This window comes from Cobetia crustatorum, from assembly GCF_000591415.1.
Taxonomy (GTDB): domain Bacteria; phylum Pseudomonadota; class Gammaproteobacteria; order Pseudomonadales; family Halomonadaceae; genus Cobetia; species Cobetia crustatorum.
On record NZ_JEMF01000019.1, the window covers coordinates 1 to 115,343 of the forward strand.

98 protein-coding genes, 5 tRNA genes, 1 other RNA gene and 4 pseudogenes (1 of these 108 running past the window's edge) are annotated in these 115,343 nt (G+C 57.4%); 38 read left to right on the plus strand and 70 right to left on the minus strand.

The annotated features are described in order from the left end of the window. Window positions 1-48: 48 nt before the first annotated feature. The 4 genes from BF12_RS0104820 to BF12_RS0104840 all read right to left on the minus strand — a co-directional run bounded on the left by BF12_RS0104820 (window position 49) and on the right by BF12_RS0104840 (window position 5,782). Complete coding sequence (locus BF12_RS0104820; protein WP_024951292.1) at window positions 49-1,002, minus strand: Nudix family hydrolase; 954 nt, start codon at window positions 1,000-1,002, stop codon at window positions 49-51. Between the two features lie 97 nt (window positions 1,003-1,099). Further along, the gene (argJ, locus tag BF12_RS0104825) at window positions 1,100-2,323 is read right to left on the minus strand and encodes a bifunctional glutamate N-acetyltransferase/amino-acid acetyltransferase ArgJ (protein ID WP_024951293.1); all 1,224 of its coding nucleotides are present in this window, start codon (window positions 2,321-2,323) and stop codon (window positions 1,100-1,102) included. A gap of 103 nt (window positions 2,324-2,426) precedes the next feature. Then, window positions 2,427-5,213 (minus strand): preprotein translocase subunit SecA, encoded by a 2,787-nt coding sequence (gene secA, locus BF12_RS0104830; protein ID WP_024951294.1) that lies wholly within the window; start codon window positions 5,211-5,213, stop codon window positions 2,427-2,429. 188 nt (window positions 5,214-5,401) lie between these two features. Further along, window positions 5,402-5,782 (minus strand): hypothetical protein, encoded by a 381-nt coding sequence (locus BF12_RS0104840; protein WP_024951295.1) that lies wholly within the window; start codon window positions 5,780-5,782, stop codon window positions 5,402-5,404. 62 nt (window positions 5,783-5,844) lie between these two features. On the opposite strand from BF12_RS0104840, the gene BF12_RS0104845 reads away from it, so the two are divergent. Continuing rightward, window positions 5,845-6,369 (plus strand): DUF721 domain-containing protein, encoded by a 525-nt coding sequence (locus BF12_RS0104845; protein WP_024951296.1) that lies wholly within the window; start codon window positions 5,845-5,847, stop codon window positions 6,367-6,369. A 213-nt stretch (window positions 6,370-6,582) separates the two neighbouring features. On the opposite strand, the gene lpxC is transcribed toward BF12_RS0104845, so the two are convergent. The 18 genes and pseudogenes from lpxC to rsmI all read right to left on the minus strand — a co-directional run bounded on the left by lpxC (window position 6,583) and on the right by rsmI (window position 27,085). Further along, window positions 6,583-7,494, minus strand: coding sequence for a UDP-3-O-acyl-N-acetylglucosamine deacetylase (lpxC, locus tag BF12_RS0104850; protein ID WP_024951297.1), 912 nt, complete (start codon window positions 7,492-7,494; stop codon window positions 6,583-6,585). Window positions 7,495-7,936: 442 nt separating this feature from the next. Next, entirely contained in the window at window positions 7,937-9,103 is a 1,167-nt protein-coding gene (ftsZ, locus tag BF12_RS0104855) for a cell division protein FtsZ (protein WP_024951298.1), read from the minus strand. A 40-nt stretch (window positions 9,104-9,143) separates the two neighbouring features. After that, window positions 9,144-10,424, minus strand: a complete 1,281-nt coding sequence (gene ftsA, locus BF12_RS0104860) for a cell division protein FtsA (RefSeq protein ID WP_024951299.1) — start codon at window positions 10,422-10,424, stop codon at window positions 9,144-9,146. Between the two features lie 289 nt (window positions 10,425-10,713). Further along, window positions 10,714-11,442, minus strand: coding sequence for a cell division protein FtsQ/DivIB (locus BF12_RS0104865; protein WP_024951300.1), 729 nt, complete (start codon window positions 11,440-11,442; stop codon window positions 10,714-10,716). A 3-nt stretch (window positions 11,443-11,445) separates the two neighbouring features. After that, a complete protein-coding gene (locus tag BF12_RS0104870) occupies window positions 11,446-12,447 on the minus strand; it encodes a D-alanine--D-alanine ligase (protein ID WP_051510756.1) in 1,002 nt (333 codons plus the stop codon). A gap of 14 nt (window positions 12,448-12,461) precedes the next feature. Beyond that, entirely contained in the window at window positions 12,462-13,874 is a 1,413-nt protein-coding gene (gene murC / locus BF12_RS0104875; protein WP_051510757.1) for a UDP-N-acetylmuramate--L-alanine ligase, read from the minus strand. 22 nt (window positions 13,875-13,896) lie between these two features. Continuing rightward, window positions 13,897-14,958 (minus strand): undecaprenyldiphospho-muramoylpentapeptide beta-N-acetylglucosaminyltransferase, encoded by a 1,062-nt coding sequence (gene murG, locus BF12_RS0104880; protein ID WP_024951303.1) that lies wholly within the window; start codon window positions 14,956-14,958, stop codon window positions 13,897-13,899. A gap of 107 nt (window positions 14,959-15,065) precedes the next feature. Beyond that, on the minus strand, window positions 15,066-16,283 hold the full coding sequence (ftsW, locus tag BF12_RS0104885) for a putative lipid II flippase FtsW (RefSeq protein WP_024951304.1): 1,218 nt from the start codon (window positions 16,281-16,283) through the stop codon (window positions 15,066-15,068). After that, the gene (gene murD / locus BF12_RS0104890; protein ID WP_248623621.1) at window positions 16,276-17,760 is read right to left on the minus strand and encodes a UDP-N-acetylmuramoyl-L-alanine--D-glutamate ligase; all 1,485 of its coding nucleotides are present in this window, start codon (window positions 17,758-17,760) and stop codon (window positions 16,276-16,278) included. Before murD ends, ftsW begins: the two co-directional genes overlap by 8 nt. Window positions 17,761-17,772: 12 nt before the next feature. Beyond that, window positions 17,773-18,854: pseudogene (gene mraY, locus BF12_RS18740) on the minus strand (phospho-N-acetylmuramoyl-pentapeptide-transferase). Between the two features lie 9 nt (window positions 18,855-18,863). Then, entirely contained in the window at window positions 18,864-20,306 is a 1,443-nt protein-coding gene (locus BF12_RS0104900; RefSeq protein WP_035159118.1) for a UDP-N-acetylmuramoyl-tripeptide--D-alanyl-D-alanine ligase, read from the minus strand. Further along, window positions 20,303-20,710, minus strand: coding sequence for a glutamate ligase domain-containing protein (locus tag BF12_RS23335; RefSeq protein WP_345917361.1), 408 nt, complete (start codon window positions 20,708-20,710; stop codon window positions 20,303-20,305). The genes BF12_RS0104900 and BF12_RS23335 overlap by 4 nt, the downstream gene beginning before the upstream one ends. Window positions 20,711-20,727: 17 nt before the next feature. Next, on the minus strand, window positions 20,728-21,936 hold the full coding sequence (locus tag BF12_RS18745; RefSeq protein ID WP_345917362.1) for a Mur ligase family protein: 1,209 nt from the start codon (window positions 21,934-21,936) through the stop codon (window positions 20,728-20,730). A gap of 106 nt (window positions 21,937-22,042) precedes the next feature. Then, a complete protein-coding gene (locus tag BF12_RS0104910; protein WP_051510759.1) occupies window positions 22,043-23,704 on the minus strand; it encodes a peptidoglycan D,D-transpeptidase FtsI family protein in 1,662 nt (553 codons plus the stop codon). 116 nt (window positions 23,705-23,820) lie between these two features. After that, window positions 23,821-24,141: a cell division protein FtsL gene (gene ftsL, locus BF12_RS0104915; RefSeq protein ID WP_024951308.1), complete on the minus strand. Its 321-nt coding sequence runs from the start codon at window positions 24,139-24,141 to the stop codon at window positions 23,821-23,823. Window positions 24,142-24,393: 252 nt separating this feature from the next. Continuing rightward, entirely contained in the window at window positions 24,394-25,362 is a 969-nt protein-coding gene (gene rsmH / locus BF12_RS0104920) for a 16S rRNA (cytosine(1402)-N(4))-methyltransferase RsmH (protein WP_024951309.1), read from the minus strand. Window positions 25,363-25,649: 287 nt separating this feature from the next. Continuing rightward, window positions 25,650-26,002: RNase P RNA component class A (rnpB, locus tag BF12_RS21050), an RNA gene on the minus strand. A 222-nt stretch (window positions 26,003-26,224) separates the two neighbouring features. Further along, window positions 26,225-27,085: a 16S rRNA (cytidine(1402)-2'-O)-methyltransferase gene (rsmI, locus tag BF12_RS0104930; RefSeq protein WP_024951310.1), complete on the minus strand. Its 861-nt coding sequence runs from the start codon at window positions 27,083-27,085 to the stop codon at window positions 26,225-26,227. A 305-nt stretch (window positions 27,086-27,390) separates the two neighbouring features. On the opposite strand from rsmI, the gene BF12_RS0104935 reads away from it, so the two are divergent. From BF12_RS0104935 to BF12_RS0104950, 4 genes are read left to right on the plus strand one after another with little or no spacing between them, the layout of a single operon-like run. Further along, window positions 27,391-29,292, plus strand: coding sequence for a penicillin-binding protein activator (locus tag BF12_RS0104935; protein ID WP_024951311.1), 1,902 nt, complete (start codon window positions 27,391-27,393; stop codon window positions 29,290-29,292). Between the two features lies 1 nt (window position 29,293). Further along, complete coding sequence (locus BF12_RS18750) at window positions 29,294-29,698, plus strand: YraN family protein (RefSeq protein ID WP_051510743.1); 405 nt, start codon at window positions 29,294-29,296, stop codon at window positions 29,696-29,698. Window positions 29,699-29,719: 21 nt separating this feature from the next. After that, entirely contained in the window at window positions 29,720-30,313 is a 594-nt protein-coding gene (locus tag BF12_RS0104945; protein WP_024951313.1) for a phosphoheptose isomerase, read from the plus strand. A 38-nt stretch (window positions 30,314-30,351) separates the two neighbouring features. After that, a complete protein-coding gene (locus BF12_RS0104950; protein WP_024951314.1) occupies window positions 30,352-30,930 on the plus strand; it encodes a BON domain-containing protein in 579 nt (192 codons plus the stop codon). A gap of 132 nt (window positions 30,931-31,062) precedes the next feature. Here the strand turns inward: BF12_RS0104950 and BF12_RS0104955 are convergent, their stop codons facing one another. The 8 genes from BF12_RS0104955 to zapE form a co-directional block, all read right to left on the minus strand. Continuing rightward, window positions 31,063-31,638, minus strand: a complete 576-nt coding sequence (locus BF12_RS0104955) for a ClpXP protease specificity-enhancing factor (RefSeq protein ID WP_024951315.1) — start codon at window positions 31,636-31,638, stop codon at window positions 31,063-31,065. A 155-nt stretch (window positions 31,639-31,793) separates the two neighbouring features. Beyond that, window positions 31,794-32,420 (minus strand): stringent starvation protein SspA, encoded by a 627-nt coding sequence (gene sspA / locus BF12_RS0104960; protein WP_024951316.1) that lies wholly within the window; start codon window positions 32,418-32,420, stop codon window positions 31,794-31,796. Window positions 32,421-32,637: 217 nt separating this feature from the next. After that, window positions 32,638-33,417, minus strand: coding sequence for a cytochrome c1 (locus tag BF12_RS0104965; RefSeq protein WP_024951317.1), 780 nt, complete (start codon window positions 33,415-33,417; stop codon window positions 32,638-32,640). Beyond that, window positions 33,414-34,676, minus strand: coding sequence for a cytochrome b (locus BF12_RS0104970; protein ID WP_024951318.1), 1,263 nt, complete (start codon window positions 34,674-34,676; stop codon window positions 33,414-33,416). The genes BF12_RS0104965 and BF12_RS0104970 overlap by 4 nt, the downstream gene beginning before the upstream one ends. Further along, window positions 34,676-35,272: a ubiquinol-cytochrome c reductase iron-sulfur subunit gene (petA, locus tag BF12_RS0104975; RefSeq protein ID WP_024951319.1), complete on the minus strand. Its 597-nt coding sequence runs from the start codon at window positions 35,270-35,272 to the stop codon at window positions 34,676-34,678. The genes BF12_RS0104970 and petA overlap by 1 nt, the downstream gene beginning before the upstream one ends. A 216-nt stretch (window positions 35,273-35,488) precedes the next feature. After that, the gene (rpsI, locus tag BF12_RS0104980) at window positions 35,489-35,878 is read right to left on the minus strand and encodes a 30S ribosomal protein S9 (protein WP_024951320.1); all 390 of its coding nucleotides are present in this window, start codon (window positions 35,876-35,878) and stop codon (window positions 35,489-35,491) included. 13 nt (window positions 35,879-35,891) lie between these two features. Continuing rightward, window positions 35,892-36,320 (minus strand): 50S ribosomal protein L13, encoded by a 429-nt coding sequence (gene rplM, locus BF12_RS0104985; protein WP_024951321.1) that lies wholly within the window; start codon window positions 36,318-36,320, stop codon window positions 35,892-35,894. Window positions 36,321-36,570: 250 nt separating this feature from the next. After that, a complete protein-coding gene (zapE, locus tag BF12_RS0104990; protein WP_035159168.1) occupies window positions 36,571-37,728 on the minus strand; it encodes a cell division protein ZapE in 1,158 nt (385 codons plus the stop codon). A gap of 465 nt (window positions 37,729-38,193) precedes the next feature. Here zapE and BF12_RS0104995 point away from each other — a divergent pair, with 465 nt between their 5' ends. Continuing rightward, a complete protein-coding gene (locus tag BF12_RS0104995) occupies window positions 38,194-38,646 on the plus strand; it encodes a Z-ring associated ZapG family protein (RefSeq protein WP_024951323.1) in 453 nt (150 codons plus the stop codon). An 88-nt stretch (window positions 38,647-38,734) separates the two neighbouring features. On the opposite strand, the gene BF12_RS0105000 is transcribed toward BF12_RS0104995, so the two are convergent. Beyond that, window positions 38,735-39,526: a Nif3-like dinuclear metal center hexameric protein gene (locus BF12_RS0105000; protein WP_024951324.1), complete on the minus strand. Its 792-nt coding sequence runs from the start codon at window positions 39,524-39,526 to the stop codon at window positions 38,735-38,737. Window positions 39,527-39,715: 189 nt separating this feature from the next. Between BF12_RS0105000 and BF12_RS0105005 the strand changes: the two genes are divergently transcribed. After that, on the plus strand, window positions 39,716-41,035 hold the full coding sequence (locus tag BF12_RS0105005) for a S1C family serine protease (RefSeq protein ID WP_024951325.1): 1,320 nt from the start codon (window positions 39,716-39,718) through the stop codon (window positions 41,033-41,035). A 145-nt stretch (window positions 41,036-41,180) separates the two neighbouring features. Here the strand turns inward: BF12_RS0105005 and hisD are convergent, their stop codons facing one another. From hisD to BF12_RS0105050, 10 genes are all read right to left on the minus strand, one after another. Then, window positions 41,181-42,485 (minus strand): histidinol dehydrogenase, encoded by a 1,305-nt coding sequence (hisD, locus tag BF12_RS0105010; protein WP_024951326.1) that lies wholly within the window; start codon window positions 42,483-42,485, stop codon window positions 41,181-41,183. Between the two features lie 96 nt (window positions 42,486-42,581). Further along, window positions 42,582-43,226, minus strand: coding sequence for an ATP phosphoribosyltransferase (hisG, locus tag BF12_RS18755; protein WP_035159120.1), 645 nt, complete (start codon window positions 43,224-43,226; stop codon window positions 42,582-42,584). A gap of 138 nt (window positions 43,227-43,364) precedes the next feature. Then, complete coding sequence (gene murA, locus BF12_RS0105020) at window positions 43,365-44,630, minus strand: UDP-N-acetylglucosamine 1-carboxyvinyltransferase (protein WP_024951327.1); 1,266 nt, start codon at window positions 44,628-44,630, stop codon at window positions 43,365-43,367. Window positions 44,631-44,642: 12 nt separating this feature from the next. Beyond that, window positions 44,643-44,897 (minus strand): BolA family protein, encoded by a 255-nt coding sequence (locus tag BF12_RS0105025; RefSeq protein ID WP_024951328.1) that lies wholly within the window; start codon window positions 44,895-44,897, stop codon window positions 44,643-44,645. Window positions 44,898-45,125: 228 nt separating this feature from the next. Continuing rightward, window positions 45,126-45,491: an STAS domain-containing protein gene (locus tag BF12_RS0105030; RefSeq protein ID WP_024951329.1), complete on the minus strand. Its 366-nt coding sequence runs from the start codon at window positions 45,489-45,491 to the stop codon at window positions 45,126-45,128. 23 nt (window positions 45,492-45,514) lie between these two features. After that, entirely contained in the window at window positions 45,515-45,988 is a 474-nt protein-coding gene (locus BF12_RS18760; protein WP_248623622.1) for an MlaC/ttg2D family ABC transporter substrate-binding protein, read from the minus strand. Beyond that, window positions 45,934-46,185 carry a hypothetical protein gene (locus BF12_RS22685; RefSeq protein WP_248623623.1) on the minus strand — a complete coding sequence of 84 codons (252 nt, stop codon included), beginning with the start codon at window positions 46,183-46,185 and terminating at the stop codon, window positions 45,934-45,936. Before BF12_RS22685 ends, BF12_RS18760 begins: the two co-directional genes overlap by 55 nt. A 76-nt stretch (window positions 46,186-46,261) precedes the next feature. Further along, window positions 46,262-46,726 carry an outer membrane lipid asymmetry maintenance protein MlaD gene (gene mlaD, locus BF12_RS0105040; RefSeq protein WP_024951330.1) on the minus strand — a complete coding sequence of 155 codons (465 nt, stop codon included), beginning with the start codon at window positions 46,724-46,726 and terminating at the stop codon, window positions 46,262-46,264. Continuing rightward, window positions 46,723-47,526, minus strand: coding sequence for a lipid asymmetry maintenance ABC transporter permease subunit MlaE (gene mlaE, locus BF12_RS0105045; protein ID WP_035159122.1), 804 nt, complete (start codon window positions 47,524-47,526; stop codon window positions 46,723-46,725). The genes mlaD and mlaE overlap by 4 nt, the downstream gene beginning before the upstream one ends. Further along, a complete protein-coding gene (locus tag BF12_RS0105050) occupies window positions 47,523-48,470 on the minus strand; it encodes an ABC transporter ATP-binding protein (RefSeq protein WP_024951332.1) in 948 nt (315 codons plus the stop codon). The genes mlaE and BF12_RS0105050 overlap by 4 nt, the downstream gene beginning before the upstream one ends. Window positions 48,471-48,723: 253 nt before the next feature. Here BF12_RS0105050 and BF12_RS0105055 point away from each other — a divergent pair, with 253 nt between their 5' ends. The 12 genes from BF12_RS0105055 (at window position 48,724) to mgtE (ending at window position 59,665) form a co-directional block, all read left to right on the plus strand. Continuing rightward, window positions 48,724-49,668: a calcium/sodium antiporter gene (locus BF12_RS0105055; protein WP_024951333.1), complete on the plus strand. Its 945-nt coding sequence runs from the start codon at window positions 48,724-48,726 to the stop codon at window positions 49,666-49,668. Between the two features lie 90 nt (window positions 49,669-49,758). Next, window positions 49,759-50,799 (plus strand): KpsF/GutQ family sugar-phosphate isomerase, encoded by a 1,041-nt coding sequence (locus BF12_RS0105060; RefSeq protein ID WP_024951334.1) that lies wholly within the window; start codon window positions 49,759-49,761, stop codon window positions 50,797-50,799. Between the two features lie 154 nt (window positions 50,800-50,953). Then, window positions 50,954-51,523, plus strand: coding sequence for a KdsC family phosphatase (locus BF12_RS0105070; RefSeq protein ID WP_051510745.1), 570 nt, complete (start codon window positions 50,954-50,956; stop codon window positions 51,521-51,523). 31 nt (window positions 51,524-51,554) lie between these two features. Beyond that, the gene (gene lptC, locus BF12_RS18765; protein WP_051510747.1) at window positions 51,555-52,208 is read left to right on the plus strand and encodes an LPS export ABC transporter periplasmic protein LptC; all 654 of its coding nucleotides are present in this window, start codon (window positions 51,555-51,557) and stop codon (window positions 52,206-52,208) included. 138 nt (window positions 52,209-52,346) lie between these two features. Further along, a complete protein-coding gene (gene lptA / locus BF12_RS0105080) occupies window positions 52,347-52,931 on the plus strand; it encodes a lipopolysaccharide transport periplasmic protein LptA (RefSeq protein ID WP_024951336.1) in 585 nt (194 codons plus the stop codon). Between the two features lie 3 nt (window positions 52,932-52,934). Continuing rightward, a complete protein-coding gene (gene lptB, locus BF12_RS0105085; RefSeq protein ID WP_024951337.1) occupies window positions 52,935-53,675 on the plus strand; it encodes an LPS export ABC transporter ATP-binding protein in 741 nt (246 codons plus the stop codon). Window positions 53,676-53,903: 228 nt separating this feature from the next. Further along, the gene (locus BF12_RS0105090; protein WP_024951338.1) at window positions 53,904-55,352 is read left to right on the plus strand and encodes an RNA polymerase factor sigma-54; all 1,449 of its coding nucleotides are present in this window, start codon (window positions 53,904-53,906) and stop codon (window positions 55,350-55,352) included. A 588-nt stretch (window positions 55,353-55,940) separates the two neighbouring features. Beyond that, window positions 55,941-56,249, plus strand: coding sequence for a ribosome hibernation-promoting factor, HPF/YfiA family (gene hpf, locus BF12_RS0105100; protein ID WP_024951339.1), 309 nt, complete (start codon window positions 55,941-55,943; stop codon window positions 56,247-56,249). Between the two features lie 9 nt (window positions 56,250-56,258). Next, the gene (ptsN, locus tag BF12_RS0105105) at window positions 56,259-56,729 is read left to right on the plus strand and encodes a PTS IIA-like nitrogen regulatory protein PtsN (protein ID WP_024951340.1); all 471 of its coding nucleotides are present in this window, start codon (window positions 56,259-56,261) and stop codon (window positions 56,727-56,729) included. Between the two features lie 112 nt (window positions 56,730-56,841). After that, window positions 56,842-57,753: an RNase adapter RapZ gene (gene rapZ / locus BF12_RS0105110; protein WP_024951341.1), complete on the plus strand. Its 912-nt coding sequence runs from the start codon at window positions 56,842-56,844 to the stop codon at window positions 57,751-57,753. Continuing rightward, window positions 57,746-58,015, plus strand: coding sequence for an HPr family phosphocarrier protein (locus BF12_RS0105115; RefSeq protein ID WP_024951342.1), 270 nt, complete (start codon window positions 57,746-57,748; stop codon window positions 58,013-58,015). Before rapZ ends, BF12_RS0105115 begins: the two co-directional genes overlap by 8 nt. 294 nt (window positions 58,016-58,309) lie before the next feature. Continuing rightward, window positions 58,310-59,665, plus strand: coding sequence for a magnesium transporter (gene mgtE / locus BF12_RS0105120; protein WP_024951343.1), 1,356 nt, complete (start codon window positions 58,310-58,312; stop codon window positions 59,663-59,665). Between the two features lie 148 nt (window positions 59,666-59,813). On the opposite strand, the gene pmbA is transcribed toward mgtE, so the two are convergent. Next, a complete protein-coding gene (pmbA, locus tag BF12_RS0105125) occupies window positions 59,814-61,193 on the minus strand; it encodes a metalloprotease PmbA (protein WP_024951344.1) in 1,380 nt (459 codons plus the stop codon). A 76-nt stretch (window positions 61,194-61,269) separates the two neighbouring features. Here pmbA and yjgA point away from each other — a divergent pair, with 76 nt between their 5' ends. Next, window positions 61,270-61,773, plus strand: a complete 504-nt coding sequence (gene yjgA / locus BF12_RS0105130) for a ribosome biogenesis factor YjgA (protein ID WP_024951345.1) — start codon at window positions 61,270-61,272, stop codon at window positions 61,771-61,773. Window positions 61,774-61,930: 157 nt separating this feature from the next. Here yjgA and tldD read toward each other — a convergent pair whose 3' ends face one another. The 7 genes from tldD to BF12_RS0105165 all read right to left on the minus strand — a co-directional run bounded on the left by tldD (window position 61,931) and on the right by BF12_RS0105165 (window position 72,756). Beyond that, window positions 61,931-63,391, minus strand: coding sequence for a metalloprotease TldD (tldD, locus tag BF12_RS0105135; RefSeq protein WP_024951346.1), 1,461 nt, complete (start codon window positions 63,389-63,391; stop codon window positions 61,931-61,933). Continuing rightward, window positions 63,388-67,623, minus strand: a complete 4,236-nt coding sequence (locus tag BF12_RS0105140; protein WP_156941135.1) for a YhdP family phospholipid transporter — start codon at window positions 67,621-67,623, stop codon at window positions 63,388-63,390. The genes tldD and BF12_RS0105140 overlap by 4 nt, the downstream gene beginning before the upstream one ends. Window positions 67,624-67,775: 152 nt before the next feature. Then, on the minus strand, window positions 67,776-69,239 hold the full coding sequence (gene rng / locus BF12_RS0105145; RefSeq protein WP_024951348.1) for a ribonuclease G: 1,464 nt from the start codon (window positions 69,237-69,239) through the stop codon (window positions 67,776-67,778). 130 nt (window positions 69,240-69,369) lie between these two features. Next, window positions 69,370-70,074, minus strand: coding sequence for a Maf family protein (locus tag BF12_RS0105150; protein ID WP_024951349.1), 705 nt, complete (start codon window positions 70,072-70,074; stop codon window positions 69,370-69,372). Between the two features lie 132 nt (window positions 70,075-70,206). After that, window positions 70,207-70,689, minus strand: coding sequence for a rod shape-determining protein MreD (gene mreD, locus BF12_RS0105155; protein ID WP_024951350.1), 483 nt, complete (start codon window positions 70,687-70,689; stop codon window positions 70,207-70,209). Continuing rightward, window positions 70,689-71,612: a rod shape-determining protein MreC gene (gene mreC, locus BF12_RS18770; RefSeq protein WP_024951351.1), complete on the minus strand. Its 924-nt coding sequence runs from the start codon at window positions 71,610-71,612 to the stop codon at window positions 70,689-70,691. Before mreC ends, mreD begins: the two co-directional genes overlap by 1 nt. A 106-nt stretch (window positions 71,613-71,718) precedes the next feature. After that, on the minus strand, window positions 71,719-72,756 hold the full coding sequence (locus tag BF12_RS0105165; protein WP_024951352.1) for a rod shape-determining protein: 1,038 nt from the start codon (window positions 72,754-72,756) through the stop codon (window positions 71,719-71,721). A gap of 267 nt (window positions 72,757-73,023) precedes the next feature. Here BF12_RS0105165 and gatC point away from each other — a divergent pair, with 267 nt between their 5' ends. The 4 genes from gatC (at window position 73,024) to BF12_RS0105185 (ending at window position 77,058) form a co-directional block, all read left to right on the plus strand. Then, window positions 73,024-73,311, plus strand: coding sequence for an Asp-tRNA(Asn)/Glu-tRNA(Gln) amidotransferase subunit GatC (gatC, locus tag BF12_RS0105170; RefSeq protein WP_024951353.1), 288 nt, complete (start codon window positions 73,024-73,026; stop codon window positions 73,309-73,311). 133 nt (window positions 73,312-73,444) lie between these two features. Continuing rightward, window positions 73,445-74,923, plus strand: coding sequence for an Asp-tRNA(Asn)/Glu-tRNA(Gln) amidotransferase subunit GatA (gene gatA / locus BF12_RS0105175; protein ID WP_024951354.1), 1,479 nt, complete (start codon window positions 73,445-73,447; stop codon window positions 74,921-74,923). Continuing rightward, the gene (gene gatB, locus BF12_RS0105180; protein ID WP_024951355.1) at window positions 74,923-76,377 is read left to right on the plus strand and encodes an Asp-tRNA(Asn)/Glu-tRNA(Gln) amidotransferase subunit GatB; all 1,455 of its coding nucleotides are present in this window, start codon (window positions 74,923-74,925) and stop codon (window positions 76,375-76,377) included. Before gatA ends, gatB begins: the two co-directional genes overlap by 1 nt. Window positions 76,378-76,506: 129 nt before the next feature. Then, window positions 76,507-77,058, plus strand: coding sequence for a cupin domain-containing protein (locus tag BF12_RS0105185; protein ID WP_024951356.1), 552 nt, complete (start codon window positions 76,507-76,509; stop codon window positions 77,056-77,058). 89 nt (window positions 77,059-77,147) lie between these two features. Here the strand turns inward: BF12_RS0105185 and BF12_RS0105190 are convergent, their stop codons facing one another. The 3 genes and pseudogenes from BF12_RS0105190 to BF12_RS0105200 all read right to left on the minus strand — a co-directional run bounded on the left by BF12_RS0105190 (window position 77,148) and on the right by BF12_RS0105200 (window position 80,900). Continuing rightward, a complete protein-coding gene (locus BF12_RS0105190) occupies window positions 77,148-78,647 on the minus strand; it encodes an aldehyde dehydrogenase (protein WP_035159125.1) in 1,500 nt (499 codons plus the stop codon). After that, window positions 78,644-80,046 (minus strand): annotated as a pseudogene (locus BF12_RS18775) (aspartate aminotransferase family protein). Before BF12_RS18775 ends, BF12_RS0105190 begins: the two are co-directional and overlap by 4 nt. Window positions 80,047-80,132: 86 nt before the next feature. Beyond that, a complete protein-coding gene (locus BF12_RS0105200) occupies window positions 80,133-80,900 on the minus strand; it encodes a gamma-glutamyl-gamma-aminobutyrate hydrolase family protein (protein ID WP_024951358.1) in 768 nt (255 codons plus the stop codon). Between the two features lie 265 nt (window positions 80,901-81,165). Here BF12_RS0105200 and BF12_RS0105205 point away from each other — a divergent pair, with 265 nt between their 5' ends. Continuing rightward, window positions 81,166-82,542, plus strand: a complete 1,377-nt coding sequence (locus BF12_RS0105205) for a glutamine synthetase family protein (protein WP_024951359.1) — start codon at window positions 81,166-81,168, stop codon at window positions 82,540-82,542. Window positions 82,543-82,678: 136 nt separating this feature from the next. Further along, the gene (locus BF12_RS0105210; RefSeq protein WP_024951360.1) at window positions 82,679-84,169 is read left to right on the plus strand and encodes a Na+/H+ antiporter NhaC family protein; all 1,491 of its coding nucleotides are present in this window, start codon (window positions 82,679-82,681) and stop codon (window positions 84,167-84,169) included. Window positions 84,170-84,326: 157 nt separating this feature from the next. Here the strand turns inward: BF12_RS0105210 and BF12_RS18780 are convergent. The 13 genes and pseudogenes from BF12_RS18780 to hemA all read right to left on the minus strand — a co-directional run bounded on the left by BF12_RS18780 (window position 84,327) and on the right by hemA (window position 99,609). Continuing rightward, window positions 84,327-85,618 (minus strand): annotated as a pseudogene (locus BF12_RS18780) (NAD(P)/FAD-dependent oxidoreductase). A 227-nt stretch (window positions 85,619-85,845) separates the two neighbouring features. Continuing rightward, window positions 85,846-87,228 (minus strand): glutamine synthetase family protein, encoded by a 1,383-nt coding sequence (locus BF12_RS0105220; protein WP_051510749.1) that lies wholly within the window; start codon window positions 87,226-87,228, stop codon window positions 85,846-85,848. A 121-nt stretch (window positions 87,229-87,349) separates the two neighbouring features. Further along, the gene (locus BF12_RS0105225; RefSeq protein ID WP_024951362.1) at window positions 87,350-88,414 is read right to left on the minus strand and encodes an ABC transporter substrate-binding protein; all 1,065 of its coding nucleotides are present in this window, start codon (window positions 88,412-88,414) and stop codon (window positions 87,350-87,352) included. 168 nt (window positions 88,415-88,582) lie between these two features. Then, window positions 88,583-89,647, minus strand: a complete 1,065-nt coding sequence (locus tag BF12_RS0105230) for an ABC transporter substrate-binding protein (protein WP_024951363.1) — start codon at window positions 89,645-89,647, stop codon at window positions 88,583-88,585. Between the two features lie 165 nt (window positions 89,648-89,812). After that, on the minus strand, window positions 89,813-90,613 hold the full coding sequence (locus tag BF12_RS0105235; protein WP_024951364.1) for an ABC transporter permease: 801 nt from the start codon (window positions 90,611-90,613) through the stop codon (window positions 89,813-89,815). Further along, window positions 90,610-91,530, minus strand: coding sequence for an ABC transporter permease (locus BF12_RS0105240; RefSeq protein ID WP_024951365.1), 921 nt, complete (start codon window positions 91,528-91,530; stop codon window positions 90,610-90,612). Before BF12_RS0105240 ends, BF12_RS0105235 begins: the two co-directional genes overlap by 4 nt. An 8-nt stretch (window positions 91,531-91,538) precedes the next feature. Continuing rightward, window positions 91,539-92,669, minus strand: coding sequence for an ABC transporter ATP-binding protein (locus BF12_RS0105245; protein ID WP_084487978.1), 1,131 nt, complete (start codon window positions 92,667-92,669; stop codon window positions 91,539-91,541). 28 nt (window positions 92,670-92,697) lie between these two features. After that, entirely contained in the window at window positions 92,698-93,990 is a 1,293-nt protein-coding gene (locus BF12_RS0105250; RefSeq protein ID WP_024951367.1) for an NAD(P)/FAD-dependent oxidoreductase, read from the minus strand. A 791-nt stretch (window positions 93,991-94,781) separates the two neighbouring features. Then, on the minus strand, window positions 94,782-95,537 hold the full coding sequence (locus BF12_RS0105255; RefSeq protein WP_024951368.1) for a HesA/MoeB/ThiF family protein: 756 nt from the start codon (window positions 95,535-95,537) through the stop codon (window positions 94,782-94,784). Between the two features lie 114 nt (window positions 95,538-95,651). Then, the gene (locus tag BF12_RS0105260) at window positions 95,652-96,152 is read right to left on the minus strand and encodes an Lrp/AsnC ligand binding domain-containing protein (RefSeq protein ID WP_024951369.1); all 501 of its coding nucleotides are present in this window, start codon (window positions 96,150-96,152) and stop codon (window positions 95,652-95,654) included. Window positions 96,153-96,405: 253 nt separating this feature from the next. Continuing rightward, window positions 96,406-97,254, minus strand: a complete 849-nt coding sequence (gene prmC, locus BF12_RS0105265) for a peptide chain release factor N(5)-glutamine methyltransferase (RefSeq protein ID WP_024951370.1) — start codon at window positions 97,252-97,254, stop codon at window positions 96,406-96,408. A 1-nt stretch (window position 97,255) separates the two neighbouring features. Next, the gene (gene prfA / locus BF12_RS0105270) at window positions 97,256-98,341 is read right to left on the minus strand and encodes a peptide chain release factor 1 (RefSeq protein WP_024951371.1); all 1,086 of its coding nucleotides are present in this window, start codon (window positions 98,339-98,341) and stop codon (window positions 97,256-97,258) included. Next, entirely contained in the window at window positions 98,338-99,609 is a 1,272-nt protein-coding gene (gene hemA / locus BF12_RS0105275) for a glutamyl-tRNA reductase (RefSeq protein WP_024951372.1), read from the minus strand. Before hemA ends, prfA begins: the two co-directional genes overlap by 4 nt. Before the next feature lie 402 nt (window positions 99,610-100,011). On the opposite strand from hemA, the gene BF12_RS0105285 reads away from it, so the two are divergent. From BF12_RS0105285 to ychF, 9 genes are all read left to right on the plus strand, one after another. Beyond that, window positions 100,012-101,961, plus strand: coding sequence for a DUF6584 family protein (locus BF12_RS0105285; protein ID WP_156941136.1), 1,950 nt, complete (start codon window positions 100,012-100,014; stop codon window positions 101,959-101,961). Window positions 101,962-102,098: 137 nt separating this feature from the next. Beyond that, window positions 102,099-102,749, plus strand: coding sequence for a lipoprotein insertase outer membrane protein LolB (gene lolB, locus BF12_RS0105290; RefSeq protein ID WP_024951374.1), 651 nt, complete (start codon window positions 102,099-102,101; stop codon window positions 102,747-102,749). A 190-nt stretch (window positions 102,750-102,939) separates the two neighbouring features. After that, complete coding sequence (locus BF12_RS23340; RefSeq protein ID WP_345917363.1) at window positions 102,940-103,359, plus strand: 4-(cytidine 5'-diphospho)-2-C-methyl-D-erythritol kinase; 420 nt, start codon at window positions 102,940-102,942, stop codon at window positions 103,357-103,359. After that, the gene (ispE, locus tag BF12_RS18785; protein WP_345917364.1) at window positions 103,263-103,829 is read left to right on the plus strand and encodes a 4-(cytidine 5'-diphospho)-2-C-methyl-D-erythritol kinase; all 567 of its coding nucleotides are present in this window, start codon (window positions 103,263-103,265) and stop codon (window positions 103,827-103,829) included. The genes BF12_RS23340 and ispE overlap by 97 nt, the downstream gene beginning before the upstream one ends. Before the next feature lie 29 nt (window positions 103,830-103,858). Beyond that, window positions 103,859-103,933: transfer RNA gene (locus tag BF12_RS0105300), tRNA-Gln, on the plus strand. 72 nt (window positions 103,934-104,005) lie between these two features. Further along, a complete protein-coding gene (locus tag BF12_RS0105305) occupies window positions 104,006-104,947 on the plus strand; it encodes a ribose-phosphate pyrophosphokinase (RefSeq protein WP_024951375.1) in 942 nt (313 codons plus the stop codon). A gap of 179 nt (window positions 104,948-105,126) precedes the next feature. Continuing rightward, complete coding sequence (locus BF12_RS0105310) at window positions 105,127-105,765, plus strand: 50S ribosomal protein L25/general stress protein Ctc (protein WP_024951376.1); 639 nt, start codon at window positions 105,127-105,129, stop codon at window positions 105,763-105,765. 30 nt (window positions 105,766-105,795) lie between these two features. Next, complete coding sequence (pth, locus tag BF12_RS0105315) at window positions 105,796-106,380, plus strand: aminoacyl-tRNA hydrolase (RefSeq protein ID WP_024951377.1); 585 nt, start codon at window positions 105,796-105,798, stop codon at window positions 106,378-106,380. Between the two features lie 359 nt (window positions 106,381-106,739). Next, window positions 106,740-107,831 (plus strand): redox-regulated ATPase YchF, encoded by a 1,092-nt coding sequence (ychF, locus tag BF12_RS0105320; protein ID WP_024951378.1) that lies wholly within the window; start codon window positions 106,740-106,742, stop codon window positions 107,829-107,831. A gap of 168 nt (window positions 107,832-107,999) precedes the next feature. Here ychF and BF12_RS0105325 read toward each other — a convergent pair whose 3' ends face one another. Further along, window positions 108,000-108,938 carry a LysR family transcriptional regulator gene (locus BF12_RS0105325; protein ID WP_024951379.1) on the minus strand — a complete coding sequence of 313 codons (939 nt, stop codon included), beginning with the start codon at window positions 108,936-108,938 and terminating at the stop codon, window positions 108,000-108,002. Between the two features lie 172 nt (window positions 108,939-109,110). Between BF12_RS0105325 and BF12_RS0105330 the strand changes: the two genes are divergently transcribed. Next, window positions 109,111-110,448: a D-amino acid dehydrogenase gene (locus tag BF12_RS0105330; protein WP_156941137.1), complete on the plus strand. Its 1,338-nt coding sequence runs from the start codon at window positions 109,111-109,113 to the stop codon at window positions 110,446-110,448. Between the two features lie 67 nt (window positions 110,449-110,515). Next, window positions 110,516-110,592: transfer RNA gene (locus BF12_RS0105335), tRNA-Met, on the plus strand. Window positions 110,593-110,758: 166 nt separating this feature from the next. Here the strand turns inward: BF12_RS0105335 and BF12_RS18790 are convergent. Then, window positions 110,759-112,086: pseudogene (locus BF12_RS18790) on the minus strand (M18 family aminopeptidase). 296 nt (window positions 112,087-112,382) lie between these two features. Here BF12_RS18790 and BF12_RS0105345 point away from each other — a divergent pair. After that, the gene (locus BF12_RS0105345) at window positions 112,383-114,476 is read left to right on the plus strand and encodes a carboxy terminal-processing peptidase (RefSeq protein WP_024951381.1); all 2,094 of its coding nucleotides are present in this window, start codon (window positions 112,383-112,385) and stop codon (window positions 114,474-114,476) included. A 465-nt stretch (window positions 114,477-114,941) separates the two neighbouring features. Here the strand turns inward: BF12_RS0105345 and BF12_RS0105350 are convergent. The 3 genes from BF12_RS0105350 to BF12_RS0105360 form a co-directional block, all read right to left on the minus strand. Next, window positions 114,942-115,017: transfer RNA gene (locus BF12_RS0105350), tRNA-Asn, on the minus strand. Window positions 115,018-115,114: 97 nt separating this feature from the next. Further along, a tRNA-Asn gene (locus BF12_RS0105355) sits at window positions 115,115-115,190 on the minus strand. 80 nt (window positions 115,191-115,270) lie between these two features. Then, window positions 115,271-115,343 (minus strand) — tRNA-Asn (locus tag BF12_RS0105360); it runs 3 nt beyond the window's last position.

Sequence of the window (115,343 nt, forward strand, 5' to 3'; positions counted from 1 at the left end):
GCCTTGGCGGTCTTTTTGTTTCAAGCAGCATCGATCAGAGGATCAAGCTCATTTCCAGAAATCACGGATCGACGCAATACCCTGAGCACCGACAGCGCGAGCGTGATCACTATCATGGCGCGACATCCCTCCGAGCGCATAAACCGGCATACAGGCCTGCTCGACCAGACTCTGGAAGTCATGCCAACCCAATGGCGGACGCTCTGGGTGCGAAGGCGTCACCCGCAGCGGTGACAGAGAAACAAAATCACATACAACCTGCCCCGCCTGATCCAATTGCTGCTGATCATGCGTAGAAGCCGACAACCACTTGTTATCCGGAATTGGGCGCTCGCCCTTCTCCGCAAGTTCAGCCAATCGCACGCTAGTCAGATGGATGCCATCGGCATCGACCTTATCCAGCATCGCAGGCTCTGCATTCAACAACAGACGTGCGCCGCGTGCATGACAGATAGCGAGCGCTTTCTCTGCCCGTGCGATGTAAGCCGCCTCATCGAGTTCCTTGGCGCGCAACTGAACCAGACGCACGCCATCTTCATCCAACGCACGAATCAGGCGTGTCTCGAAAATCGCTTCATCTGCTTCTTCAGGTGTGATCAAGTACTCACGCGGCAATGCGACAGCCCGCAGGATAGGTAGATTGGCAGCCGGGAAGGCATAATTGTAGAGATCTGCTATCTCCACCCAGCGCACAGCCTGCCCTTCACGCCCGAACGGTTCACCACTGAACTGACGGGTCTCCCACACATCCAGCAAGATGTGCTTATCCGGATACTCATGATGAATGCGGATCAATGGCTGAGCGCGAGTAATCTCGATACCCAGCTCTTCGCACAGTTCACGCTTGAGCGCTTCCAGTCCAGTTTCGTAGGGCGCCAGCTTGCCACCCGGAAACTCCCACAGACCGCCTTGATCCACCGTCGCCGGACGGCGCGCAATCAGGACCTGGCCCTGTTCGTTTAAGATGGCGGCAGCCGCCACATGAACCCTTCGCTTCGGCATGATGCCTGTACCTTTGACTCGCGTTGTACAACCGACCCTGCCCTTGAAGGACAGAGCCTGCGGGAGATGCTGCGTTATTGCTTAATGATGCATCGCTCTAGCTACGATAATCGGCGTTGATCGTGACGTAATCGTGGGACAAGTCAGATGTCCAGATACGCGCCTTCTGCTGGCCACGTCCCAGACGAATCGCGATGACCAGCTCTTCTTCAGCCATCGCCTTGCTGCCGGCGGCTTCGGTGTAACTGGCGGCACGTTCGCCTTGTTCGACAATGCTGATGCCATTGAGCGTGATCGCCACGCCATCAACATCAAGGTCTTCCAGTGGTGCACGTCCGACGGCGGCAAGAATGCGGCCCCAATTGGCATCACTGGCATAGAGTGCCGTCTTGACAAGGGGCGAATGCGCGACCGTGAAGCCAACGGCACGCGCTTCCTCCAACGAACGAGCTTCGCTGACTTCAACGGTGACGAATTTGGTCGCGCCTTCGCCATCTCGAATGATGGCCTGAGCCAACTCGAGCATGACGTCACCGAGTGCAACCTCGAAGGCCAACAAGTCATCACCTTCAACACGACAGCCCTGCCCCGTGACAGCCAGCATGCAGGCGTCATTGGTCGATGTATCGGAATCAACCGTGATGCTGTTGAAGCTGGTGACCACGACACGCTGCAACATGGCATCCAGCGCTGACTGCTCAATAGCGAGATCAGCATCCGTGGCCACATAGCCCAGCATGGTCGCCATGTTGGGGCATATCATGCCAGAGCCCTTGGAGACACCGGCAATGGTCACGACTTCACCATTCGCAAGCGTCACTGCACGCCAGCTACCTTTAGGGCGCGTATCGGTCGTCATGATGCCATGTGCAGCAGCAGACCAATCGCCCTGACCTAGTGCCTCGAAGGCCATTGGTAATGCAGCAGTCAAACGCTCCATCGGTAACGGCTCACCGATCACGCCAGTTGAGAAAGGCAGTACTGCCCGTGAGTCACAGCCTGCAATTTCCGCAAACTGCTCACAGGTGGCATAAGCATCCTGCAGTCCCTGTGGACCAGTGCCTGCATTGGCATTGCCGGTATTGACCACGAGGTAGCGTGGTCCAGCAACACTAGCTTTCAGGTGCTCACGCGCGACCTGCACTGGCGCTGCGCAAAAGGCATTACGAGTAAAGGTGCCCGCAAGGCGAGAACCAGCATCGAGCGCCATGACAACCAGGTCGCGACGGCCCAGCTTCTTGATACCCGCTTCAGCAACCCCGATCCGAAAGCCGGCAATTTCCGGCATATCGGCGGGAAAAGTGGAATGCCCTACCGCCATCGCTCACGTCTCCAGTCACATTTTCCTGTTACATCATTCTGTCGTGGGCCAACCAACGCTGACCCACGAATGCGCCTGGCCGCCCTACTTCGCCTGGTTGGGCTTAGCTCAGCTTGCCGTGGCACTGCTTGTATTTCTTGCCCGAGCCACACGGGCATGGATCATTGCGGCCGACCTTGGGGGCATCACGGCGCACCGGTTCATTACTACCTTCTGCCTGCCCCTGGTCACGGGAAGCCTCGCTATCTTGTGCACCATATTGGGCTTCAACGATCTGCTCGGCTGCTTCAATGCCCTCTTCGCTGACCGTATCTTCATCAACACGGAGCATCTCGGCACTGGCCTGCTCACGCTCAAGATGGGCACGACGCTCTTCTTCCAGCGTGTCGACCTCTTCCTGGCGACGCACCTGAACATGGCTCAGGATACGCACGACATCGGCCTTGATATTGACCAGCAGCGTCTGGAACTGCTCAAAGGCTTCGCGCTTGTATTCCTGCTTCGGATTCTTCTGAGCATAACCACGCAGGTGGATACCACGACGCAGGTTGTCCATCGCCTGCAGGTGTTCCTTCCAGCGGGTATCGAGCACCTGAAGCATGACCTGCTTCTCGAAGCGACGCATCAGCTCAGGGCCGACAGCCTCAACCTTGGCGGCATAAAGTTCGGCATGAGCCGTCTGCAGACGCTCGCGCAGGGTTTCTTCATGGAAATGGTCATCTTCTTCTGCCCACTGCAATAGCGGCAGATCAAGATTGAAATCGGTCTTGAGGTCATTCTCCAGCCCCGGCAGATCCCATTGTTCCGGCAGGCTTTGTGGCGGCACGCGCATGGAAATGGCGTCATCCAGCACTTCGCGGCGAATCCCCGTGATGTTCTCGGAAATCTCATCCGCCTCGAGAATATCGTTACGTTGCTCGTAGATGACACTGCGCTGATCATTGGCAACATCATCGTACTCAAGCAGTTGCTTACGAACGTCGAAGTTACGACCCTCAACCTTCTTCTGTGCGCGTTCGACCGCATTGGACACCATCTTGTGCTCAATGGCTTCGCCCTTCTCGAGCCCCAGTGCGCCCATCAGACGCTGAACACGATCGGAACCGAACAGACGCATCAGGCTATCTTCCAATGACAGGAAGAAGCGCGTGGAGCCCGGGTCACCCTGACGACCGGCACGACCACGCAACTGGTTATCGATACGACGTGATTCATGACGCTCGGAGCCGATGACATGCAGGCCACCCGCTGCCAGCACCGCTTCATGACGCTCCTGCCAACCATGCTTGATCTCGTTGACCTGCTCATCAGTCGGCGCTTCCAGAGCTGCCAGTTCGGCCTCCCAGTTACCGCCAAGCATGATATCGGTACCACGACCCGCCATGTTGGTGGCAATAGTCACCGCCCCCGGACGACCTGCCTGAGCGATGATTGCAGCCTCACTGACGTGTTGCTTGGCGTTCAGAACGTGATGCTTAACGCCAGCCTCATGCATCATGCGCGACAGTAACTCAGAGGTTTCAACCGAGGCAGTACCGACCAGCACAGGACGGCCTTCACCGACCTTTTCACGGGCATCTTCGATGATGGCGTTGAATTTTTCTTCCGCACTCAGATAGACCAGATCATTCATGTCCTTGCGCGCGATGGGCTTGTTGGTCGGGATGACCATCACGTCGAGGCTGTAGATCTGACGGAATTCGAAGGCTTCGGTATCCGCCGTGCCGGTCATGCCGGACAGCTTGTCGTAGAGGCGGAAGTAGTTCTGGAAGGTCGTCGACGCCAAGGTCTGGCTTTCCTTCTGGATCGCTACGCCTTCTTTCGCTTCGACAGCCTGATGCAGACCCTCAGACCAACGACGGCCGACCATTGTGCGGCCCGTGTGCTCATCAACGATGACCACTTCGCCATTGTCGACGATGTAATCCACATCACGAACGAACAGATTCTGAGCACGCAACGCAGAATGCACGTGGTGCAGCAGGCTCAGGTTCTGGGCTGCATAGAGAGAATCCTCCTCGCCCAGCAATTCCTGAGAGCGCAACAAGGCCTCGACCTTCTGGTGACCAAACTCGGTCAGTTCGACTTGCTTCTGCTTCTCGTCGAGAGTGAAGTCACCACTTTCCGGGTCTTCCTCGTTGCTGCACTGCTCGAGATCCCGCGCCATGCGATCGATGATCTTGTAGAGGTCGGTATTCTCTTCCACCGGGCCCGAGATGATCAGCGGCGTACGTGCTTCATCGATCAAGATGGAATCGACTTCATCGATGATGGCGTAGTGCAGTGTGCGCTGGACCTTGTCTTCCAACGAGAAGGCCATGTTATCGCGCAGATAATCGAAGCCGTACTCGTTGTTGGTGCCGTAGGTGATGTCCGCCTTATAAGCGGCTCGTTTGTCTTCGTTGTTCTGCCCCGAGTAAATGACACCGACACTCATGCCGAGGAATTCGTACAACGGACGCATCCAGTTGGCATCGCGCGTAGCCAGATAGTCATTGACGGTCACCACGTGCACGCCTTCGCCCGACAATGCGTTCAGGTAGACCGACAAGGTACCGACCAGCGTCTTGCCCTCACCGGTTTTCATCTCCGCGATACGGCCCTCATGCAGCGCCATACCCCCAACAACCTGAGTATCAAAGTGGCGCATGCCCATGACGCGCTTGCTGGCCTCACGAACCACGGCAAAGGCTTCTGACAGCAGCTTCTCGAGGCTTTCCCCTTTAGCAAGTCGCTCACGGAGTTCAGCCGTCTTGGCCGTCAGCGCTTCATCCGACAAGGGTTCCAGCTCACTCTCAAAGGCATTGACCGCATTGACTCGCTTGCGCAGTCGCTTTACCTCACGATCATTCTTGGAGCCCACTACCTTGGTCAGGAATTTACCCAGCATTATCTGCCCTTATCCGCGACTCATCGGAGAGCCACGCCTTCAAATGTCATGAAACTCGAGTGGAGTGCCGTCAAAAGACAGATCAATGCGATGGAGAATGCATTGAAACTCAAACTCGAAGAAAGGAATTACCATGATGATTTTCTGCAGTACTGGCACTGACAATGCCAGGCACATGACAGAAAGCTTCAGGACAGGACGGGCGGAGCACGTGGTGAGGCAGCACTGACCAAACCACGTAATAGCGTAAAGACACCAGAGAAGTAGCGGCGATGACAGGGTGAACGAGGGCAACTTTTCCGCACAGGACGCGCCAGCCTTCGCAGCGAGCGTAGGCCCTGACGACGGCTTTCCGCGCGGATAACTGCTGGCGCCAGCAGTTGAATGCTGGCCAACGTCAGATTGACGCGCTCGACCTGGGCCACGCTCAGACCAGCAGGGAACAAACAGCTGAGCAGAAGACTGGCCAGCAACCAGCGCGGCGCCGTACGAACCGACCAACGACGCGAAGCGACGCTACCGGAAGCCGGTAGCGTGCGAGGGCGTGCTGTGGTGTCGACAGGGCTCATGCTGTTGCCAGACTCCCGCTCATGATAGATTGCCGGAAATCACTAAACCGGCATGCAAGCCCATGAGTATAAAGGCTAAGCGTTTCCGCGCCCAGCCCGCGGCGCGCCTGTTGAACGGCAAAGGGCAGCTCGGTAGCGTCATGCGTCAGGCACGCATGCTCGAACAGGCCCAGATACGCTTGCGCGAATCTCTGCCGGAAGACATGCGTGAGCATGTTTTTGTGGGGGGCTATCATGACGACAAGCTGTCTCTCATCACTAATCGTGCGACTTGGCTCACCTGGTTACGCTATGAACAGCGTCGTCTGATCAGCGTGCTGCGCGAACTTCCCGAGCTGGCCACGCTTTCCAGTCTGACATTCAAGGTCAGGCCGGTTCGTCCCGCATTTGTACCTGCTAGACAGCTTAGGCATCTACCAGAAGCCGCCGCAGAGCATCTGCTGGATTGTGCCTCGCATACCGAAGATTCTCATCTGCGTGAGGCACTACAAAGATTGGCTTCTCACGCCAGCGATAGCCAAGGCATTGATGAGGGTAACGACGCCGATAGCAGCGACACCGATAACAACACGGACGCCTGCAAGTAGCCTCATGACCGCATCAGATGTCGTCAGAACACCTCAGACCGAGACTGAAAAGCGGTCAATCAAACATTTATCCCTAATACAAACAGCCGCGCGCCCTTCAAGGGCGGCGCGGCTGTTGTCGTTTCCAATCTCCGGCTGGCAAGGCTGGAGAAATACTTTCAGGCTGGACGGGCTAGGTCACAGTATTTCGTTGCGCGACTATTGCTAAAGCAATCAGACGGCGAGTGCCGGAGATGCATAGGAGATCGGCATCGCGGCAGAATTTTCAAACGTCACGATTTCGTAGCTATCTGCATTTTCCAGCAGTGCGCGGCACAGCAGGTTATTGAGGCCATGACCTGACTTGTAGCCACGGAATTCACCGATCAGGCTATGGCCAAGCTGGTAGAGGTCGCCAATGGCGTCCAACACCTTGTGCTTGACGAACTCATCGTCATAACGAAGGCCTTCATCGTTGAGGATACGATAGTCATCCACGACGATAGCGTTATCCAGGCTGCCGCCCAGCGCCAGGTTCTGAGAACGCAGGAACTCCAGATCACGCATGAAACCGAAGGTACGAGCACGAGACACTTCCTTCACGAAGGACGTGGTGGAGAAGTCGACGGTAGTGGTCTGCTTCTGCTGCTCGAATACCGGGTGGTCAAAGTCGATGGCGAAGGAAACCTTGAAGCCGTTGTGCGGCAGAAAGGTAGCGACCTTGTCTCCATCACGCACTTCAATTTCACGCTTGATACGAATGAACTTCTTGAGTGCGGACTGCTCCTGAATACCAGCGGACTGGATCAGAAAGACGAACGGACCAGCACTGCCATCCATGATCGGCACTTCCGGTGCAGACAACTCGACGAAGCAGTTATCAATACCGAGGCCAGCAAAGGCGGACATCAGATGCTCGACCGTGGTCACCTTGGCTTCGCCATTGAAAACGGCGGTACACATGGTGGTATCACGTACGTTCATTGCGTCTGCACGGATGTGTGCATGCGGTTCAAGATCGGTACGCACGAAGACGATACCTGTATTGACCGGAGCCGGACGCAAGGTCAGATATACCTTGTCGCCAGAGTGCAAACCAACGCCCGTGGCGCGGATCGTATTTTGAAGTGTTTTTTGTCTAATCATAGGTAGATAGCCAGTCAGCCTGAATTTGGAAACAGTGTTCATGATAACAGCAAAGCAGGTATTCAACAAATTGTCACCTGCCGCTGCTAGGGAAATTCAACATTGCTTTTAGAGCACCATTCAGGCCAAACGAAGCGCCTACTAGCCCCATGTTGAGTATGAACACATAATCCCCAAACAGTTCTCACTCTCACTGCCTTAAAACGTCAACCATTGTGAAAGAACTCTGGGGCTCTTCCAACCTACGTGCGCAAGAGTGCCACTGGATGCACCTGCCAAGCCTTTATTGGGCACGACGTAACCTGTGACGCCCCTTCTTTTACCTGGTTACCTACCCTGAAAACGACTTCACCCATCCGAGTAACCCCGGATGGGTGAAGTAAGACTCAAGGTGAGCCAACACTTGGCGATGTCAGTACATATCACTGACATCGTAGTGCACTCAGTCTGCTTGACGACGCAGGAACGCCGGTATATCAAGATAGTCATCCATGTCACGACTCTTGCGTGGCTCTGACTTCTTGGCAGCTGCTGCCTGATCTTCCTTGGCCTGGCGCGTAACAGTCGGGGTCTGCAGACTGCGATAATCAGCAGGCTTCTCGACAGTCCGCTTGGCCGGCGCTGTTTCGCGAGCGGCAGGCTTCTCGACACGACCATCAAGACCTGCTGCCACGACAGTGACGCGCAGTACATCGGTCATGTCCATATCGATGGACGTACCGACAACGATGGTAGCGTCTGGAGAGGCGAATTCCTGAACCGTCGCACCGACATCATTGAACTCGCCGATGGACAGGTCTGGGCCCGCCGTGATGTTGACCAGGATACCGCGTGCACCGTGGAGATCGATGTCTTCCAGCAGCGGACTGCGAATGGCCTTCTCAGCGGCTTCGCGAGCACGATTCTCACCCACTGCATCACCGGTGCCCATCATCGCCATGCCCATCTCGGACATGACAGTACGCACATCGGCAAAATCGACGTTGATGATACCCGGACTGGTGATCAGCTCAGCGATACCCTGAACGGCACCCAGCAGAACGTCGTTGGCTGCGCTGAAGGCACTCAGCAGGCTGGCACTTTTACCCAGCACTGACAGCAGCTTCTCATTGGGGATGGTGATCAAGGAGTCGACGTGCTCGGAGAGCTCCTTCATGCCCTGCTCAGCAGCCTTCTGGCGACGCGGCCCTTCAAACGGGAACGGACGCGTGACGACAGCAACGGTAAGGATGCCGAGTTCCTTGGCAACCTGTGCAACGACAGGTGCGCCACCGGTACCGGTACCGCCACCCATGCCAGCAGTGATGAAGACCATATCAGCGCCTTGCAGTAGCTCGACGATACGCTCTCGGTCTTCCATCGCGGCCTGACGACCCACTTCCGGGTTGGCGCCAGCGCCAAGTCCTTTAGTGATTTCGCTGCCCAGCTGAAGGATAGTCTTGGCGGCCACGCGCTTGAGCGCCTGAGCATCGGTGTTGGCGCAGATGAACTCGACGCCTTCGATGTTGCTCTCGACCATGTGATTGACGGCGTTACCGCCGCCGCCGCCAACACCGATCACCTTGATGACCGCGCTGCTGGAGGGTGCGTTATCTACCAGTTCGAACATATGCCCTGTCTCCTGGATCACAGTCTTTCTGTAATCCCTGTCAGAAATTTCCCTTGAACCAGCCCTTGATCCGCTCCAGCGTGGAGATGTCGTGCTCGTGGCCGTGAACGCGTCGCGCGGCAGATTCCTCTCTGCGCACCGCGACCGTAGTCGACGATGGCGTATGCCGTTCCTGCTTCATTCCATAATGTAGCAAACCTACACCCGTAGAATAAATTGGATTGCGGACCACATCGGCCAGTCCACGTACATTTTGCGGGCAGGCTATGCGTACTGGCATGTGGAAGATCTCTTCCGCCAGCTCCACGACACCTTCCATGCGTGACGTGCCGCCTGTTAGTACTACACCGGCTGCCACGAGATCCTCATAGCCACTACGACGTAGCTCATCGCGGATCAGAGTGAAGAGTTCCTCGTACCTGGGCTCAACCACTTCTGCCAACGCCTGGCGAGACAGATCTCGGGCCGGTCGATCACCAACACTGGGCACCTTGATCGTCTCATCACTGGACGCCAACTGGGTCAGAGCACAGGCGTACTTGACCTTGATTTCTTCAGCGTACTGAGTCGGTGTGCGCAGAGCCATGGCAATATCATTGGTCACTTGATCCCCTGCGATGGGGATCACTGCCGTATGTCGAATGGCTCCTTCGGTAAACACCGCGATATCAGTAGTCCCTCCTCCGATATCGACCATGCACACACCTAATTCACGCTCATCCTCAGTCAGTACTGCATGACTTGAGGCGAGTTGTTCCAGAATGATGTCGTCGACTTCAAGACCACATCGACGCACACATTTCTCGATGTTCTGCACAGCATTCAGTGCCGCTGTGACCAGGTGAACGCGCGCCTCAAGGCGCACCCCGGACATGCCCAACGGCTCACGAATACCTTCCTGCCGGTCGATGGCATATTCCTGTGGCAGCACGTGAAGAATGCGCTGACCTTCAGAAATTGCTCGTGCGCGAGCAGAGTCGATCACACGTTCGATATCTGACGGCGTGACCTCACGGTCCTTGATTGCCACTACGCCATCGGAGTTCATCGAGCTGATATGGCTGCCAGCAATGCCGACATATACCGAGTGAATATCACACCCGGCCATCAGCTCGGCTTCTTCTACCGCACGCTGAATCGACTGCACAGTTGACTCGATATTAATCACGACACCCTTCTTCATGCCGCGAGAAGGATGCGAGCCAATACCAGCAATTTCAATGCCGCCATCATCGGTGGGCTGGCCCACGATCGCGACCACCTTGGAGGTTCCGATGTCCAGCCCGACCACCATATCCTGTGATTTGGAATGTCCTGCCATAGGTCGGGCCAGCTCCTTGATTCTGGTTCGTCATAAAAATAATGGTGCGATCGGTAGGCGGCATATCACCTCAACACTACCCGAATCGAGTTTACGTTCCGTTTAACCCGATGAGGTGATTCAGCTCCTCAGTATAGGAGGAGCAAGTTCAGGCATACCAGCCAAATATACAGGGTGGCACAAAACCCCGCTAGAATAGGCGGGATTGTACTTAAATGAAACTGGCGAAAACTTCATTTCACTAATACTGCGCCTTAAAAGCCCCTAAAAACAGGTGTCGCCATTTTCTTCAACCCTCTTGCCCATTTTCGAGTGCTGTTGTCTCGCCATGCCATGCCACTGCTACGCCATTAGGGTAACGCAGATCTATGTAGCGAATTTGCGACGCCTCATCACTCAAACGGCGCTGCCAAGCGGCCATGAAGCGCGCCAACCTCGCCTCTCGATCATTACGTCCTAACATTACCCAGACAGTGTCATTGACTTGAAAACGCCATGCACCGCGAGGCTCCAGTCGTAACTGGGAAACATTGAGCCCAAGCCCACCGAGCTGGCTCTGCAGAGCATCCATCTCAGCCAGAACCTCTGAACCACTGCCTTGTGGACCTGCCAAATTCGGCAAATTCCCCAAGCGAGTGACAGGGCCTGCCTTGAACGCTTCACCACGAACGTTAAGCAATTCACCATCATTCCAATAGGCGACTGGCTGCTGCTCAAACAGCTCAAATTCGAGTGTATCCGGCCAGCGACGGGAAATACTGACCTCACTGAGCCAATCAATCGTCAATGCGCGCTGTCGAACATCACCCAATGGCACAGAAAGCCAGCTTTGACCACGAATCAACGGTGCAATGTGGCGCTGCAGATAGGCAGCACTGACGTGTTCGAAGTCACCCTTGATGGTGACACGTTCAATAGGTCGATCCAGCCATGTCCACAGGGCTTGGCCACCCGCCACCATCAGGGCCAAGCCTAGCACCAGACCGAATAGAGTGCCGGCAGAGCTACGTGAGGCCATGAATCAATGACCGCTCGGCAAGCAATCTGACACATCAGCGCCAGCGCGCTCGGTCAGAGTCGTATCAAGAATACGCAACACGAGTGCAGCAAAATCGAGGCCAATATATGCAGCTGACTGCGGCACCAGACTGTGGTCTGTCATACCTGGCGAGGTATTCACCTCAAGTAGCCAAAAAGCACCCTCAGCATCCTGCATTACATCCACACGTCCCCAGCCTTCACAGCCTAGCGAAGAAAACGCCTTGAGGGACAACTCAGCCAACGCAGCTTCCCGTTCTGCGGAAAGGCCACAGGGCAACAGATAGCGTGTGGTGTTAGCTATGTATTTAGCGTCGTAATCATAAAAACCACTATCCGCTTCAATACAGATCGCTGGCAGAGCCACGTCATCAAGAATAGAGACGGTGTACTCGGGCCCTTTGATGAAGCGTTCTGCCATCACCACCGCATCGAACTGGCTGGCATCACGCCACGCAGCTTCCAACGCCGAGGCATCCTCGACGATATGAATGCCCAGCGTGGAGCCTTCATGAACCGGTTTGACCACCACAGGGGCGCCTAGTGTATCGAGCACGACTTGCCAATCAGTATCGGCTGCCAGCTGGCAGGAACGTGGTGTCGGTAGGCCTTCAGCGTCCCACAGTTTCTTGGTGCGTAGTTTGTCCATACCCAGCGCCGACGCCATCACGCCACTGCCGGTATAGGGGATACCGAGTAGTTCCAATGCGCCCTGCAGGGTGCCATCTTCACCACCTCGACCGTGCATGGCAATGAAGACTCGGTCTGGCCGCAAGGCCTCAAGCCCTGCAAGCCCACCAGCCATGTCATAGCCCTGAACATCGAGACCTGCACCTTCCAGTGCAGCGAGCACGGCAGCACCGCTTTTCAGAGAGACTTCACGCTCAGCGCTCATCCCACCAAACAGCACGACAACGCGACCGTAACGCACCGCCTGCTCTGGTATGACTGTGCTTTTCCCGCGTGTTTCGCCACGAAAAGACATAGAGGTTTGCTCGCTCATAGCACCACCTCAGAAAGTTTCAGGTCAGCACCAGCCAGTGCGAGCGCGATACCACCCACATCACCCGCCCCCTGCGTGATCAGAATATCACCGGGGCGCAGGACGTTATTGAGCAGTTCAGGCAATGCACGCTTGTGCTCGACGAACAGCGGATCAACCTGACCACGCTGACGGATAGAACCCGCGAGCGAGCGACCATCGGCCCCGGGGATCATGGCTTCACCCGCACTGTAGACATCCAGCAGTAGCAGAGTATCGACCTCGGAAAGCACACGCACGAAATCCTCGTAGAGGTCATGGGTACGTGAATAACGGTGCGGCTGATACGCCATCACCAGGCGACGATCCGGCCAACCAGCACGCACGGCGCGAATCACCATTTCGACTTCACGCGGATGGTGTCCGTAGTCATCTACCAACATGACGCCCTGCTCACCATTGGGCGCAGCAAACTCACCATGTACCTGGAAGCGACGACCGACACCGGCGAAGCTGGCCAGCGCGCGCGCGATCGCCTCATCGCTGACGCCAACATCGGTCGCAACCGCGATAGCCGCCAGCGCATTGAGGGCATTGTGCTCGCCGGGCATCGCCAACGTGATCTCCAGTGGCGCATGCCCTTCCGGACGCAGTGCCGTGAAGCTCAGCTGTCCGCCACCCTGGCGGAAGTTGCTGATGCGATAGTCGGCATCGTCACTGAAACCATAGGTCACGAACTGACGTTGTACGCGCGGCAACAGCTCGCGAAGATTCGCATCATCAATGCACAACACCGCCAGGCCATAAAACGGCAGGTTGTGCAGGAATTCGATGAAGGTGTCCTTGAGGCGATTGAAGTCGCCTTCGTAGGTCGCCATATGATCGGCATCGACATTGGTGACGACAGAGATCAGTGGCTGAAGATGCAGGAAGGAAGCATCGGATTCATCCGCTTCTGCCACTAGGTACTCACCTTCACCGAGACGCGCATTGGTGCCGGCACTGGTCAGCCTGCCACCGATCACGAAGGTCGGATCCATCCCGCCTTCGGCGAGCAGTGTCGCCGTCAGGCTGGTGGTGGTGGTCTTGCCGTGAGTCCCGGCAATAGCAATACCCTGACGGAAGCGCATTAGCTCAGCCAGCATCTCGGCACGACGCACGACAGGGATGCGGTGCTCGCGCGCCCACGCAACTTCAGGGTTGGTGGTATCGACAGCCGTCGATACCACCACAACGTCACTACCCTCGGCATTGACGGCAGCATGACCAATGGCAACACGCACGCCGCAGTCACGCAGGTGTGCCGTGACTGAAGATTCCTTAAGGTCACTACCACTGACCTCATACCCCATGTTACCAAGCACCTCGGCAATACCACACATGCCCACACCGCCGATGCCCACGAAGTGGATACGACGGATACGGCGCATACCAGCACCACGATCAGAATTCCTAGCGTTCAAGGCGAGTCTCCATGCAGCCTGCCAGCATGGTCGCAACCGCGTCGAGGTCCGCGCTTTCGCGGGCGCGAGCGGCCATGCCAGTGAGTATCTTGGGATCAAGCAATTCACCCAGCGTCTCGGAAAGACATTGGGCGTTCAGCGTATTCTGGGGCATCAAGCGTGCTGCATCAGCGGCCACCAACACCGTGGCATTGATGGTCTGGTGATCATCCACTGCGTGAGGAAACGGCACGAAAATGGCAGGACGCCCCGCAGCAGCAAGCTCGGCTACTGTCAAAGCGCCTGCACGGCAGACCACGAGGTCTGCCCATGCATAGGCTTCAGCCATATCAGTAATGAACTCACTCACCTCGGCCTCTACCTTGGAAGTCGCATAGACAGCAACGGTCGCGTCACGCTTGTCACGACCCGCCTGATGACGGACGACAGGACGCTCAGACTCTGCGAGCAGTGCCAGCGCGGGTGCCAGCTGCTGATTGAGCGCCTGAGCGCCCAGCGAGCCCCCCATCACCAACAGACGCAGCGGGCGTTGTTCAAGCTCAGTGACATCGCGTGCCACAGCACCTACATCGGCAATCTCATCACGTACCGGATTGCCCACCACCTGAGCGCCACGCACCGGCGGAAAAGCTCCGGGGAAGGCGGCATAGACACGCGTTGCCATCCGGGCCAGTACCTTGTTGGTCAGGCCGGCAATCGCGTTCTGCTCATGAATTACCAGCGGGATACCTTCAAGACGCGCCGCGAGCCCACCTGGGCCACTGGCAAAACCTCCCAGGCCCACGACCAACACAGGCTTGAGTTCACGAATGATACGTCGCGCCTGCAGCACGGCTCGCGTCAGACGAAACGGAATCGCCGCGTAACCGACAAGACCCTTGTCACGCAGACCCGCCACTTCGACGCGATGTAGCGGATAACCCACCTCAGGCACCAACCGATTCTCGATACCGCGCGGACTGCCCAACCAGTGAATTTCATGGCCAACATTCTCCAAGGCGCGCGCCAATGACAGGGCGGGGATCACATGCCCCCCCGTCCCGCCGGCCATCATCAACACCACGCCGGCTGATGCCGTGACAGGTGTTTCGAGAACAGTACTTGTCTCTGCGACGCCAGGTTCGACCGTAGAAGGAGTAGAGGATGCGGAAGAAGACGTCATGCCTTGGCTCCTTGAGGGGTGTCAGTGGGCTTCTTGGCCTTGCGCCGTGGCGTGGCAGTCCCACGAGAAAGTGCACGGACCTCGGCGTCGATACGCAGTAAAATAGCCACCTGTACGCAGCTGATAATCAGACTGGAACCGCCGTAACTCATCAGCGGCAACGTCAACCCCTTGGTCGGTAGCAGACCACTGGCCACACCAATATTGATAAAGGCCTGGGCACCAAATACGAGAGCGATACCGTAACCGAGGTAAGCACTGAATGGCATGTTCGCCAGCTCCGCACGACGACTGACCTTGAATGCACGGTAAATCAGCAAGGCAAACAGGCCGACAACCGCCATGGCACCGATCAACCCAAGCTCCTCGGCCAGCACCGCAAACACAAAGTCAGTATGCGCTTCCGGCAGATAGAAGAGTTTCTGCACACTGTTGCCCAGCCCCATGCCAGTCAGATGCCCACGGCCGAATGCGATCAACGCCTGCGTCAGCTGGTAGCCACTGTCATACATGTTGGCCCAAGGATCGGTATAGGTCGTCAGGCGCTCCCAGCGATACGGCTCAGCAATGGCCAGCAGCCAGCCGCCGCCCAAGGCAAGCACCAGCAGCACGATAAAGCCCCACCACGCCACACCCGATAGCAGCAACATACCCATGACAGCGCCACCCATGACAACGACAGACCCGAAGTCAGGCTCCAGCGCCAGCAATAACACCATCAACATCAACGGTAGGCACGGTAGAATCAGGCCATTGACGACACTGCTACGGACCTTGTCCAGCCGTCGATCGAGGTAACCGGCCAGCCAGATCATCAGGCACAACTTGGCAATTTCCGATGCCTGCACCCCCCCGATAATAGGCAGCGGAATCCAGCGCTTTGCGCCGTTGATCTCACGCCCGACCACCAACACCACTACCAATAATGCAAAGCCAAGCATCAGCATGGCAAAGCTCCGCTGCTGCCAGGCAGACATTGGTATTCGAAGCGTACAGCAGGCGGCGACCAATCCGATCAGGATGAAGATGCCGTGACGCAGACTGTAGTAAAAAGCGTTGCCATCGAAGCGCTCGCTGGAAATTTCACTGGAGGCTGAGGTCACCATCACCCAGCCAATACACAGGATCGCTATCGACGCAAAGACCAACCAGCCATCGATGGGCTGTTGATCAGTGTTCAGGGTGTCACGCAGTCGACTGGCCTTGTCACGCATCACGTTCTTCCTCACCGGCACTCTCAATAACGACATGCTGTGCAACCCAATCACGGAAGACGTCACCCCGCACCATGTAGTTGGCAAACTGATCCAGACTCGCACACGCAGGAGATAGCAGCACGCAATCTCCTGAGCAGGCCGCTTGCTGCGCCTGTGCCAGCGCATCAATCAGCGTATTCACACGCGTCACTGTCACGCTGTCAGGCAAGGCGGCAGCCAGCAATGCGGCATCCTGACCGAAGACCACTACCTCACGCGCATAGTCTAAAAGCGGAGCCGCCAGCGGAGAAAAGTCAGCCCCCTTGCCCTGGCCACCAGCCAACAATACCAACTTGCCGTCAAGCGTCGGCCCAAGCCCAGCAATCGCCGCCAGCGTCGCCCCTACATTGGTGCCCTTGGAATCATTGATCCAGCGCACGCCATGTCGGTGAGCAATCAGCTCGCCACGATGCGGCAAGCCGGCAAAGCTCTCGAGCTCGCTCACCATCGCCGCTTCATCAAGACCGATCGCCGTGCCCATCGCCAGCGCCGCCAACGCATTGGCCTGATTATGTCGTCCCGCCAAGCGCACAGCCTCTGCTGGCATGATCTCGTGCAAGCCCTGCGCTTCGACATGACACAGAGAGAGCGAACCACCCTTCCCTGCCAGGCACCACTCCGCCGCGTTATTGCGTGATTTCTGGCCTTCTAGCACATCCAGCTGAACACTGAAGGAGACTCGCGATACCAAATCATCTTCCGCTGGCCAACTCCAAGCATCATCAGCATTGATGACCGCCAAACCTGCACCACGGAAAACGGCGCGCTTGGCTGCCTGATAGCCAAGCATGCCGTCATGACGATCGAGGTGGTCTTCAGAGAGATTGAGAAAACAGGCAACGTCAGCCTTGAGCTCAGGCGTCGTTTCGAGCTGGAAGGAGGACAGTTCGAGTACGTAGAGCTCGGCATTCGGCTGCTCACGCAGAAGCGTCAGTGCAGCCGTACCCAGATTGCCGCCTACTGCGACGTGGCGACCCGCGCGCTCAGCCATCTGCGCCACCAGCGTGGTGACAGTCGATTTGGCGTTGGAGCCTGTAATCGCCACCAGTGCCGGGCGTTTGTACTGCTTATGCAGGCTGTCAGCTTCACGTTCATCCAGTGCACGCACGAACAATGCTATTTCGCCGACGAGTCGCTCACGCACAGGATCGAAAACTGCCTGACGTGGGTCAATGCCCGGGCTAAGCACGACTTCATCGAAGCGTGATAGGTCCAGCGCTTCCAGCGGCCCAAGATATACGGATGCTTGTGGAGCGTACTCGCGCAGCCTCTCGAGACCGGGCGGTGCACTACGGGTATCGGCAACCGCGAAATCGATCCCACGGTCACTCAGATGTTGAGCAATTGCCTGGCCGGAAACACCAAGACCGACCACCAGGGTCGGTCCTTTGGCAAGCATCGGCGACGCCGGTGCAGTGACAGCAGAGAGGGTCATCACAGGGCGTCCTCAGCGAACCTTGAGTGTGGCCAGGCCAAGCAGCACCAGCACGACGGTGATGATCCAGAAACGCACGATAACGCGCGGTTCCGGCCAGCCCTTGAGCTCGAAGTGGTGATGCAGAGGGGCCATTCGGAAGATACGCCGCCCTGTCAGCTTGTAGGAACCGACCTGCAGAATGACTGACACGGTCTCCATCACGAATACGCCACCCATGATGAACAGCACGATTTCCTGACGCACGATGACCGCCACGACACCCAATGCAGCACCGAGTGCCAGCGCACCCACATCACCCATGAAGACCTGAGCCGGATAGGTGTTGAACCATAGGAATCCGAGACCGGCGCCAGCAATGGTGGCGCAGAATACTGCCAACTCACCGGAACCCGCGATGAAGGGAATGTGCAGGTACTCGGCAAACTTCAGATTACCCGAGGCATAGGCGAAGATCGCGAGCCCCATGGCCACCAGCACGGTCGGCATGATTGCCAGACCGTCGAGTCCATCAGTCAGATTGACGGCATTCGAGCTACCGACGATGACAAAATAAGTCAGCACGATATAAAACAGGCCCAACGGAATGGCAACGTCCTTGAAAAACGGCACCAACAGGCCAGTCTCTGCAGGGGTACTCGCAGTGAGATACAGCACCACCGCAGCACCGAGGCCGACCACCGACTGCCAGAAATACTTCCAGCGTGCCGGCAAGCCACGCGGATTCTTCTCCACGACCTTACGATAATCATCCACCCAGCCAACGATACCGAAGCCCAGTGTTACGCCAAGCACCACCCAGACATACAGGTTGGTCAGGTCGCCCCACAAGAGCGTCGAAAATGCCATCGACAGCAGAATCATCACACCGCCCATGGTCGGCGTACCAGCTTGGACAGATGAGACTTGGGGCCATCATCACGCACGGCCTGGCCAATCTGACCGTCGACAAGTTTGCGGATGACCCAAGGCCCAAGCCATAAGCACAACAGCAGTGCCGTCAGCGTGGCGAGCACTACACGCAGGGTTAGATAGTTGAAAACCGTGAAGGCGCCATTGAATTGGGCCAGAAACTCAGCAAGCAGCAGCAGCATGACTCACATTCACCTTGATGCGTCGACCTTGAGCGCGGCAATGACATTCTCCATGCCGGCGCTGCGAGACCCCTTGACCAATACACTGGCCCCGGTGGGTAGATGGGTACGGACATAGGCTTCCAGCGCCGTCCGCTCGATAAAGTGCTTTCCACCAGCGCCAAAGGCCTCGGTCGCAGCCTGAGCCTCTTCGCCGCAAGTGGCAAAAAAATCTATGCCGAGCTGGCAAGCATAAGCCCCCACTTCGGCATGCAGTCGTTCAGCGTCGTCTCCCAACTCGCCCATGGCGCCCATCAGGCACCAGCGTGGCGCCGGTAGACTGGCCAGCAACTCGAGTGCAGCCATCATGGCACCAGGGTTCGCGTTATAGCTGTCATCCAACAAACGCGAGCCGTTGAGACCTGCCACGACACCCAGTCTACCCGGTGCGCTTTCGGCACTTTCAAGCCCCTCGACCACCAACTGGCTGTCAACACCCAGTGCCAGGCACGCCGCTGCTGCCGCCAGCGCATTGGCTACATTGTGCCGCCCTAGCAGCTTGAGCTGAACGCGCCCAAGGGACTCACCATCAAACGTCAGTTCGAAAGCATAACGCCCGAGGCCATCCGCGCCTAGGTCACGCGCCTGTAGCCGCGCAGAATCATCATTCGTGCTCATCAGGCTGAAATCGATCACCTCGATGGCCTGGCCTGTGGCCGCCAGCGACTGCCAGAGCGGGAAATAAGCATCATCACGGTTAAGTACCGCGACCGGTCGCCGGCCACTCAATGGACTAAGCCCCGCCAGAATCTCGCCCTTGGCTTGCGCAATCTGCCCCATGCCACCAAATTCACCGACATGAGCGCCAGTGACATTGGTAATCACTGCCACCTGTGGGCGTGCCAGCGCTGTAGTCCAGGCGATTTCACCGAGATGATTGGCGCCCAATTCAACGACAGCGTGCTGATGTGACTCGTCAAGACGCAACAGTGTCATCGGCAGACCGAAATCGTTATTCAGGTTGCCATGATTGGCAAGACTCTCGGCCTCAAAGCGCGCAGCATCGCGTGACAGGATCGCGTGAATCAGTCCTTTCACGCTGGTCTTGCCACTATTGCCAGTGACAGCAATCAGCGGGCGCCCCCAACGTCGACGACGAGCCGCCGCCAGCAGGCCAAACGCCAACCGCGTATCCGGCACGATGATCTGCGGTAACGGATCATCCATCTGCCGCTCGACAAGTGCTGCTACGGCACCATTTGCACGTGCTTGCGCTAGAAAATCGTGAGCATCGAAGCGCTCTCCCCGCAGTGCCACAAATAACGGTGCGGGCTGATCCGAGAGCTTGCGTGTGTCCGTTTCGATTGCGCCCAGCGGCTGGCCTACCAAGGTTTCAGGCAAGCAGCAGCCTAACGCCTGCGCCAGCTCATCAAAGGAATCCAGCCCGATCTGAAGGGCATCACCCGCATTCATGCGTCACTCTCCTGACCTTCCAGAGTGGAGAATTCGCGACGTTCAAGTGCAGCGACTGCGTGCTCAACATCAGAGAACGGCAGACGCTGACCGCAGACTTCCTGGTAGTCCTCATGCCCCTTACCGGCAATCAGAATGACATCATGCTCACCAGCCTCGCGAATGATCTGTGCGATGGCTTCTCCACGATCGGCGATGTTCTCGATACGCTCACATGCGTGAATGCCTTCCATCATCTGTTGACGGATACCGGCAGCATCTTCATTACGTGGATTGTCATCCGTAATCACGACGCGATCAGCCCCCTGCTCGGCTGCGCTCGCCATCAGCGGACGCTTGCCAGCATCGCGATCACCGCCACACCCAAGGATGCACCACAGACGCGCATCGTCACGCGCTGGCAAATGAGCACGCAAGGCTGTCAGGGCAGTTTCGACGCCTCCGGCGTGTGGGCGTAATCCACCACGACTACTGGCGCGCCTTCTCGTGTTAGACGCTGCATGCGTCCGGGCACAGGCGTCAGACTCGGTGCAGCAGCAAACAATTCTGCCAATGAGTATTCCAGACCATGCAGGATCAACATTGCCAGCAGCGCATTATCAAGATTGAAGCGCCCCATCAGGTTGAGTCCAAGCTCACGCTCACCGTCTGGCGTCGCAATCACTGCCACCTGCCCCAACAGCTCCGGGAAGACATCCAATACCCGCAGCGTCGCGACATCATCACGCCCCATCGCCAGCACTCGCACGCCACGTTGCATGCCAGCAAGCATCAGGCGCGCCAATGCATCATCGGCGTTAAGTACCGCCAACGAGAGCTCCGGGCGCTTGAATAGCTTCGCTTTGGCTGCCGCGTAGGCTGCCATGCTGCCGTGGTAATCCAAGTGATCACGCGAGAGATTGGTATAGCCCGCGACGGTAAAACGACAGCCATTGACCCGCCCCTGATCAAGCGCATGGGAAGAGACTTCCATCGCGATCAGCTCGGCGCCCACCAGACTCAATCCCTTGAGCGCTGCCTGTACCGCCAGCGCATCAGGCGTGGTGCGCTCACCTGCGACCAGCGCACCGGGCCGACCCACACCCAAGGTGCCGACCATGCCAGCAGGCGTACCCAATGCTTCTGCCAATTCAGCGATGTAATGGGTAACCGAAGACTTGCCGTTGGTGCCCGTGACCCCGATCAGAGTCAATGATTCGGGGACGCCAAAAGCCTGACGGCCCAGCTCACCGAGCTGCCCACCAAGGTCCTCAAGCCATATGACAGTCTCATCGTGTGCGTATGCGGCAATTCGCACATCGTCTACGTCAGCTCGCTCAGCCAGCACCAGTGCGGCGCCGTTCTGCTGCGCTTGAGCAATATAATCACGGCCATCACTACTGAGGCCCGGAATCGCAATAAAGAGAGACCCTACACTCACACGACGGCTATCGATGGTGAGATGCCAATCGGTGCGCGAAGGGAGCGCTGCTGCCAGACAACTGTCATTGAATGCTTGCGGCCACAACATCATGAGGGCATTCAGCATATCACTCGCTGCTGCCACAGGCCGTGCCAAGAACTCGCCAAGACGCTCGCGCGCGTCCTGACTATCTGGCGCTTGCTCGTGAGTAGATCGTGGTGAAGTCATGTCGGAAGACCTTCCTTGTTCCTGCTGCACCGGAACGTATTCGCTACATGATGGATAAAGGCACACTCGCCCCTACGTGGGTCACGCGCATGCCGCACAAAATTCGTTACTCGCCGATCTTGCTGTCCGGTGGCACATCCAACAGACGCAAGGCCTTGCCCGCGACACGCCCAAAGACCGGCGCAGCCACCAGGCCACCATAGTATTCTTGGCCTTTGGGATTTTCGATCATCACTACCGTAACGATGCGCGGATCAGATACCGGTGCCACTCCCACAAATAACGAACGATAAGCCGTCTTCTGATAACCGCTAGAGGTCACCTTGCGCACCGTACCTGTCTTGCCAGCGATACGGTAGCCCTCGACCACCGCGCGCTTGGCAGGGCCGTTGGGCTGCACGATCTTCTCCATCATGCCAAGCAGTGCATGGGCATTATCAGGATCAATCACCTGGTCACCCACGGGGGGCGTCCTCACCTTGAGCAGAGATGGTGGCAGGCGACGGCCATCATTGGCCAATGCCGTAAAGGCGCTGGCCAGCTGCAGTGCCGAGACGCTGATACCATACCCGTAGGACATGGACGCACGCTTGCTCCGTGACCAGTTGGTGGGCGCTGGCAGGACACCAGTGGTCTCTCCGGGGAAACCTGTTCCCGGGCTCTGGCCCAGTCCTAATGAATAGTAGCGATTCCATACGGCATCATCCTCAAGGCTCAAAGCCATGCGACTCATGCCAATATTGGAGGAGTGATAGAGAATACCGGCCATATCGAGCTTTCCGTAATTACGGAAGTCACGAATGGTGAACCGATCAACGCGCATGTAGCCTGGCGTGGTATCGATCACGGAATCGGCTTGATACTTGCCGGAAGCCAGACCGGCGCTCATCGCCAGTGGCTTCATGACAGAGCCAGGCTCAAAGGCGTCCGTGATGGCACGGTTACGCAAGCCAGCGGGATCAAGTCCTGCACGGTTGTTCGGGTTATAGGACTTCTGATTGACCATCGCCAGCACTTCACCGGTACGCGCATCCATCATCACCAGTGTACCGCCATCAGCACGGTGCTCGGCCACGGCAGCCTTTAGCTCACGATAGGCCATGTACTGCAGACGTAGATCAATCGATAGCGTCAGGTCACCACCAGGCTTGGCTTCACTGATCAAGTGCAGATCGCGAACCAAGCGACCCTTACGGTCTTTGAGGACACGGCGCTTGCCCGGCGTGCCGGAAAGATAGGAGTTGTAGGCAAGTTCAAGCCCTTCTTGTCCCTTGTCATCAACATTGGTGACGCCGACCAGCTGAGCGGAAACTTCTCCAGAAGGGTAGTAGCGCTTGTATTCCTGCTTGTGGCTCACACCAGGAATATCGAGATCAATCGCCGGCTGTGCCTGAGGCGGCGTCATCTGACGCTTGATGTACATGAAGCCTTTGCCGCCATCGCGGTACCTGCGGATACGACGGATAAGGTCATCAGGCTTCTGGCCAAGAGCACGTGCGAGAAGTGACAGGCGCACGGGATCATCGGGGACCTTACGAGGGTCAGCCCATAACGTTACGACAGGGGTAGAGATCGCGAGCGGCTCACCAGAACGATCAGTGATCATGCCGCGATGAGCATTGATACTGTCGACACGCAGAGTACGGGCGTCGCCCTGGTCCTGCAGGAACTGCTGATCAAAGAGCTGCAAATAACCAATACGCCCAATCAGCGCCAACAATCCGGCCAGCACGATAAACAGCATGATGCGATAGCGGCCAGCCCCCATTGGGGCGCGGGCACTTTTACGAGCGGCTGCGGCGGCCTTACCACGCAATGCTTTCTCTTTGGAAGCATTGTCACGAGAGGGCTTGTCGCGGGGCGAATCGGGACGACGTGTAGCCATTAGCGAATAACCTCAACGTCGTGCACATCGGGCACGCGCATTTCCAGACGCTCGCTACTGATACTCTCGATGCGCGCAGGCGCAGACCAGGCACTCTCTTCCAGCAACAAACGCCCCCAGCGGGCACGGGCATCATCACGCGCCGCCTCAAGCGTCTGAAGCTGGGCGTACTGAGCACGGGACAGATGGGAGCTGACCACGACAGCAGCAGCAGAACCAAGCAGGCACAGCATCAACACCACGAAACACAGGTGGCGCCAACGCATATGAATCTTGATCGGCCAATTCCCCAACCTGCCACCCTGACTCCGTCCCGCCATGCTGACTCCCTAATCACTCTGAACGTGATGCCCTGCACCACGGATTATCCCTGCAGATTACCATTGTGCGGGATCAACACATCCGTGATCCACACAGCCACGACCGGCGCATTATGTCAGCATGTAGCGCCGGCTGCTAAGAGTTGCCGCAACGCAACGACTCTGTCGCCCACTCACTACAGTGCTCTTACGAGCGCGCCTGCCGGTAGGCAGGCGCAAGAATGACCAAGATACAGATGGTGAGCGGAAACGCTATTTGAGCTTTTCAGCAACACGCATCACGGCACTTCGTGAACGCACATTGGCATTCACTTCACTGTCGGAAGCTTTCTGGGCCTTACCCACTAGAACGAGACGCTTGTTGAGCTGATCTTCACGGATGGGCATGCCACGAGGAGCTTGATCACCACGCGCCTTGTCGCGCATGAAGCGCTTGACGATGCGATCTTCCAACGAGTGGAAGCTAATCACGACCAGACGCCCACCCGGTTTTAACGCTTCAAGACCAGCATCCAATGCGCGCGTCAGCTCATCCAGTTCACCATTGATATGGATGCGGACCGCCTGGAAAACGCGCGTCGCCGGGTGCTTGTGCTTCTCCCAGTTCGGGTGGGCATCCTTGATCAAGCTAGCCAGATCACCAGTGCGTGTAATGGGACGCTCAGCACGACGCTCAACGACGGCACGCGCGAGACGCTTGGCGTAACGCTCTTCACCATAGGTCTTGAAGACCCATGCCATGTCCTCGGCACTTGCGCGTGATAGCCAGTCAGCAGCGCTCACGCCACTGGTTGGGTCCATACGCATATCAAGCGGGCCGTCATTCATGAAGCTGAAGCCACGCTCCGCATCATCCAACTGTGGAGACGACACACCAATATCCAACAGAATGCCGTCCAGCTGACCATCCACACCTTCACGCTCGGCATACTCTGCAAGACGCGCAAACTCACCAGAATGAATGGTGAAGCGTTCATCCTCGATAGTCGCCGCTTCTGTCAGGGCCTGTGGATCACGATCACAGGCAATCAACCGACCATCAGCGGCAAGGCGCGACAGAATCAAGCGTGAATGACCACCGCGACCAAAGGTGCCATCGAAGTAAGTGCCAGAAGGATCCTGAATCAAGCCATCGACTGCGCCATCGAGCATGACGCTGACGTGCGCGAAGCGATCAATGACATCGGACTCGGCAACAGAAGGAGCACTGGGCTTGGACATGACGAAACTCGGAACCTTGGCACGCGATGCGGGCAGTAAAGCCGACGATAGCGACAACACACTAGCGACGAACAAACGTGAGGAGTGATCACTCTTCAGGGGCGATCAAACAACAGAGACAAATAGAATCAAGACGACATAACCGATAACCGGCGCCTGTCATGACCTCATGTTCGTTGCCATTCAGCCAGCAATGGTCAATCACGAAACACAAAGCGGACGGCGCCGGTTATGCGGATCATAGTACCTGCAGCAAAGCGACTCGCTGCAGAGCACATTCAATGTAAGGCGGGAGACGGCCGATAAGCCGGGTCTTGTCGTGGACAGTCATTCATCTAGGCCCTGAATCACTTCAGGGCTCAAGCAACCAACCCGCCCCCACTGCGGGCAGCAGCATAGGGGGCCTATTTGGTCTTGCTCCAGGTGGGGTTTACCTCGCCACGAACTGTTACCAGCCGCGCGGTGCGCTCTTACCGCACCCTTTCACCCTTACCGGCCAACCGAAGTTGACGTAGGCGGTCTTCTCTCTGCTGCACTTGCCGTCGGCTCGCGCCGCCCAGACGTTATCTGGCACCTTGCCCTATGGAGCCCGGACTTTCCTCCCCCAACCGAAGTTGGCGGCGACTGTCTGGCCGTCTCCCAAGCGCGCAAGACTAGCAGCGTCACGCCGCTTTCACAAGCTGAAGCACTGCAGATCATCACATCGCTCTACGCCAAAAATACTGTCACGGCAAACACTTGGCGTTTTCGGGCAGCAGGGGAAATAGAAAAATCAATTCCGCCATGACAGAGAAGATATGCCGGGAGAGCAGCACAGACAGCCACCATCGCCACCCTAGCGCTCACCACCCACCCACTTTTACTAGTCAACCGCATCCTTTATGGCCTGCGCCTTGGCGTACCAGGACTTCTTGCGGCCACCGACAAGACGGGTCGCGATAGCGGCCATCTGCTTGACGCCAACACCTTCTTCGAACAGCACTTGCAGCAAAGCATCACCTTCGACGCTGGCAGCTTCATCGCCCTCGCGCGCCGGCGCACCTTCGATCATCACGACGAACTCACCGCGAGTCTGGTCACTATCTTCTTCCATGCGCACCAGCAACTCAGCCGCCGTACCATCAAGAAATGTCTCGAAAGTCTTGGTCAGCTCACGTGCAAGCACTACACGACGCCCGCCCAGCACATCCCGGATATCGCCGAGCAGTGCCTGAATACGGTGCGGAGATTCATACAGCACATGCGTGGCGCTATCGTCACGTAACGCGACGAGGCGTGCTTGACGCGGCCCGCCCTTATGGGCCAGAAAGCCCTCGAAAGTAAACCGATCGGTCGGCAAACCGGCGGCACTCAAGGCTGTAATGAGCGCACAGGCACCGGGTAGCGGTACAACCTTGAAGCCACGCTCACGCAAAGCGCGCACAAGGATAAAGCCGGGATCGGAGATCAACGGCGTGCCCGCATCGGAAACCAGTGCGACACGACGCCCTTCTTCCAACGCCTGACAGAGCTGCTCGACTCGACCGCGTTCATTGTGGTCATGCAACGACATCATGGGGACTTCCAGCCCCAGATGGCGCAGCAAGCGTGCGCTATGGCGGGTATCTTCGGCCGCGATCAAATCAACCTCACCCAGCACCCGCGCCGCGCGCGCGCTGAGATCATCGAGGTTACCAATCGGTGTGGCGACCACGTACAATACGCCTTCAGAAGACTCAGACATTCAATGCTTCGACTCGTTGAACTCAATGGTAGAAATGGTCATCAGACGCAGGCAAATTAGCTCACGGTCCAAGGCGCTCCATGCGAAGTCTTTTGTGCCAAGGCTCTGTATCTAAAGCACTATAACTAAATTTCTGCGCCCAAGGCTCTTTGCCCAAGACCCTTAATATTCGCGCACATGCACGATCGAGCGCCATAATGTCTTGTCAAGAACGTCTTCTCAAGAATACCTTCTCAATCCGTCATCACAGTAGGCGGCGACACAGTCTCAAGCCGCCTCGCTCACTAGCCAAGGGACCGTCGTACATGCGACAGACATGGAACCGTGCATCAGCCAGCATGCTGCGCACTTCGTCAGCCATCCGGCAGGAGACTTCTCGTCATCCCCGTACCGGCTTGCGTGCGCTGGCCGGCATGGCCGTATCAGCCATGCTGTTGGCAGGGTGTGCCGGACAATCTCCAATCTCCAGCGGCCCCGGTGCTCAGGCACTGCTCGCACAGGCAGAGCAGCAACAAGGCAAACAGGCCTCCAGCACCCGCCTACGAGCCGCCGATATCCTAGCACGCAGCGGCGACAACGCGCAGGCGATCAACATTGCCGCTGACATCGACCCGACTACATTGGACCCGCAACAACGCATCCAATGGGCTTTGCTGCTATCGCGCGTTGCACTGGAACAGCAGGACGGCTGGAACACGATTCTTGCCACCTCCGTACTCGATGATGATATCCAGATCTCCGACGATGATCAGCGCACGCTGCGCAAACGTCGTGGCCGCGCACTCGGTATGGTTGGCGAACCACTGGCCAGTTCACAGACGCTTATCGCCCTACAAGTCGATACCGATGACCTGAGCATCAATGACACCGTGTGGGAGCAGCTGACACGCCTCTCTCCGGACCAGCTCAATCAACTGGCAAGCGCAAGCGCTACAGCAAGTGGCTGGGTCAAGCTGGCTCGTCTTCAAAGGCGCTATGGCAGTGATATCGAGCAAATGTTCGATGCCATCAATAGCTGGAGCGACGCCAATCCGCAGCACCCGGCTGCCCGCCAGATGCCACAGGGCATTCTTGATTTGCGCGAACTTTCAGGGCAGGAAGTGCGCAAGATTGCGGTCTTCCTGCCAGAGTCCGGCCCGCTCAAGCGAGTCGCTCAAGCGATTCGCGAAGGAATCGAGGCGCGCCATCGCAGTGCTATTGATGATGCCGAAGCCACGCCGCAGTTAAGCTTCTTCGATACCACCAGCGCCGACCTCAAAACACTTTATGCACGTGCCACCATGGAAGGCGCACAAGTAGTGCTTGGTCCGCTTGACAAGGACCTGGTCAGCCAACTGGAAACTCAGGATAACCTGCCGCTACCGACACTAGCCCTTAACTATGGCACTCACGACAGCAACCGTGCGCGCAACCTATTCCAGTACGGCCTGTCTGCAGAAGACGAAGCACGCCAGGTCGCACAGCGTGCCAGGCTGGATGGCCACCGCGGTGCTGCTGCCTTGATTCCCGACAATGCCTGGGGCCAGCGCGTATATGAGGCTTTCCGGGAACGATTCGAGCAGGATGGCGGCGATATCGTGTCGATAGAACGCTACAACCCGAAGGGTGCTGTCAGCAGTGCCGTCAAAGACCTGCTGTCTGTTTCCAGCCAGGATCAAGCACGCATGAAGGCAGCCAAGACAAAAGGCGGTAAATACGGCCGGGCGCATTCTGGAAAGATCGACATGATCTTCCTGCTGGCACTGCCGAGCTATGCTCGCCAGGTACCACCGATGCTAGACTTCTACTATGCGAGCAACCTGCCGATTTATGCCACTTCTCATGTCTATGAAGGTACACCTCAGCCACGCCAGGATGGCGACCTCAATGACATCGACTTTGTGGATATCCCTTGGGAAGTGCCGGAAGCTTCTTCCGGAGGCACTGCATCCCTACCGGATGTCGACACCTATCGCGCCCTATCTGACGCCTCTCCCAGCATGCTCAAGCTCAACGCCATGGGTGTCGACGCTTACCGTCTGGCCCAGCGCGTACCACTGATGCTGGCTGGCGCAGGCGGGGAACTCTTCGGGGCTACCGGTAGTCTCTATCCCCGTCACGATGGCCGTATCCAGCGCACGCTTCAGTGGGCCGAGTTCCGTGAGGGCGTGCCGCGCCCGCCACTGAAAGGTACTGATAGCCGCACTGCCAACGCGTACACGCCCTGATATGTCACGAATTGGCCAGCCGCCAAATAACGACGGCCTTGAGCCTCCACAGCACCGCGCAAGAGCGCGCGGTGCTGTCATCGAGGCTGAAGTTGAACAGTGGCTGACAACGCAAGGCATGACACCCGTCACACGGAATCAGCATGCCAAGGGCGGCGAGGTCGACCTGATCATGCGCGATGGCGATACTCTCGTTTTCGTTGAAGTACGCTATCGTGCCAATAATCGATTCGGTAGCGCGCTTGAAAGCGTGACCAGCAGCAAACAACGCAGACTAATCAAGGCTGCGCGTTTTTATCTAGCCCAGCACGGGCTATCATGTTCCTGCCGCTTCGACGTGGTAGGCGTGGAGGGGACAACCCCTCGATCCATCCAATGGATTCGCCACGCCTTCGAAGCGTTCTGAAGCCAACGACCAAGAGCCATCATGGATTTCCAATCGCGTATTCTCGGCCACTTCAACGCCAGCATCGACACCAAGACCTACGCCAGCGAAGTGCTGCCGCCCTTCATTGAAGCGGCGAGCCAGATGATGGTTCAGAGCCTGGTCAATGACGGCAAGATCCTCGCATGCGGCAACGGCGGCAGCGCTGGTGATAGCCAGCACTTCTCATCGGAGCTGCTCAATCGCTTCGAGCGTGAACGCCCAAGCCTGCCAGCAATTGCATTGACGACGGACACGTCCACGCTGACCTCCATTGCCAATGACTACAGCTACAACGAAGTCTTCTCGAAGCAGATTCGTGCACTGGGTCAGCCTGGCGATGTTCTGCTGGCCATTTCGACCAGCGGCAACTCTGCCAACGTGGTGCAAGCCATTCAGGCCGCTCACGATCGCGACATGCATGTCGTGGCATTGACGGGCCGCGACGGAGGCGACATGGCCTCTTTATTGGGCAGCGACGATTGCGAGATTCGCGTTCCGGCAACCTCTACCGCACGCATTCAGGAAGTTCACCTGCTGGTTATCCACTGCCTATGTGATCTGATTGACCACCAGCTGTTCGGTAGCAACGAATAACCTATTGTGTCGCACGGCGACCTACAGGAGATTACGGCATGACGCCCAAGTATCTGCTTTCCCTCATGGCCACCGCCGGCTTTTTGACCCTCACGGGCTGTACGACCGTAGCCGATCTGACGCACAGCGGTCCGATCGATGAGAACTACGGTGATCGCACGCTCGGTGCCCAGGTAGAAGATGAAAGCATCGAAACCAAGGTCGAGGTCAATCTCGGCAAGGTCGACGCTCGCTTCAATGATGCCCACGTCAACGTCAATGCCTACAACGGCATGGTACTACTGACTGGTCAGGTACCCAGCGATGAGCTCAAGCAGCGTGCCACGGATGTCGCCAAGGATGTACGTCGTGTGCGCCAAGTGCAGAATGCGCTGGAAATCAGCGCCAACGCACCGGCCAGTCAGCGTGTTCAGGACACCTGGCTGACAACTCGCATCAAGGCCAAGCTTGCAGCGGATGCCAACATCGACTCTGGGCGCATTCTGGTGCTCACCGAGAATGCAAGCGTCTACTTGATGGGTATCGTCACGCAATCGGAAGCCAAGCAGATCGTCAACAAGGTGTCTGAAGTCGGCGGCATTCAGCGCATTGCCAAGGTCTTTGAATACCTCGACTGATCAGTGCCAGCATTAGTACATCTGTACGATTCAAATAAAAACGCCCCGCAGACATGGTCTGCGGGCGTTTTTATTTGAACGGCAATCTCACCCTAATCACACTGCGACTATATGAGATCGACGAACAAGATATTACTTGATCACGCGCAGTGAAGGACGCCCCTTACGTGGCGGCTTCGGCTGATCATCACCATCAGTACTCTGTTCATCAGAATCAGATGCTTCGCCATTCTTCACCTCAACAGGACTCTCTTCTGTCGCTGCTGAGGCCTGCTTGCCATTACCTTCATCCACCGCCGCACTAGCACTGCCCACACTGGCAAGTGTCGGTCGCGGCGAAGCACTGGATTCAAGGTCAGCAGCCTCACCGAAGGTCTCTTCGTCTGCACCCGGCATTACCGGTTCATGACCAAAGACCATACCCACGCCATTCTCACGCGAGTAAAGCGCTACCAACGCAGGGGTCGGCACACTGACGTGCATCGGCTGGCCGCCAAAACGGGCATTGAAGCTGACACCTTCATTGGCGATCAACAGATCACGCACCGCACCCGGTGCAATGTTCAACACAATCTGACCATTCTGGACGTGTTGACGCGGTACCTGGACACCATCCTGCTCGGCGTCCACCACAATGTACGGCGTATTGTCGTTATCCAGCAGCCACTCGTAGAGTGCGCGTGCCAGATAAGGGCGACTGGAAAGCATGAGAAAACCTCTTGGACTGCAATGGGTGTCAGCGACAACCGGTGCCTTGTGGCCACCGGACAGTGCCTCACTAGCTATGAAGGCTAGAGATAACCGTCAGGCACAAAGCCTGCCAGCAAGGCTGGCCACCCTCACGATGGCCAACCAGACATGGATCAGAGACGCATTTCACGCTCAGCCTCAGACAACGATGCCTTGAAGGCATCACGCCCGAACAGTCGCTCCATGTAGTTCAGCAGAGGCTTGACCTGCTTCTCTGGCAACTCGATACCCAGTGTCGGCAAACGCCATAGGATCGGTGCAATACAGGTGTCCACCAACGAGAACTCGTCGCTCATGAAGAACGGCATGTCATCGAAGATTGGAGAAATGCCGATCAGGCTCTCACGCAACTCCTTGCGCGCCTTGTCGGCTTCCTTCTTGGTGCCTGTCTGAATGGTTTCCATCATCGGCACCCATTCGCGCTCGATGCGATGCATCCACAAACGGCTCTGGGCGCGCGCAACCGGATACACCGGCAACAACGGCGGATGCGGAAAACGCTCGTCCAGATATTCCATCATGACTTTGGACTCATAGAGCACCAGGTCACGGTCCAGCAGCGTCGGCACACTGTTATACGGATTCAGGTCGGCCAATTCGGCCGGACGATTATCATCATCCACATCAATGATATCGACGGCTACACCCTTCTCGGCCAGTACGATCCGTACTCGGTGGCTGAAGTGGTCGTCACCACCAGAGTAGAAGGTCATCGATGAACGCTTGGCCACAACACCCATGAAACTGTCCTCGCATCTGTTCGAGACATGCCCGTGTCAGCTTTTGGCCTGACAATCGGGGATAAGTTTCCTCTGGTCGGCACATCAATGAAGAAGAACCGATCAAAGGGTCAGCTTTGCGTCATCTTACGGTGACGCAAGCGGGCGCGCGACTGATCAGCCGCGCGCCCGTCACTGCCGACTCGCCATTATCGATGAGCACGCTCAGCAAGTGCCATCAATGAATGTCGCGCCAGTATTCCTTCTTGAGAAGATACGCCAGCAAGGTAAAGATCAAAATGAATATTAACACCTTGGGCGCCATGTTCTCAGCCTTGAGTCGGGATGGCTCGCCAACATAGGAGAGGAAATTAGTCAGATCCCACATGGCTTGATCAAACTCCTGCGTCGTCATACTGCCCGACTGGGTTATTTCAAGCACCTCACAGGACTGATAGCGACCTGTTTCAAGGTCCAGCTCTGCCCCCAGCAGCGCAATATCACTCTGGGTGCACACTTTCTCCTGCACCCCCTGCAGCGGCTCCAGCACGTGCGGCATCCCCACCTGCGGGAAAACAGAGTTATTGACGCCCCAAGGGCGCGACTCATCGCGATAGAAGCTGCGTAGATAGGTGTAGATCCAGTCCGTGCCACGCAGCCGCGCCTCAAGCGAGAGATCCGGCGGCGGCGCACCAAACCAGTCAGTGGCATCCTCGGCACTCATGCCGATACGCATGGTGTCATTGATCTTGAGTTCTGGCGAGAAAATCAAGAATTTCTCGACTAGATCCTCAGGCATGCCCAAGTCCTCAGCAGCCCGTGAATAACGCTGATATTGCAGACTATGACAGCCTAGACAGTAATTGGTATAAAGCTGCATGCCGCGCTGTAACGAAGGTTGGTCTCGCAGGTCTGGCTTCATTGTGTCCAGACGGACTTCACTGCCTGCCGCCATCGCAAGCGCCGATGCAAATAAACCCATCACTGCCAACAGGCAGGTCGCAAGATACTTTCTCATCGGCCTGTCACCCTACCCGGCACCGCTCGCGTCGCTTCGAAGCGCGTGTAGAACGGCATCAGTATAAAGAAGGCAAAATAAGCCACCGTTGCCACCTGCGCAATTATCGTGCGCTCGGCTGTTGGCGGCATCACACCCAGCACGCCCAGTGTCACAAAGCTCACTACAAACACGACAATGGCTATGCGTGACAACCAGCCCTTGTAACGAATCGAGCGAACCGGAGAGCGATCCAACCACGGCAGCACAAACAGAATGGCAATGGCCAACCCCATGACCACGACACCCCAGAACTTGGCATCGACACCAAACAATGGATAATTCACTGCGCGCAGCATTGCGTAGAAAGGCGTGAAGTACCAGACAGGGGCAATATGCTCAGGCGTCTGCAGCGAATTCGCCGGTTCAAAGTTGGGCGTTTCGAGGAAGTAGCCACCGCCTTCCGGGAAATAGAATATTACCGCACAGAACACGAATAGGAAGACCCCCACACCTACCAGGTCCTTCACTGTGTAATACGGATGAAACGGAATACCATCCAGTGGATTGCCCGCTTCATCCTTCTTATCCTTGATCTCGATACCGTCCGGGTTATTCGACCCTACCTCATGCAGTGCCACAAGATGCAGCACCACTAGCCCCACAATCACCAACGGCAGCGCAATGACATGCAATGCAAAGAACCGATTCAAGGTAATACCCGAAATCAGGTAATCACCACGAATCATCTGTGCCAGATCGCCTCCAATCACGGGAATAGCGGTAAACAGGGAGATAATCACCTGCGCGCCCCAATAAGACATCTGCCCCCAGGGCAGCAAGTAACCCATGAAGGCTTCGGCCATCAGCGCCAGATAAATACACATGCCAAAGATCCACACCAACTCTCGCGGCGCTCGGTAAGAACCGTAAAGCAGACCACGAAACATATGCAGATAGATTACCACGAAGAAGGCCGAGGCACCGGTGGAATGCATATAGCGGATCAACCAGCCATATTCCACATCACGCATGATGTACTCAATCGAAGCGAAGGCCCCTTCTGCTGTCGGGGTGTAGCTCATGGTCAACCAGATACCGGTAATGATCTGGTTGACCAGTACCAGCATCGCAAGTGAGCCGAAAAAATAGAAGAAATTGAAGTTTTTCGGCGCGTAGTAGCCCGTCAAATGATCTTGCATCAACTGAGTGGCCGGAAAGCGGTCATCGATCCAGCGCATCACGCCTCGCGGCGCCTTGGGACGGTCAGGATTACCCATCATGCAGTCTCCTCGTCGACACCGATGACCAACACCTGCTCACTCTCGTAGCGATGTGGAGGTACTTCCAGATTCGAAGGTGCTGGCACTCCAGTGAAAACGCGCCCAGCGAGATCGAATTTAGAACCATGACACGCACATAGATAGCCACCCGGCCAATCGGCACCAAGATCAGCCGCGCCTATCTCGGGACGATATCCCGGAGAGCAACCAAGATGCGTGCATATCCCCACCAACACGACATATTCAGGCTTGATAGAGCGCAACACCGCGTCAACGTATGGCGGCTGCTGCGGCCGCTGTGATTCGGGGTCCTGGAGCTCTGCAGGAGGAATGGCACGAATATCTGCAATCATTGCGGGAGTGCGATTAACCACCCACACCGGCTTGCCACGCCATTCAATGGTCATCTGTTGCCCAGGTGCCAGGCGTGAAATATCCGCAGTCACGGGCGCACCCGCCGCACGTGCACGCGCGCTTGGCTGCCATGAGGCCAGAAAGGGAGTCGCGATTCCAACAACGCCTACCGCTCCGACCACGGTTGTCGCACTGACAAGGAAACGTCGCCGTCCTCGATTCACACCGCGGTTTGCCATTTTGTTATTGCCTCCCAAACACCACCGCATGATGCCCAGCTATCCCCTCGCTAAGCATTCGAAGCTTGAATGTATTAAAGGGCAATAAGCGGAACCTAACAACTCAAGAAAATAGCCTTGTAAAAAGCCACTTTCTTCAACTGCACATCAATACAGCAAAAAAAAACGTCCAGCACCTTGCGGGTACTGGACGTTTTTGTGGTCGACGCTGTTCTCTTAACGCTTGGAGAACTGCGGACGACGACGGGCCTTGCGCAGGCCGACTTTCTTACGCTCGACTTCACGAGCGTCGCGAGTGACGTAACCAGCGGCACGCAGTGCCGGACGGAAGTCCTCGTTGTATGCCATCAGGGCACGAGTAATGCCGTGACGGATAGCGCCTGCTTGAGCAGAACCACCACCACCAGCGACAGTGACGTAAACGTCGAACTGTTCGGTAGTTTCGGTCAGCTCGAGCGGCTGGCGAACCACCATGCGACCTGTCACACGACCGAAGTAGTCGTTAAGGTCACGCTGGTTGACGGTGATTTTGCCGGTGCCCGGCTTCATGAAGACGCGCGCGGTAGAAGTCTTGCGGCGCCCGGTACCATAATGCTGCTGTGTCATGGCGATGCTTCCCTCAGATGTTCAGTTCTTGCGGCTGCTGCGCAGCGTGCGGATGCTCGGCGCCAGCATAGACTTTCAGCTTGGACTGCATGGCACGACCCAGCGGACCCTTCGGCAGCATGCCCTTGACAGCCAGTTCGATCACGCGCTCAGGCTTGTGGTCGATCATCTGGTTGAAGGTCATGGAGCGCAGGCCACCCGGGTAACCGGTGTGACGGTAGTAGGTCTTGGCTTCAGCTTTGCGGCCAGTCACTGCTACCTTCTCGGCGTTGATGACGACGATGTAATCGCCGGTATCAACGTGCGGAGTGTACTCGGCTTTATGCTTGCCGCGTAGGCGACGAGCAATTTCAGTAGCCATACGGCCCAGCGTCTTGCCGGCTGCGTCGACGACGAACCAGTCACGCTGGACGGACTGCGGCTTGGCAGTAAACGTCTTCATGGATGAATCACCTATAGTCGGGTCTTGCACTTAGTGCGCGACCAATCCCTATTTTTCTTGGTTGTCCGACGCCTGGCAGTGAGTGACTTGCTGCTTGCGCAGTCATGTTCATCCCATCTCCAGACTGCTCCCGCTCATCAAGAGTGAAGGACTCAGGACGACTCGGGAACCGGTCAACAGTTCGAGCGAGCGCGCATTGTACATGCCAAGCGCGCCCATCACAAAGGCTATTTTGTCTCGCTGCGCAGCCTTACGGCTTGTGCGGTAACGCCAGATATTCGCGCGATTGCATTTCCTGCAGCCGCGACAGCGTACGCTGGAACTCGAAGTCGAGGTTTCCGCCAGTATAGAGGTTCTCGATTGCCATCTCGGCGCTCATCAACAGCTTTACACCACGGTCATAGAACTCATCAACCATGTTGATGAAGCGACGCACCTGGTCATCACTATCACGCCCCATCTGCGGCACTTCAGAAACCAGTACGGTATGAAATTCACGTGCCAACTCAATGTAGTCATTCTGACTGCGCGGGCCATCGCACAGTTCATCGAAATGAAACCACACCACATCTTCATGACGACGTAATGCGTGCAGGACGCGATGATTGATACTGAGGCCTTCATCATGATGACCTTCTGCACCGGCAATGGAGCGAAACTCACGCGCCAGTTTCGCAGCACTGGCATCGTTCAGCGGGCTGTGGAACAGCTCAGCATGTTCCAGTGCACGCAAGCGATAGTCGATGCCCGAGTCGACATTGACCACGGTACAATGACGCTTGACCAGATCAATGGCCGGCATGAAGCGCACTCGTTGCAGGCCATCCTTGTAAAGCTCATCGGGCACGATATTGGAGGTGGCGACCAACACCACACCCTGCCGGAAAAGCTCCTCGAACAAGGTGGCGAGAATCATGGCATCCGTGATGTCCTTGACGAAGAACTCATCGAAGCAGATCACTCGTGCCTCAACGGCAAATTTGGCCGCCACTAGCGTCAGAGGGTTTTTCTCGCCCTTGTAATGACCCAGCTCGTTATGGACACGCTGCATGAAGCGATGAAAGTGCGTGCGCATCTTGTCAGCGAAGGGCAGGCTTTCGTAAAAGGTGTCGACCAGGTAGGTCTTGCCACGTCCCACACCACCCCAGAAATAGAGCCCCATGATTTCAGGCACTTCATCGACTGCTGCCGGCAGTGCAGGTTTACCGAACAATCGGCGCACCTTGGACCCCAAACCACTGTTGCCCGTGGCATCTGAAATCTTGCCAGGTGTCTGGCGCGGGGTACGCACCAAATCGTCATAGAGTCGTTGCAGATGTCGAACCGCATCTTCCTGGGCGGCATCGTAGGCAAAATCATCACGCTTGAGATCTGCCTGGTACTTCTCGAGGGGCGTAAGTGCTGGCATGGAGAAACCCGGTGCAGGCCAGACCCAGCAAATCGCTGCGCCTGACGCGGAAAGGACGAAGATCACACCTGAACGGGCATAACCGGCAGGCAAGGACGAATTTGCGCGGCATTATACGCCTTGAACTGCTCTTTACCCACTGCAGTGCACGTAAATCCACGGGGTAATATCCTGAAAGAGACTCACAATAGTCAGGCAAACATCATCGACTTCCCGTTATGACGCGAACGAAAACGACCAAGGTATCTCTCAAGGCGAATTGACGCATCGCGGCATCGCACCGATATAATGGCCTGCGGACACCTTTCAAACACCAATGGCATGCTGGCAACAGCGCCCGCCATTGGCAAAACGAAGAACATGGGTTCTGCTGGACCTTAGACCGATCAAACATCGGCATCATTGAATATCGGCACTGTGCCCCAGCGGTGATGATCACCGCAGTCGTGACACAAGGAGAGCGACGTGAACGAGAGCAATATTGACTGGATCCTGGCCATTGCCTGCTTTCTGGCCGGCATCGGTATCGGCGCCTTGTGCTACCACCTGCTGAATGCCAACGTGGCGCGCAATCAGAAAACTCGTCAGAAACTGGCAGAACGTGAACTGGAACTCACCCAATTCCGTGATGCACTCAATGATCATTTCTCCAAGGCCAGCGATCTGACTGACCAGATTCAGCGTGCCGGTAACGAACTGCGCCAGCATCTAGCTAGCGGTGCCGCGACACTGTGCGATGACAGCCAGCTCAAACGCCGCCTGCTGGACACCGACACCGGCGAAGAAGACAACGAGGACAACACGCTCGATCTTCCGCGGGACTACGCAGACAATCGCGGCACGCTGTCTGAAGATTTCGGGCTCAAGCCGCAGCCTGAAGACACGGATGCTGCACCGGCCACGCCACCACGGATCTAACCGTATCGTTATCGCTGTCCCAGCAAAAAGACCGCCCTCATGGGCGGTCTTTTTGCTGGGACATCACAATCAAATCCGCTTCATCCCATCAGGCCGGATTGTCGATATCCACGAAACGATGCTCTAGCCCGTACTCTGCTGCCAACCACTCTCCTAGTGCCTTCACCCCATCCCGCTCGGTAGCATGATGACCTGCGGCGAAGTAGGTGACGCCCTCCTCACGCGCATCATGCGTGGTGCGCTCGGATATCTCACCGGACAAGAAAGCATCGACGCCTGTCTCAATGGCCAACTTGAGATAGTCCTGTGCCCCACCGGTACACCAGGCAACACGCTTGATCGGTCGCTCATGCCCTGCGACCACCAATACCTCACGGCCCAGCCGCTGACTGAACTCTACGCCGAGTGCGGCACTGTCCAGCCCTTCTCCTGTTAGACCTTTCTTTGCCAGTAGCTCGTCTGACAACCGGCCGACATGTACTAGCCCACGGCCGATGACACCGTCCAGGCATCCTTCGCTGACCAACCCGAGGCGCTCGGCGAGGCGCGCGTTATTCCCAAGTGTCGGATGTGCATCCAATGGCAGGTGATAGGCCGCCAGATTGATGTCATGCACCAATAGCGTCTTCAGGCGACGACGCTTCATACCCGTCACCTGCGCCTGCTCGTTCTTCCAGAAATAGCCGTGATGGACAAGAACAAGGTCAGCCTGCCAGGCAACGGCCTCATCCAGCAGCGCTTGGCAGGCAGTGACACCACTCATCACGCGCCGCACGTCGCGCCGCCCTTCTACCTGCAGACCATTGACGGTGTAGTCCTTGAAGGCTTTTACCTCCAAACAGGCATCCAAAGCGTCAATTAGCGTGTCACGATCAGCCATTGGGCCTCCAGCAGTTAGAGTCATCGAGTGTTACACTTGCGCTCATTGTAACGGCGCAGCGTCGCCATGTAAGCGCGCTGCTCTTCTCGAGATTCTCAGAGAGGAGCATTGCACGTAATATTCAGTTTCTTTATTTCTGTGTCCGCTGCGCGCCTAACGGGGCTCACGGGCTTTTCATCAGGATTCACGATGCCTCAGATGCGCCGCTCTCTTCGCAGCTCTTTACTTCCCTTGCTCTGGCCTGTCGTTACCGGGGTTCTGCTGGCGATTGTCGTGCTTGATCGCTTCCCTGCATTAGGCCTTGATAACGCTCCAGCCACTGCACAAAACGACCAGACGACTGTCGAGCCCTACCCTGCGCCAGAGCCGGTAGCGCAGCAAGTGTTGCCCGCTCCAAGCCTGACACTGTCAGCAGCACAGCGTGAGGAATCGGCTGATCCAGTGCTGCGCGAAGCCCCACCGCTACAGCGCAATAACGGCCCCGCTAGCTATCAGACCGCCGTGGATGCTGCCGCACCCGCTGTCGTCAACATCTATTCATCACGCAAGATCAGCGACGACAGCAAGCATCCGTTGATGTCAGATCCCTTCTTCAATCAGTTCTATGGCGACGATGCCGTGCGCAGCCAGCGCATGCTGTCGAGCTTGGGGTCTGGCGTCATCTTGTCCAGCGATGGCTACATCCTGACCAATAACCATGTCATTCAGGGGGCAGACCAGATTCAAGTCGCGTTACGCGATGGCAGAGAAACATTGGCCAAGGTGGTCGGCGTTGATCCGGAGTCTGATATCGCCGCGCTGAAGATCGATCTCGACAACCTGCCCACAGTGGCAATAGCAGATTCTACCCAGGTACACGTCGGCGATGTCTCACTGGCAATCGGTAATCCCTTCGGGGTTGGCCAGACCGTCACGATGGGTATCATCTCGGCGACAGGGCGCAACCATCTGGGCCTGAACGCTTATGAGGACTTCATCCAGACTGATGCTGCGATCAATCCGGGCAACTCCGGCGGCGCTCTGGTCAATACCGATGGTTCACTGGTCGGTATCAATACTGCCATCTACTCACGCTCAGGCGGCTCGCAAGGCATTGGCTTTGCCATCCCTGCCAACCTGGCGCGCGAAATCCTCGAAGCACTGGTCGACCACGGCCGTGTGATTCGCGGTTGGCTGGGATTAGAGGTGCAAGAGCTAACGCCCTCGCTGGCAAACTCCTTTGGCCTCAGTGCACCACAGGGCGTCGTCGTGGCTGCCGTACTCCGCGATGGCCCTGCCGCGCGCGCAGGGCTAAAGCCAGGCGACATACTGGTCGGTATCGGCGGCAAGCGCCTGATCGACGCTCGACTGGCCATGGCAGATATCGCTGCTGTAAAACCCGGCAACACTCTTCAACTACGTATATTGCGTGACGGCAAGGCACAGAATATCGACGTCCAGGTCGGTGAGCGCCCCATTCCGGACAACACGCCACCGCCGATTGAGCAAGATGAAAACCGCCAGGGCTGAGCGCAGTCTGACAATGGCAGTGGATCATTAGCAGTCACGCCTATCCCATCATAAGAACGCCCACCACGGAATCCGTGGTGGGCGTTCTTGGTTCAGCTGCGCCTGGTTTAACTCAATAACCAGCCGCTGATTGCTGACCACTGTCTCAATCGATGATGCGGTTCTCAGCACTGCGTGCATGCGCTGTGAGCGACTCACCACGCGCCAGCACAGAAGCAGTACGCCCCAGAGTCGACGCCCCTTCCGGCGAGCACTGAATCAGCGAAGAGCGTTTCTGGAAATCATAGACACCCAGCGGCGAGGAGAAGCGCGCCGTGCCGGAGGTCGGCAGTACATGGTTGGGACCTGCACAGTAATCCCCCAGCGCTTCCGACGTGTACGAGCCCATGAAGATGGCCCCTGCGTGCCGCACTCCCTCGACCCACTCTTCAGGTTTCGTGACCGACAGCTCCAGGTGTTCCGGTGCAATTCGATTGATCAGCGTCAGCGCCTCTTCTGGGCCACTGACGCGAATCAATGCGCCGCGCGCGCGCAGGGACGCAAGAATGATTTCAGCACGCTCCATGGTCGGCACAAGGCGCGTGATGGCTTCTTCTACTGCTGCCAAGTGCTCATCATCCCAGCCGATGAGAATTGCCTGGGCATCTTCATCGTGCTCAGCTTGCGAGAACAGATCCATCGCCAGCCAGTCCGGATCAGTCACACCATCGCTGACCACCAGAATCTCGGAGGGCCCGGCAATCATGTCGATACCCACCTGACCGAAGACGGCGCGCTTGGCGGTCGCGACATAGATATTACCGGGGCCAACGATCTTGTCGACACGTGGCACTGTCTCGGTACCGTAAGCCAGCGCTGCAACTGCCTGCGCACCACCGATGGTGAAGACGCGATCGATACCGGCCAGATGCGCCGCTGCCAGCACTAGATCATTGACCACACCATCAGGCGTCGGCACCACCATGATGATTTCACGCACGCCGGCAACATGTGCCGGAATCGCGTTCATCAGCACGGAAGATGGATACGCTGCCTTGCCGCCAGGTACATAGATGCCCGCACGATCCAGTGGCGTTACCTTCTGCCCCAGCAAGCTGCCGTATTCATCACGGAACGACCAGCTCTCCGGCTTCTGGTGTTCGTGATAGACCCGTACGCGCTCGGCTGCTATCGACAGCGCTTCACGCTGTGCCTCAGGCAGCTCGACATACGCCTTGGCCAGACGCTCAGCGCCAATGACAAGCTCCGCCATGCTGGAGACATTCAATCGATCAAACCGATTGGAGAACTCAACCAGTGCTGAATCGCCTTCTGCCTTGACCCGCGTCAGGATATCGGCGACACGGTGCTGAACCTCGGCATCGGAAACCCCTTCCCAGGACAGCAAGTTATCAAGGCGTGAAGTAAAATCGGTATCACGGCTATCGAGCCGGTTGATCAGAGTATCCATGCGAACCTCATGTTATATCTTGGGCAGAAAGGCTGAACGGGACGGGCGTTTCCAGCTGCCATGGTCGTCTAGGCGACCTTGTGTGATAAATGATTTTCAACCTTTACGGCGCGCTTCCACCGCTTGGCGTAGACGGTCGATCAGCGGCTTGAGGCGATCATGCTTCATGGTCATGGCAGCCTTGTTGACCACCAATCGCGTACTGATATCGGTAATCAGCTCACGCGGCTCCATACCGTTGGCACGCAAGGTATTGCCGGTATCGACGATATCGACAATCTCATCGGCGAGATTCATCAACGGTGCCAACTCCATCGCGCCATACAGCTTGATAACCTCAGCCTGGATACCTTGCTCGGCATAGTAGCGACGCGCCACATCGACAAACTTGGTCGCGACACGACGACGCGCGCCCTGCTGCTGCTGACCGACGACACCAGCCGTCATCAACTGGCACTTGGCAATCTCCAGATCCAGCGGCTCATACAAGCCTTCGGCGCCGTGCTCGAGCAATACATCCTTGCCGGCAATTCCGAGATCAGCAGCACCCAGCTGGACATAGGTCGGCACGTCTGTCGCGCGAATGATGACCAGTTTGACATCAGGGATATTGGTATCAAACAGCAGCTTGCGACTCTTGCTCAGGTCTTCAAGCGGCTCGATACCGGCATCGGCCAGCAGCGGCAGGGTTTCCTTGAGGATACGCCCCTTGGAGAGGGCGACGACCAGTTGCTTGCTCATGGGGTATTCGCCCGTACTTGTGTAGAAGAATTCGCGCCAGAGCTCTCTTCAGAAGAACTCGGCAATCGTCGCCGATATGAACATGCCAACGGCGACGTAGCGTAAGTAAGGAAAGCCTGGAGTAGCGAGAACGCCGGCTCAGCCCGTGGTACGGCGAATGAGTACGCCAAGCCCCGAGAGCTTCTCTTCAATGCATTCGTAACCGCGATCAATGTGATAGATGCGGTCAACCATTGTCTCGCCATCCGCGACGATAGCGGCAATGACAAGCGACGCCGAAGCACGCAGATCCGTCGCCATCACTGGTGCACCGGACAAACGCTCAGTTCCGGTCACCACTGCAGTATTTCCTTCAAGCGCGATGTGCGCGCCCATGCGGTTGAGTTCCTGCACGTGCATGAAGCGATTTTCAAAGATGGTCTCGATCACGGTACTGGTGCCTTCCGCAACCGCATTCATCGCCACGAACTGTGCCTGCATATCGGTGGGAAATGCCGGATACGGTGCGGTGCGGATGTTGACCGCCTTCGGACGCTTGCCGTGCATGTCCAGTTCAATCCAGTCATCACCAGTCGTGATGGTGGCACCGGCTTCTTCCAGCTTGGCCAGCACAGCGTCAAGCGTATCAGCACGTGTACGAGTGACACGTACCTTGCCGCGCGAGGCGGCGGCCGCGACCAGGAAGGTACCCGTCTCGATGCGATCAGGCATGACGGAATATTCACAGCCATGCAGCTTCTCGACACCCTCGATGATGATGGTATCGCTGCCGTGACCACTGATCTTTGCACCCATGGCGATCAAACATTGCGCCAGATCGACAACTTCCGGTTCACGCGCCGCATTTTCAAGCACGGTACGCCCTTCCGCCAGCGTCGCAGCCATCAGCAGGTTTTCCGTCCCGGTCACGGTCACGACATCAAAGACGATACGTGCACCCTTGAGGCGCCCTGTCGGAGCCTTGGCGCGGATATAACCGTTCTCCACCGTGATCTCGGCACCCATGGCTTCAAGGCCACGGATGTGTAGATCGACCGGACGCGAGCCAATGGCACAACCACCCGGCAGTGAGACCTCAGCACTGCCGAAGTGCGCCAGCAGTGGGCCCAGCACCAGAATCGAAGCACGCATCTTCTTGACCAGGTCGTACGGTGCGTGACAGTGCTCGACCTTGGAGCCATCAAGCTGCACGGTCATATTATCGCCCATCACCGGCTCGACACCCATGCGCCCGAGCAGCTCCAGGCTAGTGGTGATGTCCTGCAAATGCGGCAGGTTGCTGATGGTCACGGGACCTTCCGAAAGCAGGGTTGCCGCCAGAATGGGCAGTGCCGAATTCTTGGCACCGCTGGCCCAGACTTCTCCATTGACCGGCCCGTTGCCGGTGATGATCAGCTTATCCATGAAATGTTCCGGTCAGCCCTGAGCATTGCCGGCAGCAGCATCATACTGCGCCGGGGTATAGGTACGAATGCTGATGGCATGCAGCGCACCAGAGCGAATTTCGTCATTGATTGCGGAGAACACCAGCTGCTGCGCCTTGACGCGACTGAGGTCAGCAAAGATCTCACCCACGGCGACGACCTGGAAATTGCAGCCTTCGCCCTGGATATGAAAATCGACGTTCTCGATTCGAGCCTCGAGCAGGGCCTTGACATCATTCGGTTGCATAACGGGCGGTAACTCCTTCGCTGTGCATGGCGGGGTCAGTGAATATGACCAATACAATAAGACCGCACATGGTAATCAAAAGCGCGCGGGAACGCGATTGGCAGGAAGCATCCGGCCCTTCACGTTCCCGCGCAGCGTAGTAACAACTTACGAGTTGTCAGGAGAGCTTTAACGAAGGCACTTGCCAAAGCAGCTGCCAAAGCAATCTATCGGGCCTCATTTAACGCTTCAGGCAGTGTCGATAGAGGCCGGTGCCTCAACAGCCACCCCACTACTCTCCAGGCCTGGCAAAAAGCTTTCAAGCCCGGAAACAGCTGCTAAACGACTCAACGCGGGCGACAGACGCAAGTGAGTGATATGCCCGGAGTAGTCAGCAAGATGACGCTGCCATTCAAGCAGTACGCTCAAGGTGGCAGTGCTCGCGCTTTCCACTCCACACAGATCAATGGACACACCATCACTACGGCGCCCCAGCCATTTCTTACCGGCTTCAGCGAGCTCAGCGGCATTGTCAAAGTCCGGCTGGCCACTTAACGCCAGCTGGACCTCATCTGCCTCTAGTCTTATACCGTCGCTATCAAAGAGTGTTTTCATGGTCATATCGCCACTAAAAGGGCTCAGCTATTGCTGTTGCCCTTGTCCTCCGCGGCCGTCTTGTCGAGGTCAACATCTGGCTGCCAGCCATTGATCACGGCATCAATATCGCGACCGTTGTCACGCATGGCTTGATCGAACTGATTACGGAAAGTCAGGCCAAGATTGACGCCATTGACGATTACATTGACCACCTTCCATTCGTCATTACGCAGGCGCATGGAGTAGGCGACCGGATAGACCTTGCCCTTGGTATCGATCACGTCCATGTAGACAGTATCCTGATCTTCGTAGCGACGATCACCTTCGCTGTCCTTCACTTCAAGCTTGGCGTAGTCGAAGCTCACCAAACCCTTGGCGTAGGTGCCGATCAAGGTGTCGTGAAAGACCTTGGAGAACTCGGTACGCTGCTTTGGCGAAGCTGCTTTGAAATACTTGCCCATCACGCTTGCCGCGATATAGCGATAATCCACGACCGGCTTGAGCGCGGTATCCACCAGCCTTCCAGCTCGTTGATGTTGTCCTTGTAGTAGCTCTCGCGACTGTCGATCTTGGTGGTCAGGCCTTCGACGGTATCACGCAGCAGGACATCAGGTTCCTGCGAGGCGGCCGCCGCCAGCGGGCTCATTGTCATCAGGGCCGACAAGCTCAGTACACTCAGCGGACGAATAAGCTGCTTGAGAAAATGGGTCATCAGGTTTGCTCCTTGAAAGTATGCATCGCGCGAACGGCGAGTCAGGCTTGCGTCAGCGCTTCAGGAAATGCCCGAATTAGCTCTTCGAGAAATTAGAGACGAACTGCTGAATCAATTCTTCCAGCACCAACGCTGACTGGGTATCTCGGATGGTATCGCCATCTTCAAGCATCTCCGGGTCTCCGCCAGTACTCAGGCCGATATACTGCTCCCCCAGAAGGCCGGAAGTCAGGATGGCGGCCGTAGTGTCCTTGCTCAGCTTGTCCTTGAGGCCGCTGTCCAGCTTCATCGTCACACGGGCATCAAACCACTTCGGGTCCAGCTCGATGCTTTCGACACTACCGACGGCAACGCCTGCCATGGTGACTTTTGACCGCGCCTTGAGGCTTCCGATCCCTGAAAAGTTGGCATTGAGCACGAAGGTGTCATCCGCTTGCTGAAAAGTGACACCACTGACGCGCAGGCCCAGAAACACCATGCCAAGAAAACCGGCGAGCACGAACAGGCCCACGCCAAACTCGACCATGCGGGTACGTTTCATCCAATATCTCCAAACATGACGGCCGTGAGGACAAAGTCGAGCCCCAGTACCGCCAGCGATGAATAAACCACAGTACGTGTGGTTGCGCGCGAGATGCCTTCCGAGGTCGGGATAAGATCATAGCCTTGGAAAACTGCAATCCAGCTCACCACCAGCCCGAAGACCAGTGATTTGACGACACCATTCATGACATCGCCGATAAAATCGACATTCGACTGCATGCTGCTCCAGTAGGCACCTTCATAGATGCCCAGCCAGTCGACACCGACCAGCTTGCCCCCCCAGATACCCACCACGCTGAAGCCTATGGTCAGCAGCGGCAGAGAAACGAATCCAGCCCACAAGCGCGGTGCCACGATGCGTTTCAGAGGGTCAACACCAATCATCTCCATGCTGGTCAACTGCTCAGTCGCCTTCATCAAGCCAATCTCGGCTGTCAGTGCTGATCCGGCACGCCCTGCGAACAGCAGCGCTGCCACGACGGGAGCCAGCTCTCGCAATAGCGACAGCGACACCATCTGGCCCAGCGCCTCTTCAGCACCAAAGCCTACCAGGATGGTGTATCCCTGCAGGGCAAGCACCATACCGATGAACAGTCCCGAGACCAGCACGATCGCCAGTGATAACACACCGACAAAATGCATCTGACGCACCCACAGCCCGATGCCTTCGCGAGAAGGAATACCTATACCGGCCTGTACCAGCAAAATACCCGCACGACCGACAGCGGCAATCACTTCAATACTGCTACGACCGAGTGAAGTAATCGAGCCTAGCAGCCCACGATTCAGCGCGCTCATGATGACTGCCTCCTGCCTGATGACTCCGCTGACGATTCACGCCCATCGAGAATGTCACCTTCAAAGTCCGGCGCGGGATAATGGAACGGTACTGGCCCATCGGGTTTGCCGTGGATGAACTGGGCCACGCGAGGGTCTGCATCGGCATTGAGCTCTGCGGGCGTGCCCTGCGCCATCACTTTGCCGTCGGCAATGACATAGACGTAATCGGCGATGGTCAGCGTTTCCTTGATATCGTGGGAAACGACTAACGCTGTCATATCCAACGCATCGTTGAGACGACGAATCAGATTGACCAACACGCCCATCGAAATAGGGTCCTGTCCGGCAAACGGTTCGTCATACATGATCAAATCAGGATCGAGCGCGATGGCGCGCGCCAGTGCGACACGACGCGTCATGCCACCAGAAAGCTCAGCCGGCATCAGTTCGCGTGCACCACGCAAGCCAACAGACTCGAGTTTGATCAGCACGATGTCACGAATCATCGCATCAGGAAGATCGGTGTGTACGCGCAACGGAAAGGCCACATTCTCAAACACGCTGAGATCAGAAAATAGTGCGCCGCTCTGAAACAACATACCCATGCGGCGACGCATGCGGAACAACTCGCGACGCGACAAGCCATGCACGTGCTGTCCTGCAATCTCGACGCGACCCGCGGAGGGCGTTAATTGCCCGCCGATCAACTTGAGCAACGTCGTCTTGCCGGTCCCCGACGGCCCCATGATGGCGGTGATCTTGCCGCGTGGGACCTTGAGTTCAATACCGGAGAAAATTTCGCGCTCGCCCCGAGTAAAACGCAGGCCTTCAACACGAATCAGCGCATCATCAAGATCAATGCCACTTTCCGTGCCCAAGGAGGATGACGATGCATCCTGGTCGCCCGCATCCTGGCCGTTCGCATCGGTCGGTGTTGCGGTCTGACCGGGCAATTCAGTCATAAAAGCATCCGCTGTGAGGGAATATCGACACGCAGAGCCAACCATCTGCAGCTCGTAATCACGCCGAATGTCCGAATCATGAGATCCAAGGATCAAGTTAGTTAGCGAACATCGTATCCGAACCCACCCCTCTGCCGCCAGTCTCACTCGTCAGTGATACACCCCGTTACCTTGCAAAGCTTTTAGGGGATGCGTTTAATGACGCGGTTCCCAGCAATACGCCACTGCCCCTCCTCCTGCCTCGAGAGTCCTGATGCTATATCCCATCCTTGCAATCATCCTTGGCCTGATTGGCCTTGTCTGGAGCGCCGATCGGTTTGTCGAAGGCGCTGCCGCTACTGCCCGGCGTGCCGGAATGAGCAAGCTTTTGATCGGGATGACCATCGTATCCGTCGGCACGTCAGCACCGGAAATCGTCGTTTCCATCATGGCATCACTCGATGGCACTCCGGATATCGCGACGGGTAACGCACTAGGCTCCAACATCGCCAATATCGGCATGGTGCTGGGCGTGACAGCACTTGTCGCACCAATCCCTGTCCATTTTGGATTGGTACGTCGAGAGCTACCGCTATTGCTGGCAGCCACGGCATTGGCGGGTTACGCCCTTTCCAATAGCGCCCTGAGTCGCCTCGATGGCATCCTGCTACTGGCACTGCTGGTCTTTACGATCGTGTGGCTGTTCAAGGTCGATGCTCCAAGCGAAGAAGAAGCCGGTGGCGATATCCCTGACATGACGGCCGGGCGCGCCGTCTTCTGGCTACTCATTGGCTTGGCAGTCCTGATCGCCAGTTCCCGAGCACTGGTATGGGGTGCCACTGACATCGCTGAGGCGTTCGGTGTGCCAGAATTGATCATTGGCTTGACCGTGATCGCCATCGGCACCAGCCTGCCGGAACTAGCCGCCAGTGTCGCCAGCGCACTCAAACGTCACCACGACATCGCTATCGGCAATATCATCGGTTCCAATCTCTTCAACATCCTGGCAGTACTGCCGATGCCGGGGCTGATAGCGCCGGGGCCCGTCGATGGCAGCGCCATCAGCCGTGACTATCCGGTGATGCTGGGGCTGACCCTGCTGCTGGCCGCTCTACTCATCTGGCAGCGTCGCGGCAAGATCGGGCGCGGGCCCGGCGTTATTCTACTCGGCTGCTATCTGGCCTACAGCGCCTGGCTAGCCATCAGCCTGACCCACTGACTAGCACCATTCTTGTCACCGCCGTGCGAGCAATGACACTCCTTCTCACACGGCTTGAGTCCTGGCCACACAACAGGCAACAATCTGATCATGACCACGTCTTCCAGCACCCAGCACACTGCGCTAAATGATGCCGCCAGCGCGACCGATTCGCCCAACGCTGCCGATGCCGATTTTCGCGCCAGCGCACGACGTACCTTCGCGATTGAGGGTGCTGCCATCATCGCCCTCGAGCAGCATCTCGATGCTGATTTCGATCGTGCCTGCCAGTTGATGCTGGCCACACAGGGCCGTGTCATCGTCACCGGCATGGGCAAATCAGGCCATGTCGCCAGCAAGATCGCTGCGACGCTGGCCAGCACCGGGACTCCCGCCTTCTTTGTGCATCCAGGCGAAGCCAGCCATGGCGATCTCGGCATGATCACCTCGGCCGATGTGGTGCTGGCGCTCTCCAATTCCGGTGAGACAGCCGAAGTCACCGCCCTGCTGCCCTTGCTCAAGCGCATGGGCACGCCGCTGGTCTCGATGACAGGCAAGCCCGGTTCGACGTTGGCACGTGATGCGGATGCACACTTGGATACCAGTGTCGCGCAAGAGGCCTGCCCTCTGAATCTGGCGCCAACGGCCTCAACCACCGCCGCACTGGTAATGGGTGATGCGCTCGCCGTGGCATTGCTCGAAGCCCGCGGCTTCACGGCAGAAGAATTTGCCCTCTCGCACCCTGGCGGCACCCTCGGTCGCCGCCTACTGCTACGCGTGCAGGATGTAATGCACAAGGGCAATGATCTGCCACGCGTGAATCTGGGCAGCCCGCTGCGTGACGCATTACTCGAGATCACCCGTCAAGGCATGGGCTTCACCTGCGTGATCGATGCAGACGAGCATCTTGTCGGCGTCTACACCGATGGCGACCTGCGGCGTACACTGGATCAACATGGTGATCTGCGCGCGCTAAAGGTCGATGACGTGATGACCCGCGGTGGCAAGACTATCCGCTCCAGCATGCTAGCCGCCGAAGCAGTGCGCATCATGGAAGAAAACCGTATCAGCGTTCTGGTAGTCTGTGATGAGGATGAGCATCCTATCGGAGCCATCCACATGCACGGCCTGCTGGCCAGCGGTGTGATCTGAACCACTGGACGCGAGTGCTGTCTTCTACGACAGCAGTGCATTCAGCAAGCTAGCGCGGCGTTTGACGCCACTACGGACAGTCACTTGTTTGAGCCACATCACCAGCCGTTCACAGGACAGCGTCAAGCACGCACGGAGTGCGAGGAGAAACATCATGAGTGAGAGTATTTCCCTGACGGAAGACTACCCACAGGACATCATTGATCGGGCACGTCACGTGCGCCTGCTGGCATTGGATGTGGATGGCGTGCTGACCGACAATCGCCTGCACTATGACGCCAATGGCGTGGAAACCAAGAGCTTCCATGTGCAGGATGGCCATGGCCTCAAGCTGATTCTGCGCAGTGGCATTCGTGTCGCCTTGATCACTGGCCGTACCTCTCCGATGGTGGAACGACGCGCCAAGGAACTGGGGATTCAGGACGTCATTCAGGGCCGTGAAGACAAGCTGGTCGCGCTCAGCCAACTGTGCCGTGAACACGATATTGAGCTCGACCAGGTTGCCTACTGTGGTGACGACCTGCCGGACCGCGAAGCTATCCGTCGCGTCGGTCTCGGTATCAGCGTGCCCAATGCCATGCCTTATGTGTTGAGCGAAGCCAACTGGGTGACCTCTCACTCGGGCGGTGAGGGTGCCGTACGCGAAATCTGTGACCTACTGCTCAAGGCACAGGGCCACTGGGCGTCAGTGCTCGATACCTATCTACAGAGGTCGAACGCCTGATGTTACGTTTGCCCCGTCCTTCTCCGCGTCTATGGTTGATGCTGCTATTGCTGCTGGTCGGTGGCGTACTCGCCTGATAGAGCAGCGCAATAGCCTTGAATCTGCCATAGGTACACAGGTCAACAGCGGTGAGCCGGACTACTATCTTGACGGGGCTGACATGACTCGCTTCGATGCGCGGGGCGTGCCGTTTCAAGACATGACTTCCCCGCACATTGAGCATACGCCCGAGGATGATGTCACCATCGCGCAAGCTCCAAAGATTAGCACCAACGATAGCGAGGACCGCCGCTGGTATGCCACTGGCAAGCGCGGCGTTCTCAGTGCCGGTGGCGACACCTTCACGCTAGAGGGCAACGCACAGCTGCGTCAGCCTTCCGATGCCTGGACACTGGATACTGACGTACTGAACTACAGCCGCGAACAGAACCGTGCCTGGAGCGACGTACCCGTCGTCATTACCCAGAATGGTCAGCATATCGAAAGCAACAGCTTCAGCGCGGATCTTTCCAAGGACTCCGCCGTGCTGGACGGTCGTGTACGCGGCACGCTTCAACCCGGCAAGGGCAAGAGTGCGGCCAGCAAGGAAGCTGAACGTATCGATGAGGGCAGCGATGCTACCTCAAACGATAGCGAAGGACGCGTCAACAGCACTTTCGAAGCCGCACCTGAAGCCAGTCAGTAATCATCATGGTACTTAGCGTACAGTCAGCGCGGCTGAGCACATCCCACGTGCTGCCAGTCCAATAGACTCCCTTATTCACTGCTTCCCGACGGCATGCCTGATCGAGAAGACATACCCGGTTCTGCCAAGGAGCACCCCATGACTTCAACGACTCTCAAGCCCTTGACGGCCTGGCGACAGACTATTAACAGCAGTGTCATGGCCTTGTGCCTGACACTCGGCATGGCTATCACTGCGCCAGCAGCATTAGCGCTCGACAATGATGCCAATCAGCCGATCAACATCGCTGCCGACTCCCTGTCACTGGATGATAAAGCCGGCACTGCAACCTATACCGGCCGTGTCGAAATGCGCCAGGGCAGCATGAAGCTGGATGCCAGCCGCGTTGACATTAGCCGCGCCAACAGCGGCGAGATCTCATTGGTCAAGGCAACAGGCAAGCGTGCCTATCTGGAACAGAAACCCACTCCAGACGACAAGCTGGTCAAAGGCTGGGCAGACACCATTCTCTACCATGCACTGGAACGTAGAGTAGAACTGGTCGGTAACGCTCGTCTCGAAAAGGGTGATGACACCTTCGAAGGTGGCTACGTGGAGTACTTCCTCGACAAACGCCAAGTCAATGCCAACAACAGCAGCGACGCCTCACAGAAGAGCGACGGCAGTTCACGCGTACACATGACGTTGACACCGCGTGGCGCCAACACCAGCAAGGAAAACTGAGTCATGACTGCCGCTCCCCTCCGCACGCTCAGCGCACGCCACCTGGCCAAAGCCTACAAGGGGCGCAAGGTGGTCAAGGATATCTCGCTGGAAATTCGTCAAGGCGACATCGTCGGCCTGCTAGGACCCAATGGTGCTGGCAAGACCACCTCGTTCTACATGATTGTCGGCTTGGTACGCGCTGATGCCGGCAGCGTCACCATCGATGACAATGATCTCTCCGACTCTGCCATGCACTTGCGGGCACGCGCTGGCATCGGCTATCTGCCACAGGAAGCCTCAATCTTCCGCAAGCTGTCAGTGGCCGACAACATCATGGCGATTCTGGAGACACGCAAGGACCTTGATCGCAACGGGCGCAAAGCGCGCCTTGAAGAGCTGCTGAATGAGTTCAGCATCACGCATATCCGCGCCAGCACCGGCATGAGCCTCTCTGGCGGTGAGCGTCGGCGTGTCGAAATTGCACGCGCATTAGCGACAGAGCCGGATTTCATACTGCTGGATGAACCCTTTGCCGGTGTTGATCCCATCTCGGTAGGCGAGATCAAGAGCATCGTGCGACAACTGCGTGATCGCGGCATTGGCGTACTGATCACCGATCACAACGTTCGAGAAACACTCGATATCTGTGATACCGCCTATATCGTCGGTGACGGTCAGATCATCGCGCACGGTGATGCCGATACCATTCTAGCCAATCAGCAGGTACGCGATGTGTATCTGGGGCATGAGTTCAAGCTTTAATCGGTAGCATGAGAGCAAGGCACCTCGTATCGCCGTCCCTCGCAGAATGACATTACATGCTCAAGGATGTTGTTACCTCACTGGTATCAGCCTTGAGCATGACGTCCATACCACCTTCGTTGAAACATGGCATACAAGTTGCTTGAATAATCTCTTTCGCCCCTTGTCAGTGCCCCGATCCACGGTATAGCGTAGAAGCACGTTCCTTTGCCGTGAATCGACAGCCCCATGAAACCCACCTTGCAACTCCGCCTTGGCACTTCGCTGACTATGACGCCACAACTGCAGCAGGCTATTCAGCTGCTTCAGTTGTCGACGCTCGACCTGCGTCAGGAAATTCAACAGGCGCTCGAGTCCAACCCCATGCTGGAACTCGACGAGGACTATGAGGCGCTGGAAGTCGTTGAAGCACAGGATGCGAGCGAGATTTCCACTGCCGAAACAAACAGCGAGATCCCGGAAGAGTATCCTCTCGATAGTGACTGGTCGGACCTCTATCAGGATCACGCTGGCAGCCTGACAAGCTCAGGAAGTAGTAGCGGCAGTGATGACGGCCAGGATTTCGAGCGCAACACCAGTGTAGAAAGCCTGCAAGATCATCTGCGCTGGCAATTAGCGATGACCGACCTCGACGACCGTGAACGGCAAATGGCGGAAAGCCTGATTGATGCCGTGGACGGTGCAGGCTACCTGAGCCTGACCCTGGACGAGCTAGTCGATGGCTTGCGGGGGCAAGGGCTGGCTGGCCTCAAAGCCTCGGAACTAGAGCAGGTACTGCTACGCTTGCAGCAGTTCGATCCCACTGGCGTCTTCGCCCGCGATCTACGCGAATGCCTGCTGCTACAACTGGCATTGCTGCCCGATGACCTGCCGCTACTCGCGCAGGCTCGGCGATTGGTACGTCAGTTTCTTGAAGCGCTGGGAAACGATGATCGCAAGCTACTCAAGCGCCGCCTGGGACTGGATGATGCTGAGCTGGACCACGTCATTCGACTGATACGAGCACTGGACCCACGCCCAGCCTCCGCTTGGGGGGAGCCCGCCAGTGACTATGTGATACCTGACCTGCTGGTACGCCATACTCGTCACGGCTGGCAGGTTGAGCTCAATCCCGAAGCGCTGCCGAAGCTACGTATCCAGCCGGAATATGCAGCGCTCATCAAGCGGGCAGACAAGTCTGTGGACAACACCTTCCTCAAGGATAATCTTCAGGAAGCGCGCTGGCTGATGAAAAGTCTCTCGTCACGTAATGACACACTGCTCAAGGTAGGGCGTGAAATCATGGCGCGGCAGATCGACTTTCTTGAGCAAGGTGAGGAAGGCATGAAGCCTCTGATCCTCGCCAATATCGCTGAAGTGGTCGAGATGCACGAATCCACTATCTCGCGCGTCACGACTCAGAAGTACATTCATACCCCTCGCGGCGTCTTCGAACTCAAATTCTTCTTCTCGAGCCAAGTGGGAGGGAGCGGCAATGGCGATGCACATTCCAGTACCGCCATTCGCGCACGTATCCGAAAACTGATTGCGGACGAGCCGGCGCGCAAACCGCTGTCGGATTCACGTCTGGTCGACCTACTCGCCAGCGATGGCATTGAAGTCGCACGCCGCACCGTCGCAAAATATCGCGAAGCCATGAGTATTCCTTCCTCTAGCGAACGCAAGCGACTGGCCTGATCATCTAGCTAGCCAGAGGCCACTACCTTTGTCATGGCCTTAAAAATCGTAAATATCCACATCATGATCAGCCGGCTTGCATGGAAAGCCGGCGATTTTCTCCCAAGGCATGACCGCCAGCATGTACCTCTCACTCCCAATTGCATGTTTTTAAAATCACTTTCGATAGTATTACCGATCATTCGTGCGGCTTTTCTTACGCAAAACCCCGCCTCCTTCGTGCTCATCCCGTACTTTTGACCAATCCAAGACGCCCACTAACATCGACGTACATGCTGACATTAGCGACTAACAGTCGCCTTCTTGTCACTCTTCCAGCGCAAACCGTCACACTCCTCTGTCATGGAACGTTCCGTTCTCCCCCAGTGAGTTGAAGACAAGCCTTGCGCCACGATGCAGCGCAGCGTTGATCTTTGCTCAAAGCTTGGGCATTGTCGGGGTAGGCGCTCGACGCACCTGACACGAGCCAAGTTTGTTACTGGCAGCGGCAGGCACGGAAACCATGTAGCAGAGCGTCTTATCAGGGTTTGCTCGCAGTCAAAAAGGGTTACAATTGAAAGGTAACCCGCTGGATAAAGGAGCGTGTCCATGCAAGTGAATATTACCGGGCATCATGTGGAACTTACCGACCCTCTCCGCGATTATATCAACGAGAAGCTCGCTCGCCTCGAACGGCATTACGACAACATCACCAATGTTCAGGTGACTTTGTCGATCGAGAAGGAGCGCCAGCAGGCAGCCTGCACATTGCATGCTGCCGGCGCAGATCTCCACGCCCTGGCAGAAGACCTCAACATGTACGCTGCCATCGACGCGCTCGCCGACAAGCTGGATCGCCAGCTGGTCAAACACAAGGAAAAGTCCCAGGCTCGCTCTCAGGGCACCGGGACCCGTTGACCTTCTGCCATGACACTTGATCAGATCCTTCCCCCCGAGCGCACGCTTTACGGTGTCCCCGGGGGGAGCAAGAAGCGGGTGCTGGAATTTTTCAGCACCTTCATTGCCCAGAACATTCCCAGCCTGGATAGTCAGGAAGTCTTCTCACGCCTGATTGGTCGTGAACGACTAGGGTCGACCGGTATCGGCCATGGTGTGGCCGTGCCACATGCACGCAGCCCGCATTGCAAGACGCCCATCGCGGCCTTTCTGAAGCTCGGTGACCCCATCGACTTTGATGCCATTGATGGAGAGCCCATCGACCTGCTGTTTGTGCTGTTGGTCCCTGAGGAGGCAGATGACACACATCTCACCTTGCTCGGGCAGGTGGCTGAGCTATTGAACTCGCCCACCAATCGGTCAGCATTACGTCAAGCCGATAGCCAGCGTGCACTCTACGATGTACTGACATCAGCCATCGCCGAACTTCCGGCGCGTTGATCATCGAGCCCGGACATCGTCCGGGCTTTTGTACTGACAGCCACTGTTCGGGCTGCCCTCTCAGGCGCCATTTGCACTCACTCTACGCTGACCTCGCCTTTGGAGAGCATTCATGAAGATCGTGATCATCAGTGGCCGCTCTGGCTCCGGTAAATCGATCGCCCTTCAGGCCTTGGAAGACATTGGCTACTATGCCATCGATAATCTTCCCGGCATGCTGCTGGCACCGCTTGTCGAACAGCTAGAGAAAGACAGTCCTACACGTCGTCGCATCGCGGTATCCATCGATGCACGCAATCTTCCTGATGCCCTGACGCGTTTCCCTGAGCTGCTCGACGATGTACGTCAGAGTGGCATGGACGTACAGGTCGTCTATATCACGACCGATTCCCGCGTGTTACTGGAGCGCTACTCCGCCACACGCCGTCGTCACCCGCTGACACGCGATAACGACCGCACCCTGGCAGAAGCCATCGAGATTGAGCAGCAGACGCTAGCGCCTATCCGCGAGAAGTCTGACCTCATCATCGATTCAACCAGTTTGAGCGTGCATGACTTGCGCTCACGCATTACCGAGCAAGTCGCGCAACATAGTTCTCGCCACCTGACTCTCACGTTTGAGTCTTTTGGCTTCAAGCACGGCGTCCCTACTGATGCTGACATGGTGTTCGATGCGCGCTGCCTGCCCAACCCCTACTGGGATATCAATCTGCGCGCCGATACCGGCCGCGACGCAAGCGTTGTGGAATTCCTCGAACACTATCCCGACGTACAGGCGATGCACGATGATATCGCCGGCTGGCTAGAACGCTGGCTACCGGCATATCAGGCCAGCAATCGTAGCTACCTGACGGTCTCGGTCGGTTGTACTGGCGGACAGCATCGCAGTGTCTATCTATGTGAAAAGCTTGCTGCTCATTTTGCAGCATTACTGCCGGAAGTCCGCTTGCGCCACCGTGAACTCGGTATTCATACCGCGCTCAATGGAGCAGATGCGCAAGGGGATGGGGATGGCGATGCGTAGTCGCGAGCTGACACTGACCAACAAACGCGGCCTGCACGCTCGAGCCGCAACCAAGTTGGTCAACTGCTGCGCTCCTTTTGCAGCGACAGTCATGGTCAGCCACGGAGAGCGCCGCGCCAATGCCACCAATGTCATGGCGTTATTGATGTTGGCGGCCCCCTGCGGCACATCGCTGATAATCGACGTTGAGGGCGAACATGCTGACGAGGCCATGATTGCCATCACAGCGCTATTCGAAGCTCGCTTCGAGGAGGACGAATAAGCGCCGGCCTTGTCACGATGATACTGCCGCGGCACCTCTTTCGCCTCTTTCACTCCTCCTGCGCCCCCCTCCCTGTTTCTGACTATCTCTTCCGCCTGTCCTCTCCCCCCGCATTTCCGTATCGCCTTTCTACTCATCTATACCTGATCACGTCATTGACCAAGGGCTAAACCTCTTCTTCGTGAGCGACTATTGTCCTTTTGATAAGAAACACTGTTTTCTTTTATCGACTAGACCCCCTGCGCCAATGGTAGAATCAACGCTGTCCTTAATGTCGACAGGGGAAGCCGACGGATGAGCAAGACGTCACGTAAAATCAAGCCAAAACTCGACCGCTTGTCACAGGCGCTGGAAAACGGCGAGCTGGATCAGGCAAGGCGCATGCTCAATCGTGGCCTGGCACCCGTCGACGTCGCTCACCTGCTCGAGTCGTCGCCGCCCAAGGAACGTAACCTGCTATGGGAGCTGGTCGACGCCGAATTACAGGGTGATGTCCTCCAGTACCTTGGCGAGGATATCCAGACCGACTTCCTGCGCGATATGGACGCCGTAGATGTTCTCGCGGCGACCGAGAACCTGGAGCCGGATGACGTAGCTGACATCCTCCAGCGACTGCCGAATGCAGTGATTCTCGAAGTCCTCGACTCGATGGAAGCGCAAGAACGCCAACGCGTCGAGACGGTATTGTCCTTCCCCGAGGATACTGCCGGCGGCCTGATGAACACGGATACCATCACTATCCGCCCGGACATCACCCTCGATGTAGTACTGCGCTATATTCGCCGTCACGAACGCCTACCGGACTCTACCGATACACTGCTGGTCGTTTCACGACGTGATGAATTCATCGGTACCCTGCCCATCAATCGTTTGCTGGTGTCTGACCCCAGCGTTACGGTGCGCGAGGTAATGGATACCGATAGCGTAGTGATTGCTGCTCTGATGCCAGAAACTGAAGTCGCTTCGCTGTTCGAGAAACACGATTTGATCTCGGCGCCCGTGGTAGGCGGCGACGGCAATCTACTCGGGCGTATTACCATCGATGACGTAGTCGACGTCATCCGCGGCGATGCCGAGCATCAAGTAATGTCGATGGCGGGGATGGATGAGGACGAAGATACCTTTTCACCCGTACTACGTACCTCTTGGCGCCGCGCCATCTGGCTAGGCATCAATCTACTGACGGCCTTCATGGCGTCAGCCGTCATCGGTATGTTCGAAGGCACTATCCAGAAGATCACGGCGCTCGCCGTACTGATGCCGATCGTCGCCAGCATGGGGGGCATCGCGGGCTCTCAGGCACTGACAGTATTGATCCGTGGTATCGCACTAGGTCACGTCAAAAGCGGCAATGTCCGCTGGTTGCTCAAACGCGAGATCATCGTCGCTGTGCTCAACGGCATGCTATGGGCTGTAGTGGTTGCCGGCATTGCCATTGCCTGGTTTGGCGATATTCAACTAGGGGCCATTATCGGCGCGGCCATCATGATCAACCTGGTCATCGCTGCCGTGACGGGGACCCTGCTGCCGGTTTTGCTCAAGAAGCTTAGTATTGATCCGGCGCTTTCCGGTAGCGTCATCCTGACGACCGTGACCGATGTGATCGGCTTCATGGCGTTTCTCGGCCTCGCGACCTGGCTCTATCTATAACGAGTTTTACCTGCGACACCAGCATCGTGTATCAGCCCCCCGCTGCCAGACAGAAAGACAAAAAGGCCGCCCCTCATCGGGGCGGCCTTTTTTTATCGACTCAATCGCACGTGACTTACAGCTCAGACGCTGCTTCGTGCCTTAAGCTTTACTCACCTTCAAGCTCGCCTTCCTCATCACCGGCTTCCGACATGCCCGCCACCGTCATGTTTCCAATCAGCCAGCTACCGCAATGAATACTACCGCGAGTGTCAACATCATCACCGATCGCGAGCAGGTTCGCTGCCATGTCGCGCAGATTACCCGCGATGGTGAACTCTTCCACAGCATGCTGGATCTGGCCATTTTCGATCCAGAAACCAGACGCGCCGCGCGAGTAGTCACCCGTCACACCATTCACGCCCTGCCCCATCAATTCAGTGACCAGTACGCCAGTGCCCATTTGGGCTAGCATGGATTCCAGCGAGGTCAATGGTGCCTCGAGACGGACATTGCGCGCACCACCAGCGTTACCAGTGGTCTCCATACCCAAGCGACGAGCACTATAGGCACTGAGCATGTAGCTTTTCACCTTGCCATCGGCAAAGTAGACATTGTCACGTGTCGCCACGCCATCGTTGTCGAAGGCTGCGCTGGACATGCCGCCCACTTCACGTGGCTTCTCACAGATAGTGAGCCATTCCGGGAAAAGTGGCTGCTCCAGGCTATCGCACAGGAAGCTCGATTCACGGTACAAGGCACCGCCGGCAATTGCCGACAGATAGTGGCCCACGAGCCCAGCGGACATTTGCGGATCAAACAATACCGGCATACGACCCGTCGCAACCTTGCGAGCGTTCATACGCGCAAGTGTACGCCGCGCCGCTTCACGACCCACCTCTTCTGGTGAACGCAGATCGACCGGATTACGCACGCTGGTGTAGTCATAGTCGCGCTGCATGCCCTGGTCATCCTTGGCAATCAGCATGCAGGACATCGAGTGACGACTGCCGCACTGGCTGGCGAGGAAGCCGTGGCTGTTGCCATACACTTGCACGCCTTCACCGCTGGAGAAGCTCGCACCTTCAGACTGAGCAATCCCTTCTATCGCCAACCCCGCACTCTCACAGGCCAAGGCCAGATCCGTCGCTTCATCGACGCTGATCGCCCAAGGATGATGTGCATCCAGATCCGGGAATTCAGTGGCCATCAGCTCAGCAGGGGCCAGTCCGGCAAAGCTATCCTCGCCGGTGTAATGCGCAATGGAGATCGCTTTCTCGACAGCAGCACTGATCGACTCACTGCCGGCATCCGAGGAAGTGGCACTGCCCTTGCGATTACCGAGATAAACCGTCACGCCGATACCTTGATCGCGTGACAGTTCAACGGTTTCTACCTCGCCATCACGCACCGAAATACTCACGCCTTGATCGACGCTAGCGCCGACCTCACAGGCGTCGGCACCCAGCGTGCGGGCCAGCTCAAGAGCTTCACTGACACGACGCTCGAGCAGTTGTTGCTGAGCAACGGCATCAAAGGCCTGGCTCATGATGTTCTCCTTCTGAGGAGACGGAGCGCTGGCAGTGCTATACTGCCGCAAATTTCCCCGACTCGTTGGAATTGGCATGCGTAAAGAAAGACCTGTGGAGCTCGCCGAGCGTCCCAGCAAATCCCAGTTGAAGCGTGAAATGATCGAGCTGCAGGCACTGGGCAAGCAGATCATCGAACTGCCGGCCGGTCAGCGCGACAAGTTCCCGCTCTCTGATGACATGCTGGCCGCCATCGACGAATCTCACCGTATTCGTAGTCACGAAGGACTGCGTCGTCACATGCAGTACGTCGGCAAGCTGATGCGCAAGGAAGATCTCGATGCAGTGCGTGCCGTCTTCCAGGCCATGGAGCAGCAAAACGTGCGTCGTGATGCATCCTTCCAGCGCCTTGATCGCTGGCGTGATCGCCTGCTCGACGATGACGAGGCTTTCGTGATATTCGTTGAGGATTATCCTCATGTAGACCGTCAGGCACTGCGCCAGCTGATTCGTAATGCACGTGCCGAGCGTGATGCAGGCAAGGAACCCAACAGCTCCAAGAAGCTGTTCAAGCTGCTACGTGCAGAGCTAGATCTGTAACAGAGCAGTTCTTCACGTATTGCGTCATCAACGCCGCAGTGGTCATCCCACTGCGGCGTTGTCGTCTCTGATTCAAGCAGAAGCACTTGGCTTGTTACACGACCTGCCTCTCACAGGATCTGCCTGCCACACGACCAGTTCGGCGCGACCCACGCAATCAGGACTGGGTTCCACCGACCGTCAGCTCATCAAGCTTGAGAGTTGGCTGACCCACGCCTACCGGTATTGACTGACCGTCCTTACCACACACGCCGACGCCAGTATCCAGCTCTAGATCATTGCCGATCATCGAGACACGCCCCATCGCTTCCGGCCCATTGCCGATCAGGGTCGCGCCCTTGACCGGTGTGGTCACTTTGCCATCTTCGATCAGGTAAGCCTCACTGGCAGAGAATACGAAACGCCCGGAGGTGATATCGACCTGACCGCCACCGAAGCTGACTGCGTAGAGGCCACGCTTGACGCTCTTGATGATTTCCTGCGGATCGCGATCGCCACCCAACATGTAGGTATTGGTCATGCGCGGCATCGGCAGGTGAGCAAAGGACTCGCGGCGAGCATTACCCGTCGGTGCCATGCCCATCAGGCGTGCATTGAGCTTGTCCTGCATGTAACCGGTCAGGATGCCGTCCTCGATCAGCGGCGTGTACTGGCCCGGCGTGCCTTCATCATCGACGGACAATGAGCCACGACGATCTGCCAGCGTCGCATCATCGACCACGGTGACGCCGCGTGCGGCAACCTGCTCGCCCATGCGACCGGAGAACGCTGAGCTACCCTTGCGGTTGAAGTCGCCTTCCAGGCCATGGCCGACGGCTTCATGCAGCAGTACGCCTGGCCAGCCGTTACCCAGCACGACAGGCATCTGGCCAGCAGGCGCATCGACAGCCTCCAGATTGACCAATGCCTGGCGCACCGCCTCACGGGCATAACGCTCGGCAACATTCTCATCACGCAGACGCGTCAACGGGAAGCGACCACCGCCACCGGCACTGCCCCGCTCACGACGACCATTACGCACTGCGATCACACTGATGTTGAAGCGTACTAGCGGGCGTAAGTCAGCAGCCAGAGTGCCATCGCTGGCACGTACCATGATCACTTCATAGAGCGCCGACAACGAGGCCGAAACCTGGCTGATGGATGGATCAAGGCTACGCGCAATACGATCCGCCTCTTTCAGCAGTGCGACCTTTTCTTCAGCGCTCAAGCCACCCAGCGGATCGATACCCGCATAGAAGGCCGGTGCTTCAGTGATGATGGAGCGTGCAACGGTGCCGCTGCTGCCACTGCGTGAGATACCTGCTGCCGTGCGACCGGTATCGGCAAGCGCCGCCGCATCAATTTGATTGGAGTAGGCAAAGCCCGTCTTCTCGCCAGCCAGTGAGCGTACGCCCACACCGCCGTCGATGTTGTAGCTGGCATCCTTGACGACGCCATCTTCCAGCACCCAGCTCTCCTGCCAGATACGCTGGAAGTAGAGATCGGCATAGTCGGTGCCCGGCCCCATGGCATGGGCCAGACCAGCATCAAGATCATCCAGGCTAAGCCCGCCCGGGGTCAGCAACAGGGCCGCGGCATCGTCCAGCACACGACCGGAACTCGCAATTTGCGTCATTCGGCACTTTCCAGAGTAATGTTCGGGTCGCCCCAGGGGCCAGTTACCCGATAGTGAATTTGCGTCACCTTATCGATGAAGCGGCCGAAGATCTTGTCGGCCACAAAGAGCGCGCCGCCCACGGCGGGCGCACCTGCCAGCACAGCGGCCAACGGTAGATTCTGGCTAACCGGTACTGTGATGGCCATGCGTTGATCAAGGGTACCGCGAAGCAGGTCAACCTGCCCATTGAGCGTCACGGTGGTAGATGGTGCCTCGATACGCAAGGGGCCATCGTTTTCAAGACGTCCATCATAAAGCGTCGCTGCGCCACGCACCTTGTCAAAGGCCGTACCCTTATCGGTGACATCCGAGAAGTCTAGCGCCAGGCGACGCAGCAGGTTATCCACATTGACGAGTCCCAGCAGGCGCGCCGAAGCCGAACCAAGATTCATGAAACGACCATTATCCAACTTGACCTCAAGTCGCCCGCTGGAGCGCGACAACGCAAAGTCCTGCGGCGCGCCCGGCCAGGCCAGCTTGACCTCGGCACGCGCACGCTCTGCCTCTACTCCTCGTGGCTGCGACAAGCGCACCAGCAGATCACCCACATCGCTGCCATCAGCTGACAAACGTGCGCGCGTCAGACTATTAGTGCCTGCATCCTCCCAGGTCACACTGCCCTGCGCCGTGATCTTGCCCAACGTCACGGAGAGCGGTGAAACCGTCAGATGCTTTTGATCGGACTGCCACTCGGCACTGATCGGACCTAGCTGTTGCTCGCGCCAGATCAGATGTGCCAATCGCAAACTGCCAGCAGGAAGATCCGACAGCGCTGTCGGATAAGGCGTTGGCTCAATACCGGTTGCCACAGCCTCGGTAAAATTACTCGGTGCGGCAGCCACTTCTCCTTCATCTGCTGGCCATAAGGCATCAAGATTGAGAGTGTCGAGATCCAGAATCAGTGGCCGTGCAGCTCCTGGCTGCCAAGCCATCTCACCACTAGCCAGCTGGCCATCAAGTGTTGCACCAAGTCCCACCCCTTGCTGCTGTGAGCTTTGACGTGGTGTGGCTTCCAGCGCCATCGGCCCCGTACACTGTGCCTGAATCACCAGGCAGTCCGTGGCGATGCGCAGATGATTCAGCGCTCGCAGTGACTCACCGCTCGCGGCACTGTCCTGGGAAGAAGTAGAATCATTCGACAGTGCACCAAACCACGGCTTCCATTGCACGGGAGACAACATGGGACTGCGCCAAGCGATATCCCAGCCAGTACGCGCTGGCCATTGTGGCTGGCTTGGCCAGCGCTCCAGCCATAGCTGACCCGTCATCGGTACCTGTTGGCCATCATCACGCACATTGCCGCCGCGCCAGCGTGCCCGTGCTCGATTGGCCAGCGTGATATCACCACCACCCTCGGCGAGCCCTACGTCAACGGCCAGTGGGACGGCAATGCCACGTGCCTTGCCGAAAGGCTCTGGCAGATTGATGGCAACATCCTTGAGATCACTCGACAGTATCAGACGCGCACCACTATCCGGCAGCATCAAGCGCGCCTGATAGTTGAACTCGCCACCCACCGCACGCGGTGTGCTACCGGTATCAAGCGCCTGCTGTGTATTCTGCGAAGCATCTCCCAATAGCGCCGCCGGTGCGCCTAGCCACTCAAGCGGCGGAGCCAAGGGTGCGCGTCCGGAGAAGGTCACAGCGCCCTTGGTCAACGAATCCGACTGACCAATATTGAGCGCAGCCTTTACCGCACCGCCAAACAGCTTACCGGTCAAGGTCCCCGTCAGCTGTTCTTGTTGACCCTCAGGCCTCGCCGGATCATGCAGGAAGTTCAGCGGCCCACGGATACTGTCAATGGCGATACCAGACTCGGGGAAAGCGAGAGTTGCCGGAAGGCTCTCACCGACCTTGCCCTTGACCGCAACGCGACTTTGCTCGGCATCCTCGAGCGGTACGCGTATATCAAGTGCAGCACTCAGTGAGCCGCTGCCCTGCCATTCACGTAGCAGTTCAGAGGTTTCCTCAAGCGGCGCATGACCCAGGAAATCAAACAGCGCCTGAACACTGCCGGTGATATCACCCGTGATGCCGAGCACATCGTCTCGCATCTCAACCTTGGCCTGTGTGACTGATAATGCCGCCGCCTTGCCCAACGAGATCATCGGCTGGGAGTGCGCCGCCGTGACACTGCCGTCCAGCTGATCATTATGTAACGCCAGTTCGCCTTTCAGTCCATTGAGTGCCGGCCAGCCCTCAGCGTAACCAAGCCGGCCACCCTCGATAGCAAGTTCAAGATCCAGCGCTTCGTCAGGGCCGTAGCTTTCATCTTCCTGGCCAGCGCCGTCCTCATCCCACACCTGACTCAGATGCAAACGTCCATGCGGCACACGACCCGCCACATCACGCGTCAGCCACTCGGTTAGCGAAGGATCGAGCACCTTCATCGGCAACCATTGCGATAGCGGTATCGTGAGCGCATCAACATCACGCATATCGAGATCAAGCTGGAAGCGATCAGCGTCATCGGTAGGGATCTGTAGCCCGAAACTACCGGCCACACTGGCGCTATGGCGTTGAATGTGAAGATCACGCCCACTGATACTGCTGCCCACATCATCAACCTGCCAGTCCACCACGCCATCCGCCGCCTCCAGCGACCAGCTGTCACCGAAGACTTCGGGAAAGTGGAAACGCATTCCGGGTGCACCTCGGAATGTAACGCTACCGCCGAGGCTTCCTCCATCACGGCTTGCTGCTGTCACCCATGCTGCCAATGGCCCCACACCCGGCGCACCCTCCCAAGGATCAACCTCGGCATTTTCAAGCCCCAGTGCCAGCCGCATCGTCATCGGCACATCATGCCCAATGCCGCCCAAGGCAAGCGATAGCCCTGTCGCTGAACCACGCGGTGAGAGCGTATCGAGAATATCGCCCAGCTCGCCAAGCGCCAGCACATGGCGCCAACGGGCGACGCGTTCAAGATCAAAGCCGCTGGTGACCAATGACAGACTGCCATCCGAGAGATCACCAGAGAGCGCTATACGCTCGGGCAGACTGGCGATTGCGGCGCCAATATCCTCGTCGACGTCTTCACTCGCCGTAGCAATACCTTTGAAACCTTCGCTCTTCTCGCCGGCATTCTTTGTATCAGGCGCTGCCGTGGGGTCATCCAGCTGTTGAGCACCAATCGAGAGCTGATTCAGCCAGGCTTGCCAGCGATCACTGCCACCCATGTCACGCAACCACTGGCCACGCGCATGGATGTTCTTGAGCGCCAACTGAGCACCGTCGTGATCAAGCGTCAGGCGGTTAAGATCCAGGCGCAGACGTGCATCTTCCAAGCGCGCCTTGCGCCAACGCGCCCATAGCGTTGCGTTGCCATCAGCATCACTCAGCATCAAGCTGTCACGCTCGCCCATCAGCCGCCCGACACTGGCCAACGCACCGGCATCCAGCTCCATCTGCAATTGCGCCGAATAATCGGCTAGTCCCTGCTGCCCTGGTACGACATCCAGCACAAAGCTGGCACCTGCCTGCAGGGTTTCTCCCACACGCACCTGCCCCTCAAGATGAGTACGGTCATCCTGCCCAGACAGCATCATTTCGGCGGCATTCAGGTTGAGCGTGTCATTACGACCATGCAGTACCAGTCGTACATCCTCGAGACGCACACGCTGACGCGCAAGCAGCGCCAGCCCTTGCTCTATCTCGTCGAGACTTATTTTCCCCTGTGGCTCAAGCGCCTCCGGCGGACGTGGCGGCCCCGGCCACCCCCAGCTGCCATCCTCACGCTGATAGAGATGTAGCACAACGCCAGTGGCAGTCGCACGATCAAAGACAGGCGCAAGATGGCGCAGGGAGGACAGAACATCGAGACGAGCATCCAGACTGGCAATACTCAGTAACGGTGCAGCATCCATCTCACTAGGGCGAAAAAGATTGAAGCCAGAGAGCATCACGGCCGGATCGAGATAGTCCATCCGCCCCAAGATAGAAGAAAAGCCGACGTTGGCGTTGGTCTGCGCGGCAATGAATTCGCTGACCGAGTCTTCACGGGCATCCAGCGTCGTTAGCCACCAGCGCATACCGCCAATCACCACCGCCAACAGCGTAAGCAATATGGCAATCGCCATCAGCAATGCACTCCATCCGCGCCGTTTACGCGAAGGAGACATCTTGGGGGGAGATGATGAAAGCTCGTCAGCGCCTTGCGGTGCTACCTCATCGGGGATAGGACGGGTCACTTGCAAATCTCCGAACAGACCAGGATGAACAATGCCCTTACCTTAACCAGCGTGTGCTGCCACACGCCTGATAGCACACTGCTCTGGCACTGCAACCTCCAGGGCCAGAGCATCGAGCATTTCAGTGTCGAGTCGTAGATACCGACACTCCATCACATGAGAACAATGTCATATTGCTCTTGAGTGTAATGCGTTTCGACCTGAAAACGGATGGTCTTGCCGATAAAGCTTTCGAGATCTGCCACCGAGGCAGAATCTTCATCCAACAGGCGATCCACGACATTCTGGGACGCCAGCACCATGTAGGTATCCGGACTATAGGCACGCTCTTCACGCATGATCTCGCGGAAGATTTCGTAGCAGATCGTTTCCGGCGTTTTAAGCGTGCCGCGGCCCTGGCAGGTCGGGCAGGCTTCACACAGGACTTGCTCAAGACTCTCACGGGTGCGCTTGCGCGTCAGCTGTACCAAGCCAAGTTCGGTGACGCCGGTCATCTTGTTCTTGGCATGATCACGCTCCAGCGACTTCTCGAGCACGCGCAGTACCTGGCGCTGATGCTCGGTCTCTTCCATGTCGATAAAGTCGATGATGATGATGCCACCAAGATTACGCAGTCGAAGCTGGCGGGCGATGGCGGTTGCGGCTTCGAGGTTGGTCTTGAAGATGGTCTCTTCAAGATTGCGATGCCCGACAAAGCCGCCCGTGTTGACGTCGATGGTCGTCATCGCTTCTGTCTGGTCGATGACGAGGTAGCCACCACTCTTTAGCTGGACCTTGCGCCCCATCGCCTTGTGGAGTTCATCCTCGACGCTGAACAGATCGAAGATCGGCCGCTCACCGGGGTAGTACTCGATGCGGCTTTCCATGTCCGGCATGAACTCGCTGGCGAACTCCTTCAGGCGCAGAAAGTTCTCACGAGAGTCAATGCGGACACGCTCGATCTCGTCACGCATGACGTCGCGCAGGGTGCGCATGAATAGCGGCAAATCATCGTAGATCGCGCTCGGCACCGCGGCCGTCAGGCGACGCTCACTGACCTTGCGCCATAGCCGCAACAGGAAGTGCATGTCCTGTTTGAGCTCTGCCTCGCTGATACCTTCCGCAGCGGTGCGCAGAATAAAACCGCCTGGCGCCTCAGGATCAAGTGCCATCAGGCAGCGCTCAGTCATCTCCTTGAGACGATCACGCTCGGCATCGCTTTCAATCCGCTGAGATACCCCGGTGTGTGGAGAGTCCGGCATATAAACCAGATAGCGTGACGGCACTGACAAATGTGTTGTCAGCCGAGCGCCCTTGGTGCCAATAGGGTCCTTGGTGACCTGAACCACCAGCGACTGCCCTTCACTCAGCAAGTCACGAATCGAACGCTGCTCATCATGCGGCGTATGTGCTGGCATCACCTCTTGAGCATGGATAAAGGCCGCACGTTCGAGACCAATATCGACAAAAGCAGCCTGCATGCCCGGTAGCACTCGTACGACCTTGCCGCGGTAGATGTTACCGACAATGCCGCGTCGCCCGCTGCGTTCAATGAACGCTTCCTGCAGGACACCATTTTCGACGACCGCTACGCGGGTCTCCATCGGTGTCAGGTTGATCAATACCTCGCCGCTCATAGCGCAAGTCCTTGTAAAGTCGTTGCTTGCGATTATGACATAGCAAGGTAGGCCTCGGCTGTGATCTATCGACTAAGGATTTTCTTCAGCGCGTATTTTCTGTCAACAGACTTTGGAACGACAGCATGCATCAGCCTTCCCAGCAGCCTATGTCTTGCGCCATCAGCATCCGCGAAGCCTCATATAGCGGCAACCCGACCACCGCGCTGTAACTGCCCTCCAGGTGACTGACGAACACGGCGCCCAGCCCCTGGATGGCATAGCCACCAGCCTTGTCGGCTGGTTCGCCAGTCGCCCAATAGCGTTTCGCTTCATCTGAAGTGATATGACGAAAAGTGACGCGGCTCTCGACCAGTTCAGCATCGCAGTGCGTGACGTCCTGCCCTCCAACGGTGCCACGACAGAGTGCGATGCCGCTCAATACCTGGTGACTGCGCCCTGACAGACTCAACAGCATCTCGCATGCATCGGCTTCATCACGCGGCTTGCCCAGAATCCTGCCCTCAAGCGCCAATGCCGTATCGGCACCCAATACCACTACGCCAGCACTGGATCGTACATGACCCTCCCACCTATCCGCCTGGGCACGGTAGCCGGTCTGTGCCTTCTCGCGCGCCATACGCAGCACGTAATGCTCTGGTGACTCACCCACCCGTGGAGACTCATCGATGTCCGCTGGCGCGACCTCGCAGGGCACACCAATACTGGCCAGCAGATCACGGCGGCGTGGCGAACCTGAGGCCAGTATCAATTGCGGCGATGAGAGAGTAGCGCCCCCTGCGGCACCAGAACTCAAACCAGAGTCAGAGACAGTGACGGAAATATCATGTGTCATGAATACCTCACGGATAGAGTGAATAGGGAAAATCGTGAGACAGCTTGCACGAGGTACTTAAATTGAACGTGACAGACAGCAAAAAGCCGCCCGTGGGCGGCTTTTCGTCATACTGAATACATGGCAGCAACATCAGGCTGTCAGTCGCCGGCGCAGCATCTGCAGCAGCGTATAGAGCCACGGCCACAAAGCCCCACCAATCACGGCCGATAGCAGGAAGGAGAGATCCACCGGCCCCGCACCAAAGATACTTCTGAGCCACTGATCCACCAGCTGAGCGATCCCCAGTACCACAATGACCAAGAAGGCCTGCTGCAATAATGAATAAGCACGAATCCGCTGATAGAGCAGCACACCCATGAAAGCTGTCAATGACAGTACTAGTGCATTGTGCCCCAATGGTGCGCCCTGCAGGACATCCAGCGCCAAACCAAAGGCAAAACCATGGACAACACCGACACTCTGTGGCGATACGATGCACCAGTAAACCAGCATCAGACCGAGCCACTGGGGACGCCAGATCAACCAGACATCCGGTAATGGCATCACCTGCAGGCACAGTGCAAGTAATAACGATAACCAGCACAGCAGCGTGGTCTGGGGACGAAAGGCCATCAGTTATTCTCCCCAGCGGCGTCGGCAGCCGCCTGTGCTTCCGTAGCGGCTTCAGCGGACGTTGCTTCGGCGTCCTTAGGTGCAGCGATATTATCGCGCGGCAACTCATCGAGACTGTCGCCGACATAGAGATTAGCTGCGTCGATCTCGGGCGGCATCTGGATCAGGAAATTGCGCGAACGTTCCAACTGGGCAACGGGTTCAGCGCTGACACGTGCAAAAGGCTTACCGGGATCGTGATAGACCTCAGTGACACGAGCCACTGGCAGGCCCCGCGGAAAACGCAGCGCAAGGCCAGAAGTCACCAGCAAGTCACCCACACGAATATCCGCGGTGTCCGGCACATGCAGCACATTCACCTGATCAATCTTGCCACTGCCCTGAGCGATAAAACGCAATCCATTACGATTCACTTCTACCGGCACAGCATGACTGGCATCACTGATCATCAGTACACGACTGTTATAAGCAGAGGTGGAAATGACCTGGCCAACCAGCCCATAAGCATCCAGCACTGGCAGTCCGATCCGCACACCATCCTGCTCACCTCGGTCAACGACCATGCGATGAGAGAACGGATCAGCATCCAGTGTCAGCAGCTGAGAGGTGATATAGGGGACGTCACTGCGCTGCCCGGCATTGAGTAGCTTGCGTAGGCGCGCATTCTCGGTGGACAGACTCGCCATGCGTTGCACACGGCTAGACAGATTAAGCAGCTGCTCACGCAGTGCCCGATTTTCGTCGGCAAGCTCCTGCTGGTCAGCAAACACCAGCGCGCCCCAGCTGAGGCCTTCGGTTGGCAGACTGACCACCCACTGCACAGGGGAAACCAGTGTCGCCATGCTGGCACGCACGTCGACCATCCAGCTGAAGCGATCTTCGGCAAACATCAACGCGAACGACAATACCGCGCACAACAGCATGCGATAGCCGGGCACGGGGCCACGCGTGAACAGGGGTTTGATAGCACTTCCTCCCACGGGCCGGGACCAGCCGTACAGTAAACATCATGCCCGGCCCCGGACGAGGTCAATCGCTCGACAGCAGCTCGAAGGTATGCTGATCGATCATTTCCAGCGCCTTGCCACCGCCACGCGCCACGCAGGTCAGCGGGTCTTCGGCGATGATCACCGGTAGCCCCGTTTCTTCTGCAATCAGCTTGTCGATATCACGCAGCAGCGCCCCACCACCGGTCAGCACCAAGCCGCGCTCGGCAATATCTGACGCCAACTCTGGCGGTGACTGCTCAAGTGCGCTTTTCACCACGGAGACAATTGCTGCCAACGGTTCCTGCAGCGCATCGAGAATCTCGTGGGAGTTGAGCGTGAAGGAGCGCGGAATACCTTCCGCCAGGTTACGGCCGCGCACGTCAATCTCGCGCAGCTCGCCACCCGGGTAGGCACAACCGATCTCTTCCTTGATGCGCTCAGCAGTCGCTTCACCGATCAGGCTGCCGTAATGGCGACGCACATAGGAGGTGATGGCTTCATCGAAGCGGTCGCCACCGATACGCACTGACTCGGAGTAAACCACGCCGTTGAGCGAGATGATGGCGATTTCAGTAGTACCACCCCCGATATCCACCACCATCGAGCCCATGGCTTCCTCGACGGGAAGACCAGCACCAATCGCGGCAGCCATTGGCTCCTCGATCAGATAGACCTCACGCGCGCCGGCACCTTCTGCCGACTCCTTGATAGCGCGCCGCTCGACCTGAGTCGACATGCACGGCACACATACCAGCACACGAGGGCTGGGCGTCAGGAAGGTGCTCTGATGCACCTTGCGAATGAAGTGCTGGAGCATCTGCTCGGTGACGGTAAAGTCGGCAATGACGCCGTCCTTCATCGGGCGAATGGCCGTGATATTGCCGGGGGTACGCCCCAGCATGCGCTTGGCATCGGCACCGACGGCCGCCACACTGCGTGTATTCCCGGATTGGCGAATGGCCACAACAGAAGGCTCGTCGAGCACGATACCGCGACCGCGCACATAAATAAGCGTGTTAGCGGTACCCAGATCGATCGAAAGATCGCTCGAGAACAGCCCACGTAAACGTTTAAACATGGAAGTTGATCACCTAGTCCAGACCGGAACCCTGTGCAGACGCGAACGGTACCATTGCCGCCCCATGGCGGCAAGCTGACACGCCTGCCAGAGCGACGCAGATGTGGTACATTTCACGACGGATCACACTGTGACAACGCCTTGGACCATAGGTTGCTACGCAACTGTCATCGCGTTGTTCACCAGGTGACGAGCCATCACATTCAGTTGAATGAAGCATGGCTGCCGTCACCTCAAAGCCTCTCGAAGCCAAGACAGGGAAACTTCATGGCCCTTGAACATTCAGATGTGCTGCGTGCCGCTCACCTCGCACGCCTGGGTCTTGCCTCGCAGGATGCCGAAGCCTACGTCGAGGATCTCAATCAGATTCTCGCCATGGTCGACCAGCTGCAACAGGTCAATACTGATGGCATCGCGCCACTGGCGCACCCATTGGAAGCAACCCAGCGTCTTCGCGCCGACGAAGTCACCGAGTCGAATCAGCGCGAACACTTCCAGCAGGTGGCTCCGGCCACCGAACAGGGGCTATATCTGGTACCCCGCGTCGTCGAGTAAACATGTTGGGACACCGATTGCTTATCGTCATGTGTCTTACCTCAGCTCAACGTCACGCGGCACGCCTCCCCGTCCGCCCCGGAATTTATGCTAGTGCTGCCTTGAAGCAGCGCTAGCACTGATGGAATCGAACATGTCATCGTCCATAGCACTCCATGACAAGACGCTCAGCGAGCTGGCGCAAGGCCTCTCGGTCGGCGAATACACCAGTCGCGAGCTGACGGAAGCCTTCCTGGCGCGTATCGAGCGCCTCGACGGCGAACTCAATAGCTACATCACTGTGTGTCGCGAAGAGGCACTGCGTGACGCAGATGCCGCAGACGCGCGCCGTGCTGCCGGCAAGGCTGCACCTCTGACCGGCGTGCCGATGGCCATCAAGGACATCTTCTGCACCGAAGGTGTTCGCACCAGCTGCGGCTCGAAGATGCTCGACAACTTCATCTCGCCCTACGACGCCACGGTGATCGAGAAGCTGCGCGCCGAAGGCGTGGTGATGCTGGGCAAGACCAACCTTGATGAGTTCGCGATGGGCTCCTCAAACGAAAACAGCTACTACGGCGCCGTCAAGAATCCGTGGGATCTGACCGCCGTACCTGGCGGTAGCTCCGGTGGCAGTGCCGCCGCCGTTGCTGCGGGTCTCGCACCTGCTGCCCTGGGCACTGACACTGGCGGTTCCATCCGCCAGCCAGCGGCCTTCTGCGGCATCACGGGCCTCAAGCCGACCTATGGTCGTGTCTCGCGCTACGGCATGATCGCCTATGCCTCCAGCCTCGACCAGGGCGGCCCGATGGCCCGTAGCGCAGAAGACTGCGCGCGCCTGATGAATGTGATCGCCGGTGCTGATCCGCGCGACTCCACCAGCGTCGTGCGCAGCGTGCCGAATTACATCGAAGGCCTGAACTATAACCTCAAGGGCCTGAAGATTGGTCTGCCCAAGGAATATTTCGGAGAAGGCCTGAGCGCGGAAGTCGAATCTTCCGTACGCGCCGCGATCAAGGTCTTCGAGGACGCCGGCGCCAGCGTGCAGGAAATTTCCCTGCCGCATACCCACCTGGCCATCCCGACCTATTACGTCATCGCACCGGCCGAGGCGTCTTCCAATCTGTCGCGTTACGACGGCGTGCGCTTCGGCCATCGCTGCGCTGACCCGAAAGACCTGGAAGATCTCTACAAGCGCACTCGCGAGGAAGGTTTCGGTGACGAGGTGAAGCGTCGCATTCTGATCGGCACTCACACCCTGTCCGAAGGCTTCTTCGATGCCTACTACATCAAGGCACAGAAGGTGCGTCGTCTGATTCGCCAGGACTTCCTCGATGCCTTCGACCAGGTCGATGTGCTGATGGGCCCGGCAGCGCCAACACCGGCGTTTGATCTCGGCGCACACAAGGACCCGCTGTCCATGTACCTGCAGGACCTCTATACCATCGCCATCAATCTGGCGGGTATTCCGGGCATCAGCGTGCCCGCCGGACTGGCAGGCAGGCGTCCGGTAGGTCTGCAGATTCTCGGCCCGCACTTCGGCGAGCAAACACTGCTGGGTGTCGCCCACCAGTTCCAGCAACTCACCGACTGGCACCGCCAGCGCCCGGAATTCGGACAGGAGCACGCCTGATGCAATGGGAAGTCGTAATCGGGCTTGAGGTTCACGCTCAGCTCGCCACCCAGTCAAAGATCTTCTCTGGCTCCTCCACCACCTATGGTGCCGAGCCCAACACCCAGGCCAGCGCCGTCGACCTCGGTCTGCCGGGTACCCTGCCGGTACTCAACGAGCAGGCCGTGGCCATGGCCGTGCGCTTCGGCCTGGCGGTCAATGCGGCTGTCGCCGGTCACTCAGTGTTCGAGCGCAAGAACTACTTCTATCCTGACCTGCCCAAGGGCTATCAGACCAGCCAGATGTCTCAACCCATTGTCGGCCCAGGTGTGCTTGAAATCCTGCTGGAAGACGGCACGCGCAAGTCGATCCGCATCCACCATGCTCACCTTGAAGAAGATGCTGGCAAGTCACTGCATGAAGACTTCCAGGGCATGACGGGCATCGACTTGAACCGTGCGGGCACGCCACTTCTGGAGATCGTCTCCGAGCCAGATCTGCGCTCCGCCAAGGAAGCCGTAGCCTACGTCAAGGCGATCCACGCCATCGTGACCTATCTCGGCATCTCTGACGGCAACATGGCAGAAGGATCACTGCGCTGTGACGTCAACATCTCGATGCGCCCCAAGGGCCAGGAAGCCTACGGCACGCGCGCGGAGATCAAGAACGTCAACTCCTTCCGCTTCATCGAGCGCGCCATCCACTTCGAGGTCGAGCGTCAGATCGATCTGATCGAGGATGGTGGCCGCGTCGTACAGGAAACACGCCTGTATGATCCCGAAGCGGACGAGACACGCAGCATGCGCAGCAAGGAAGAGGCCAACGACTATCGCTACTTCCCGTGTCCTGACCTGCTGCCCGTTGAAGTTGATGAAGCCTATATCGAGCACCTGCGCGGCACCTTGCCTGAGATGCCGGCCGAGAAGCGCGCGCGCTTCGAAAGCGAACTGGGTCTATCGGCCTACGACGCCAGCGTGCTATCCGGCACTCGTGAAATGGCAGATTTCTTCGAAGAAGTGAAGGGTGTCTGCGGCGATGCCAAACAGGCCGCCAACTGGGTACAGGGCGAACTGTCCGGTCGCCTCAACAAGGAAAATCTCGACATCAGCGTAAGCCCAGTGTCTGCCGCGCAACTCGGCGGTCTGGTCAAGCGCATCGTCGACGAGACCATCAACGGCAAGGCGGCCAAGCAGGTATTCGCCGCGCTGTGGGACGGTGAAGGCACGAGCGCTGACGAAGTCATCGAATCACGCGGCCTCAAACAGGTCACGGATAGCGGTGCCATCGAAGCCGTGGTCGACCAGGTAATTGCCGACAACCCCGCCCAGGTGACCCAGTATCAGGAGGCTGAAGTAGACAAGCGCGGCAAGATGATCGGATTCTTCGTCGGTCAGGTCATGAAGGCCTCGCGCGGGACAGCCAATCCGCAACAGGTCAACAAGGTCCTCAAGGACAAGCTGGATAGCCTCAGCTAAGCGCGACGCCCTGAACCACCCAACCGCCACATGCAACGGCCAGTCGCGGACATTCCGAGACTGGCCGTTGTCAGTCTACGATGGATGCCCTTATTCCCAGTCACTCGTTGCTACTTCAAGGATGTTCTGATGGCAGATGATGTCGGTGCCCGCCTACGAGCGCTACGCACCCTGCGTGGCATCTCGCAACGCGAGTTGGCCAAGCGCTGTGGCGTGACACACTCCAGCCTGTCGCTGATCGAGCAGGGTAAGGTCAGCCCGTCAGTGAGTTCACTCTCCAAGATTCTTGGCGCCATTCCGATGAGCGTCGGGGACTTCTTCACCATGGAGCTCGAGAGTACCGGCAAGGTGTTCTACAGCGAGGAAGAACTCACCAATGTCGGTAGTGGTGAGGTGATATTCAAGCTGGTGGGTGCCAATCGCAAGAATCGTGGTCTGTCGTTCATGGTCGAGACCTATCCGCCAATCAGTGATACTGGCCGCGAGATGATCACCCATCAGGGTGAGGAAGCTGGCGTGATCCTCGAAGGCGAGATCGAGATCACCATCGGTGGCGACACGCGAGTGCTGAAAGCCGGCGAAGCCTATTACTTCGACACCAACGTGCCACATCGCTTCCGCAATATCGGTGACGTCGAGTGTCGCCTGGTCAGCTGCGCCACACCCGCCCGCATGTTCTGACGCTGAATCGCAGCAAAGATGAAACCAAAAGGGCCACGCGAATGCGTGGCCCTTTTCTTGTAGAGCTGAACAACGAGAGCATCAGCCCATCAGGGCGTCAGAGAAATCCAGACGCTCTTGAGCTGGGTATATTCCGCCAGCGAGTGGTGCGACTTGTCACGCCCATTGCCCGACTGCTTGACGCCACCAAAGGGCATGGTCTGATCACCACCTGCCCAGTTGTTGACGAACACCTGCCCAGATTCCAGCTGGTGCGTCATGCGCATGATGCGGTCGATATCCTGACTCCAAAGCCCTGCCGCCAGCCCAAAGTCACTGTCATTGGCCAGTGCCAGCGCCTCTGCTTCCGTCTCGAAGCCGAATACTGACAGCACCGGCCCGAAGATTTCCTCACAGCCGATTGCCATCTGCGACGTCACGCCATCGAAGACCACCGGACGGATGAACAGGCCCGGCCCGGCGATATCCTCACCGCCTGCTCGTAGCGCTGCACCCTCTTCAACGCCTTGGCGGATATACCCCATCACGCGTTCGTGTTGAGTCTTGTCGACCATCGCGCCCATGAAGCTTGCAGGATCGAGCGGATCACCCGGCTGCATGCGCTCAGCCGCGGCAACAACCTTCTCGACGAAGGCTTCGCGGATCGAGTGCTCGACCAATAGACGGGAGCCTGCAATACACACCTCCCCTTGATTGTAGAAGATGGCCGCCGCGGCACTCTCAGCCACGCGGTCCAGATTGGCGCAATCGGCGAAGACGATGTTGGGACTCTTGCCGCCGCACTCAAGGAAGACACGCTTGAGATTGGACTGCCCAGCATATTGCATCAACTGCTTGCCAACCGCGGTAGAGCCTGTGAAAGCCAGGCATTCCACATCCATCGACAGTGCCAACGCACGCCCGACGGTATGCCCGAAGCCCGGCAATACCTGGAAGACACCGCGCGGAATACCGGCTTCACGCGCCAGTTCTGCCAATCTAAGTGCTGACAGCGGTGATTTCTCCGACGGCTTGAGGATGACGCTATTACCCGCCGCCAGTGCCGGCGCGATCTTCCATGCCGTCATCATCATAGGGAAGTTCCACGGCACGATGGAAGCGACCACGCCCAGCGGCTCGCGCAGTACCATGCCCAGCGCCTGCTGACCCGTCGGTGCGACTTCGCCGTAAAGCTTGTCGATGGATTCAGCCTGATAACGAATCGACCCGATCGCCCCCGCCATATCATCGAGCGCACTGGTCACCGGCTTACCCATGTCGAGGGTATCCAGCAGTGCCAATTCATCCTGATTCGCCTCAAGCAGGTCCGCCAGCTTGAGCAGTACGCGTTTGCGCTCGCCCGGCGGCATGCGTGACCAGACACCGCTCTTGAAGGCTGCGCGCGCATGACGAATGGCGATCTCGGCATCGGCTTTGTCGCAGCTGGCAACATGGGCCAGCACTTCACCGGTGGCCGGATTGATCGTCTCGAACGTCTCACCACTGACGGCGGCCACGAATTCATCATTGATGAACGCACGATCGTTCAGCGTCGTGGTGAGGCGTGCAGCAAGCGCCTGCCAGTCATTCAGGGTCTGTGGGCGACTCATGAGCAGGATTCCGATGTCAGAGAAGTAAGATGAAATGAGGCCGCCAGCTGGCGAGCCGTTTCGTCAAGTGCTGCACGCGCCAGGCTGACCAGCGCGTCAATCTCGTCATGCGTGATGACCAGCGGCGGCGAGATGATCATGGTGTCACCCACCGAGCGCATCACCAGTCCAGTATCGAAGCAGGTATCGCGACACATGCTCCCCACTGCCAAAGACGAATCGAAACGCTCACCGGTGGCCTTGTCGGCCACTAGCTCAAGCGCCCCCATCAGCCCCAGCGAGCGAGCCTCACCCACCAGTGGATGATCAGCCAGCGTCGCCCAGCGTTTGGCAAGATAGGGGCCGAGATCATCACGCACCCGCTCGACAATATTCTCGCGCTGCATGATCTCGAGCGTCTTGAGCGCCACCGCCGCACACACCGGATGCCCGGAGTAGGTGAAGCCGTGATAGAACTCGCCGCCCTCTTGAACCAGAGTCTCGGCGATACGATCGCCCACCAGCACACCGCCAATCGGGAGATAACCTGATGACAGCCCCTTGGCAATCGGCATCAAATCCGGCTTGAGGTCGTAGTGCTGGCTGCCGAACCACTCTCCCAGCCGCCCGAAGCCACAGATGACCTCATCGATCACCAACAGAATGTCGTACTTCTCAAGCACTGCCTTGACTGCTGGCCAGTAACTGTCAGGAGGCATGATCGCTCCGCCCGCGCCTGCACCGGTTCCGCCAGGAAGGCGGCCACGTTATCCGGCCCCAACTCGAGAATGCGGGCTTCGAGCGCATCGGCGCAGACCTTGCCGAACTCCTCACGATTCATGTCACGTCCTTCGCCAAACCAGTAGGGCTGACGGATATGCGTGATGCCCGGCACACAGGGACCGCCTTGCTCGTGCATCGGCGCCATGCCTCCCAGACTCATGCCAGCGACAGTAGAACCGTGATAGCCATTCTCCCGCGAGATGATCCACTGCTTCTCAGGCTTGCCTTTGAGTGCCCAGAAACGGCGCACCATGCGCAGCATGGTGTCATTGGCTTCAGAACCGGAGCCGGTAAAGAAGACATGATTGATGTGATCCGGTGCCAGACGGCACAACTCAGCTGCAAGCTCGATGGCCGGCGGATGGGCAGTCTTGAAGAAGGTGTTGTAGTACGGCAGCTGTGTCATCTGCTGGCTGGCAGCGTCCACTAACTCCTGACGCCCATAACCGAGATTCACGCACCATAATCCCGCCATGCCATCAAGCATCCGCTGGCCGTCAGCATCCTGGATATACACGCCTGAGGCGGCGGTAATGATGCGACTGCCCTCCTCACTCAACGCCTTGAAGTCGGTGAATGGATGCAAATGATGATCACTGTCCAGCGCTTTGAGACGCGCGGTGCCGGGTGAGGTCATGGTCATGTCTCTCGTTGGAGGATGTTGCCTGAGATGGCGGTAAATACTGCCAGTCTGACGTTTGCTTGATTATTGGCGCCAGAAGATCACTCGCCATGTGCCGCCTTGTCACGACAGGCGTCAGCGAAACCCTCAAGAATCGCGAGATACAAGGGATGCTCGCGCGTCTTCCACTCTGGATGCCACTGCACTGCCAACGCAAAGGAGGATGCCGTACTGACCGATACCGCTTCCACCAGGCCATCCGGCGCGAGCGCTTCGACGCGCAGACCCTCGCCCAGCCGAGCAATGCCTTGTTGATGCAGCGAGTTGACGCGCGCCTCTGGTGCGTCATACAGCGCCGCCAGCTGGCCACCGGCCACGATGGAGATGTCGTGTGAAGGCGCGAACTGTGCGTCCTGATCACCCTTCGGTTCACGATGATCCATCAGGCCCGGCACCTGCTGTACGGCCTGATGCAGACTGCCGCCGAAGGCGACGTTCAACTCCTGGAAGCCACGACAGATACCCAGCAACGGCATACCCAGCGTCAGTGCCAGCGGCACCCATTGCAGCGCCGCAGCATCACGCGCGCGATCTTCATAGGTATTTTCCGGCGCCAGCGATTCACCATAGCGCGAGGGGTGCATATTGGAATAACTACCCGTCAGCAGCAGTCCATCCAGACGTGACAGCAGGGCTTGCATGGCATCGATATCAGCAGCGGAATCCATGTCCTCCCATACCGGAATCATCACCGGCTGCAAGCCCACATCACGCAATGCACTCACATACTTGTCCGTCACCATATGGGCCGGATGACCTTCGACAGTACGGCGGCAGGCGATAACGCCTACCAGAGGACGGGGTTCCATGAAATCTCCTTCAAGGCGTGCTTGCAGCCCTTGGACAGTTGGTATGTTTTTATCAACATAGACTGAACGCCTTTCCTTGCCAACCCGACAAAGCGACGATTTACCAAAAATCTATTCAACATGCTGTTTTAAAGACACTTAAAACCAAATTTATTGATAAACCATCTCAGCTCACCTCGGCAAAAACTGTAAATTATTTGACAACACTCACTGACGTGACGATATATGTATGCATAACAGCCATCCATGCCCACAGGTGATTCACATGCACAGCCTTCCCGTCGATGAGGTCAGAGAATTTCTGGACCGTCATCCAGAGATCGAGAATATCGATCTGCTGATCAGCGATATCAATGGTATTCAGCGCGGCAAGCGTATCCCTCGTGAAAACCTCGAGAAGGCTTACGCGCTTGGCATCAACTTGCCGGGTTCGGTCTTCGCGCTCGATATTGCGGGCAATACCATCGAAGAGACGGGATTGGGGCTGGAAACCGGGGATAGCGATCAGGTCTGCCGTCCGATTGCAGGCACCCTGATGCCGGCTCCCTGGTTGCGTAATGGCAAGCAGGGCCAACTGCTGATGAACATGCGTGATGACAAGGATGGTCCCTTCTTTGCCGATCCGCGCAATCAGCTGCAGAAGCAGGTGGATGTCCTCGCTGCAATGGGCCTGACGGCAGTCGTGGCACTGGAACTTGAGTTCTATCTGGTCGATCGCGAACGCGACGACCTGGGCATGGCGCAGCCGCCCTGCTCACCCGTGACAGGTGAGCGGGCCACCGAAAGCCAGCTCTACTCCATCGGTGAGCTGGATGAGTACGCTGACTTCCTCGAAGAGATCCAGAATGCAGCGCGCATTCAAAAGCTGCCACTGGATACCGCACTCAAGGAGTGCGCGCCGGGCCAGTTCGAGATCAACCTGATCCACCTTGATGATGTCATGAAGGCCTGCGACAGCGCCGTACTGCTCAAGCGTCTAATCAAGGGTGTCGCTCTGCGTCATGGCTTTGATGCCACCTTCATGGCCAAGCCATATGGTGATGAAGCAGGCAACGGCATGCACGCACACATGAGCCTGCTGGATCGTGACGGTAACAACGTCTTCTCAGCCGCAGATGAAAACCCGCTGGGTACCGATATGCTACGCCACGCCATCGGCGGCCTGTTGGAACTGATGCCGGCGTCCATGGCGCTATTCGCCCCCAATTTGAACTCCTATCGCCGCTTCCAGCAGGGGCTTTATGTCCCGATGGCACCGACCTGGGGCTTCGATAATCGCTCTGTCGCCATCCGTATCCCTTCCGGCCCCAATGAAGCGCGTCGCCTTGAGCACCGCGTCGCCGGGGCAGACGTCAATCCGTACTTGTTGCTGGCCACCCTGCTGGCCTCCGTTGCTCATGGCATCACGCATCAGGTCTCGCCCGGCGAACCCGTCACAGGTAATGCCTATGACCAGTTCGAGCCCAGCCTGACCAATAGCTGGTCTGAAGCTCTGACCTTGCTGGAAGAGAGCCCGCCGCTAACGGATGCCTTTGGTGCGCCATTCCTCAACGTCTTCATTTCAGGACGTCGGGCCGAACGCGAAGCGGCCATGCAGATCATCAGCCGCATGGAATATGACTGGTACCTGCGTCACATCTAGCCAATAGCGCCTTCCCAACAACATCTCTCTGGGCTCGTAACATGACAATCATAAAATCAGCCGCTGCCCGCGACACCTATCACATTCCACCTTTCAGCATGCTAAGCAGCTCCCTCCTTGCACGGGAGAATCTCGCATGAACTCGCCGACTCACGCGAAACCACATGCCTTCGCCCCTTCTGTGGCGACGCGCGGCAAAGGCCGCAGTATCGCTATGTTTGGCACCATACTGGCACTGGTGCTTGGCATCACCTTCACACATGACGCTGGTACGCCATTTGGCTGGATAAGTCTGATGCCGTCGCTGATTGTGCTGGTGGTCGCCATTGCCACCCACCGCACACTGGAAGCACTGGCCATCGGTGCACTCTCTGGTCTCTTGATGCTGCAACCCGAGGACTACATCGGCGAACTTGCTGACATCTCACTGAATGTGATGATGAACGAGACTATCGCTTGGCTGATTCTGGTCTGCGGCCTGATGGGCGGCTTCATCGCCATGATGGAGAAGTCCGGCTGCACATTGAGCTTCAGCAACATGATCGGCCGACTGCTCAAAACGCGCCGCCAGTCACTGATTGGCACCGTGGTACTGGGCATTCTCATCTTCATTGATGACTACCTGAATGCACTCGCTACGCCAGCAGCCATGAAGCGCCTCACTGATCGCTTTGGCGTCTCGCGCGAGAAGCTGGCCTATATCGTCGACTCAACCGCCGCGCCGATTTGCATCCTGGTCCCCCTCTCGACCTGGGCCGTGTACTTCTCGCAATTGCTGGAAGAAGGCGGCGCTACCGAGAACGGCATGTCGCTCTATATTCAGGCCATTCCGTACATGCTGTATGGCTGGATCGCCATGGGGCTGGCCATGCTGGTTGCCATCGGTCTGATGCCGGATATTGGACCGATGAAGGCGGCTGAGCTGCGCGCGAAAGCCGGCCAACCCATTCCCGATGGTGCCCCGGAGCCGATGCCAGAAGCCGATGCACCGAAATCCAGTCCGTGGATTGGCCTGATGAACTTCGTGCTTCCCATGGCCGTGCTGATCGGTGCCAGTGCCTGGTTCGAGATTGACCTGCTCAAGGGCGTGATTGTCGCAACCTTGTTCACCATCGTGCTCTATCTCGCCCAGCGCCTGGTGTCCTTCTCTGCACTGATGGATGCCGTGATGGACGGCTTTCGCACCATGATGCTGCCACTGGCCATCGTCGCCGTCGGTTTCGTGCTGCGTGAGGTCAATGATCAGCTCGGCATGACCACCTTCATGATCGATAGCCTGACGCCCTACCTGACACCCGCGATTCTGCCGGCCATCGTGTTCGTCAGCATGGCAGTGGTGGTGTTTGCGACGGGGTCGTCCTGGGGGGTGTTCGTGATCTCGATTCCAATCGTGCTTCCCATTGCGATACATATGGATGCTTCGATTCCCCTGATCGTCGGGGCTCTGCTGTCGGCCTCAAGCTTCGGCAGCCATGCCTGCTTCTTCTCGGACTCCTCGGTACTGTCGTCTCAGGGCTGTGGTGTCCAACCGATGCAACATGCGCTGACACAGCTGCCCTATACGATGATAGGCGCTGCAATCACTACCGCTGGCTTCCTGGCGCTGGGCTTCTGGATCAACGGCTAAGCTGTCGTCTGCCTATCTCTCTAGCGGCTTGATGATCTGCCAGGCAATAAGATGCCCCACCCTTCTGGATGGGGCATCTTACGTTGGAGGCCCATGAAAAAGCCGCCTTCCCATCATGCAGGAAGGCGGCTCTGGAGCGACGGCAGCGGCAGGTTGATCAGATGCCGAGCTTGTCACGTGTCTGGTAGTACCAGGCACCTACGGCGGACAACGGTACGCGCAACATGCGACCGCCGGGGAATGGCAGATGCGGCAGGCCAGCGAAGGCATCGAAACGCTCGTCACGTCCTGTCATCACCTCGCTGATCAGGCGGCCCGCCAGGTGGCTGCACGTCACACCATGACCGGAGTAGCCCTGGGCGTAGTAGACGTTGTCATTGAGCACACCGAACTGCGGCAGCCGATTGAGCGTCATCAGGAAGGTGCCACTCCACGCATAATCAATCTTGGTATCCGCCAGCTGCGGAAAGGCCTTGAGCATCTTGGGACGAATCAGCGCCTCAATGTTGGCTGGGTCTTCGCCGCCATAGTTGACGCCACCACCGAAGATGAGTCGGTTATCGCGGGTCAAGCGGTAGTAATCGAGCAGATAGTTGCAGTCTTCCACCGCCATGTTGTTGGGCAGCAGTGCTCGCGCGACGTCCGCTTCCAGTGGCGCGGTCGTGATGACCTGAGTCCCGCACGGCATCGATTTGCCTTCCAGTACCGGCAACACGCCATTCAGATAAGCATTGCCTGCCATCACCACACGGTCAGCACGGATGGTGCCACCTGCCGTCTTCAGCACCACAGGGGAGCCATGTTCGAGACTCACCAGCGGGCTTTGCTCGAAGATGACACCGCCCAGTGACTCGAATGCGGCGGCTTCACCCAGCACCAGATTCAGCGGGTGAATATGGCCACCGGAGTGATCAACCAGTGCTCCTACATAGCCTTCGGCGCTGACTTCACGCTTATAGGTGTCGCCTTCCAGCAGCTCGAGACTGGTATTGCCGTAGCGCTCCCACAGTGCCTTGTGCTCGCGCAGGCTTTCATCTGTCGAGTATTACAGGCCGCGAACAGATTCCCTTCGCGGAGATCACAGTCGATGCCATAACGCACGATACGCTCGCGAATGATGCTGTTGCCCTCAAAGGCCATGTCACCCAGCGCACGCGCGGTCTGTGCGCCGAAGCGTTCTTCGATGACATCCATGTCACGACTGTAACTATTGACGATCTGCCCACCATTGCGACCAGAAGCCCCGTAACCTACGCGGGCCGCCTCCAGCACCATGACCTTGAGGCCCTGCTCGGCCAGATGCAACGCTGCCGATATCCCCGTGAAGCCAGCACCAACGACGCAGACATCACAGCTGACCTCACCCGATAGTGATGGGCGTTCAGGAGAGGCATTGGCGGAGGATGCATACCAGGAGGCAGCATGTTCAATGGGCAGAGGTGCACTCATGACAGTTTCCTTGTGGTTATTTTAATCAACACAATAACACCCTACCACGGAACAAACTGTCAAACTTGCAGTTTTTGACGTGCAATAATCACCGAATAAGCAGATCCCAAAGCACTGCAACCTCACGACAACCGAGAGGGCTTCATAAGCAGAAAGAGGCCGTGACGACTGCCACGACCCCTTGCTGATACTGGCTGTCGAGAAAGACATACCAATCTTCGCGCCACTTACACTCTCAGCAGCAAGTGCTCACGCTCCCAGGAACTGATGACTTGGAAGTACTCGCGGTGCTCGGCACGCTTGACGGCCAGATAACTCTTCACGAAACGTTCGCCGAGGATGTCCGCCAGTGGCTTGCAGGAGTGGAGCGCATTGAGCGCCGGCCCAATGTCGTCCGGCAGCGTGTTGCCGCCTTTCCAGGCAGACCCGACAGCCGGGGGGCGCGGTTCGATCTGCGCCATCATGCCCAGATAGCCACAGGCCAGTGATGCCGCCATCACCAGGTACGGATTGGCATCAGCACCCGCCAGACGATTCTCGACCCGTGTACCTGCGGCATCAGACACCGGCACACGTAACCCTACGGTACGGTTGTCGAAGCCCCACTCCACGTTGATGGGCGCAGAACCACTGGTTTCGCTACGCATCAGACGGCGATAGGAATTGACGTTAGGTGCGAAGAACGGCATCGCGGACGGTATGTAGGTCTGCAAGCCCCCGATGAAGTTACGGAACAGCGTGCTTGCGCGTCCATCCTCATCCGCAAAGAGATTTTTTCCCGTCTCGACATCCACCAAGCTCTGGTGAATATGCATCGAGCTACCCGGCTGATAAGCCATCGGCTTGGCCATGAAGGTGCCATACATGCCATGACGCAGCGCCGTCTCACGCAACGTACGCTTGAACATCACGACCTGGTCGGCCAGTGCCAACGGATCGCCATGCTCGAAATTGACCTCCATCTGGCCGGCACCCTCTTCGTGAATCAAGGTGTCCAGATCAAGTCCCATCGCTTCGCAGTAGTCGTACATCTCCTCGAATAGCGGATCAAACTCATTGACCGCATCAATGGAATAGGACTGACGACTGCTCTCCTGACGCCCACTGCGACCGATAGGCGGCTCCAGCGGATAGTCAGAATCCTTGTTGGTCTTGACGAGATAGAACTCGGCTTCCGGCGCCACGACCGGCTTCCAGCCACGCGCAGCATAAAGCGCCAGCACGCGCTTTAGCACATAGCGCGGCGACAGCTCCACCGGATCACCATTGAGGTAATAACAGTCATGAATAATCTGTGCGGTGGGGTCTTCCGCCCACGGCACTAGGTAAACCGCACTGGTATCCGGAATCAGCTCCATGTCCTGCTCAGCAGGATTCCAGAAGCGACTGTCTTCATCGTCCGGATAACCGCCAGTGACAGTCTGAATGAAGATCGAGTCCGGCAGACGCGGTCGGCCACCATTGAGGTATTTGCGCGCCGGCATGATCTTGCCCTTGAGAATGCCAGTCAGGTCAGTGACCAGACATTCCACCTCGGTGATGCCATGTGCCGTGAACCATTCTTGCAACACGGCTTCTTCGTCTTCGTGACCAGTGGGTTCGTACTTCATGAAACCTTCCTTGAACAATGCATGGCAGGCCACGGCACCCAGTGGCCTGCTTGAAGAACATCCGAATGCCAGCACTTTTGAATACCAGTGCTTGAATGACAGCGCTCTTGAATGGCTATGCTCAGCGCGCCTGCACCTCAGACCACAACTGCTGGAATATCTGTAGCTGCTTGCCGGAGAGGCTCGGCGAGAAGCGTAGACGCGCCATGTCATCTTCCGATGGCTGAATCGGCGGCTGAGTCAGCACCTCATCCAGATATGGTGTAGCCGCAGCATTGGGGCTGGCGTAGTAGTTGTAGTTGGAGAGCTGTGCACCGACCTTGGCGTCCAGGATGAAGTTGATGAAGGCATTGGCCAGTTCCGGATGCGGCGCCTTGGCAGGAATCATCATTGAATCCACCCACTTCTCGGCACCTTCATCGGGAATGACGAACTTGATGTCGGAGAAGGATTCTGGATTTTCATCCAGATAGAACAGATAGTCACCGTTGAAAGAGAGTCCAGCATGTGTGACTTTGCGTGCCAACTGCTGAAGCGCCGGCGTGCCATCAGAGAAACCACTGAAGTTGCCGCGATGCTTGGTTTCGATCAGCAGCTTGGCCGCCTCACGCCAGTCGTCCAGATCGGTACAGTCATAGCCATGCCCCAGATAGGCACAGGCGATCCCCATGCTGACCTGACCGCCAGTCATCAGACCGAAGGGGTAGGCATCATTGACGGCGGGATCAAACAATACGGACCAGCTCTTGGGCGCGTCCTTGAAGGTACTGGCGTTGTAGACCAGCCCTGTCACCCCCCACTGATACGGCGCAGCATAATCAAGACCGGCGCCAAGCACTGGATCACGAAACTGCTCAGCGACATTGGCTAGATTCGGTACCTTGGCCTTGTCGATCTTCTGCACCAACCCCGTCTCGATCAAGCGCGGCACGTAGTAACTAGACGGTATGATGATGTCGTACTGGGAAACACCACCAGCATTCAACTTGGCCAGCATCTCCGGCTGCGAGTTATAGTAGCTCTCGACCACCTCAACGTCGTACTTCTCCTCAAAAGCGGTGATGATTTCCGGATCCATGTACTGGGTCCAGTTGAAGAGATACAACTTCTTCTCTTCTGCTTGGGTAGCACCTGCCAGCAGAATACTGCCGATGGCAACAGCAAAACGCAGCTTGTTAATTATCATTATTATGCTCCATTAAAAATGGCCTAAGACCACATCACTTCATTCGCTATCAGCGCACCCTTGACCTTAATCTGCGCAATTAACAATGCCTTTCGTGAACACATCATAGATTGAAAGTGGCATCTATTTCCCCACACTCCATCACCGAAATATCCCAGACATCCATACTCAGCGCGCCTGCACTTCAGACCACAGCTGCTGGAATATCTGTAGCTGCTTTCCGGAGAGGCTCGGCGAGAAGCGTAGACGCGCCATGTCATCTTCCGATGGCTGAATCGGCGGCTGAGTCAGCACCTCATCCAGATACGGTGCAGCCGCAGCATTGGGGCTGGCGTAGTAGTTGTAGTTGGAGAGCTGCGCACCGACCTTGGCGTCCAGGATAAAGTTGATGAAGGCATTGGCCAGTTCTGGATGCGGCGCCTTGGCAGGAATCATCATTGAATCCACCCACTTCTCGGCACCTTCGTCGGGAATGACGAACTTGATGTCGGAGAAGGATTCTGGATTCTCATCCAGATAGAACAAGTAGTCGCCGTTGTAAGACAGCGCACCATGCGTGACCTTGCGTGCCAGCTGCTGTAACGCAGGCGTACCATCGGAGAAACCGCTGAAGTTGTCGCGATGCTTGGTCTCGATCAGCAGCTTGGCGGCCTCACGCCAGTCATCCAGATCGGTACAGTCATAGCCATGACCGAGATAGGCACAGGCTGTTCCCATGCTGACCTGACCATCGCCCATCAGACTGAAGGGATAGGCGTCATTGACGGCGGGATCAAACAGCACAGACCAGCTCTTGGGCGCATCCTTGAAGGTACTGGCGTTGTAGACCAGGCCCGTCACGCCCCACTGATAAGGCGCGGCATATTCTGCGCCAGGGTCGAAGCTCGGACTGCTGAACTGCTCGGCGACATTGGCCAGATTCGGCACCTTGGCCTTGTCGATCTTCTGCACCATACCTGTCTCGATCAAGCGCGGAACGAAGTAGTTGGACGGCACGATGATGTCGTACTGAGAGACACCACCTGCATTCAACTTTGCCAACATTTCCGGTAGCGAGTTGTAGTAATTCTCGACCACCTCAACTCCGTATTTTTCCTCAAAAGCGGTGATTATTTCCGGGTCCATGTACTGGGTCCAGTTGAAGAGATACAACTTCTTCTCTTCTGCCTGGCTAGCACCTGCCAACAGAATACTGCCGATGGCAACAGCGAAACGCAGCTTGTTAGTTGTCATTGTGATGCTCCGTTTTAATTGTCGTGAGGGTGTTGCAGGGTTACTCAGGTGTTATCCCTTCAACACGTAGTGCGCTGACGGGATACCTGCCTGATCGTAGTAGCGATAATTGCCTGGTTCACGTTCGAAAACAGTGCCGCTTTTGAAAACATTCCCGCGAGACATTCAGGACACCGTACGCCGTCGTGATAGCCACAGACTGGCAATTGCCGCGATGGCGACTGCCATCATCATCAGTGTCGCGATGGCGTTGATTTCCGGTGTCACTCCCTTGCGAATCGCGCTCCAGATGTAGATGGGCAGCGTTGCGCTCTCGGGGCCAGAGGTGAAGAAGCTAATCACGAAGTCATCCAGCGACAACGTAAATGACAGAAAGAAGGCCGAGATCAATGCTGGCTTCAGCGTTGGCAGCATGAAGAACTGGACTCGCTGACGCGGTGTCGCGTAAAGGTCTTTCGCCGCTTCGAACAGCGAGGGATCAAGCCCGACGAAACGCGAATAGACGATCAATGCCACGAAGGGAATCTGGAAGGTGACATGCGCGATGATCATGGTGCTCAGCCCCGGTGACAACAGGCCGGTCAACTCGTTGATCTTCACGAAGAAGGTCATCTCCGAGATACCGAACACGATGTCCGGCAGCACGATAGGTAGATAGATCAACACGATCAGCCAGCCCAGCTTGCGATGCCGATGCCGATACATGCCGTAGCCGATGAGACAACCAATCACGAGTGCCACCAGCGAAGAAATCACCGCCAGCAACAGCGAATTGCTCAGCGCCGACAGAATCGCGTCATTACCCAATAACCGTCGATACCAACGCAGCGAGATACCGGTGAAGCTAGCGGCACTGTTGGAGGCATTGAAGGAAAACAGCATCACGACGATCAATGGCAAGTACAGGAAGCCAATTGTCAGCCACCAAAAGCCCCGTAATCCCTTCTTGAATATTGAGCGCTTCATATCACCACCTCTTCACCGCCACCCAGGCGCTTGCCGATGCGTCGCATCGCATACAGACCAATGAAGGTGGCGATCAGCATCAGAATCGCGCCCGCTGCTCCCAGCGGCCAGTTGGCACTGCCGGCGAATTGATTGGCGACCAGATTCCCCAGCATCATGCCCTTGCCACCGCCCAGCAGCTCCGGAATCACGTACATGCCAAACGCCGGTATCGCGACCAGTACCACCCCCGCCAGCAACCCTGGCAATGTCTGAGGGAAGACCGCATGCCAGAATGCCTTGAATGGTGAGGCATATAGGTCACGCGCAGCCTCGACCAGCGCGAAATTCAATTTCTCGAAAGCGGCATACAACGGCAGCACCATGAATGGCAGGAAGTTGTAGACCAACCCCAGTGTGACCGCGAAATTGGAGGGATAGAGCCCCATGTTGGGTGCGATCATGCCCATGGCTTCCGCAAGCTCCGCCAGCGGCGTGCCCGGCGCCAACAGATTCATCCAGCCAAAGGTGCGAATGACCTGATTGGTCCAGGACGGCACCACCACGGCCAACAGCATGATTGGCCGCCAGCGTATGTCTGCCTGCGAGATGTAGTAAGCGATCGGATACGCCACCAGCACTACCAGCACGGTGGACAGCACCGTCTGCCACAACGAACGCATCAGTGTCAGTAGGTTGCCCGGACTCCAACCTAGAAAGCCCTGCCCCGCCAGCTGCTGAAACGATGTCAGCGATAACGGCATTTCCGGCAGCCCGTAGGGGCCATTGCTCATGAAGGCCACACTCATCAGGTATGCACTGGGCAATACCAGAAAGATGAAGATCCAGGCAGCTCCCGGTGTCACGGTAAATAGCAGGTGGCGCGTTTCACGCACGATGGCCTGTCTACGTCCAATCACGGCAGTCGTCTTCGACATGTCTGACCTCACTCACTTAGCGTGACGAGGTCTTCCGAAGAGACCACCAGGGTCACCTCGTCGCCGACGTCAGGGAGATGATGGCCACGATTGTTCACCGTCGCCTGGAGGCTGGTAGCGCCGATCGCTATTCGATATTCAGCGTGGCTGCCGCGATAAAGCCGCTCGGTGATACGCCCGGGCAAGTGGTTGGTCCCCGCGACATGGCCCAGTTTCAAGTCCAGCGTCTCGGGACGAATCAGCACGAATTCGCCTTCACTTCCACCTTCGAGTTCGAGTGTCCCCACTGGAGTCGTTACCCGACAACCTTCTCGTTCAGTGATGGCATAGAGGTTGTCATGCCCCATGAAGCGCGCCACGAAGACATTGATGGGCGTCTCGTAGATCTCACGCGGCGACCCTATCTGCTGGATATTGCCGCCATTGAGTACGGCGATGCGATCGGACATCACCATCGCTTCCTGCTGATCATGGGTCACAAACACGAACGTCATTCCCAGTCGCTTCTGTACTCGAAGCAGCTCCACCTGAAGCTGAGAGCGCAAACCGGCATCCAGTGCCGAAAGTGGCTCATCCAGCAGCAATACATCCGGCTCACAGACCAGAGCACGGGCCAGCGCAATACGCTGACGCTGGCCGCCGGAAAGCTGATCAATACGCCGGTCAACCAGCTCACCCAGCTGGATCAGATTGGCGACTTCCGCGACCTTGGCTTCGCGCTCTTGCGCACCGACACCGCGCATCTTCAGACCAAACGCCAGGTTTTCGCGCACGGAAAGATGCGGAAACAGCGCATAAGACTGAAATACCGTATTGACGCTACGCCGGTGAGGGGGCTCTTCTGTCACGTCCTTGCCACCGATGATCAGCGTGCCATCATCGGCTTCTTCAAGTCCTGCCAGAATGCGCAGCAGCGTGGTCTTGCCACAGCCTGATGGACCCAGCAGCGTGAAGAACTCGCCTGCGCGAATGGTCAGATCAACACCATTGAGCGCCACGGCGTCATTGCCAAATCGCTTGTGAAGTCCTTTCATCTCGATGGAAGACGCCGCTAGACGCTCTCCCCTCTCACCAACCGCTGACTCTTGAGGCTCCACTCGCTGAAGACTCTCATCCATCACCATCTGGGGGTCACTCATGGGGTATCCTCGTCGTTCAGACGGCTCATCACAGCCGATCGCGGAGCTTGTAGAAGGTCGTGGCCAACACCAGTAGCGGCGTACGCAAGTGCCGCCCGCCCGGGAAGGTGCGATGAGGCATCGCTGCAAAGGTGTCGAAACGCTCGCTATCCCCACTCAGGGATTCAGCCAGCAATTTCCCTGCCAGCCCGGCCATGGCCATGCCATGCCCCGAGTACCCTTGAGCGTAATAGAGGTTGGCACCCATGCGCCCGAAGTCAGGTGCCCGATTGAGCGTGATGGCGACGTCACCGCCCCAGCGATACTGGATATCCACCTCCCCGAGCACCGGAAACAGATGCCGGATCTTGCGATCGATACGTGCATCCAGCCCTCTCGGCTCGCGTCCGTCGTAACTCACCTCGCCGCCATAGATCAGCCGTCGATCAGCAGATAACCGGTAGTAATCCAGTACGAAGTTGGCATCGGACAAGGCATCATTTTGGGGCAGAACCTGAGCCGCCTGTTCGGCAGTGAGCGGCGCCGTCGCGATCATGTAGTTGGCGGCACGCATGATGCGCCCAGCCATTTCCGGTACGAGGCGATCTCCATAGGCATTGGTGGCCAGCACCACTCGATCAGCGATCACGCGACCCTTGCCAGTGATGATCGTAGCCGGCTCGCCGCGTTTGATCTCAACCACCGGACTATTTTCGTGCAGGCTGACGCCAGCCTGCTGCGCAGCACGCGCAAGGCCAAGGGTGTAATTGAGAGGATGTAGATGGCCACCTTCGCTTTCACGCATGGCACCAGGGTACTCATCAGTCACGACGTGCTCTCGCAGCGCCTGACCTTCGAGCCACTGCATGGAGTCGTAGCCATAATCGCGGGCCATGCGGTTCTGAAAGTCGTGCAACTCTTTCACATGCCGAGGTTTGACTGCGGCATGCAGGTATCCCCAGGCAAGCTCGCAGGGAATAGCATGGCGCTCGATCAGCTCCGCCGTGAGGCGAACTGCTTCACGGCTCATTTCCCAGATATCCTTGGCACGTTCGTGACCGAGCGCCTTCTCCACGGTGCTGATATCCGTACCCAGTCCCGGCAGAATCTGGCCACCACTGCGACCCGATGCGCCATGACCTACCGTCGAGGATTCAAGCAGTACAACCTTATAACCGCGCTCTGCAAGATGAAGTGCTGCTGAGCAGCCAGTGACACCAGCACCGACAATGCACACATCGGCAGTGACCTCATCCTCAAGGGGAGGAGCAGGATCCAGGTGTACCGCAACCGAGTCACGATACCAGGAGGCTGGCGGCGTGGAAGACATGGAGTCAGTCATGCGATAGGAATCCATCTGTTTTGTATTTGTTGTTGAATCACCCGAAACATATTGATCAAGCTTGTCTTCATGTGGCCTCAGAGCAGCACCCAGTGTCAAGTATTCAATAACAACAAATATTTCGCTCTTGGGTGAGTCATTCTTGCCTAGAACTAGCGCCATTTCTTCATCAAGAAACCATGTACCGCCTCGGAACTACTGCGTGAAATGTATCAACTCCCGGAAACCGAACAAGGAAGGCACCACGCATCAATTGACTGCCAATCAATAATCAACACACGCTTGGCAACAGGACAACAGGTATCGATCCGGCAACAGAAATGGATGACAGAAGCATGCAGGAAGACATGAGAACCGGAGCTCAAGATGGAAGATGACGAGCGAGGATAGGCGATAAGCAATGGAGAATTTCAGGACACGCGAAGGTATGAGAAAGATCGAGGGAATAATACGGAAGGGGTATGGGAGAAATCGTACGGAAGAAGAACAGAGTATTGAGGAGCCCAGCACACACGCTCGGTGAGGACTACGATCCCGGCGCGTGATAACGACAAGGGCGTGATGTATTCAGCAGACGCTTCGCACAACACCCGCAAGAGCCCTTTCGCGACCCATGCCTCGGCCTGATGGTCTGGCAGAAATCCGATATTGAGCCCGCCTCTCAAGCACTAGTGCAGCGCATTGACCTCGGTCCGAAACGCCTCAAGGTCCGCCAGCAATCGGAGGGTCCCTTCAAGCACCTCTTCTCCCTCTTCCGTCAAGGAAAACCCACCACGACCGCGCCGGCGGGCTCAGGAGTGGGCAGTCCCACACACCTGGCAACCAGGGTCACGCTTGAGCCCCATGCGCCGCCATTCGCCGGTCAAACCATCAAACGTCGCCAGGCCACGATGCGCGCTACCCGCACCACTGATCAGTTTGAGCGCTTCGAGAGCTTGAAATGCACCGATGATGCCTACCAGCGGCGCAATCACACCACTCTCGGCACACGTCATCTCTTCATCGCCCAGCTCATCCGGCGGATACAGGCAGCCGTAACAAGGTGCATCCGGCAGGCGACGATCAAATACCGCCAGCTGGCCGGAGAAGCGTATCGCGGCGCCGGACACCAGCGGTGTGCCCGCAGCCACACAGGCGGCATTGATCGGGAAGCGCGAGCTGAAGCGATCGGTGCAATCGAGCACTACGTCTGCGGCGGCCACCTGCTCGGCCAGCGCCTCACCTTGCAGCCGCTCATTCAGCGCGATCACCTCAAGCTCCGGATTGATCGCCAGCACCGATGATGCCAATGACTGCGCCTTGGGCTGATCAATATCTGCGTCACCATGGGCGATCTGGCGCTGAAGATTGGAAAGCTCGACATGGTCGTCGTCAGCCAACACCAGCGTACCGACACCGGCTGCAGCCAGATACAACGCCGCTGGGCAACCTAGCCCGCCCGCGCCAATCACCAGCACACGGGCCGCCAGCAGTCGCTGCTGACCAACGATATCGACCTGAGGAAGAAGAATCTGGCGCGAATAGCGCAGTAGTTGAGAATCTTGCATGGAACGCTGGCTGCCTGTCCGTGAGTCACAGTCTGTCGGTCGCTGCTTATGAATAACGGCTCGCGAATAACAGTTCAGAAATAGCACTGCGGTGTTGATAGAGGGCGCGAAAGGTTATTTGGCCTCCAGTTCCTCGATATCTGGCACGTGCAACGAGAACTGTTCCTTGACCTCTTCCATCACTACATAACTCTTTGATTCCTTGACCCCGGGCAGCGTCAGCACCACATCACCAAGCAATTGGCGATAAGCAGACATTTCCGGAATCCGGCATTTGAGGATGTAGTCGAACTGACCAGAGACGAGATGACATTCCTGAATCTGCGGCAGTTTGGATACTGCGCGACGGAATTCGTCAAAGACTGAGGGCGACTGGGTTTCCAGACTGATTTCGACAAAGACCAACAGATTGGCCTTGAGTGCTTTGGGATCAAGCACTGCTCTGTAACCTTGAATGACGCCAGCACGTTCAAGACGCTTGACGCGTTCCAGACATGGCGTGGTGGACAGGCCCACTTCAGAGGCAAGGTCGACATAAGAGATACGTGCGTTTTCTTGCAGACACCGCAGAATCTTGAGGTCAATACGGTCCAGAGAACGTGATTTCGCTTTCATTGTAATAGTTTCCCAGCGGGGTGACTTACAGCAGGATCATCCTTACTCCTGTCTTTCGTGCAGTCAGGCCGCCGGATAACGCGGGGGTTATCAGACGACCTTCCAATCATGCGTGACTAATTACTATCATACCCGGCCCGCAGGGGATACGCCTTCACTGACCGCAACATGACGAGGATTCCACGCACACTCCACTGAATTCGGAAAAAACATCTACCTGCTAGCGCCTGTCACTGCTTGATACCCATCACCGTCAGACTCTCTTGCCCAGCGTGATTCGCTCGCGGCCTCCCAGGTCTTCAAGTGTATCGACATCGATGTAGCCAGCGGACTGCAGTGCACTACGCACTTCAGGGCCTTGCATCAGACCATGCTCCAGCATCAGATACCCGCCCGCCGTCAAATGGCGCGGCGCAGCCTCGATAAGATGCATGAAGTCCGCCAGACCCGCATGATCCGCCACCAGCGCCGAGCGCGGCTCGAAGCGCACATCTCCCAGCATCAGATGCGGGTCATCATCGGCCAGATACGGCGGATTGGCGGTAATCAGCGCAAAATCGTGCTCATTGACGGCAGAGAACCAGTCACTGCGCCGGAATTCGGCATTGTCGATATCCAGTACTTCAGCATTGTGCCGAGCCAGTACCACGGCCTCTTCGACAAGATCGACACCTAGCACTTGCCACTGCGGGCGATGGCGCGCGAACGCCAGCGCGATGGCGCCAGTACCGGTGCCGAGATCCAGCAGACGACCTGCCGAGGCTTCCGCCAGCTCCAGCGCGCACTCCACCATTACCTCGGTGTCGGGGCGCGGAATCAACGTGACCGGTGAGCACGCCAGTGTCAGACCATAGAACTCACGCCGTCCGAGCAGATGAGCCACCGGGTGCCCTTCGGCGCGACGCGCCAACAGCCCTTCAAAACGGGCAATACCCTCAACACCCGCCTCTGTTTCCAATTCACGATCGCCCCAGGTGTAGAACCAGGTGCGCTCGCGACCCATCACCTCACCCAGCAGTAGCTCAGCATCCAAGCGCGGCGATTCACTCCCCGCCTCGCTCAGACGGGCAGTAGCAGCGGCTAGCGCGACGTCAATTCTCACCTTAGTGCTCCTGCAATGCGGTCAGCTGGTCGGCCTGATATTCAACGACCAGCGGCTCAATCACCTCATCCAGCTGGCCAGCGATCACATCATTGAGTTTGTAGAGCGTCAGATTGATGCGGTGATCGGTCAGGCGTCCTTGCGGAAAGTTGTAGGTACGAATGCGCTCGGAGCGATCACCTGACCCCACTAGCTTGCGACGCGCATCGGAAGTCGCCTGCGCTTGTGAATCGACTGCGGCCTGCTTGAGGCGAGCGGCCAGCAGCGACATGGCGCGTGCACGATTCTTGTGCTGGCTACGCTCGTCCTGACACTCGACCACTACCCCAGTCGGCAAGTGAGTGATACGAATGGCAGAGTCGGTGGTATTGACGTGCTGACCACCCGCACCGGAACTGCGGTAAGTGTCCACACGCAGATCAGACGAATTGATGTCGATATCACCGACCTCATCAGCCTCAGGCATCACCGCGACGGTACACGCAGAGGTATGGATACGCCCCTGCGACTCGGTGGCTGGCACACGCTGAACGCGGTGGGCACCGGACTCGAACTTGAGCCGCGAATAGACACCCTCACCCTTCACGCGGGCGATGACTTCCTTGAAACCGCCATGCTCACCATGGCTGGCGCTGACGGTCTCGACTTTCCAGCCCTTGAGCTCGGCGTAACGCGAATACATACGGAATAGGTCACCCGCAAATAGCGCGGCCTCATCACCGCCGGTGCCCGCACGCACTTCGAGGAAGACGTTAGCACCATCATCCGGATCACGCGGAATCAGCAGCTGAGTGATCTCGCCTTCCAGCACCTCGAGCGCATCATCGGTATCGCGGACTTCCTCACGCGCCATGTCACGCATCTCGGGGTCGCTGTCGTCACACATGCTCAGAGCGGCATCACGATCTTCCTTCAGGGCGCGATGGCGACGCCATGCCTCGATCAACGGCTCAAGCTCGGCGTACTCCCGCGACAGGTCACGGAACTTGGCCTGATTCCCGATGACTTCGGACTCCGACAACAGTGCGGAGATTTCCTCAAAGCGATCATGGAAAGTATCGAGCTTGGTGATGAGGCTGTCTTTCATGAAGGGTCCTGTGATGAATCAACCGGCGCGAGCAAAAGCGTCTGCGCCGTCTGAAGAATATCCTGTCGGTCATCACCCGAGGCCTGGCGTAATGCCAGCGTCGGATAATGCATGAAACGATTAGTCAGTTGACGCGCCAATTGCGCGACGACTTCCTGAGGGTCTCGGCCCTGCTGGAGTTCAGCCAGTGCCTGCGCTTCGCACTCGGCGCGTAATTGCTCGCCATGGCTACGGTAGCGTTTGATGACTTCGCCACCACTGCGCACGCGCTTGAGATGCAACCAGGCGTTGACGCCCTGACGAATCAGCTCTTCTGCCTGTGCGGCAGCCAGTTCACGATGACGACGATTCTCCTCAATCACTTCCTGCAGGTCATCAACCGTGTAGAGGAAGACATCATCGAGTTCGCCTACCTGGGGCTCAACATCACGTGGTACAGCAATATCGACCATGAACATCGGCTTGTAGCGGCGCTTTTTCAGAGCTCGCTCGACCATACCCTTACCTAGAATCGGCAACTGGGAAGCCGTCGAGGAAATCACGATATCGGCCTTTTCAAGCGCATGCGGGATACCCTCCAACCCAATTGCCGTACCGCCTAGTTCATTGGCCAGTTGCTCGGCTCGGGACAGCGTGCGATTGGCAATGCAGATATTGGCAATGCCCGCTTCCTTAAGATGACGTGCGACCAGTTCGATGGTCTCGCCGGCACCAATCAGTAGCGCGTTGGCACGTGCGAAGTCATCAAAGATATGGCTCGCCATGCTGACGGCAGCATAAGCGACCGAGACAGGGTTCTCGCCGATGCCGGTTTCGGTACGTACCTGCTTGGCCACCTGAAAAATATGTTGAAAGAGCTGCTCTAGCTCACCGCCGAGACCTACCGACTTGCGAGCGAACTGATAAGCGTCCTTCAACTGGCCCAGAATCTGCGGCTCGCCCAGCACCATGGAATCAAGCCCGACCGCAACACGAATCAGATGACGTACGGCTTCATCACCCAGATGTTGGTAACTGCAGCGTTCGAGATCTTCTACCGGCAGGTTATGAAAGCGTCCTAGCCACTCAAGTACCGATTGCGCACCATCATTGGTCACGCAATAAAGCTCAGTCCGATTGCAGGTCGACAGCACGGCTGCCTCGGAGACTGCTGGCAGGCGCTTCAATTCGCCCAGCGCGGCGTCAAGCTGCGCAGGCGTGAAAGCAACGCGTTCGCGCACATCCACGGCGGCGGTGCGATGATTGATGCCAAGGGCAAGAAGGGTCATGGAGTCAGTCAGTCGTCAGGGTCTGGCCGGCAGGATTGGCGTCAATAAACAGGCGGCTGTCGGCATGGGCAATGAGTGCAGGCATGGGGTTGAGACCGGCAAACGCAGTCGCCGAAGCGGCTGAAATTATAATATTAGCGTGCTCATTCTATCACAGCGCCTGCACCACGCGACCCCGTAGCGTGCCGCAGCCGATGAGGATTTACCATGATGCTAGCAGGCTGACGCTATCACCTTCACATAACTCCCCCGGCCTTCTCAATACGCGTCATTACCCGCAACACTATGCCCGCTGGTCGGCAGCCGTTATGCTGGAATGATGGACTTCACGACATCCATTCTTCTGATCCGGCCCTGCTGGCGGGTCACCCTGTAGACTCCGACCGCTGATCGCGAGGTTGCATGCACGCTTCGACTGCCGCTGAACATACGCTCCGCGAGACGGCGCACGCGAGCTCACTTGCCGGCGCCTCCAAAGGCGTCTCCCAAAGCGCATCAGCGACTACTGACTGTTGCCTGCCGACAACTGCCAGTAGCCAAGTCAGGAGCCTATGGAAGGCACCGAGCATACTGAAAAGTACACTATTGGGCGGATTGCTAGTGGGCCTGGCCGGCTGTCAGTCGGTGAGCGCTCCCGCTCCCTTCTCGAATCAGCCTGATCCACTGGCATCAGCACCCGCCATTCAGCAGGGACTAGATGCCGATAGTCTGAATCAGCTATTGAGTGCGGAGCTTGCCGGTCAGCGTGGTAACTATCCTCGCGCCGCCGATGGATATCTGGCGGCCAGTCGTCGCTTCGATGATCCTGAATTGGCCCGTCGCGCCGTGCTGGCCGCACGCTACGCCGACAATCCCGCTCTTTTGGAGCGTGCTGCTGAACGCTGGCAACAGCTGGATGACACCGCCAGCGAGCCCAGCATCATCCGTGCTCGTTTGGCGATGGCACGTGGTGACTGGATGACAGCACTTGAGCAACGGCTGATGGTGGAAGCCAATGGCGGTAATGGCAACCTGGCGACCGTGGCGGAACAGGCTATTGATGCCGAGGCTGACCTCGAACCACTTTTGTCGCTACTCGCCACACATATTGTGCAACACCCCACTCAGCCGATGCCAAAGATCGCAGCCGCCCTGTTCGAAGCGGCCCTTGGTAATGAGCGTAGGGCACGCACACGCCTGATCCAACTGGAAGCCACGCATGCCGAACTGCCAGATCTGTGGTTGGCGCGCAGTGAGATAGAGCGTGATGCTGGACATCTTGACGCCTCACGTCAGGCTGCAACACGTGGACTTGAACTCGCCCCCGATGACAGTCGCTTGGTGCTGAGTGCTGCCCAGACAGAACTGGCCAGCGGCGACAGGTCGTCTGCTCGCGAGCGTATCGACACCCTGGTCGCTCGCCACCCCAACGCCCCTCGTCTGCGCCTCGCGCTGGCCAGTCTGTACCTGGATGCCGATGCACCTCAGGATGCCCATCGACTGTTGCTACCACTGCTGGAGGAAGATCCGACTCCGGATGCCGCCTTTGCCATGCTGGGCCTGGCTGCCGAAGCCAGCGGCGAGATCGACAACGCCATCCTCTATTACCGTCAGGTGCCAGAAGGTGAGCGCTATATTTCCAGCCGCGCGCGCGCAGCCCAACTGCTGGCTGAACATGACCGTATTGACGAGGCGCGTCAGTTCCTGGACGTGGAGCGTCTACGTCATCCACGCCATGCCATGACACTACTTAGCTTCGAGATTGACTTGCTCGACGCTCAAGAGGCCTTCACTGACGCCGACACCTTGCTCGACGGTAGTATCAGCACGCGCCGCAAGGCACTCAATAAAATGGTTGCCAGCGAGGACCAAGAGGCACGCGATGCTGTCAAGAGTGAGCTGGGTAGCCTGCTATTCCTGCGTGGCATTCGTCGACTGGAAGATAACCAGCTTGAAGGCATGGAGCAGGACCTACACGAAGTGATTTCACTTGAACCGGACAATGCCAGCGCCTATAACGCACTGGGCTATACCTTATTGGTGGAAACTGATCGTCGTGACGAAGCGCTGACGTTGATCAAGCGCGCTCACGAACTGTCTCCGAATGACTCGGCCATTCTCGATAGCCTCGGGTGGGGACACTTCCTGACGGGCAACGCCAAGCAGGCGCTTCCACCGCTGGAAGCCGCTTGGGCTCAGCAGCAGGACGCCGAGATCGGGGCTCATCTCACCGAAGTACTGTGGGCGCTGGATCGCCAGGACGAGGCGCGTGGCCTGGCAGTCGAATTAAGCGAACGCTTCGAAGAGGCCACCGAGCTGGAGACATTATTCCAGCGCATCCCGGCCTTGCGCCCGGTGGTAGATTCGCCCTGAATCGCCCTGCGCCTACCCTCATGACATGACTGCCGTGCACTAGCTGCACGGCACTTTCCGCATGGCCACGGGTCCATTACCCTGACTCTCTTTATCATCGCTCTCAATTCTCTCGCCATCTGAAAGGCCTCTGCGTCATGACGACCCCTTCATTGCCTATATTTAACGCTTCATTGCCGTTGGCACATCGCCTGCTGACCTCTGCCTTGCTGACAATGACATTGCTGCTGGGCGGCTGCGCCAGCCAGATGGCCAGTGACGTTGCCGGCGACCTGACACGCAGTGAAGGTGATTGGCAGCAACAGGCAACACAGCTCGATGCATTAACGCACTGGCAATTGGCTGGCAAGGTGGGTATCCGTACGCCGGATGAAGGCCACAGCGCCAATCTTGACTGGCAGCAGGATGGTGATGACTATCGCATGCTGATCACTGGTCCGCTGGGCGCAGGCCGCACTACCGTGACTCGCGATACTGACGGTGTCCGCCTCAACTCTTCGGATGGTGACTTCGAGGCACCCGATGCCGAAAGCCTGATGCTGCAGCAGCTGGGCTGGTCATTGCCGTTAGGCGCGCTGAATGACTGGGTCCGCGGCCTGCCGAGCGAGGGGACTCATCAGCTTGAGGAAGATGCACAAGGCTTCCCCGCTACGCTGTATCAGGATGGCTGGAAGGTGAGCTACCAAGACTGGACGCGCGCTGAAGGCCTGTGGCTACCGCGAAAACTCAAGCTTTATTACGGCGATCTGACCGCTACACTGATCGTCAATCAGTGGCAGGCGTTATAGCGAGTACCCAGCTTGGGCTCTATCTCTATCTCTATCTCAAGCTCAAGTCCCCGCATCAATCGCTCGCATGCATCAGCGGTATCGTTATCAGCAAGACGGCCGACCTGCTCACAGGCCGGCCGTCTTGCTGATAACAGTTGAGTTCGACCTTGTTCAACGCGCCCGACATCTAACCAGGACCGCCTCGCCCGTGATTCACTCGACACTTTCTGCTCTCAGTTTGCCGGCTCCCGCCAAGCTCAATCGTATGCTGCATATCACTGGACAGCGTCCTGATGGCTATCACGAGCTGCAGACCCTGTTTCAGTTTCTCGATCATGGCGACACTCTGCACTTTCAGCTGCGTGACGACGATGCCATCACTCTGACACCTGCTATTGACGGCGTGCCCGAGGAAGCCAATCTGATCGTGCGTGCAGCACGACGACTGCGTGAAACAGCAGTGTCATACGGCAAGGTAGCGGAGGCATCAGCCTGCCCGGTGTCGACATCCAGATTGAGAAGGTACTGCCAATGGGCGGTGGCCTCGGTGGTGGCAGCAGTGATGCCGCTACAACACTATTGGCACTCAATCACCTATGGCAGCTATCGCTGGATGAAGACACTCTAGCCGAGCTGGGTCTTGAACTGGGCGCTGATGTACCAGTCTTCGTACGTGGCTTTGCTGCCTGGGCCGAAGGCATTGGCGAAAAACTGATGCCTGCTGCGCTGGACACCCCATGGTTCGTGGTTATTCATCCCGGTATCGAAGTCTCGACCCCCGCGGTGTTCGGCCACCCACAATTGACACGTTCCAGCCCCGCTATTAGTATGGCGCGCGCACTGCAGGGGGGCCGAAACGACTGCGAAGTCGTGGTAAGCGCTTTGTACCCGGCAGTCGCCGACGCCCTGAACTGGCTGAATCATTTCGGCACCGCCAGACTGACGGGCACCGGCGCCTGTGTGTTCTGTGCGTTTGATGACGCACGACAGGCCAGCAAGGTGCTGGGTAGACTCGCATGCGAGCGCCCGACGTGGCACACCTTCTCGGCACGCGGTTGCAACATCTCTCCCCTACATGCCGCTCTGGCTCAGGCCTGAGCACAGCAACTGGTTGAAGTGAACGTTGCTGGGGTATCGCCAAGTGGTAAGGCACCGGTTTCTGATACCGACATTCCCAGGTTCAAATCCTGGTACCCCAGCCAATCCTGGCCGTTCCCGGTCAACCCGGAATTCTCCACTCCCGAGATCCCACAAGACTCCAAAGGTGGCTGCGCGTGTCTAAACTGATGGTATTCGCGGGGAATGCCAATCCCGCTCTCGCCCGCAAGGTTGCTGAAGCCCTCGATACCCGCCTGGGCCATGCAACCGTCGGTCAGTTCAGCGATGGCGAGATTGCGGTAGAAATCAACGAAAACGTTCGTGGTAAGGACGTCTTCATCATGCAGTCCACCTGCGCACCGACCAACGACAACCTGATGGAGCTGATCCTGATGGTGGATGCGTTGCGTCGTGCGTCAGCGGCGCGTATCACTGCGGTCGTGCCGTATTTCGGTTACGCACGCCAGGATCGCCGTGTGCGCTCTGCTCGCGTGCCGATCTCGGCGAAGGTGGTCGCGGACATGATGGTCAAGGCTGGCGTCAACCGCGTCATGACCATGGACCTGCATGCTGACCAGATCCAGGGCTTCTTCGATGTGCCGGTGGACAACGTCTACGGCTCACCGATTCTGCTCGACGACATCGAACGTCAGAATTATGACAATCTGATCGTCGTCTCCCCGGATGTAGGTGGTGTGGTGCGTGCCCGTGCCATCGCCAAGCAGCTTAACTGCGAGCTGGCGATCATCGACAAGCGTCGTCCCCAGGCCAATCAGGCTCAGGTGATGAATATCATCGGTGATATCAAAGGCCGCACCTGTGTGCTGGTCGATGACATGATCGATACTGCTGGCACGCTGTGCAAGGCAGGCGAAGCGCTCAAGGATCACGGCGCCAACCGCGTTGTGGCCTACGCGTCACACGCCATTCTATCTGGCCCGGCGGTCGACAACATTACCAACTCCGTCCTTGACGAAGTGGTCGTTGCCGATACCATTCCGCTGTCCGATGCAGCTCGTCGCTCAGGCAAGATTCGCCAGCTCACCGTGGCAGGTCTGATCGCTGAAGCAATCCGTCGTGTCAGCAATGAAGAATCCGTCAGCGCCATGTTCCACTAAGTTCCGCTTGGCGAATGCTTTTCGCCGATGGTTCGGAAGATGGTACTGACAGCAGCAGGAGACTCGTTTCCTGCTGACAAGCGGTTGGCTCGGAAACCTTCGAGTCAGCCTCATGAATCCGGTAGCGCTCTGGTCGCGGGGGCTGCCGGATTCTCATTAGCCCTTGAGGTATTTGTAAAATGAAACTGTTCAAACTGAATGCTGAAGTTCGTCAAGACCTCGGGAAAGGTGCGAGCCGCCGCCTGCGTCTTACGAACGATTTCGTGCCGGGCATCATCTACGGCGCTGACAAAGCCCCGACTCCGGTCATGGTCGACAAGCCGAGCCTGTACAAGGCAGTTGATGACGAGGCGTTCTACTCCTCCATCATCACTCTGAATGTTGCTGGCAAGGAAGAGAAAGTCGTCATCCGTGACCTGCAGCGTCACCCGTTCAAGCCGCTGCTGACTCACATCGATTTCCTGCGCATCGACCTGACTCAGAAACTGACCATGAATGTGCCGCTGCACATCACTGGTCAGGAAGCCTGTGTCGGCGTCAAGGATCAAGATGGCGTACTGCACGTCATGGCGACAGACATCGAAATCAGCTGCTTGCCGACAGCACTGCCGGAATACCTGGAGCTGGACGTGTCCGCACTTGAAGTCGGTCACACTCTGCACCTGTCCGACATCACTCTGCCGGAAGGTTCCGAGTCCGTTGCACTGTCCCACGGTGCCGATCACGACTCCGCTGTGGTCAACGTCACTCGCCCGAACATCGCCGCTGCTGAAGAAGATGCAGCTGCCGGTGAAGGCGAAGAAGCTGCAGCAGAATAACGCAGCCTGATCAAGGAGCCAGATACCGCAATGTCACAGGTGAAAGCGATCATCGGCCTCGGTAACCCGGGGAACGAATACGAAGACACCCGTCATAATGCCGGCGTCTGGCTCCTTGACGCCCTTGCGCGCCACGGTCACACCACGTTGCGTCCGGAACGCAAGTTCCATGGCCAATACGCGAAGATTGTTTTCGCGGGCCAGGATCTGCATTTGCTGTTCCCATCAACGTTCATGAATCGCAGCGGTCAGGCCGTGGCCGCATTGTGCAACTTCTACAAGCTCGCTCCGGATGAACTGCTCGTCGCCCACGATGAGTTGGACATCGACCCCGGTACCGCTCGCTATAAGCAGGGTGGTGGCCATGGGGGACACAACGGGCTGCGTGACATCATCAGTGCGCTGGGCAACGACAAGTCCTTCCATCGTGCCCGCATTGGTATCGGCCATCCCGGTAATGCCAACCTGGTGACCAATTTCGTCCTCGGCCGCCCCGGCAAGGCAGACCGTCAATCCATTGATGCTGCCATCGACGAAATTGTCATGACTCTCCCCGAAGCCATCAGCAGCGAATGGGCACGCGCCATGAATCGCCTGCACTCTTTCAAGGGCTGACATCTTCAAGAGCTGAAGCCTTCAAGGACTGATGTCCTCAAGACCTGACGCCTTCAAGAACTGAATCGCTCTGTACTATCCTCCTTTCGAATTCCGGTGATCCGCGCCTCTGCGTATCGCCTCGCTGCCGTGCGTGCCTTGCACCGTGCGCTCAGCAGCAAACATCATCATTTATCGCGCAACATGCGCCCAATGGATGACCTCGGCGGCATCAGGCCTTACACTTCCCGCCTAGCTAACTCCGTGCCTGTCAGCTCATTTCCCCGCACGACCGATGTCCTCTCTGGACGATGGTCTGCTGGTCGAGATGACTGCCAGCGACACGCCCCATTCGATACGTCACACTAGGATCTAGCGCCATGGGTTTCAATTGCGGCATCGTCGGCCTCCCGAACGTCGGCAAGTCCACTCTCTTCAATGCACTGACCAAGTCTGGCATTGATGCCGAGAACTTCCCCTTCTGCACCATCGAGCCGAATACCGGTATCGTACCGATGCCTGACCCGCGCCTGGGTGCACTGGCCGCGATCGTCAAGCCCGAGAAGATACTGCCGACCACCATGGAATTCGTGGATATCGCAGGTCTTGTCGCTGGCGCCTCAAAAGGTGAAGGCTTGGGCAACAAGTTCCTCGCCAACATTCGCGAAACTGATGCCATCGCGCACGTGGTCCGCTGCTTTGAAGACGACAACGTCATCCATGTTGCCAATCATGTCGACCCGACTGCCGATATCGAGACCATCAATATCGAACTGGCATTGGCCGATCTCGATAGCGTCGAGCGCAGCATCCAGCGTCTGGCACGTATCGCCAAGGGCGGCGACAAGGAAGCCATCACCACCAAGGCCGTACTGGAGCGTATCCAGCCGCACTTGGCCGAAGGACAGCCGTTGCGCAGCTTCGGACTGACCGATGATGACCTCAAGGCGCTCAGAGGCTTCGGCTTCCTGACCCTCAAGCCGACCATGTATATCGCCAACGTCAGCGAAGAAGGCTTCGAGAACAACCCCTATCTCGATATCGTGCGCGAGATTGCGGCGGCGGAAGGCGCCATCGTAGTGCCAGTGTGCAACAAGATTGAAGCCGAGATCGCTGAGCTTGATGAAGAAGAGCGCGAGATGTTCCTCAATGAGCTGGGCATGGAAGAGCCAGGCCTGGATCGCGTGATCCGCGCCGGTTACGAGTTGCTGGGTCTGCAGACCTACTTCACCGCAGGTGTGAAGGAAGTCCGTGCCTGGACCATCAAGATTGGCGCGACTGCGCCGGAAGGTGCCGGCGTTATCCACACCGACTTCCAGAAAGGCTTCATCCGTGCCGAAGTCGTGGCCTATGATGACTTCATCGCCTATACCGGCGAACAGGGCGCCAAGGATGCTGGCAAGTGGCGCCTGGAAGGCAAGGACTATATCCTCAAGGATGGTGATGTCGTGCACTTCCGTTTCAATGTCTAAGCCTGAGCTTGAACCCAGCCCAGGACTTGGACTTGGACTTGGACTTACAGCCAGAGAATGCCGAGTGACCTCTGCCTGAGATACAAAACGCCCCTGATCTCTTATGAGTCCAGGGGCGTTTTACGTTTTCATGATGCCATGAACTCCAGATGCCTCAAACTTCAGACCTCAGGCTTTAGCTGCGGGCGTCAACCACTGTGCCGCCTGACGCGCCAGACTATCCGCGAGAGACTGGGCCAGACGCGAGCGCCCTTCCTTGCGTCGCCAGACGGCTCTGAGGACCAACTCACCTGCCGCAGGCAAGGGCCGTGCCATCAGCCCCTGAGTCGTGCAAGCGATATACGCCGTCAGTGCATCCACCACCGCAAGACCTTCCCCTGACTGCACCAACGCCGCTGCCAACGGATAGGTCTGTACACGCGTGATGATATGCGGCGGGTGATCATACATACGCGGCTCATGCTGCTCAGCACTTGCCAACAGGCTATCAAGACGCCGCGCCAGTGGATCATGTGCGCCCAATGCCACCAGTTGCACTCCCGCCAATGTCGAAACCGGCAAGGGAACATTGTGGCTCTCCTGCGCCCAATAGCCTTCAGGTGCCAGCACCATCAATGGCAGGCTGAACAGCGCGCGTGTCGCCAGAGCCGGATGCGTTGGCGCACTGAGCGTGAACCCAAGCTCTGCCTCATGCAGCAACAAGGCATCAACAATCTCTCGCGTATGCTGAGTCGCCAACTCACACCTTACCTGCGCATGACGCCGCCGCCATTGCCCCAACGCCTGGGGTAACAACTGTTGAGCAATCGCTGGCGTTGCGATGACCTTGAGCGCCTGCTCTTCACCACTCCGCAAGCCTGCAGCCAGCCGCTTCACCTCATCCAGTTGCCCCAGCATCCCCTGACTGGCCTCCTCCAACTGACGAGCTTCCTCAGTGGGATAAAGTTGCCCTGCACTGCGTGTAAACAACACGATGCCCCAGTGACGCTCGACCTGCTGCAAGGCCTTGCTCGCTGCTGGCTGAGAGATGTGCAGTAGCCGCGCGGCGCCGGTGACACTGCCCGCCTGCAATACGGCATGAAAGATTTCGAGATCTCTGAGCCGCATATCTTCCTCCTGTCACGCGTCGATCGCGGCGTTAAATATCCTGTGAACAAACAGCATACGCGAGTCATATCTGCGAGAGACATTCCCCATCACAGCTTTACGGCAATAACCTCAGGTTATGGCATATCGACAGGTTTTCATTCGCTCAACTTACGCGCGGCAGTCATGCTGCATGACTTTCCTTCAGGAGTCTGCCATGCAGCGTCATGTCACCATTATCGGCGGTGGCGTGATCGGCCTCACCAGCGCCCATTCACTCGTGCGCGCCGGCCATCACGTCACGCTCATCGATGCTCATGCCGAGGTTGCCAGCGAAACCAGCCATGCCAACGGCGGCCAACTCAGCTATCGCTACGTGGCGCCACTGGCGGATAGTGGTGTGCCCTTACAGGCCATCAAGTGGCTACTGGCTGGCAGTGAGGCACCTCTCAGGTTTCGCCCACAGCTCGATCTTGCTCAGTGGCGCTGGGCCTTGCAATTTCTGGCAGCCTGCCATCGCCGTCAACACCACCAAAGCGCCTCGCAGCTGCTATCACTCGCACAGCATAGCCAGCAGATACTGGCAGAGTGGCGTGAACAAGACGGGCTATCAGGTTTCGCTTGGCAACAAACCGGCAAGCTGGTCGTTCATCGCGATCAACAGGCGCTCAACAAAGCGATTGGTGCGCGGATTGCGCCCGATGACCAACAGCCCCTTGATGCTCGCCAATGTATCGCACTGGAACCCGCATTGATCTCGCAACAGGCGTCCCTGGCAGGCGGCATCTTCAGCGCCTCGGATGAAACGGCAGACTGTCACGCCTTTTGTCAGGCACTCGAGCGTCAACTCATCAATTCAGGTCGCTACACGCGCTTCGCAAGCACCCATGTGGCCCCGCTCTCGAAAGAGAACGGGCGCATTCAATATCTTGACCTCATCCATATCGATGGCAGCCGTGAACGCTGGAAGGTGGATGAAGTCGTATTGGCGGCAGGCAATCATAGTGCAGCGATGGTTCGTGCACTGGGCATCCGGTTGCCTATCCAGCCACTAAAGGGATATAGCCTCACCCTACCGCTTTCAGAAGGCGCGATTGCACCACGTATCAGCGTGACTGACGCTGCGCGCAAGGTGGTTTATGCAAACCTTGGGTCCGCCGATAGTCACCAGCTACGTATCGCGGCGATGGTGGATATTGGTAGCCACGAGCGTGATATCTCTCATCCTGCAATCGACGAGGGGCGTATCGCCGCACTGCGTCGCATTGCCAGCACGAGCTTCCCTGAAGCAGGCAATTTCGCCGATGCGACACCGTGGGCAGGTTTGCGCCCTAGCACTCCCAAGGGTCCGCCGCTCATCGGACACGCTCGTCACGGTAGAAAAAAGCACGATGCGCCAGATAATCTATGGCTGAACACCGGCCATGGCAGCCTTGGCTTTACGCTAGCCTGCGGCAGTGCTGACCTCATTACGCGCGCTATCTCAGGCGATGACCTACCCTCGAATCTCAAGGTGAATTTCCACAACTAGCAGCATGAATACCCATGGGTTTCTTGACAGCCTCATAGCCAATCCGTATTATTCGCCCCCGTTGGACGGCTACATAGCTCAGCTGGTTAGAGCACATCACTCATAATGATGGGGTCCCCTGTTCGAATCAGGGTGTAGCCACCAAACAAGATTACGAAAGGCCCTGACTGTATCAGTCAGGGCCTTTTTCGTTACCAGCGCTGGAGAGACACTTACAACGCTGCATGCGAGACAACTGAAAAAGGCAGCCCTCAGGGCTGCCTTTTTGCATCTTGCACACACGGCTCACTGCATCACGGGCATGCGCTGATCATTCCAGCACCTCGCGATTGCAGAACGCCACCAACACTTTGATCAGCAAGGCAACATCGTGACTGCCTGCCGTTTCGCGAATCGAGTGCATCCCCCACTGTGGCAAACCTATATCCAATGTCGGCACACCAACTTCACTGGCGGTAATCGGCCCGATCGTGCTGCCACATCCCATGTCGGCACGACTGACAAAGGTCTGTACCGGCACATTCTGCTCCCGACACAGCTCACGGAACAGGCTTGCCGTGACACTGTTGGTGGCATAGCGCTGATTGGCATTGACCTTGATCACTGGTCCCGCATTCAGCTTCGGACCGTGGCCGGCATCATGCTTATCCGCGAAATTGGGGTGGACAGCATGTGCATTGTCACAGGAAATCATCAATGAACGTTGCACAAGGCACTGATAGCCCTCCTCGTTGTCCAAACCCACGTAGTGATTGATGCGTTTGAGCACATCGGCCAGGAAAGGCCCCTGCGCGCCACAGGCACTGGCGCTACCTACTTCTTCGTGATCGGTCGCGACGAACAAGGCTCCCTGCTCTCCATCAGCCTCGAGCAATGCCTCAAGACCAACGAAGCATGACAGCAGGTTATCGAGTCGTGCACTGGTAATCAGTTCACCACGCAAGCCAGACTGCGCTGCCAGCTGCACGTCATGTAGCCCTAGTTCGAAATCAATGATGTCAGCGACACGAACGCCGTGCTGTTCTTCGAGAAGGTCGATCAACAGCGCATGGAAGACCTCTACTGGTGTGTCGCCGCTTTCTGGCAGCTGCATGACCACTGGCGACATCTGCGTCTGAGCTTGATGGCACGCCCGCTATTGACGTCACGATCAAGATGAATGGCAAGACTCGGCACGCAGGCAACAGGGCGTGCCACTGTCAATAGCAGGCTTTCGCGCCGGCCATCCTGATGACGTACCTGTACTCGGCCTGCCAAGCCAAGATCACGATCAAACCAGGTACTTAGCAGCACACCACCATAAGTTTCGACACCCAGGGTCAACCAACCCTGACTGGCCTGGGCCGGACTGGGCTTTAGTCGCAGGCAAGGGGAATCAGTGTGCGCCCCTATCATCCGCAATGAGGTTAGCGCCGTATGACTATCAGGAAGCCGGAAGGCAATCAGTGAAGAGTCATTACGCGTGACGTAAGCACGCTCGCCCGGCACCAGTTGCCAGTTCGAGGTTTCGTCGAGTCGTCGATAGCCTTCTCGCTCAAGACGCTGCGCCATGGTAGCGGTAGCATGCCAAGGAGTCGGCGAGACAGAAAGGAAGTCGAGTAACGCTGGAACACGGGAATCTGCAATCGCATGAGTCATGATGGCGTCAAGTCCTCGAAGATGAATGCAAGGCACTGTATAAGAAGAGACATTCTAGAAAAAAGCCTGAGACCATTCATCTCGTGAAGTGATGGCCGGCAAACAGGTGCTACTCAGGCTGTCGACCGAAGCGCTGTGGCTACGATCCCCCTGCGCTGACGCAACAGCCGCAAGACCCGCGTATCAACGGCAGGCAACTGTGCCTGACGCGGGAGACTGCTACAATGCCCGCTCGACCGCCCTGCGGGGAGGTCGTTCAGGGAGCTGAGTGTACATGAATCGGGAGTGCTTCATTGATGAGCCTGTTCGTAAACGTCCGGCGCACGGCATTTATTGCCCTGTGTCTTGCCTTGGCCGGCCCTGCCAGTGCCACGGTCACACCTACTGACGCCGATGCACAGGCTGCTCGCGAAGTTTCCGAGTCATTGCGCTATGGGCATTACGAAGATGTGACCTTGGATGATCACTGGGCCAGCCAGGTTTTCGCCCAGTACCTGAAGACCCTTGACCCGCAAAAAGCCTATCTGCTCGATACGGACATCAGTGAGTTCAGCGATCTGCGTCATGATTTTGACGACGCCATGGTCGATGGCGACCTCGAGCGCGTCTACGCACTCTATGACCGCTACCAACAACGACTCACCTCACGCCTGGAATGGCTGGTGAAGACGCTGGATGCTCACCCAACCTTTGATTTCGAGAAAGACGACCGCCTAGCGCTGGACCGCAAGGACAGCCCATGGGCCGATAGCGAGAAAGACCTCGACGAACTGTGGCGCAAGCGCCTCAAGAACGCCTGGCTTTCCATGTCACTGTCCGACAAGAGTGATGAGGACATCGGCAAGACGCTGAGCGAGCGTTACAGCAACCAGCTCAATCGCATCGAGCAGACCAACGATGAAGACATCCTGACACTGATCATGCATGCCGTGACCGGCAGCATCGATCCGCACAGCGAGTACTTCTCGCCGCGCCAGGGTGAGTCCTTCGATATCCAGATGAAACTGTCACTCGACGGCATTGGCGCACTGCTGCAGTCGGAAGGCGAGTACGTCAAGGTCTCGAGCCTGGTCCCGGGCGGCCCCGCCGAAAAGGACGGTGAACTCAAACCTGCGGATCGCATCGTTGCCGTTGGCCAGGAAGATGACGAATGGACCAACGTCGTGGGCATGCGCCTTGATGACGTGGTCGATCTGATTCGCGGCCCCAAGGGCTCCATCGTGCGCCTTGAGGTCATCCCGGCTCAGTCACTGGATGTCACCAAGACGCGTGAAGTGGACATCACTCGTGACACCGTCAAGCTTGAAGATCAGGCAGCCAACGCCAAGGTCATCGACGTCAAACGCGAAGATGGCATGCACAAGATCGGCGTGATTCACGTACCCGCCTTCTATGTCGACTTCGATGCCTGGCAGGCCGGTGAAGACGACTACCGCAGCACTACGCGCGATGTCGCGCGCCTGATCGACGAACTCAAGGCCAAGAAGGTCGAAGGTATCGTACTGGACCTGCGCAACAATGGCGGCGGTGCACTGCAGGAAGCCAACTCGATGATCGGCCTGTTCATCGATCGCGGCCCCACCGTGCAGGTACGTGACGCACGCGGACGCATCAGCCTGTATGGCGATACCGAAGCTGGCACGCACTACGATGGCCCGCTGACCGTACTGGTCAATCGTCTTTCCGCTTCAGCATCCGAGATCTTTGCCGGTGCGATCCAGGACTACGGACGCGGTCTGATCATTGGCAGCCAGACTTTCGGCAAGGGGACCGTACAGACCATCTCGTCGCTGACACAGGGTGAGATCAAGCTGACACGCGCCAAGTTCTACCGTATTTCCGGTGACTCCACTCAGAACAAGGGCGTCAAGCCGGATATCGACTTCCCAAGTGTCATTGACCCGAAGGAAATCGGTGAATCCAGCCTCGACTACGCCTTACCCTGGGACCAGGTGCGTCCAGTGAAATATCGCCGCCACGGAGACCCCGCGCGCTATCTGGCAGCACTTCGTGCCCGCCACGAAAGCCGCGCCGAGCGAGAGCCTAACTTTTCCTACCTGCAAAGCGAGGTATCCCTGTCCAGAACGCTGCGCGCCCAGCAAACGAGCATCAGCCTCAACCGCGAGCAGCGCAAGCGCGAAATGGATGCACAGGAAGCCGAACAGCTGGCACTGGAGAACAAGCGCCGCCGCGCCTTGGGCCTCAAGGAACTGGCAAGTTTTGCAGAACTGGATGCTAGCAGCGATCACGTATCAGCCAGCGGCAGTGAGCCCGAAGTGATCGATACCGCCAGCGATGACAAGGAAGCCAAGGACCCCATCGATCAGGCACAGTTGCAGGAAAGCGCAGAGATCCTGCTCGACTATGCCCACCTGAACGGCGACAAGTAGTACACCACGAGGTTGCGTCTCGAAGATCAAGACCCCTGCGTCCATGAGCGCAGGGGTCTTTTCGTTAATTAATCAATTGATAGACAGAGATAAAATAGGGATAGGCGATCGAGGGCCATGCCGGCAAGGGCAGAGACACTCACGACAAAGCGCCGCAAGCGAGATGCCAGCAACGATAGAGATAAGAGGCAGATAGATGTCGAACGATCGGGAATTCAAACGCACAGAGACTTCAAGCAAGTCAGAACTTCGAACAGATAGGAGCTTCAAATAGGTAGGAGCTTCAAATAGGTAGGAGCTTCAAATAGGTAGGAGCTTCAAACAGGTAGGAGCTTCAAACAGGAAGGAGCTTCGAACAGATAGGAGCTTCGAGCGGAAAGATAGCCTCAATGCCACAGGAGATCTTCAGGAAGCCAGGTAAAGCAGAGCATATCGACTAACAAGGGAAGAGAGAAAGTGTGATATTGGCTCCTCGAACAGGACTCGAACCTGTGACCCAATGATTAACAGTCATTTGCTCTACCAACTGAGCTATCGAGGAACATCAAATATCAGACAGCATCATAGCGATACTGTTGCTGGCGATGAAGATAGTCATCGTTCAGCGTAATTTCCGGCATTGGCAGGAAGCCTTGGATTGGCTCCTCGAACAGGACTCGAACCTGTGACCCAATGATTAACAGTCATTTGCTCTACCAACTGAGCTATCGAGGAACGACCGGAAATCCTTTTGTCATCGATATCATCATTTTTGACATTATCAGTATGACATTTCAAGCATATACCTGTGCTATTGGCTCCTCGAACAGGACTCGAACCTGTGACCCAATGATTAACAGTCATTTGCTCTACCAACTGAGCTATCGA

Excerpts from the sequence above, each read along its gene's own strand:
- mlaD (WP_024951330.1), bottom strand. The coding sequence starts at position 46,726 with ATGAAACGTACCCGCATGGTCGAGTTTGGCGTGGGCCTGTTCGTGCTC.
- BF12_RS0104870 (WP_051510756.1), bottom strand. The coding sequence starts at position 12,447 with ATGTCTTTTCGTGGCGAAACACGCGGGAAAAGCACAGTCATACCAGAG.
- prfA (WP_024951371.1), bottom strand. The coding sequence starts at position 98,341 with ATGAAAGACAGCCTCATCACCAAGCTCGATACTTTCCATGATCGCTTT.
- mlaE (WP_035159122.1), bottom strand. The coding sequence starts at position 47,526 with ATGAGCGCGCTGAATCGTGGGCTGCTAGGCTCGATTACTTCACTCGGT.
- BF12_RS0105235 (WP_024951364.1), bottom strand. The coding sequence starts at position 90,613 with ATGAAGCGCTCAATATTCAAGAAGGGATTACGGGGCTTTTGGTGGCTG.
- BF12_RS0105005 (WP_024951325.1), top strand. The coding sequence starts at position 39,716 with ATGCCTCAGATGCGCCGCTCTCTTCGCAGCTCTTTACTTCCCTTGCTC.
- lolB (WP_024951374.1), top strand. The coding sequence starts at position 102,099 with ATGACGACCCCTTCATTGCCTATATTTAACGCTTCATTGCCGTTGGCA.
- tldD (WP_024951346.1), bottom strand. The coding sequence starts at position 63,391 with ATGACGCAAATTGCGAGTTCCGGTCGTGTGCTGGACGATGCCGCGGCC.
- mreC (WP_024951351.1), bottom strand. The coding sequence starts at position 71,612 with ATGCTGTTGTGCGCGGTATTGTCGTTCGCGTTGATGTTTGCCGAAGAT.
- BF12_RS0105285 (WP_156941136.1), top strand. The coding sequence starts at position 100,012 with ATGCACGCTTCGACTGCCGCTGAACATACGCTCCGCGAGACGGCGCAC.
- BF12_RS0104865 (WP_024951300.1), bottom strand. The coding sequence starts at position 11,442 with ATGGCCTCACGTAGCTCTGCCGGCACTCTATTCGGTCTGGTGCTAGGC.
- BF12_RS0105330 (WP_156941137.1), top strand. The coding sequence starts at position 109,111 with ATGACTTTCCTTCAGGAGTCTGCCATGCAGCGTCATGTCACCATTATC.
- BF12_RS0105050 (WP_024951332.1), bottom strand. The coding sequence starts at position 48,470 with ATGACTGAATTGCCCGGTCAGACCGCAACACCGACCGATGCGAACGGC.
- BF12_RS0105190 (WP_035159125.1), bottom strand. The coding sequence starts at position 78,647 with ATGAGTCGCCCACAGACCCTGAATGACTGGCAGGCGCTTGCTGCACGC.
- BF12_RS0104900 (WP_035159118.1), bottom strand. The coding sequence starts at position 20,306 with ATGAATGCGGGTGATGCCCTTCAGATCGGGCTGGATTCCTTTGATGAG.
- BF12_RS0105325 (WP_024951379.1), bottom strand. The coding sequence starts at position 108,938 with ATGCGGCTCAGAGATCTCGAAATCTTTCATGCCGTATTGCAGGCGGGC.
- ptsN (WP_024951340.1), top strand. The coding sequence starts at position 56,259 with ATGACACTTGATCAGATCCTTCCCCCCGAGCGCACGCTTTACGGTGTC.
- murG (WP_024951303.1), bottom strand. The coding sequence starts at position 14,958 with ATGGCCGGCGGGACGGGGGGGCATGTGATCCCCGCCCTGTCATTGGCG.
- BF12_RS0105115 (WP_024951342.1), top strand. The coding sequence starts at position 57,746 with ATGCGTAGTCGCGAGCTGACACTGACCAACAAACGCGGCCTGCACGCT.
- petA (WP_024951319.1), bottom strand. The coding sequence starts at position 35,272 with ATGGCAAACCGCGGTGTGAATCGAGGACGGCGACGTTTCCTTGTCAGT.
- BF12_RS0105260 (WP_024951369.1), bottom strand. The coding sequence starts at position 96,152 with ATGAAAGCGAAATCACGTTCTCTGGACCGTATTGACCTCAAGATTCTG.
- BF12_RS0104820 (WP_024951292.1), bottom strand. The coding sequence starts at position 1,002 with ATGCCGAAGCGAAGGGTTCATGTGGCGGCTGCCGCCATCTTAAACGAA.
- lptC (WP_051510747.1), top strand. The coding sequence starts at position 51,555 with ATGGTTGATGCTGCTATTGCTGCTGGTCGGTGGCGTACTCGCCTGATA.
- yjgA (WP_024951345.1), top strand. The coding sequence starts at position 61,270 with ATGCGTAAAGAAAGACCTGTGGAGCTCGCCGAGCGTCCCAGCAAATCC.
- hpf (WP_024951339.1), top strand. The coding sequence starts at position 55,941 with ATGCAAGTGAATATTACCGGGCATCATGTGGAACTTACCGACCCTCTC.
- ftsW (WP_024951304.1), bottom strand. The coding sequence starts at position 16,283 with ATGCGTGACAAGGCCAGTCGACTGCGTGACACCCTGAACACTGATCAA.
- BF12_RS0104970 (WP_024951318.1), bottom strand. The coding sequence starts at position 34,676 with ATGGGTAATCCTGACCGTCCCAAGGCGCCGCGAGGCGTGATGCGCTGG.
- lpxC (WP_024951297.1), bottom strand. The coding sequence starts at position 7,494 with ATGATTAGACAAAAAACACTTCAAAATACGATCCGCGCCACGGGCGTT.
- lptB (WP_024951337.1), top strand. The coding sequence starts at position 52,935 with ATGACTGCCGCTCCCCTCCGCACGCTCAGCGCACGCCACCTGGCCAAA.
- gatC (WP_024951353.1), top strand. The coding sequence starts at position 73,024 with ATGGCCCTTGAACATTCAGATGTGCTGCGTGCCGCTCACCTCGCACGC.
- hemA (WP_024951372.1), bottom strand. The coding sequence starts at position 99,609 with ATGACCCTTCTTGCCCTTGGCATCAATCATCGCACCGCCGCCGTGGAT.
- BF12_RS0105245 (WP_084487978.1), bottom strand. The coding sequence starts at position 92,669 with ATGAGTGACCCCCAGATGGTGATGGATGAGAGTCTTCAGCGAGTGGAG.
- BF12_RS0105200 (WP_024951358.1), bottom strand. The coding sequence starts at position 80,900 with ATGGAACCCCGTCCTCTGGTAGGCGTTATCGCCTGCCGCCGTACTGTC.
- BF12_RS0105210 (WP_024951360.1), top strand. The coding sequence starts at position 82,679 with ATGAACTCGCCGACTCACGCGAAACCACATGCCTTCGCCCCTTCTGTG.
- BF12_RS0105025 (WP_024951328.1), bottom strand. The coding sequence starts at position 44,897 with ATGCAACCGAATGATGTCAAGGCCCTGCTCGAGGCTCGAATCGAGAAC.
- sspA (WP_024951316.1), bottom strand. The coding sequence starts at position 32,420 with ATGGGTGTTGTGGCCAAGCGTTCATCGATGACCTTCTACTCTGGTGGT.
- pmbA (WP_024951344.1), bottom strand. The coding sequence starts at position 61,193 with ATGAGCCAGGCCTTTGATGCCGTTGCTCAGCAACAACTGCTCGAGCGT.
- ispE (WP_345917364.1), top strand. The coding sequence starts at position 103,263 with ATGGGCGGTGGCCTCGGTGGTGGCAGCAGTGATGCCGCTACAACACTA.
- rng (WP_024951348.1), bottom strand. The coding sequence starts at position 69,239 with ATGAGCGGCGAGGTATTGATCAACCTGACACCGATGGAGACCCGCGTA.
- BF12_RS18745 (WP_345917362.1), bottom strand. The coding sequence starts at position 21,936 with ATGACTTCACCACGATCTACTCACGAGCAAGCGCCAGATAGTCAGGAC.
- BF12_RS0104955 (WP_024951315.1), bottom strand. The coding sequence starts at position 31,638 with ATGCTTTCCAGTCGCCCTTATCTGGCACGCGCACTCTACGAGTGGCTG.
- secA (WP_024951294.1), bottom strand. The coding sequence starts at position 5,213 with ATGCTGGGTAAATTCCTGACCAAGGTAGTGGGCTCCAAGAATGATCGT.
- BF12_RS0104840 (WP_024951295.1), bottom strand. The coding sequence starts at position 5,782 with ATGAGCCCTGTCGACACCACAGCACGCCCTCGCACGCTACCGGCTTCC.
- BF12_RS0104945 (WP_024951313.1), top strand. The coding sequence starts at position 29,720 with ATGGATTTCCAATCGCGTATTCTCGGCCACTTCAACGCCAGCATCGAC.
- BF12_RS0104910 (WP_051510759.1), bottom strand. The coding sequence starts at position 23,704 with ATGGGGGCTGGCCGCTATCGCATCATGCTGTTTATCGTGCTGGCCGGA.
- BF12_RS0105345 (WP_024951381.1), top strand. The coding sequence starts at position 112,383 with ATGAGCCTGTTCGTAAACGTCCGGCGCACGGCATTTATTGCCCTGTGT.
- lptA (WP_024951336.1), top strand. The coding sequence starts at position 52,347 with ATGACTTCAACGACTCTCAAGCCCTTGACGGCCTGGCGACAGACTATT.
- BF12_RS0105000 (WP_024951324.1), bottom strand. The coding sequence starts at position 39,526 with ATGGCTGATCGTGACACGCTAATTGACGCTTTGGATGCCTGTTTGGAG.
- BF12_RS0105070 (WP_051510745.1), top strand. The coding sequence starts at position 50,954 with ATGAGTGAGAGTATTTCCCTGACGGAAGACTACCCACAGGACATCATT.
- hisD (WP_024951326.1), bottom strand. The coding sequence starts at position 42,485 with ATGGATACTCTGATCAACCGGCTCGATAGCCGTGATACCGATTTTACT.
- BF12_RS0105090 (WP_024951338.1), top strand. The coding sequence starts at position 53,904 with ATGAAACCCACCTTGCAACTCCGCCTTGGCACTTCGCTGACTATGACG.
- zapE (WP_035159168.1), bottom strand. The coding sequence starts at position 37,728 with ATGCCAGCACTTACGCCCCTCGAGAAGTACCAGGCAGATCTCAAGCGT.
- murA (WP_024951327.1), bottom strand. The coding sequence starts at position 44,630 with ATGGATAAGCTGATCATCACCGGCAACGGGCCGGTCAATGGAGAAGTC.
- BF12_RS0105220 (WP_051510749.1), bottom strand. The coding sequence starts at position 87,228 with ATGAAGTACGAACCCACTGGTCACGAAGACGAAGAAGCCGTGTTGCAA.
- ftsL (WP_024951308.1), bottom strand. The coding sequence starts at position 24,141 with ATGGCGGGACGGAGTCAGGGTGGCAGGTTGGGGAATTGGCCGATCAAG.
- BF12_RS0104965 (WP_024951317.1), bottom strand. The coding sequence starts at position 33,417 with ATGAGAAAGTATCTTGCGACCTGCCTGTTGGCAGTGATGGGTTTATTT.
- BF12_RS0105205 (WP_024951359.1), top strand. The coding sequence starts at position 81,166 with ATGCACAGCCTTCCCGTCGATGAGGTCAGAGAATTTCTGGACCGTCAT.
- rsmI (WP_024951310.1), bottom strand. The coding sequence starts at position 27,085 with ATGTCTGAGTCTTCTGAAGGCGTATTGTACGTGGTCGCCACACCGATT.
- gatA (WP_024951354.1), top strand. The coding sequence starts at position 73,445 with ATGTCATCGTCCATAGCACTCCATGACAAGACGCTCAGCGAGCTGGCG.
- BF12_RS0105150 (WP_024951349.1), bottom strand. The coding sequence starts at position 70,074 with ATGACACATGATATTTCCGTCACTGTCTCTGACTCTGGTTTGAGTTCT.
- hisG (WP_035159120.1), bottom strand. The coding sequence starts at position 43,226 with ATGAGCAAGCAACTGGTCGTCGCCCTCTCCAAGGGGCGTATCCTCAAG.
- BF12_RS0105060 (WP_024951334.1), top strand. The coding sequence starts at position 49,759 with ATGACCACGTCTTCCAGCACCCAGCACACTGCGCTAAATGATGCCGCC.
- mgtE (WP_024951343.1), top strand. The coding sequence starts at position 58,310 with ATGAGCAAGACGTCACGTAAAATCAAGCCAAAACTCGACCGCTTGTCA.
- ychF (WP_024951378.1), top strand. The coding sequence starts at position 106,740 with ATGGGTTTCAATTGCGGCATCGTCGGCCTCCCGAACGTCGGCAAGTCC.
- rplM (WP_024951321.1), bottom strand. The coding sequence starts at position 36,320 with ATGAAGACGTTTACTGCCAAGCCGCAGTCCGTCCAGCGTGACTGGTTC.
- ftsZ (WP_024951298.1), bottom strand. The coding sequence starts at position 9,103 with ATGTTCGAACTGGTAGATAACGCACCCTCCAGCAGCGCGGTCATCAAG.
- BF12_RS0105240 (WP_024951365.1), bottom strand. The coding sequence starts at position 91,530 with ATGTCGAAGACGACTGCCGTGATTGGACGTAGACAGGCCATCGTGCGT.
- murD (WP_248623621.1), bottom strand. The coding sequence starts at position 17,760 with ATGACCCTCTCTGCTGTCACTGCACCGGCGTCGCCGATGCTTGCCAAA.
- mreD (WP_024951350.1), bottom strand. The coding sequence starts at position 70,689 with ATGGCCTTTCGTCCCCAGACCACGCTGCTGTGCTGGTTATCGTTATTA.
- BF12_RS0105165 (WP_024951352.1), bottom strand. The coding sequence starts at position 72,756 with ATGTTTAAACGTTTACGTGGGCTGTTCTCGAGCGATCTTTCGATCGAT.
- rsmH (WP_024951309.1), bottom strand. The coding sequence starts at position 25,362 with ATGTCCAAGCCCAGTGCTCCTTCTGTTGCCGAGTCCGATGTCATTGAT.
- BF12_RS0105030 (WP_024951329.1), bottom strand. The coding sequence starts at position 45,491 with ATGAAAACACTCTTTGATAGCGACGGTATAAGACTAGAGGCAGATGAG.
- BF12_RS0104845 (WP_024951296.1), top strand. The coding sequence starts at position 5,845 with ATGAGTATAAAGGCTAAGCGTTTCCGCGCCCAGCCCGCGGCGCGCCTG.
- BF12_RS0105230 (WP_024951363.1), bottom strand. The coding sequence starts at position 89,647 with ATGACAACTAACAAGCTGCGTTTCGCTGTTGCCATCGGCAGTATTCTG.
- BF12_RS0104935 (WP_024951311.1), top strand. The coding sequence starts at position 27,391 with ATGCGACAGACATGGAACCGTGCATCAGCCAGCATGCTGCGCACTTCG.
- pth (WP_024951377.1), top strand. The coding sequence starts at position 105,796 with ATGTCACAGGTGAAAGCGATCATCGGCCTCGGTAACCCGGGGAACGAA.
- ftsA (WP_024951299.1), bottom strand. The coding sequence starts at position 10,424 with ATGGCAGGACATTCCAAATCACAGGATATGGTGGTCGGGCTGGACATC.
- BF12_RS0105055 (WP_024951333.1), top strand. The coding sequence starts at position 48,724 with ATGCTATATCCCATCCTTGCAATCATCCTTGGCCTGATTGGCCTTGTC.
- argJ (WP_024951293.1), bottom strand. The coding sequence starts at position 2,323 with ATGGCGGTAGGGCATTCCACTTTTCCCGCCGATATGCCGGAAATTGCC.
- BF12_RS0105225 (WP_024951362.1), bottom strand. The coding sequence starts at position 88,414 with ATGATAATTAACAAGCTGCGTTTTGCTGTTGCCATCGGCAGTATTCTG.
- BF12_RS0105185 (WP_024951356.1), top strand. The coding sequence starts at position 76,507 with ATGGCAGATGATGTCGGTGCCCGCCTACGAGCGCTACGCACCCTGCGT.
- BF12_RS0105310 (WP_024951376.1), top strand. The coding sequence starts at position 105,127 with ATGAAACTGTTCAAACTGAATGCTGAAGTTCGTCAAGACCTCGGGAAA.
- BF12_RS0105250 (WP_024951367.1), bottom strand. The coding sequence starts at position 93,990 with ATGACTGACTCCATGTCTTCCACGCCGCCAGCCTCCTGGTATCGTGAC.
- gatB (WP_024951355.1), top strand. The coding sequence starts at position 74,923 with ATGCAATGGGAAGTCGTAATCGGGCTTGAGGTTCACGCTCAGCTCGCC.
- BF12_RS0104950 (WP_024951314.1), top strand. The coding sequence starts at position 30,352 with ATGACGCCCAAGTATCTGCTTTCCCTCATGGCCACCGCCGGCTTTTTG.
- rpsI (WP_024951320.1), bottom strand. The coding sequence starts at position 35,878 with ATGACACAGCAGCATTATGGTACCGGGCGCCGCAAGACTTCTACCGCG.
- BF12_RS18750 (WP_051510743.1), top strand. The coding sequence starts at position 29,294 with ATGTCACGAATTGGCCAGCCGCCAAATAACGACGGCCTTGAGCCTCCA.
- murC (WP_051510757.1), bottom strand. The coding sequence starts at position 13,874 with ATGCGCCGTATCCGTCGTATCCACTTCGTGGGCATCGGCGGTGTGGGC.
- BF12_RS22685 (WP_248623623.1), bottom strand. The coding sequence starts at position 46,185 with ATGACCCATTTTCTCAAGCAGCTTATTCGTCCGCTGAGTGTACTGAGC.
- rapZ (WP_024951341.1), top strand. The coding sequence starts at position 56,842 with ATGAAGATCGTGATCATCAGTGGCCGCTCTGGCTCCGGTAAATCGATC.
- BF12_RS0105255 (WP_024951368.1), bottom strand. The coding sequence starts at position 95,537 with ATGCAAGATTCTCAACTACTGCGCTATTCGCGCCAGATTCTTCTTCCT.